Raw genomic sequence first — 114397 nt, forward strand, 5'->3', positions numbered from 1 at the left:
CAGGCGCGCGCGCTCGGGGGTGGTTGAAACCCGGGCCGCAAGCACTTCGGGCAAGGCATTCGAGGTCTCTTCCTGCACGGGTTGGCTTATCGGAGCCACGGAAGCCGGCCCGCTTTGGGCGAGCACCAGCGTCCCGGCAGAAAGCCACAACAAAATACCCAGGACGGCGGATTTGAACAAAGGCGTTTGGCTCCCCATATCGAGTGCAAGCACGTCGCGGAAAGAAACGGCGATTCTGCGGCGGTATGGGTCTTATTCTTCAATTGCCTCCAGTTGCAACACAAGGCAGCCGAGCAAAGCCCGGTAAATCGGGCATTGTGACTTTCTTGTTGCCAATTGATGGCAAGACCCCTAAAGCCTTTGAGTGAGACGTATTGTTTTTCATGTTCCCGATCTTCCTGGCCCATTGGCCAGTGAAAAGGGAACGAAGAGCAGCCGGTTCGAACAGCGGTTTCGGTCGCGGCGATCTGGTACAAAAGCGGCATTTTCTACGTCTCTATGAAATTTCGGCTCCCTCGAGAGTCGGACGGCAACAAGCGAACTTAATGTGTGATCGCTCGGTGCCTAACAGGAAGAGGTCCTATGGCCCTAAGGCGGACAAAACGCGACGCAATCACATCGACCGATTGCGCTTTTGTCATGAACCTTACGTCGGCCATGGCCTCCCAGGTTACCGGCGCATTTTGCGCCACCCCCCTCAAACCATTCGCCTCGCGGGGCGCCACGAGCGCGGGGCCGGCTTGCCGGTCCGACCTTGTTGGCGCGCGAAGGCGCGGAGTACAGTCTTATGGCTACAAAAAGAATGCTGGTGGATGACATCCACCCGGAAGAAACACGGATCGTTGTAACTATCGGCAATCGCCTCGAAGAATTCGATTTTGAATCTGCCCAGCGGCGTCAGCTCCGCGGCAACATCTATCTCGCCAAGGTAACGCGCGTCGAACCGTCGCTGCAGGCCGCGTTCGTCGAATATGGCGGCAACCGCCATGGCTTCCTGGCTTTTTCCGAAATCCACCCCGACTATTACCAGATCCCGGTGGCCGACCGCGAAGCGCTGCTGCGCGACGAGGAAGAGCAGGATCACGCCGAAGCGGCCGAGCCCGAACTCTCGATAAGCCTTCCCGTCGGTGTCGAAGAACCCGATGCCGAAGAAGACACCCAGGACATGGAAGGCGCGCATAGCCACATCGAGCAGGCGCCCTCCTCCGGCGCCGATACGGTCGAAAGCCTTGGCGGCAGCGACACGATGGAAGAGGAAGCGCCCCAGCGCCGCCGCAACCACAAATACAAGATTCAGGAAGTCATCAAGCGTCGCCAGGTCATGCTGGTGCAGGTGGTCAAGGAAGAGCGCGGCAATAAGGGCGCGGCTCTCACCACTTATCTGTCGCTGGCCGGCCGCTATTCCGTGCTGATGCCCAATACCGCCCGTGGCGGCGGCATCTCGCGCAAGATCACCAATGTGGCTGATCGCAAGCGCCTCAAGGAAATCACCAGCGATCTCGAAGTGCCCCAGGGCATGGGCGTGATTCTGCGCACTGCCGGTGCTTCGCGCACCAAGGCTGAAGTGAAGCGCGATTTCGAATACCTGATGCGCCTGTGGGAAAACGTGCGCTCGCTGACCCTCAAGAGCCAGGCGCCCTGCCTGGTTTATGAGGAAGGCTCGCTGATCAAGCGGACCATTCGCGACCTGTACAACAAGGACATCGATGAAGTGTTCGTGGCGGGCGACGACGCCTACCGCGAGGCCAAGGACTTCATGCGCATGATCATGCCGAGCCACGCCAAGAACGTGCAGCTCTACAAGGATGATCAGCCGCTGTTCTCCAAGTACGGCATCGAAACCCAGCTCGATTCGATGTTCTCGCCGACGGTCACCCTGCCCTCGGGCGGCTACATCGTCATCAACCCGACCGAGGCTTTGGTTTCGATCGACGTGAACTCGGGCCGCTCCACCAAGGAGCACAATATCGAGGACACCGCGCTCCAGACCAATCTGGAAGCATCGGACGAAGTAGCGCGCCAGTTGCGCCTGCGGGATCTCGCTGGCCTGATCGTCATCGACTTCATCGACATGACGGAAAACCGCAGCAACCGTGCGGTGGAACGCCGCCTCAAGGACGCGCTCAAGGACGATCGCGCCCGCATCCAGGTTGGCCGCATTTCGCATTTCGGCCTGATGGAAATGAGCCGCCAGCGCATCCGCTTCGGCGTCGTCGAAAGCTCGACCCACAAGTGCCCGATCTGCGACGGCACGGGTCTGGTGCGGTCCGTCGAGTCGCTGGCGCTGATGATCATGCGCCATATCGAGGATCATGTGCTGCGCCGCCAGGGCCAGTCGATCAATGTGCGCATCCCGGTCGAGGTCGCGCTCTATATCCTCAACTTCAAGCGCGAAACGCTGACCGCTCTCGAAATCCGCAACCAGCTGTCCATCACCATCACCGCCGATGGCAAGATGACCGGCAGCCAGTTCGCCATCGAAAAGGGCGAAGCCCGCGTCATCGCGTTCGCCGATGCTGCTCTGACCTCCCACGTCCGCGTCGATAGCGCCGTCATCGATGACAGTGCTGACGACGACTATGTCGAGGAAGACGAGGAAGAGCAGGACGATAAGCCCGTCGCTTCCAACGTGACTTCAACGCCGGAGACCGGCGAGGAAGAAGGTGGCGAGCCGTCGCGTCGTCGCCGTCGTCGTCGCCGTCGTGGTGGCGAGCGCGGTGATGACAATGGTGGCCCGCGTCCGGCCCAGCAGCGTCCGCCGCAGTCGGTGCAGGCTGCGCCTGCCGAGGGCGATGAGTCCGAGGACGATGGCGACGAGGAAGAAAACTCCGCGCGTCCCACCGATGCCGCCGAGACTGCTGCTGAAGGCGAGCGCAAGCGTCGCCGTCGCGGTCGCCGTGGTGGCCGTCGCAATCGTCGCGACGAGCTGGATGGCGTCGAGAAGGCTCCCTCGCCGGCTGGCGAAACCGGTCTTGCGCCTGATCAGGCTGAGGCTGTCGCTGAAGTGCTGCTGGCCCAGGATGCCATCGTGGCCGAACAGCCCGAAGCTGCGGCTGCAGAGCCGGTAGTCGCCGAAAAGCCCAAGCGTTCGCGCCGCAAGAAGGTCGAGGAGACGGCCGAATCCGCCCCGGCGGAAACTGCCCCGGTAGAAGCCGTAGCGACAGAAGCTGCGACCGCCGAGGACGAAAAGCCCAAGCGCAAGCGGGCACCGCGCAAAGCCAAGGCCGAAGCCAGCGAGGCTGCTGCCGCCGAATCGGTGACCGCGCCGGTCGCCAAGGCATCAGCCCCGGTTGAAGCGCCGGCTGCTGTTGTGGTCGAAGCTGCGGCTCCCGTTGTCGAAGCTGAAAAGCCGAAGCGCGCCCGCAAGGAACTGCCGCCCGAAGGGATCGTCGTGTCCTCGACTGTGGCCAAGCCGGAAACGGCGGCTGAAGAAACGGCCGAGCCCGACAAGAAGAAAAAGGGCGGCTGGTGGCAGCGCCGGCTTGGCCTCGGCTAAGCGCGTTCCAAATCATTGAATAGAAAAGGCGGCTTCGGCCGCCTTTTCTATTGGCAGGCCCGGCTGCTATCGTCGCGTATGTCCCGCACCGCCCGCCTGCTCGATCTGCTGCAATTGCTGCGCAACCGCACCCAGCCCGTCACCGGCCCGGACCTCGCGGCCGAGTTGGGCATCTCCATCCGCACGCTCTATCGCGACATCGTCACGCTGCAGGCGCAGGGCGCGGATATCCGGGGTGAGCCCGGCCTGGGGTACATCCTCAATCCCGGTTTCACCCTGCCACCGTTGATGTTTACCACCGAGGAGATCGAGGCCATCGTGCTCGGCTCGCGCTGGGTGGCGGCTGGGCACGGCGATGCCCGATTGAGCCAATCGGCCAGCCAGGCGCTGAGCAAGATCACCGCCGTGCTGCCTCCGGAGTTACGCGGCCGCGCCGAGGCTACCAATCTGCTGGTCGCCCGCAATCGCGACACCAGCGGGCCGGCCGATCCCGCCGAGATTCGCGGCGCCATTCGCAATGAGCAGAAGCTGGCCATCACCTACCGCGCGCTGGACGGTTCGGCCTCCAGGCGCGTGATCTGGCCGTTCCTGATCGGCTTTTTCGATCGCGTCCGCATTGTCGCCGGCTGGTGCGAGTTGCGGCAGGATTTTCGCAATTTCCGCGTCGATCACATTACCAGCATGCAAGTGCTGGACGGCCGCTATCCCCGTCGTCGCGCGGTGATGCTCAAGGAATGGCGTGCCGCCCAGAACATTCCACCGAGCTGACAGGCACTGCCGGAAACTGACAGTTCGAGGGTCTAGTCTCCCTGCATCAACCAAGGAGACCCGTCATGCGTACCCTCAATTATCTGCTGCTCGCCGTCGCCAATCCGGCCAAGAGTGCTGAGTTCTACACCAAGCTTCTGGGTATCGAGCCGGTGGAGAATTCACCCACATTCGTACTGTATGTGCTGCCGAATGGCATCAAGATCGGCCTCTGGATCACGAACGAAATCGAGCCCAAGCCTAAAGTGGCCGGCGGCGTCGAAATCTCGTTTACCGAGGATAGCAAGGACGCCGTCCTCGCCACCTACGCGGCCTGGAAGACCCTCGCCAAGGTGGTGCAGGAACCCACTCAAATGGATTTCGGCTTTACCTTTGTGGTTGAGGACCTTGACGGACACCGCCTGCGTCCGTTTGTGCTGGCGGATCGGCCGCGCTGAACGGCGCTGGCGGGGGCTTACATTGACCTTCAGATCTTGGTCAGCAGCAAACACGATAGGTTTGCGTGTCCCCTTAGCATCCCACCCACCGTTCTTCCCGCGGACTTGATCCGCGGGCCACTATCAACACGGCACAAGCGGTGAGAGGCCCGCGGGTCAAGCCCGCGGGAAGGACAGTGGGTGGGGATGGATTGATGGTGGGTGGATGGTGGGTGGATGGATGGATGGATGGGTAAGATTTGGGGGCCTAGCGGCGACCAACCCTTACTTCAAAAACGCCCGCATCCGCTCCAGCGCGAGTTCAATCGTCTGGCGTGTCCCCGCATACGAAAACCGCACAAAGCTCCGCCCGTCGGCACGATCGAAATCGATCCCCGGCGCCGTGGCGACTCCGGCATCCTCCAACAGCGTCTGGCAGAATGCCATCGAGTCGTTGGAGAACGGCGCAATGCCCGCATAGACGTAGAAGGCCCCTTCCGAGAGATGGCCGACATCAAAACCAATCGCTTGCAGTCCCTCGGAGAGCAGCGTCCGGTTGGCCGCGTAGTGGGCCTTCTGCTCTTCGGAATAGTCCCGCTCGCCCAGTGCCGCCGTCGCCGCGATCTGGCTCAGTGTCGGGGCAGAGATGAAGAGGTTCTGCTGCAGGATTTCGGCCCGGCGCAGCAGGTGTTCGGGCATGACCATCCAGCCGATGCGCCAGCCAGTCATGCAGTAATATTTGGAAAAGCTGTTGATGACGATGGCGTCGCGGGTCAGCTCGAGCGCGCTCACCGAGGCGCCGCGATAATCCAGCCCGTGATAGATTTCGTCGGAAATGAGCTGCACGCCCAGCCGCTTGCAGGTGTCGATGATATCCTGCATCCCGGCCCGGTCGACTGCCGCACCGGTCGGATTGGCCGGGCTGGCGAACAGCAGGCCGGCAAAAGGCTGCAGCCTGTACGCCGCTTCGATGTCCGCCCCGCGCAATTGCCAGCCGCTCGCCGCCGAGAGCGGGATTTCGGCGATCTCGAAGCCCAGTCCTACCAGCGTATTCACATAGGCCGGATAACCGGGCCTCGTGATGGCGATCCGCGCGCCGGGCCGGAACGCGGTGTGGAACGCGATGATGAAGCCCGCGGACGAGCCCATCGTCGCCAGGATCGTATCGGGATCGACGATCACGCCATGCTGTTCAGAATAATACGCAGCCAGCGCCTCTCGCAGTTGGATAAGGCCCTTGGCATTGGTATAACCCTGCGCCTGGGGCAGCGCCTTGGCCACCGCCTCGATGACGCGCGGCGCGGGCGGCGAGCCGGGCTCGCCCACTTCCAGATGGCAGATCACGCGGCCACCGGCTTCGAGCGATTTGGCTCGATTCAGAATTTCTAATGCATGGAACGGCATTAGATCGTAGTTGCGTGTTTCGTCTAACATAGAGATTCCTTTTGCGCATGCATGACATACAGCGAACAGTCTTTGCTCTCAACTACAATTGATACCGCGGCGCAGTCCGTCTTCACCATCACCTGCTATTGTGACATCCAAGGCTGCGGGAAATTGCGGCTATAGCGTTTATCCGGAGCCTTTCATGCCGCGCGTCACACTCGCCCTCGTAGCCCTTGCGGGCATTCTCGCTGGGGCATTGGGCTTTTCCGTCCTGCATCAGAACGCCCCCCAGACCGACACCGCCGCCGTGCGCAGCATCGTCGAAGGCGTACTAGCCGATCACGACACCCGACTGGCCTCCGCTGCGCCAATCTATCGGGCGCCGCAAAATGTCGCTGGCCTCGATCCGAAGGTGCTCAACCCGATGATCGAAAGCTATCTCATGGGCGATCCCACTATCCTGCAGCGACTGTCCAGCGCGCTCGATAGCAAGATGCAGGTCGCGGCGCGCGAAAAATCCACCCAGGTCATCGCCACCATGAAGGATGCGATTTTCAACGACCCCAACCAGGTTGTGCTGGGCAATCCCAATGGCGACGTGACCCTGGTGGAACTGTTCGACTACAATTGCGGGTATTGCCGCAACGCCCTGCCCGATATGGCCTCACTGCTGGCCGACGATCCGAACCTGCGCGTCGTGCTCAAGGAATTCCCGATCCTGTCCAACGAATCGATCGATGCGGCCCGCGTCGCCATCTTGGTCAACGAGTCCGATGCCGATTACTGGGCCTTCCACGAGGCCCTGTTCACCAGCCGCGGTCAGGTCGACAAGAAGGTGGCGCTCGCCGCCGCCGCCGATCTGGGTCTCAGCCCGGTCAATATCGAGCTGAAGATGGAAGAGCCGGAGGTGTCTAAGGCGATCCAGACCTCCTACGACATCGCCAAGGCGCTCAATATCACCGGCACGCCGACCTATATCATCGGCAATGAGGTGATCCCCGGCGCCATCGGGCTCGACGAGCTCAAGGGCCGAATCGCCAATATGCGCGCCTGCGGGGAAACCGAATGCGCGAGCTAACCAAGGTTTTGCCGCCGTTCTTTGCCTTTTCGGTGCATTTCGTATAGTCGAGCTTGCTCTGGCCTTAAGGGCTGGTGCAAAAGGCGAAAATCATGGCAAAGCGCGTTCTCGTCCTCAACGGCCCGAACCTCAACATGCTCGGTACTCGCGAGCCCGAAATCTATGGCGCCCAGACCTTGGGCGACATCGAGAAGCTTTGCCAATCTACTGGTCAAGCCCTTGGCCTCAAAGTGGATTTTCGCCAGTCCAATCACGAGGGTGAGCTGGTGACCTGGATTCAGGACGCCCGCAAGACGGCTGATGCGATCCTGATCAATCCTGCCGCCTATTCGCATACCTCGGTCGCCATTCACGACGCTCTCAAGGCTGCCGGCCTGCCGGTGGCCGAAGTTCATCTCAGCAATATCCATCAGCGCGAGGCGTTTCGGCATCATTCCTATGTGTCGGCCGTCGCCTATGGCGTCATTTGCGGCTTTGGCGCACTTGGATATAGTCTGGCGCTGCAAGCCCTCTCCGAAAAACTCAAATAACGATCGACGCGCAAGCGCGGGAGACCGACAAGAATGACCAAGGCATCTCAAGTGGATCAGGACCTGATCCGGGCCATCGCCGAACTGCTCAACAAAGAAAATCTCGCTGAAATCGAGATCGAGCAGGATGATTTCCGGGTCCGGGTTACCCGCTCCTATGCCAATGAGGCTCCCGCCTATGCGCCGCAATATCTGGCGCCGCAATATGCGCCCGCGCCGCAGTCGCTGACCCCTGCGGGTTCGGTTGCGCCGGCAGCGCCTGTCGCGGCCGAAGACCTTGCATCCAATCCCGGCACCCTGACCTCCCCGATGGTCGGCACCGCCTACCGCTCGCCCGAGCCGGGCAAGCCCGCGTTTGTCGAAGTGGGCGCCAAGGTCACCGAAGGGCAGACCCTGCTCATCATCGAAGCGATGAAGACCATGAACCAGATCCCGGCGCATCGCTCGGGCACGGTCACCCGTATCCTCGTCGAAGACAGCCAGCCCGTCGAATATGGCGAACCGCTCGCCGTCATCGAATAGGGGGCGGGCATGTTCCAGAAGGTCCTCATCGCCAATCGCGGCGAAATCGCGCTGCGTATTTTGCGCGCCTGCAAAGAACTCGGCATTCAGACCGTTGCGGTGCATTCGACGGCCGACGCCAATGCAATGCATGTGCGTCTCGCCGATGAAAGCGTCTGCATCGGGCCGCCAGCCGCCAAGGACAGCTATCTCAATATCCCCTCGATCATGGCTGCCTGCGAGATCACCGGCGCCGATGCCGTGCATCCGGGCTATGGGTTTCTTTCCGAGAACGCCCGCTTCGCCAAGATTTTGACCGAGCACAACGTCACCTTCATCGGCCCGTCTGCCCATCACATCGAAATCATGGGCGACAAGATCACGGCCAAGAAGACCGCCGTGGAGCTGGGCATTCCGGTGGTTCCAGGCTCCGCTGGCGCCGTGGAATCCGACGAAGAGGCGATCAAGACCGCCAGGGAAATCGGTTATCCCGTGCTGATCAAGGCCACGGCCGGTGGCGGCGGACGCGGCATGAAGGTCGCGTTGACCGAAGCCGACGTGCTGATCGCCTGGTCGACCGCCCGCTCCGAGGCCAAGGCCGCGTTCGGCAATGACTCGGTCTATATGGAAAAATACCTCGGCAAGCCGCGCCATATCGAAGTCCAGGTCATGGGCGACGGCCAGGGCAACGCGGTGCATCTGGGCGTGCGCGACTGCTCGCTGCAGCGTCGCCACCAGAAGGTCTGGGAAGAAGCCGGCGGGCCGACCATTGCGCCCGAAGAACGCGACCGGATCGGCGAAATCTGCGCCGCCGCCATGCGCAAGCTCAGCTATTCGGGCGCCGGCACCATCGAGTTCCTCTACGAGAACGGCGAGTTTTATTTCATTGAAATGAACACCCGCCTGCAGGTCGAGCATCCGGTTACCGAGCGCATCACTGGCATCGATATCGTCTACGAACAGATCCGCGTCGCCTCGGGTGAAAAACTTTCAATGACGCAGGAGCAGGTGCAGTTCTACGGCCATGCCATCGAAGTGCGCATCAATGCCGAGGACCCGCAGACTTTTGCGCCCTCGCCCGGCACCATTACTTTCTATCACCCAGCCGGCGGCGTTGGCGTTCGTGTCGATTCGGCGGTTTATCAGGGCTACAAGATCCCGCCCTATTACGACTCGCTGATCGGCAAGCTGATCGTCTATGGCCGCACCCGCGACGAATGCCTGCATCGCCTGCGCCGCGCGGTCGACGAATTCGTCATCGATGGCATCAAGACCACGTTGCCGCTGTTCCAGCGCCTGATCCGCGAGCCCGATATTCTGGCCGGAAATTACGACATCCACTGGCTGGAAAAGTACTTGGCCGAGAACAAGGTCTAGACGACTCTCTCCCTTCTCCCCTCGTGGGAGAAGGTGGCGCGCAGCGCCGGATGAGGGGGCTGCGATTGCTAGGAGAACCCCTCACCCGCCCTTCGGGCACCCTCTCCCACAAGGGGAGAGGGGGAGCAGAGGTAGCCTGTGGCCAGACGCAACGACCCCTTCGATATCGAGATCACGCCCGAGCTGATCGTGCGGGCCTATCGGGCCGGCATTTTCCCAATGTCGGAAAGCGCCGGTTCGACCGACGTGTTCTGGGTCAGTCCGGAACAGCGCGGAGTCATCCCCCTAGATGGGCTGATCGTCTCCACCAGCCTGCGCAAGGCCATCCGCAAAAGCGTCTTCACGGTCCGCGTCGACACGGATTTCGAGGCGGTCATCGAGGCCTGTGCCACAGTGGGCGAGGACCGCGACGAGACGTGGATCAACGCCACGATACGCGGTGTCTATGGCGAACTGTTTCGCCGGGGCGTGGCCCATACCGTCGAAGTCTGGGACGGCGAGGAACTGGTCGGCGGGCTGTATGGCCTGGCTATCGGCGGCGCGTTCTTCGGCGAGTCGATGTTCCACCGCGCCACCAATGCCAGCAAGATCGCGCTGGCGCATCTCGTAGACCGCCTCAATGCCGGCGGCTTCATCTTGCTCGATACCCAGTTCATCACCGACCACTTGGCCTCGTTGGGCGGGATCGAAATTCCGCGCGCGGACTATGAGGAAATGCTGGCTGCGGCGTTGCTGCGTGAGGGTGATTGGGCCGCGTGGGATCGGCGCACAAGCGCTCAATAGGCTGCGCATACCCATAGCGCGCTTGTGGCACGCTGCCTCCCAACCCACCGCCCTTCCCGCGGGCTTGACCCGCGGGCCGCTCACCGCGAACCCTGAATTCCGGGCATGCTGATGGAGGCCCGCGGGTCAAGCCCGCGGGAAGGACTTTGGGTGGGGATGGGTCGTGATCCAAGAGGTGGCGACGGCTGCTGCGGAACAGATGCCTCAATCCGCCAACCGGAACGCCACTTCCGTCACCGGATTGCCGGATGGGCTCTGGTCGGGGTCGTTCAGATAAATCTCCATCCGCGTCGCGCCCACGAACCGATCGCCTTCTGGCCGTCCATCAAGCTGGTGGCCAGCGTCCTTCGCCCAATCCATCAGCGTCATATTGGCCTGATGCAGCTCTTGGTACGGGCCGTCATGCACTAGGCTGGCATAGCGCCCCCCGGGCAAGGTGCCGGTCCTCACTGTGTCGTCGCCGGCCATCACCGTGGCGGTCGGCATGCCGACCCACCGTCTCGCCGCCATGGGCATTGACCCAGGCGATGACGTCGCCGATCAGCGGCGGCGCCTTTTGCGAGATTTCAGGCTGCCGCAGCGTCAGCACGATAGCAGCGAAAGGCTGCGGCTTGCGGGTGGCGATCATGATCTGGGTCATCTGGGGTCTCCTCACGGCATGGTTCAAGCATAGGCAATTGTCGTTTGATTGAATGCGGCCTCAATCCACCTGGGCGCCGCCGGTTGCGTTGGCGACCGTCGCAGTCATGCCCGCGGCGAGATCAGACGACAGCAGCACCGCCGCGTCGGCCACCTGCGCCAGCGCCGTCACCTTGCGCAGCGGCGTATCCTTGCCGAACTCGCGCGCGATATCGTCGAAAGTGACGCCTTGCTCGTTGGCCCGCAATTGCCAGGCGTTGCGCACGCCCGGCGCGTCGGGCGAGCCCGGTGAGCGCACGAAGCACACGCGCACTCCATGCGGGCCGTTCTCGACCGCCAGCTGGCGCAGGAAGTGCTCGATCGCCGCGCAGGCCACGCCGAAGCCACCGACATGGCTATAGGCCTCGCGCGCCGCATTGGCGGTAATACCGACGATCGCGCCGCCGCCATTGGCCCCCATATGCCGCGCCATGGCGGTGCCGGTCACGAACCAGGTCTGCATGGAATTGCGGATCGGCCGCAGGAAGCGTTCGAAATCCATGTCGGTCAATTCGGCGCCCTGGGTGTCGCCCCAGTCGATGGCGTTGAACATCAGCTTGACCGGCCCCGCACCCTTGGCAATATCGGCCAAATGCCGCTCGACGGCTTTCGCATCGAGGGCATCGACCGGGGCGACCTGCGCCCTGCCCCCGGCGGCCTCGATTTCGTCGGCCACGGCCTGCAGGCTGTCCGGCGTCCGCCCGGCCAGAAACACCAGCGCGCCCTCCCGTGCATAGGCTTTGGCGACGGCGCCGCCGACTGCACCGCCGGCGCCATAGACGATCGCCGTCTTCCCCTTGAGCAACATCCCATCCCTCCTGACGTGTTTCATCCTCATGCGGTCGCGACCCGCTCAAGACATAGACGAACGCGCATTGGGGAATGCGACATCAGCCTGGAGAAAAATTATTGTGCCGGTGGTTCCGGCGTGGCCCGCGACCCGGGCGGCGGCACGGTCGAGCTGGTCTTGCACTCGATCAGCCAGACGTCATAGACGGCGTGGTCGAGCGCGTTCAGGGCTGGGCTATCAGCAAACATCCACCCGGTGAAGATGCGCTTGGAATTGCCCTGCAGGCTGCGCTGGTCGACTTCGAGAAACGCCGAAATGCGCTGCGTTTCGGTTGGCGGCCGGCTGTAGCAGGCGCGCGGCGTCACTTCGAGCGCGCCGAACAGCACCGTCTCGTCGATATAGACGTCGAATTTGGTGATGCGGCCGGTGATCTTGTCGAGCCCGGCAAAGGTGGCGATCGGATTGGCGATCGGGCCTGCCACGGCAACTCCAGCCATAAACGCCGAAAGCGCCAGTGCCGCGATCGGCACCAGCGTCTTGCGAAGCATTGGCGTAAGAAACTCTGTCAGGCGCAAGGCGCCACTGTCCTTATTCAGGCGACCAGGCCTTGTAGTCGCCGGTCACGCGCGGGCGCTCGCCCTTGCTCAGCATGCTGCCATCGGGACGATAGGCGGCGGCCGTGCCAGTCAGGTTCTGCTCGTGTGGCTTTTCCCAGGCGCGCGGCACATATTTGACATCGCTCGGCACCACGTCGGTGCGGAAATGGATCCAGCCATGCCATTCGGCGGCGATCTTGGACGCATCGGCAACGCCATTATAGGTGACGTAGCGGCGGTTTTCCTTGCGGTCCTGGTAGTAGCTATTGCCCATCTCGTCGGTGCCGACCAGCTCGCCGCGGCGCCAGATCCACAGCCGGGTGCCCCAGGTCTGCCCGTGCCACCAGCGGAAAATTTCGAGAAGGAAGTCTTTCATGTCGCGGCCTGCTTACGTCCGGGGGGATCGGATGGACAGGCTCTAGCATGAGCCGATGCCGCTTCGCCAGAGTTTGCTAAACACAAGAGCCCGATGGCGCCCATTTTCACAAAAAAGTCCGCTTGACACGAACTTGCCACATTCGGCCCCTGCCCAGCAGCGCCGAAAGAGTCTTGCAGCAAGCGGGTTTAGCCTGATTCCTGGCTCTCACAACTAAACTGCAGTGCCTTTATTAAGTCCTCATTAACCTTTGATGACACTTGTCGCTTATCCCCACTAATCCCATATCAGATACTAGATTTTGGGGTTATGATGGACCCTGACACAACGAGTGGTGTGAAGGCTGTGGGAAAAAAGTGAAAATGTTGGCCTCGACTCTGGCTCCCAAGCTGGCTCACAGTTAGCTCAACGCCAGTACCCGAGTCCTCCCGACCGCACCCGGCCACCACACATTCTGACCCAAGAGATTTGCGAATGCGCATCGAACGCCGCTTTACGAACGCCGAGCAAGACCGCTACAGCGCCCTCGATTTCCGCTCGGCCACGAGCGAAATCCGCAATCCGGATGGCTCTGTCGTGTTCAAGCTGGAAAATATCGCCGTGCCGGCTCAATGGAGCCAGGTGGCGGCCGATATCATCGCGCAGAAGTATTTCCGCAAGGCCGGCGTCGCCAAGGCGCTGACGAAGGTGGAGGAGAATTCCGTCCCTTCCTGGCTGTGGCGCTCCGTCCCTGACGAAGCTGCGCTCGCCAAGCTGCCGGAAAATGAGCGCTACGGCTCGGAAATGGATTCTCGCCAGGTGTTCGATCGCCTGGCCGGCACCTGGACCTATTGGGGCTGGAAGGGCGGCTATTTCGATAGCGAGGACGACGCCAAGGCGTTCTTCGACGAACTCTGTTTCATGCTCGCCAGCCAGCGCGTGGCGCCCAATAGCCCGCAATGGTTCAATACCGGCCTGCATTGGGCCTATGGCATCGATGGCCCCGGCCAGGGCCACTTCTACGTCGACCCGTTCACCCACAAGCTGGTGGCGTCCAAGAGCTCCTACGAGCATCCCCAGCCGCATGCCTGCTTCATCCAGTCGGTCAATGACGATCTGGTCAACGACAACGGCATCATGGACCTTTGGGTCCGCGAAGCCCGCCTGTTCAAGTACGGCTCGGGCACCGGCACCAACTTCTCCAAGCTGCGCGGCGGCGGTGAGAAGCTGAGCGGCGGCGGCCGTTCGTCGGGCCTGATGAGCTTCCTCAAGATCGGCGATCGCGCTGCGGGCGCTATCAAGTCCGGCGGCACCACGCGTCGCGCCGCCAAGATGGTGGTCATCGATATCGATCACCCCGATATCGAGGAATATATCAACTGGAAGGTCAAGGAAGAGCAGAAGGTTGCGGCGCTGGTTACCGGCTCCAAGGTCGTCTCCAAGCACCTCAAGCTGATCATGAAGGCCGCCGTGAACTGCGAAGGTTCGGGCGACGATTGCTTCGACGTGCAGAAGAACCCTGCCCTCAAGCGCGAAGTGCGCGCTGCCAAAAAGGCGCTGGTGCCGGAGAACTACATCTACCGCGTCATCCAGTTCGCCAAGCAGGGCTATACCGACCTCGATTTCCCCATCTACGACACCGATTGGGATAGCGAAGCGTACCTGACCGTCTCGGGCCAGAACTCGAACAATTCCGTCCGCGTCACCGATGACTTCCTCAAGGCCGTCGAGACCGATGGCGACTGGAACCTGACCGCCCGCAAGGACGGCAAGGTCACCAAGACTCTCAAGGCGCGCGACCTGTGGGAACAGATCGGTTACGCCGCCTGGGCCTCGGCCGATCCCGGGATCCAGTACCACACCACTATCAACGAGTGGCACACCAGCCCCGAGGCCGGTCCGATCAATGCATCGAACCCTTGCTCGGAATACATGTTCCTCGACGACACGGCCTGCAACCTGGCTTCGGTCAACCTGCTGCCTTACCGCAATGCGGATTCGACCTTCGACACCGCCGCCTATGAGCACACAGTGCGCTTGTGGACTGTGGTTCTCGAAATCTCGGTGATGATGGCGCAGTTCCCGTCCAAGTCGATTGCCGAACGCTCGTTCGAATATCGCACGCTGGGCATCGGCTACGCCAATATCGGTGGCCTCTTGATGACCTCGGGCATTCCCTATGACTCGGTTGAGGGCCGCGCCATTGCCGGCGCCGTCACCGCCATCATGACCGGCGTCAGCTATGCCACGTCCGCCGAAATGGCCAAGGAACTTGGCCCCTTCAAGGACTACAAGCGCAACGCCAAGCACATGCTGCGCGTCATCCGCAATCATCGCAACGCCGCCCATGGCAACACCGCGGGCTATGAAGGCCTCTCCATCAACCCCGTCCCGCTCGACCACGCCTCGCTGACCGACGCGGCGCTGTCCGAACGCGCCAAGCTGGCCTGGGACAATGCCCTGGCTCTCGGCGAACAGCACGGCTACCGCAATGCCCAGGTATCGGTGATTGCCCCGACCGGCACCATTGGCCTCGTCATGGATTGCGACACCACCGGCATCGAGCCCGATTTCGCGCTGGTCAAGTTCAAGAAGCTCGCCGGTGGCGGCTACTTCAAGATCATCAACCGCGCCGTGCCCCCGGCTTTGCGGACCCTGGGTTACTCCGAGTCCCAGATTGCCGAGATGGAGGCCTATGCGGTCGGCCACGGCAACCTGAACCAGGCGCCCGGCGTCAATCCGGCCACCCTGCGCACCAAGGGTTTCACCGACGACAAGATCGCCGCCCTCAATGCCGCGACCGAAAGCGCCTTCGATCTCAAGTTCATCTTCAACCAGTGGACGCTGGGCGTCGATTTCCTCAAGAGCCTGGGCGTCACCCAGGAGCAGATGAACGACTTTTCGTTCGAGCTGCTGCCGTTCCTCGGCTTCTCCAAGAAGGATATCGAGCTCGCCAATATCCACGTCTGCGGCGCCATGACCCTCGAGGGTGCTCCGCATCTGCGCGCCGAGCACCAGGCGGTGTTCGATTGCGCCACTCCGTGCGGCAAGATCGGCAAGCGCTCGCTGTCGGTGGATAGCCACATCCTGATGATGGCGGCCGCCCAGCCGTTCATCTCCGGCGCCATCTCCAAGACCATCAACATGCCCAATGATGCGACGGTCGAGGACGCCAAGGAAAGCTACATGACCAGCTGGCGCCTGGCGCTGAAGGCCAATGCGCTCTATCGCGACGGCTCCAAGCTCAGCCAGCCGCTGAACTCCTCCGTGCTCGCCGTCGAGGATGAGGACGAGGAAGACGCGATGGAAGAACTGCTGATGCAGTCGCCTGCCGCCCGCGTACCCCAGGTGGCCGAACGCATCGTCGAGCGCATCATCGAGCAGGTGCGTAGCCGCGAAAAGATGCCGGATCGCCGCAAGGGCTATACCCAGAAGGCCGTCGTCGGCGGCCACAAGGTCTATCTGCGCACCGGCGAATATGACGATGGCCGCCTCGGCGAAATCTTCATCGACATGCACAAGGAAGGCGCCGCCTTCCGCGCCATGATGAACAATTTTGCCATCGCCATCTCGCTGGGCCTGCAATATGGCGTGCCGCTGGACGAATATGTGGAGGCCTTCACCTTCACCCGTTTCGAGCCCGCCGGCATGGTCATGGGCAATGACCGGATCAAGAACGCGACCTCGATCATGGACTATGTGTTCCGCGAGCTGGCCGTGTCCTATCTCGACCGCGACGACCTGGCCCATGTGAACCCCGCCTCCCCGACCTCGCTGTCGGGCGGCGTTTCCGAAGAGCACGGCACCCGCTCGGCGCCGCAGTCCGCTCCCGCGCCGGTTCCGGCCGACAAGTTCGTCTCCCGCGGCATGACCCGCGGCCGCACCCAGAACGCGTCGCTGATGCTGGTCCCCACGTCAGAGGCCGCCCGCTACGCGCCCGTGGCCTCCTCGATTTCGACCGTCACGGCGCTGCGCAGCGCCACGGCCCTCAAGATCGAGCCCTCAGCCACGGTTCTCAACGCCGCCGAACTCACCCCCATCCCCTCCCCGCCGCCCTCGACCGACAAGCACCAACTCCGCGCCGAAGCCCAAATGAAGGGCTATACCGGCGACCAGTGCAGCAACTGCAACTCGATGCGGATGAAGGTGTCGGGCCACTGCATGGTTTGCGAGGATTGCGGGACGACGACTGGGTGTAGTTGAGTAAGAGCCACGTACGGCTGTGACGTGGGGAATAAAAGTTCCATGAATCCCCGATAGCCTTCCAGTATGCGGGGCATAAAGTTTCCACTGCCAGGCGAGGTGCCCGGGGTGGTGAAAAACGACGAAGGCGGCGGGGTTTCCTCGCCGCCAAGTAGCCAAGAGAACATTTAGTGAATCTGCGATTTGACAAAGATCTGACTTAGCGACCCGGCGACGGGTCACTCATTCAAAGGGCAATTTTGATGAAGAGACTCGTTTTTTGCTTCGACGGCAGCTGGAACCGCATTGACGCAGCCAATCCAACGAACGTGCTGTTCACGGCCCAGAGCGTTCTCCCGCAGACAAAGGATGGCACGTCGCAGGTCATCTACTACGATGAAGGCGTCGGCACCGGCGACCACGACAAATTCCGAGGCGGCCTGTTTGGCGAAGGCTTGGTCAAGAACCTGTCGGACGCCTATCGCTTCTTGATTTTCAATCACATGCCAGGCGACGAGATCTACGTATTCGGGTTCTCGCGTGGCGCGTTCACCGCTCGGTCCTTTGTCGGCCTGATCGGTACGTGCGGCATTCTCCAGCGACCATCGGCCGGCAGGTCGAACGAGGCGGTCGGGCTCTATAAGAAGCGCGAGGACACTGACGCGTTTCGACAGAAGCTTCTCGAGTTCCGTCGCGATGTCGCGCCGCACATCAGCGTGTCCGACGCAGAGGATCAGTGGCGAGCGGCTAACGTGCCGGATTACCAGCTGGGCAAATCCCCGTTGCTGAAGATCACCTATCTCGGCGTATGGGATACGGTGGGAGCTCTTGGCGTCCCCGACTACATTTGGAACGCGGAAGGCTTCAACAAGGACCACCGCTTCCACGACACCAACCTGAGTCCCATGGTGATGTCGGCCAGGCACGCCGTCGCGATCGACGAGAGCAAAGCGGACTTCAAGCCGACGCTCTGGGAAAACCTGCAAGAACTCAATGGCGGCCGCGGCAAAGATCCGAAGGCCGAGGATACTCCATACCAGCAGAAGTGGTTCCCTGGGGTGCATGGCGGCGTGGGTGGCGGCGGCCCGCGTCGAGGCCTTTCCGACCAGGCGTTGGAATGGATCTGGGATGGCGCCGGCAATGCCGGCCTAGTGTTGGATAGCTCCAAGGGCTCGCCGATCTACAGCCTGTCGCCATCCCACTTGGAATACCTCGAAAATTCCGAGGAGGAAGAGGGCTTCAGCATCATCGGCACCCTGATGAAGGTCATGCCCAAAACAGTCCGCCAGCCAGGCCCGCAAGGCCTGCACGAGGTCAGTGTAAGCGCCCAGCGTCGGTGGCACGAAAAGGGAGACAACCTTCCCGAAAAAACACCCTATCGCCCGAAGCCGTTGCAGCATGTCGAGTCGGAGCTTGATGCTCTTGATGCCGTCACGTTGGGTATGGGCGAAGACGGCATTGAGTTGGCACCGGACAAGTTCACCGCACATATCGTCGAGCCCGGCGACTCCCTATCCAAGTTGGCCAAGCGCTATCTTGGCGATGCCCAGCGTTGGCCGGAAATAGCAGCCGCCAACCGGTACAAGATCACAAATCCGGACCTGATCTATGTTGGGCAATCCCTGCGAATACCCATCAGATGAATCGTTGATGCCGTAAGAAATTGCGACTGCAAGTAATTCACAGTCTTGCAGTTCTAAATGGATGCACCATTTCTTGGTAAACTAAGTGTGAACGGAGATTAAGCGTGCCGGTACCTCAGGCTCGTTTCGACGAATTGCTGAAAGATATTGAGCCTAGCCCAACCACCGTGAGTCGGGCATCTGGTGGTCATATCGGTGTTCGGAATCACTTGGCGACGCAGAAGGATTTTAAATCGAAGTTCCTTTATGCATTCTTGTCAGGAAGCTACGCACGCGACACCGCTATCAGGCCTGGCACGGTCGATGGTGTTCAGGAAAAGCCAGATGTCGACATTATTGTCGTCACGAACTTCACCAGTCAGGACACGCCCGACGCGGTGCTCAACTCAGTTTGCAGGGCACTTGAAGACGGGGGAAATGGCTATGCCGTAGAGCGCATTAATCGCCGGTCGGTGCGTCTGGAAACCTGGCAAGCCGATATGGACATCGTACCAGTATACGAGCTCGCCAGCGGTGGATACATGATCGCGGATCGCGAGAGTGGCACGTGGAAATTCACCAATCCACCGATGCACAGCCAGTGGAGCGTTGAGCGCAACCAGACCTACGGCGACCGTTTCAAGCCCTTGGTCAAGATATTTAAGTGGTGGCGTCGGATCAACCCAAGCGGAAAGCGACCAAAGGGCTTCGTCCTCGAAGTACTGGTAGGGCGCCATGCGCCGCTTGGGGTAACCCACTATGGCGAAGCTTTCGCGCAGACTCTGGAGAACATTTACGCTACGCACGGACAAAACGCTGAGCTCGGGCTCAAACCCCAAATCTGGGATCCGGCCGACGGCTCCAACGATATCCTTTCGAAGGTGACCATCGCCCAATGGCAAGCGTTCGTCGAAAAGGTGCGCGTCTATGCGGGTATCGCGCGGCGCGCCCAGGAAGCAGACGATATGGAAGAGGCGTCACGCCAATGGCGCCGCGTGTTCGGAGACCGATTCAAGTGGACTGCGAACGCCGCCAAGACCACAGCTACGGGCGCATTCGCATCTGCACCGGCGGCCGCCGGTTACACCTTCCCCAACACCATGGCGGCGCCCGTCAGCAGTAAGCCCCGAGGTTTTGCTTGAGGTTCTGGTGGGTCGACGACACCAATCGTCTCGGCGAAGAGATGCGGAGCGTTACTGCTCTCGGGTCAAACGAGGCTTGGTTCACCTTGACTCGCTGGCGTTTCTTCGAGGGCATGCTCTGCGCCGAGGTCGTCGTCACGGCGCACGGACATGATTACCCAGTACGCTTGATCTATCCCGACCAGTTTCCGGAGGTGCCGGCGTGGGTCGAGCCCCAAGAGAAAGTCCATTGGTCTAGCCATCAGTATGGTGAATCGGCACTGTGCCTTGAGCTTCGCCCCGACAACTGGCATCCCGCCGCAACCGGCGTGGATGTGCTGCGGAGCGCCCACGACCTTCTCCACATTGAAAACCCTTTGGGCGGCGGCACTGTGCGGGCGGAAACGGCACACCAGCCCAATCAAGCCCAGGCATACACCTGGTGGGGGAACCCAGTGATGATTTCAGACGGCTGCGCCGCCAGAATTCATGCCGGCACGGCCTCTGGGCTGGTAGCTCTCAGGTTCCCGGTTGATGACAAGCTGTGGCCGATCGTCGTACACGACGAGATCGACCGAGCTGGGCTGCAGCGGCCACCCACCGCGACCATCGAAAAATGGCAGATCGACGTGCCGGTCTTCGTCTCTACGTCGAGCCCACCCTCCGATGCCGATAATCGCGCCGGCTTGGCGGTACTGTTCGATGCAGATCTGATGTTGCAGGTCTTGGCCTCAACAGCGGGAGTCACGCTTTTCGTCAAGGAGGGCGGTATCGACGCGTACAATCTGCTTCCCGATGGCGCCAGCGAGAAGCGTGTAGTCTACGTTCTGCCGGATGAATTCGGCGCCCGTAGCGGACGTTCCGGCGGCGCGGCCAGCGAGAGCGCGACCATAGTGGGATGCGGATCAGTCGGTTCCAAGGTGGCAGAATCGCTGCTTCGCTCGGGGATAACTTCGCTGACGCTGGTGGATGGCGACGTATTCCTCCCAGGTAATCTGGAACGTCATGTACTCGACTGGAACCAAGTTGGGCTCCGCAAAGTCGAAGCACTCAAAAATCGTCTGCTGTCCATTGTGCCTGGGGCAACGATCAAACCGATCGCCGACAACCTGAGTTGGCAGCGCTCTGCCGAGACTCACGCATGGCAGGTACAAGCCATCGCTGCTTCCAGCATCATCATCGACGCGACGGGGGATCCGGCCACTTCCTTGTTCCTCGGAGCCGTAGCAGACGCCAACGAGAAGCCGTTTGTGTCGGTCGAGGTTTTCGAAGGTGGTATCGGCGCCCTGGTCGCCACCAGTCTTCCCGAACGGGACCCGCCATTCGTCGCGGGACGCGCCAGCTTCCTTGCTTGGTGTGAAGAGAGGGGCAAAAAGCCGCCGCAGAGCGGTCCACGCCGTTATGAGATGATTTCGGACGGCGTTCCGGTAGTCGCCGACGATGCAGCGATCGAGATTACCGCGGGCAATTGCGCCAGAGTGGTGCTGGATATCCTCGACGGCCGCCCACAACCTCGATCGGCGGCGTGGCTGCTACTCGGCTACAGCGATCAGTGGCTGTTCGATGGCCATGGCGACAATATCCGCCTCGATGTTGGCGGGCGATCGCACTCTGGGGAGAAGATGCCCCCCGACTTCGAAGCTCTCGATATCGCCGGCCAGCTTTTCAAGGAATGGATAGATGCACTTGATACTGGCAGCTGACCAGAAGCACAGATTGGTGGAAGCCCTGACGCTGGCCGGTACCAAAGAGATCGGCGGTCAGTTGTTCGGCGAACTCCTCGAGCCATCGAAGTTCCTCATCACCGAACTGGTCGTGCAGGCGAGACCCGGATCCTTCGCCCGGTTCGTGGTCGATCTCTTCCAAGCCGCTCGAGAAGCAATGCGGTTCTTCGACCGCACGGCGCACCGATACGTCGCCTTCAACTATATCGGAGAATGGCATAGCCATCCGAGCTTCGCGGTCAGGCCCAGTTCGACCGATGTGCAGACGATGCGAGGTCTCGTTTTGGAGCCCGATTTCCCAGGAAATTTCGCGGTTCTGGTCATCGTTCGGCTCGACGTTGACGAATTGACTGTTGGCAGCTGGGTATTCGATCCACAAGGCCGCGAGAGCGAAGCGACGTTCGAGGTGCGGACGTGAACGATACAAAAGGCCCCACTCTCATCGACGCTCGTGGCATGGGCGGCATCATCGCCATAGATGGCTTCGATTACCAGCTCTGGGACTGCTTGGCCCGTATTCCTTCTTGGGTATCTAACCCAGTCTTCGAACAACTGATCTTCGAGGGCCTAGAGGATCATGAAGCCAAGTTCTTTTCACCGCATAGTCCTCACCGAGCGGTGCTCGATAGGTACCAGGCCAAGGCCAGCACACTGCAGCCTGCTGGGGTGAAAGAGGTCTTCGAAAATTTCCAGACCTATGATGAGGCGCATCCCAGCACCGCCCGGGTGCACACGCTGGTGATGCCGTCGCTTCCAGCGACATTGTCGTGGTTCACGAGTGACAAGAACCGTGTCCGAAAAGCACGGCCGTTTTACGCGCCCTTCAACACCATCACGGCGGCCAACGAAGACGGACTTCGCTCCACGATCGTTTCGACCTATCCTGGACCTTTAGGTGAATTCGTTGCCGACACCGTCGAGGTGCACGAACGCAATATGCCCGATCTTGCGAATGCGATGGCAACCTTCACCACGCAATTCAATATTGTATTTCCGCAGCTCGACGTCTCGTCGCGCAAAGTGGAGGCGGCGTTCGACGCTCTGGCCAAGCTGGTCAGAAATTCTGTGGGCGCGCCCATCGGTCGGGCAATCCTGATCGAGACGTTGGAAACGGCCATTGGAACATCCCTGCCTTTGCCGATGGCATTTCCTCTCAATGTGAGATCGGACAGGAACGAACAGGACGAAGCCAGTCTGGAGATCGATGCATCAGGTTTTTCCGGCGGCGACGCCGGCTACCCAGCTCCACCGGTTTGGACCACCGATCTGTTGACCCCTCTGAGCGCCACATCCCAATGGCTGCGTCGACATGACGTTGTACGCATCGCGCCTAGAGGATCGTATCGCTTGACCACCGCATTTGCACTTGGATGGTCGTTCAGGTCGGCAATCGGCTTTGAGATCGATATTCCTACGAGGGACAGTCTCTGGCCCACCGATGACAGGCCGGTCGAGGGTTCACTGCCCGATTGGTCCATTCGACCGGCCACTCGTTTGCATGGCGGCAGGCTGCAGATCGCCATCGGCGTCATCCGGGATCCAACTGCAACCTTGGTTGCATCGACCGAGATACCCGAAGACGCGATCATGTCTTTACATTTGCCCAGCGCCATGATGTCGGCGAAAGCTTCACAGGCCTCAGTCGGCCATATCAAGCACAAGATCGATCAGGCAGTGTCCAGTCTACGCCCCGTGGGCATCGACATGTACTTCGTTGGACCAGCTGCGTTCGCCGTTGCCCTTGGTCATCGCTGGAATGCGTTCCCGCCAACGCAACTTCATGAGTTCGTCGCGAACAAATATTCACCGACCGCGATCCTCGATTGAGCGAGTGAGCGCTGCGACCGTCTTTACCGTTTTGGCACACGATGCGGCCCCATTGCATTCGTGCCATGGGTCCGTCTAAGTTGTTGGTAGGTCGAGCAGCTCTGGTCGTGGTGTCGGTATTTTCGCCCACTCAGCCCGAGAGTGGCGTAACTATTCACTGCCAGCGAAAGCTTCCCTCACGATCAAGGTGACTGCGTGGACTATGAAGAAGATTGTCCACCCGTAACCGGCAATCTGGCAAAGGTCGTCAAGATCGATCACGGAGCCGGTGTGATGCACGCCCGTCTGCTCGACGGGCGCACGGCGCAATGGACGGGCATGACCGGAGACCTGCCAGAAGTCGGTGATGTTCTCCTCCTGACCGACAATCGTTGGCGGCAAGCCGACCCGGACGCCTGGACGACCTACAACTCCACCGCGATCGTGAAGAACGTGATGGAGGACGGTACGGTGCTGCTCGATGACGGTTTTCGGATCGTGCCGATCGCAAACCCCTTGGACATCGAGGTCGCTCCGGAAAGCACCGTTGAATACAACGACATTGACGGCATAGTGCGGTCGCTCTCGGACCAACCGATCAGAAGTGCCAGGGGTCAGCCGGAGATCGACTATTCGACCTCGGATTTTCTGGTCGACAGCGCTGCCAGCGGATTGACGTTCGCGGACTTCGGTGGGTATCCGCACGTCATCGATCGTGCTCGCGAGCTCATCGAGACGCAGTTGAAGCGGCGAGACCTTCTCGACAGGATCGGCGCAAGGCCCGTGAAGGGGATCCTTTTCACCGGTCTGCCGGGAACGGGGAAAACCTTTCTGGCCAAGATCGTTGCGGCCGAGTCAGGTGCCGCTTTCTTTCTGGTGAGCGGGCCCTCGATAGTGAGCAAATGGGTCGGCGGCTCGGAAGGTACGCTACGCAGGATATTCGAGGACGCGGCAGATCATCCAAGCGAAAAGGCCATAATCTTTTTCGACGAGATCGACAGCATCGCGGAGCGGCGAACTGGGGACTCGCACGAGGCGTCGAAGCGACTCGTCGCGCAATTGCTGACGTTGATGGACGGCTTCGACGACAAAGGGCGCAACGTCGTGGTCATCGCTGCTACCAATCGCGTGGACTCTCTCGACCCCGCATTGACCAGACCGGGACGTTTCGACTGGGAGATCGAATTCGGTCTGCCGACTCTGGAGGATAGGCTTCAGATCCTACTCGTCTCGGCAAGAACCCACAGAATATCCGATGACCTTCATTTCGGCGAAATAGCCCGAGCCACTGAGGGATGGGCTGCTGCTAAACTCACCTCGCTGTGGAGTGAGGCCGCGCTGATTGCGGCCGGAGATGGACGGGATTTCATTGCGGGGGAGGATATGGATCAGGCCTTCGAACGCGTGGCTTCTCGTCCCAGGCGAGGCGAAACCGCGGGAGACACCGCATGAGGTTGCTGGAGCGGTTCAAGCGTTTATTCAACAAGAGGAAACCTACGCCTCCCCGTGTCGTTGTCGTGAATCGCAGTCTTTTGCGAGAGTTTGTCTATCTCGATGAGGTCAGCCTGCGAAGCCTGCTCTCTTCGCAGACTGGCGGGGTCACCGACAGCACTTCCGATGAAATTACGAGAGCGGCCGAAGCGGAGATAACCGGCGGCTTTGGGGCCACCTCGCCTGTGTTGAACGCTGAGGTCGGATCCAGATATCAGACCAGCAACAGCAGCACGCTTCAGACTTCGCGGAAGGCCACCGTGCAATCGTGGTTCCGCGAACTACTCGCCATCAGCGGCCTTCGCCTGATCGAAGTAGCGGAGGCGCCGCCGGATGTCGCAGAGTTGGACGAGGTGATTGCTGGCTCGCCTTCGCTAGGCGCAATAGGCGCCGCCCACCTGCGCCGTGGCGAATTGGTGGAATTTCGAGTGAAGCTCTCCGCGGACCCGGTGTTCCACATGAGCACAATGGTCACTGAATTCGCCGGTATGGCCGAGGACTTCCCAGGCAAACTGGCGCCTGATGCCGGCAAGGCGCTCGCTGAAGTGGAACCATTGAACCGGATCCTGAGCAAACTCCTTGCCGGGCTCATTCCCATCCGCGGCGAGGCTGTTGACTACCGCGTGGCGACAGTGAGGGGACAGGACTGGCTGGTGCACAAGGCTATCGCTGAGAAGTTCGATCTTCCCAGCCGCCCTTTGATAATCGTAGGGGTCACCGAGCACTTGGCGTACTGGAAAGACATTCGGCGCGTATTGTTCTCCCAGGCCGAATTCACGATCCTCTGTCGAGTCTCCCGCAGCTTACTGCAGCCCACATGGACGCCGGTTAAGTTGGCGGACCTGTTCAAAATGATCGCGCCCGATTTCGTCCAACAGATCAATGAAGCGAGCCTACTCTCGGTAAACCCCCAACAACGACCGAACGCTCAAGCTCCGGCGAACGCGGTCATCCGCCCAGCTTTGAAGCACTACTCCACGAAACTGCTGAAGGTCGCGAAGTACAGCATCAGCAAGGAGCAGAAGGCCGTAGTGGGTGAACTGATCGAAAACAGCTGCTCGGAGCAGTTGAACGCGGCGCAGGAGCGTCAGGCTTTCCGAATGATGAGGCAGTTGGTCGAGAGTTGGGTTCCGGTGGCAATCAGTCCGGAGCAAGACCTGGCTCTGAGGCAATCCGCCCGCAAGCAGGCAGAATCCAGACCAGCTTCGGCGGTCCGTTCTCGCAATATGGCGCGCTTGGAGCCCAGCATGGAGCCGCCTCCTGCTCTACTGGATGTAGAGGTGGTCGCCATATATTGGTGATATCGGACCGAGTGAAGCAGGACTCACGCCAACACCAGTATCGCGCGGCCCACCCATACGCGATCGGACTATTGTTTCCGCCTGTCGCCGGGTCGCACGGCTGTCTGAGCGGCAAATCAGAGATCGTTGCCCAGGTAAAACGGGGGACATTGATCATCCCCACACATGAGTCAGGCCCTTGGTACGGAGTAGATATGACCAACGGGAGTACCGCATGTGTTCACAGCGAGTTTCTTGCGCAGCTCCGGTAAGTGTTCTCCACTCAAGTATGCGGACGCAGGGTGCCTACCCTGTTGTCCATCGATGCGTTCGTTGCGCGGATCTCGAACTTTGTGCGTGGCTGGCCGATGAAAATAGCCTAGTTGCAACTCTTAGGCATACAACGGTTATCTCTTCAAACTTGTCAGAAACTCGCCTATATGTATCTGACAGAAAGGATTGCAACATGTCGGTAGTGGAAGAAGTGCGAGGGGCCATTAAAGGCAAGCGCAGCGGATCGGTGATCAGTGCCAGCATGTTTGCAAACATCGGCTCTCGCGAGGCGGTCGATCAAGCGCTCTCTCGTTTACGGAAGTCAGGAGAGTTGATGCGGGTTGCCCGCGGAATATATGTGCGGCCCGTCAATGGGAAGTTTGGCACTTATCCTCCGCACTCCAGCGAAGTCGTGCGGTCGCTTAAGCACCATCAGCGAAAGCGGATCGTCGAGCATGGCCTGTCTGCGGCCAACCAGTTCGGCCTGACGACTCAGCAGCCACTTCGGCAAATCTATCTGACCAATGGTAGCAATCAGGTGCTCAAACTCGGCTCAAATCCGGTGATTCTGAGACATGCGCCAGAGTGGCAAACCATTTTCGCAAACCGGCCTGCTGGTGCCGCTTTGCGGGCGTTGTCGTATGTCGGCAGATCGGGCGCAGTGAATGCCGCACGGCAGATTAAAGCTCAGCTTCCTGAACCGGAATGGGAAGTCTTGACGAAGGCGAAGAAACGATTTCCGGCTTGGGTAGCAAACGCAGTCGTGCAGGCTTCTAATGGCTGACCCGTTTTTTCGCTTGAGCGAGCGGGACCGGATTGATGCCCTCGGTGCCGCAGGTGAACAATTAGGAAGACTCCCATTTATCCTTGAAAAGGACGTGATGGTTGTTTGGTGCCTCAGTGCTGTTTTTTCCTCGGCAGATGGATCCCACCTGTCTTTTAAAGGCGGTACTTCTCTGTCCAAAGTGTTTCGCCTGATCGATAGATTCTCAGAGGACATCGACCTGACCTACGACATCAGGCGATTGATCGGCGATAAATTCGATATTCCTGTGAATGGGCTCCCTGCCACTAAGAGCGAGGGGCGCCGATGGACGGATGAGGTGAGAGTTCGGCTTCCCGAATGGATCGAAGCGGAACTCATCCCAATTCTAAGCCGACAAGCGGAAATGGACGGGCTGAAACTGACGTTTCGCCAGACCACCAAGGAAACTCTGAATGTCGACTATGCGCCTTTGCAAGCTTCCAGAGGGACCTACGTCAAACCCTCTGTTCTTCTGGAATTCGGCGCGCGTTCAACCGGTGAGCCGGTTGAAGATCACTTAGTAGCATGCGATGCAGCCGAGCGTTTGCCTGGGATCTCGTTCCCTGAAGCTCGCGTAAGAGCCATGCAGGTTGGTCGAACATTTTGGGAAAAGGCGACGGCGGCCCACGTATACACATTGCAGGACACCCCAAAGGGTGACCGGTTTTCACGCCACTGGCATGACCTGCACTTTATTGCCAAATCGGGATATTTCGATAGCGCCGTCACCAATCACGCTCTTGCCCAAACCGTGGCTGATCACAAGGCTCTTTTTTTTGCCGAGCGAGAGACGCCTGAAAAGTGGATCGACTACGGTGCTGCCGTAAACGGGGCGCTTAAGATCGTCCCGAGCGGACAGGCGCGTGATGCACTAGAGGCGGACTATGCCGAAATGAAGGAGGCAGGGATTTTATCCCAGGACGCGCCAGACTTTAAGACAATCATGGACACTTGCTTGAACATAGAGCGCCGCGCCAACGAAATAGATTCCCCATCACTGGAGTGATCGTAGGCTTGGGCTGTCCTGACCGGTGGGCCGGCGCACTATCCACAAGCGGCGCTGGGGTTTGTGCGCTCGCGATGCGGGCTGAACGACAGGTTCCGAGCCCATTTCGCCGGTCTGAGCATTCTCGCATGCCCGAAATCCACCGTTGGCTGTCGCAGGACGCCACGGCCACTGCCCCCTAATGGTCCAAGGTCGAGGCTCACGTCACTCTCCACACGCAAAGCTATTCTTCAATGGCTGCTGGGCCCAAGTGTTTTCGGAAGAGCTGCAGCGCTCCAGGTTTTAGTGCACTCAGGTCAACCGAACTCGTTTGGTCCTTTGATGATTAGTGTCCTGCGCTTTGCATGCACTCGCAGTTTCAGGCGAGAGAGCATCTCGAGAACAACATCCACTGCGCGGTACGAAAAGAGGGGTGCGTCCGTTTTTTGATTATCGGACACGAGATCGGTGATCACACTGACGACGGCAATAGGCAATTCCTTGGAGATTGCATTGGCCGCCTGAATAGCACCGGCTGCTCCTACGTCGAGAGCCGCCACGTTTCTGGCAACAGAGCTGATGACACTCGCGTCCACATATCCAAGCGCGGAACTGACTGATGCGAGCGATCCCACATGAAGGCGCCCGAAACGACCATCAATGGCCATGTCATGCCCCAGGCGCTGCAGGAGGAGCGGCGTCACAAGGACTTGCGGCCGAATGTGATTGAGCTCATTTGACATGAACGTTGGTTCGAAGATTAGCACTTCCGACGAAATGACGACGTCGCCGATGCTCTGATTGGGCCTAAGTCCGCCACAGCGGCTTACGATGAAAACCCCGTCCGGGCGATTGTCGATCAGCATTGAGGTCATCGCAATCGCGGCGGCAACGCTGTTGGCTTCGCGAAGGATAGTGCACGTAACTCTAACTCCGTCGCGCGTTACGCCTCGGAAGTAGAGACGGCCGGACCGCGAGAACCGGCTGACGCGCAACAACCTCTCGAAGAACGCGCTCGCCGCTTCATCGCCCTCAAGCAGAATTCCGATACGTGGTTGGCTGGAAACCTCGTCTATTGTCACGGGCTGAAGATCGTGCCGTTCCAACACCCCGTTTGCGTCGACAGCGAGTGCGCTCCTCACTCCACCGTCCCTGACCACGGTGCCGATCACGATGCCGAGGACGTTGCCTTGCTGATCGGACACGACTGCTCCAGAGCCGCCCTCCTCAACCGGTGAATCGAGCGAGACCTCGAACACGTCGCGGTACCTTCGCTTGATCATGCCGGTGGATTGGATGTCCATGGTAATCTCGACAGCGTCGATGCTGCCCTCGATCATCTTGGTAGGCATTTCAACGAACGCCCGCGCACCAGGTTGGCGAAAACCAAGTGCGCGCGGAGAAAATGAGAGTTCCCTTTCGACCCGGAGGATCGCCCAATCCGTGCTTCCCTCATGGATGTCAAGGGTGAGTGGGATGCGCCGCCCATCAACGACCATCTCGATGCTGTCTTGGAGAATGGTTGGAAACGCATGGGCGACGGTGACCGCGAATAGCTGGCCGGTGACGTCGGCTCCGAACAGGCCAACAGTCGCACGTCGCTCGCCATTGACAAGGAGTTCGTGTCCGCTGGTGTAGTTCGCCGAAGTCAACTTGATTTCCTCAACTTCGCGCACGACCACCTCGAACCCTTCGATTTTGTGAGGGAGGTTCGGTTTTGCTCCCTTTTCCACCGTAACGACGATTGCCTGCTTGATTCCCACCCCGATAACACCCTGCTTCGTCATGAGCGCATCCCGTTCTGCATCGAGGACGTCATGGATCGTGGGGGCTGTATCAACCGGCTGTGCCGAACCTAGTGTGGCATCGTCATTTGGCGCGGCTTGGTGGGGCGAAGCCGGTGCCGATTTAACAACGGCTCGGTTCTGGTAGGCGGTCTCGACCACCTCGATCAAGGCGTTTGCGCCTGCCTCCCAAGAGCATTTTGATTCCAAATGGCCACGCAGACGCGGGTAGAAATATGAGTCGCCTGAGCCGTCGATAAGAAGGGGCAGCGTCGCGTCTGCGAACCGTTGCGCTGCCGCGTGCGCATCTCCTGAGGTATCGACGACGCATGACCCAAAATCTTGACCTGCCTCGGCGCCGGTTTCAAGTATGAGTTCGGCTATTCCGCTCTGCCTCGAAACGACTATCGGAGCTCCAAACGACATCGCCTCGCACGCGACTAAGCCATATCCTTCTTCGCGCGAAGGCATTAGAAACGCAGTGGCGCCGCGCAGGTCGGCGTTCAGGTTCTGCTTATCGGTAGTGTAAGGGCGCACCACAATCTCAGGATTGCCGCCTGCCTTCTCCGCGAGACGCACGAGCGCTTCCTGAAGCTTTTCGGGCTCGCTCTCTGCTCCCCGCACGACGAAACGAGGTTTGAGTATTCTGGATCTAGTCTGTGCGCTCGTCGTCCATTCTTTATCGATGATGCCGGCCATAAGAGCGAATATGTCGAGGCCCTTTACGCCGACGCTTTCAGTTCGTCCAAGGCAGACTACCGTGGGCTGCTCGGGCGCTGCGTTGCGGACGGGTTGCTCAGGCGAGAGCCCGCAGTCTATGCGATGGACCTTGTTGTGGTCGAGTTGATGCGCCTTGAAAGTGTCCTTGGTAACGCGCGTGAGACGCGGTCCCACACAAAAAACCAGGTCCGCACTTTTGGCCGCTTCAAGTTCGGCTCTTTGCTTCTCCTCGCGCTCGGAAACGTACCGGTCCTTCTTGCCCTCTTTCATGCCTTCCGTGCGCATCGGGTCCATGTGGATAAATTGGACGGTATTGGCTTGTTTGAAATAGGTGTTGCGAAGCAGAAGCGCCTGCTTGCCGGAGAAAGAGCTGTGGCCGACCACGGCCAAGACCGAACTCGGATCGATCCGTCGAACATCTTCGGATAGCATCACGCTTTCCCATTTGTCGGATTCCGCACCGTGTAGCAACGTGACGTTGTTGTTGTACGCCTGCTCGACCTCGCTCTTGTCGGCGAAGCTGACGACCGCAATGCAGTTGAGGTCGGGCCTTGTCTTGGCCAACGCTAATAGCAACTCGCGATTGACCGTCTGTATGCCGCCCTTGCTGCTGTCCCAGCGATTCATGACGAAGATGATGCTTTGCTTCATGCTTACCGCTGCGCCCCCAAGATGCTCGGCGTTTCCCTGTTAACGCGTCCCCCCCGCTTTGTCCGTCTAAAAGTGCTGGATTGGCCGTATTTGGGTACAATCGAGGTGAGGCAGTTCTGCTACGATTTGCCGAACCGCTCGCAAATACATGCCCAAACCGCTTTGTCGCCTATGTATATAGGGCGCGTCGCAAGGGCCGCATGTTCCTCGACGATATTCGTATCGTTGTCGGCTCATGAGTGGAGGTGATTGAGAGTGCTAGTCAACATTTCTAAGCCCGACACAGCTGCTACATAGAAGGCAAAAATGCATTTGCGTCTCGAGCCGAGCTCTGGAAGAACAAATCCAGTCCGTTCGCAGAGAAAAACATGACCGAGTCGAAGTATTTTGACATTGTGGTTGTCGTGCCGCTTGAAGAGGAACTGCTTGAGGTCATCGAGCAGTTTCCGAGCATTGAAGACCGAAGCTCCACCACGACGTGGTGTCATGTAGTCGATTCCGGGAAGCCTGGCATATCGATGCTCATCGTCCAGCAGCAGACGATGGGCAAAACCGCCGCTATAAATGCTGCGAATTTCGTTCTTTCAAAGTACGAAGCCGGCCTTATGGTCTGCCTAGGCATTGCTGGAAGTTTGAGCGGCGACGCCCGCCTGGCCAGCGTGTGCTATTCTGGCAGCATCATCGACGTCCTGGACAATGCGAAATTCGTCGACACCGACGACGGCGCCGCCGACACCGAACTTTCCCCGACCAATTACGACACGCCGGACGAATTCACGCAGGCGTTCAATTATATCCGCACACAACCGGCCCTGTTCAAGTTTCACCAGGACTGGCAAGAACAGCGCGCTTTGGTCGCAAAAGAACTGGTTCCGCATGAAGTGCCCGCTCCTGGTGGTGGTACGGAACAAATTGGCAAGCCAACGTCCAAGGGCGGCGTGATCGTGTGCGGCTCGGTCAGTAAGAGCCACGTGTATAATGCCAAATTGCGAAAAATCGATCGCGCTTTGCTTGCGGTTGAAACGGAGTCCGGAGGGGTGTTCTCGCAAGCCCATTTCCATGGCAGCGTTCCTGCTATCGCAGTGCGCGGCATTTCCGACTACGCCGACAAAGACAAAGGCCGGCTCGAGGATGCCAGCAAAGGTGGCGTGCGCCGGCTGGCTGCATCCAACGCGGCTTCGTTTCTTAAGCTCCAGATCGTCTGCAACACCTATTTTCATGCTGCGCTCGAAAGGCGCCGCACGGGCAGGCAACAAGCTTTAGTCCTGGATAACCGGCCGGTAGTAGTTCAACCGCTCAGCGAACTGATGCTCGGGTTAGGTATTGCTGTGGATGCCGCACTGCGAAAACTCTCACCCGAATACAAACTTCAGCCACAAGGCTATCATCTTCCTCTGCCGCGCATCCGTCGCCCAAACGCAACCAATGCGATCGGGACCAAGAGCGATAGCTCACCCACCGATGTTCTCGACGCGCTGCAGGTTCAGGAAAAAATCCTCGTGAGCCTACCGCGCACATATCCGGACCACAGCCTCGCCTGGGTCATGGCCGACGACTTGCTCACGCAGGAAATTGACGGACGACAGCCGGTACCGGTCGTGATTAACGGCGACGACATCCGGGGAAAGCGGTTCGGCTTTAACGACGTCGTCGATATCGACCTGAACGCAATCGAGGCCATGGACGGCACTCAACTAGTTCTTATCGTTGATAACATTCCATTTGCTTCAAAGCACAGAATGGAACAGATCGTCGCCGAGATCGAGCGCTACAGCAGTGCAAAATTCATTTTTGTGACGAGGGCGGGAGACGCCGGCCTCCTCGATGAGTCAGACTTTCTAACACAGTCGGGCGCAGAGCACTTCCAGATCTGCGCTGTGTCTTTTTTCGAAATCGCGCATTTTATCCAGAAGAATTTTGGGATGACGGGCGCTGAAGCGGAGGTTGTCGCACTTCGACTTCGCGATACGTTTGAACGGTTTGATCTCGATGCTCATCCCACATACTTTGCTGGCATCCCGAAGGAAACCCTGACCGCGCTACTGCAGGCGAACCGCCGGTCCGAACTCATTCAGCTAGCGGTCGATGGCTTCCTGACCTTCATAGTGGCTGGCGATCGCGCAGACGTCTCGCTCAGTCGGTCCACCAGGGCGCGTTTTCTGCGAAAACTTGTGGTGGAAATCAACGTCGAAAAGCGAGCCTTTGAAGAAGCCGATCTGGTTGCTTTCACGCGTGAGTTTGCAGAACTGCACGATTTCGACATCGACCCACTGGCGTTTATCAATGGGTTCGTTGACCAAGGCATCATGCATTTTGAAGGCGGCAGGGCCCGTGTCTCGTTGCCGTTTGTGGAATCGTATTTGCTTGCTTCGGAGTTGCACGCATCGTCAGACCTCGCACTGCGCTATTTTGATCCTGGCGACGATAACTTCGATACTGTCACTTTCGACCTTTATGCAGAAATCGGTGCGTCGGCCGATCTCGTGCAGAGGATCGAAGCTGGACTCGAGCAGTGCATGATCGCCCTCAAGGAAAAGAACCCGGGCAAGCATATACTTCTCACTGACAGCATTTCCCCGGCAAATCTGCAAAAACCCGAACGAGCAGGAGCTTTGCGCAAGCGACTGCAAAAGGCTGCTGACGCAGTGCGGGACGGAAAGGACGAGAGCCAGGAAAAGCAGCGCATGCTTGATCTGAGCGAAAAGATCCGGGAGGCCTCCGGCCGGCAGCAAAAAAGCCAGGATGGTGAAAGCGATAAAGCTGGCGATATGGACAGAACGTTTGTGCCGCTCAACGATGCCGCGCGTCACTGGGTTATCGCCACTTTGCTCCTCGGTTCCGGCGCGGAGCACTTGAACGCCAGAACAAAACGCGCGCTAAGCACGTCGATTATCAGCAGCGCCGCTTTGATCATTGATGAATGGTGTCGCCAGCAGCAAAAAATCGACTTTGCTGCGATCAAGCGGAAAATGACCACTGACGAAGCCTTGGCTGACCTGCCTGGCGGGGAGGACATTGAAGAAAAGCGCAAGTTCATCGACGGGGGCGTCGATATTCTGGAGTACACCGCGCTTGCCGAGCCGTTGCGACGCGTTTTGGGCTTCCTTTGCGAGCAAGCTAGACACCGCGTTCTCGCACCAAGCGTTGAGGCTGCCACAGTCGACGGCGCCATCGAAAAGATAATCCACGGCACCTGGCTAGCCGATATCGACACGGCCCGCGGCAAGGACAAACTCCGTCAGGCAATCATCGATCTGCCGACAGCACAATTCTTTCGGGTTATCCTCGCCTCCCATTACCTGGCTCGGGTCTATTGGAATCACTGGCGTAAAGAGGATCGATTGCACCTGCTGAACTCCGCTGAGGAGGTGATCAAGCCGCTTGAACTCAAGATCAACAAATCCGAGCTCAAACGGATGATCGAGACCGAAGCGGAAAAGGCGGCCAAAGAAAAAAGGCTGGAGACCGAAATCCGCAAAGGGTGAGTGTAACCCTTCCAGATTCAGAGTTTTGGCCTTCAATCCTTTTGGCTTTGAGCAAACCTTGGTTGAAGGCTCAGTCGTCCCGTCCGCAGGAGACCGAGCCTTCGTGGCTTCCCACAGACTTTAGCTGACAGCTATTTAAGGTCCCTTCGGAACGCTTTTCGAGTTCAGATACTCTTTGATTTCGCTCAGAAGGAATGAGGGATTGCTGATGTACTTTTCTAGAATTTCCTTTTTATCAGCAGCATAATCTCCATCTTTAACGGCTGTCTTCATATCGGTGATCAGCCCATTGAATTGCTCGTTCTGCATCAGTTCATCATTGAGCAAATCGTCCCTGACATCATCGTCCAGGGCCAAAGCCACATTGATATTGTGAACCTCACCGGTTGAGCCGTCTGCAAGCCTGATGCTTACGGACCCGTCGGAATGAATTCCTAGGGTGCCCTGGAACTTGTCGGGGTATTCGGGCTCATCGGCCATGGTGTGCGCTTCTTTCGTGTTTGAGGTGATGTCGAAGCGCGCTGCTCATCGCGCAAGGGGTGCCTGGGAGACCAAATGCCGATACGACACCGCGCCAAGGCTGCTGAGCCTGCAAGGTGCAGACGGCTTCTCCATTCAATGGTCGTGTTGCGATGAATCCTTCGTTGATCGGAACGCTGGGGAAAAGTGGAACTTCCTCACCGGCCAGACATATTTTGCTCATGCTTCCAAGTTGCGCCCTTCGAGGTTGTGTCAGCGCGGCACGATGGGGATGGCCACCCCACTGCGGCCGAACCAGCCTCCTCTTCATCCATTTAGTTGAGCACGCGCCGCGGCGGCTGCGGTGCTGCCAGTCCTGCTCCTCGAACCGTGGCTGCAACGATGGCTTCCATCTCCTCTCTTCGATCCAGCAAGATACCAGATGCTCGAGCAATTGCCGCGTCGAGACGACGACGCACGCTACCAACTATGGCGGCCGGGAGTATTGTCCGCAAGACGGGATCTTCGAGGTCGACCAACCCCGCCTCACCCAATCCAGATCTGGTCTCGATTTGCCGTGCCCATGCAGTAGCCAAGGCAAGATCAGAGTAATTTGAACCCACACCCAACAATGACGCGCCGCCGAACAGAATTTCTTCTGCCGCCCGGCCTGCCATCAGAACGGCGATCGCGTCATTATAGTCCTGCCCGGTTGGAACGTGGCCTGCCTCCAGCGTCCGGGAAAGGGTTCCGCTGAAATCCACGATCTCCTCCGCGGCAACATCCATCATGTCCAAGGCTTGGGCCACGACGACTTGGCCAGCGCGATAAGTGGCAATACGACGCCGGACCTCTGGCGGCAGTTTCTCAAAAACGCCGGGGACTTGCTGGTGCAGAGCCGAAATCGAGAAGGGGCGCCCTGCCCGACGCGCGGTTGCCCTTGCCGCACGGACCAGCTTTTCGATGTCCGCTCCAGTCTTGCCTTGCAACTTTGGTGCCAGTGTCCGCAGCTCTTTCTTGGCGATGCTCGAACCTGCATAGTGGGCCAAGATCGCGGTGATCTCGTCGGAGCTTGGAAGCTTCATGATAATAGTATGGTCGAGCCGGCCAGACCGCGTGAGGGCAGGATCGATCCGCTCGACGTAGTTCGTCGCGCCAACCAGCACGAGACCTGGAGTGGTCGTTGCCTGCGTCACGAGCTCCAACATCAAATTGACGATCTGCGTCCAGTACTCAGCGTAGCGTCCAGAGATACTCTGCCGGCTTGATATGCCATCGAGCTCGTCGACGAGCAAAACGCAGGGCGCCTTCTCCATCGCCTCGTTGAACACCATCCGCATCTTTTTAAGTGTGCCCGAGAGATAGTCTTGCGTGTTCCATTCCGCGACGCTCGAGGCGATCAGGGGAACATGCAGCGTACCCGCCAAGAGGCCGGCGAAGCTGGTCTTCCCCGTGCCAGGCGGGCCTGCCAGCAGCACGGAGCGGTGATCAACTTCCTCCCACGACAGTTGGCCACGCCGCCAGATCTCGAAGTCTTGAGCGAGCTCCAGACCCCAAACTCGTGCCTCCCCATAGCCGTGCTGGTCCTGCAATCTGGCGCGATCGACCTGCTTTACCGGCTCCTTCGGCATCAACGACTTGAGGCTGTCGACGCAGGCCTCTGGCGAGCGCCCGCGTCGGAAATGCAGGGCCAGATCACTTGCGGCCAGCTTACTTGGACTGCCCAGGTCTGAAAAGTTAGCTGGCATCCGGCCAAAAAATTCGACGAAGGCAGCTGCTAGCATGTCGCGTGTCAGTGTGGAGGCGTCGACGATGACATCGGCGACTGTGGTGAACTGGGCAGGCGCACTCGCCTCAGGATCATAGAGCCAAACCACCGGCAGGCCACGTCTTCCGGCGTCGGCCGCCAGTCGTAGGCGCTCGTCAATTCTGGATCCGGAGCCAATGAAAATTGGGTATTTATCTTGGGCGCGCAGTTGATATTGAGGCTCAACGATAGCTCCTGAGGCCGACAGAACGACTTTGAGCACGCTGGCCATCAGCCCCGCATCCTCGGTAGTGCGAACCGTTATTGCGATGAATTGGGTGGTGGTGGCGAGCTCATTCAGGGATTGAAAATGGGGCGCCAGGGCCAAGCCGATTAGGTGCGCGGCAAGAACGTGCTCGGCACCGTAGCCGGGCACGGAAATTGGTTCTGACAGGTCGTCGACTTCTGACGACGGTTCGCTGGCGACGTTGGCGCGAAGCTGCTGAAGAATGAGTTCAGTAAGCGGATTTGATCCAGCGCTGGATTTAGAAGTGACCACGATGTGCTCCTGACTACGGCCCTTTTGGCCGCGAGTTGTGTCAAGGAGTGCGGCTCAGGGTCACTGTCTGCAGGCGCTCCGCCGTTTCGGCATCGGCATACAAGAACGAAACAGGAACAATGTCAACCGAGTTTCTGGTCGAGCGATTTGGCTATGATTTCTTCGACGAGCTCGTAAGCATGGCGGCCCTCCTCGAGTGCTTTCATCTTGATCGACTGAATGAGTCTAGGATCAAGGTACACAACGAATTTCTTGCGACCGTCTGGCCGTTGCACCGCGCCTGTCATTTTGCCTGGTTTCTCCAAAATCAGAGACTCTTAGTTTTTCGCAAACCTGTATACCGCGGCGCGGTTGCCAAAATCTGCGCGCACGCGACAGAAGTGCGCGTTTCTGATCAACAAAGTGTAAACCTAGACGTCTAGACACCTAGGTGCCTAGACGTCTAGGTGTTGACTTTTCAGCATAGCGGCGCAGATTTGGCGAGACCCTGGGAATTCGGTCTCTTTTGGCAAAAACTCAATCAGGAGTACCAGAATGAGCGCTGACGTTCTCTCTTTTCCCGGGCCAGTCCAGTCAACAGACACTGGCCGTGGTTTCAACTGCTTCAAAAGCGACGGGCCCATCCGCTATACTAGGCGCTGCTGTCGCGACGCGCTGATCCAGGCAACCCTCGATCCCGACATTGTTCGCATCTTCGAACCCGACGTGGCCCGCACCACCCCCAAGGACACGTTTTTCAATTTCGGCGTCGAAATCGGCGAGCGGCGCTGTTTGCTCGCACTTTGCGACGAGACCAATGGAGAAACATTCTCCGCGCCCTCAGGCTTTGACCTTGGAATCTGCTTCAACCGCGATGCAATCCTGGCTGAGCCTGCGCTGACGACCTCACGCACAGTTTGGTCCCGTCGTGATGTTCTGGTGCCGCCGGCATTTTCGGTGCGCGTGCTTCGCCGGCTTGCGACGGCGGATGTCGGGTTGGGGCTCGGCGAACTCGAGGACGAGTTGGTCGACGAGCCAAAAAGATGGGTCGACTACATCCTGTCGATGGTTTGTGCCGGCCTCGTGAGTTGCGACTGCCGCCACCCCATCACTGACGATACCAGGGTTGGTTTGGGTCCACCTTCTGGGCGGCGAGCAACTCAGAAGCATTGGCTCTACTGAGCATATTTTTTGAGGTCAGGTCCGACCACCGGCCCGTTCGCTTGCGGAAAGCGAAAAAGATTCGACTCTCACATTTGCTGACAAGCCGTTGGATTCGCGTAAGGATTCAAGAGAGTGAATCAAGCCGCTGATTTGACTTACGTTTTTCGTTTTGAATTTTCACTCACTGCCCAGAAGTTGAAGTTAACGAAACCGATAGGAGCGAGACGAAAACCGGCAGATGAAAAAAGAACGGCCAGATCAGCGCAAGCCGACCCAGCCATCCCAATAACCAAGTTCCAGTTCGCTTATCCCCGCGAAGGCCGGCGGACTGGCACAGCATCACACCGTGTAAGTCCAGAATCTTCGTTCGGCATGAAAATGTCAAGCGGGCCTGGCCACGGCATGGAGAAACCATGCTTGATTCTACATCCTTCACCCCTACCCTGCACAGCCGCGCCTCGCGGCACATCGCCCTTCGAGCAAAGGGGCACTTTTCCGGCGCCTGCGTCATATACAAGGGCGGGACGCGCCAACTCGTCGTCTTTGAATCGCGGTGTGAACTCGTGACCAGCTACCGCTGGTCCACCCGTCCCGACGTCGTCGACCTCATCGATCAGTATCCACTCGATCCCTACGTCGATGACGACGGGTCTGAGCACCGCCACGTGCTGGACTTCCTTGCGATCATGGACGACGGCCGACGGATCGGCCTCTCGGTGAAGCCCGAGGGTTCAGCGCAGCGCCGCGACTTCCGCCGCACCCTGCAGCTGATCTTGGCCCAAAACGCGGACCACCTGGACGAACTGCGCCTTGTGACTGAGAAGTCATTCACTCGGGCAGAAGCCGAAAACGCGGAACTGATCCATTTCGTCGGCTCCGAAATCGACGACGAAGCGGATCGCCTGGTCGCAGATGTGATCGCCAGCCTCGCTGGAACGACCACGATCGAGAGCATCGTCAACGCCACAGGCCTCGAAGGCCGCGCCTTCCGCGCCGTCATTCGCATGGTGGGTCGACGGGTCTGTTTCCAGGTCGATGAAGGTCGGCTGCGCTATCCCACACTCGTACGCAGGAATGCAGCATGAACCCGTTCCGTTTTTCCGCTGCCGACACCGTCAAGATCGCCGGAACCGTGTTTCAGCTCTGCGACGTGCGGCTGGATGGCTATCTCCTTCGCCGCGCCCCCGACAATGCTGCCGAGTTCCACAGCAACGCCCAACTGATGGACATGTGGGTCCACGGCCTCGTTGACCCGCAGTTTGCTAACCCTGGTCCTTACTGGCAGGGGAAGATGCCAGACGCAGACGGTGCTGCGAAATGACCCGGCTCCGTCTCGCCACTGTCGACAGACTTACCATCCACTCCACCTTCTATCGCCCCATTGAAGACAATGAGGAGGGCGTTCTGTTGGAACGCCCCGACGGGCTGAAGGAGTCCTTCACCCATGAACAGCTGGAGGCCCTCTGGGGCAGCAACAGTTTGACGTTCGAGCCGGGCTATTACAGCGAGGCCAGGGCACGCATTCGCCTTCATACTGATGAAGAGCTTCTCAGCAACCTCTCCCCGGCCGAGCGGGAAGCATGCCTGTGGCGTCAGGCATATTGCGACCTGTTCCTGAAGTCGCGGGCCACCGACCCCAAGAAGTACAAGCGCACCAATGACAGCGCATCGGCTGCCGCCTTGGATTTTGCGCCCATCATCGAGAAGTTGGGGCTCAAGGCTCCCGACAGCGTCGGGACACAGGCAAAAAGCCCGAAACGGAAGACGCGTGCCAAACCGAAGCTGACGGTCCAGCCCCCAGAAAAAGTCGGCGTTCCTTCGGGTCGCGCACTGCTGGGCTGGGTGCGGCTGTACGAGCGCAATGGATGCTACGCCATAAGCCTGCGCGACAACCGCAGATTTTCGGGTAACTTCAATCCGCGTTTTGTCGCCGAAGTGCTGCACCTTCTCGCGCTCGTGGTGAAGCGCTTCGCCTCGGCGGAGCGGCCCACGAAAACTGAAGTCCACGCCAATCTCGAACGAGCGATCAAGAAGGCCAACAGGGCCCGCAAGCTCGAGAACCTCGATCCCTTGCCCACACCCGGACGTGACATGACGGATGAGGCGATCGATCGCCTCCCGAAGTACGCCACGATGGTAGCCCGGTACAACAAAGAATACGCCGACAAGCACATGCCCTGGGTTGGTGCTGGCCTGCAGGTCGATATTCCGGGCCTCCGCATCGAAATCGATGAGCACGAAATCGATCTCATGACGCTGTGTTGCGTCGCGGGGATATGGGATCAGTTGACCGAAGAGGAACGCGCCAACATCGAGCGCGCTCGTCGCCTGGTCATCATTGCGATCTGCGTGGCCACCAAGGTCATCCTCGCCCTTCGGATCATCGACCGTGCCACGCCCATGGCGCAGCTGAAGGCGCTGGAGATGATCTCGCAGGACAAAACTCGATATGCACTGGCCGCTTCCGCCAAGTCCACCTGGCATCAGAGATGTGGCCTGAGCGGCGTGGTGACGGATTGGAATTTCCTGTCCCACGAGGTGCGCACGGCCGTGGCGGACTCCGGCGGCACGCTGGAATTTCCAGGCGCCGGCGACGCCCCGGCTCGTGGCACGGTCGAGCACGTTTTCTATACTGCCAGCCTGGGTCCAATTGCCCGTCTGCCGGGCCGGACGTTTTCCAATCCCGTCGTCAAGGCCGATCACGATTCCCAGGGGCGTGCGGGTGTCACCGACGATGAACTGGCCGACGTTCTCGTCAACTGGGCCGTCGACAACTACCACAACACCGCACACGACTCCCTCCATGGGGCGACGCCGGCTAACACTTGGGAGCACGCGGTCCGGCGCTATGGAATCAAGCCGCCGCCAGACCAGCGAACCCTGCGGGCCATCCACGGCATAAAGCTCAAGCGCACGATCAGCAGCCGCGGCATCCGCGTCATGTCGAACTATTACCGGACGGAAAGCGGGCCATTGGGCGAACACTTCCGCGATAGCAACGACCTTGAGGTCGAGATCCGCGTAAACACCGACAATCTGGGGGCCATATCGGTACGCCTGCCCACCGGAAAGCTGATTGAGGTGCCTTGCCGTGAGGCCTCGATGGAGGGGGTCACTGCGCAGTGGTGGATCGCTGCCACCACGCACCTGCGAACTCAAAATCGGCATGAAAGCAATTTGTCGCGCGAGGTGGCTCTTGAGTCCCTCGACTATGTCGACAACCTCGCTCAACGCGCCCACAGCCGGGCCAATGTGAGGGCCTACCTGTATTCCCCCGAGGAGATCGACCAGGCCGAGGTCGCGTATTTCTACCACCTCGAATTCGCCGACCAACGCCGTCCCGCCGCGGACGACGGCTATGGCGAAGTAATTTCGGCGGAAAGCCCGGCGTCGAAACCGGTTGACCAGCCCGAAACCCCGCCTTCTCCCCTCCCCTCGCCTGCAAAGAACTGGAGCCTGGACTGAGCATGGAACACTTTCCCCTTCCGCCTAGCTTCGATCGGCTGACGGCCTTGCGCTCAAAGTACGTCACGACCTCGCGTGACCAGAAGGTCAGCACCATCATCGACACCATCCTGACAAACCGCGAAATCGCCCATCGCATCTCTCAGCCGCTTTCGCGCGTGGGCATGATCGTCACTGCCGGCTCCGGGGCCGGCAAAACAACCACACTGATCCGGGGAATTCAACGCCATCCAGCTCTTCAACCAACAAGCGACGACGACTTGCCGGCCGTTTGCTTCAAGGTCGAAAGCCCTGTCACATTGAAAGCCCTCGCCCTGCAGATGCTCCGCCAGCTCGGCTACCCCGTCAACGGAAAGGGTACCCGCGCGAACTATTGGGAGGACGTCCGCCAGCATCTGATGCTTCGGAATACAAAGCTGATCTGGCTGGACGAAAGCCAGGATGTCTTTGCTGGACGCAATGCCCGCGACGCCGGCGAAGTGCTCAGCACACTGAAGGGGCTCATGAGCGGACCCGATTGGCCCGTAGCCCTCGTTCTGTCGGGTGTTCCGGATCTGCTCGATCAATGCGCTCACGATCGACAACTCCTGCGAAGGACCTTTCCGGTGGCGCTGGAACCGATATCCGCCGCCGCCGATGGCGAGGCGCTTCGGAGCATCATCGCCGAGTATTGTGCCGTTGCCGGTGTCAGCCACACCCTGCCCGATGACTTGGTCGCCCGTCTGATCCACGCTACGGGCGGGATGCTCGGGACCTCTCTCGAACTGATCGTGGATGCGCTGCAAGACTTGCTTCTAGCGAACGGCCATGTCCTGACCATCGATAACTTCGTGCGCGCCTACCAGCAGCACAACGACCGCCCGACGCCGCTCAACATCTTTCTCGTGGCTGGTTGGCAGTCGATCAGCACCAACGCAACCCAAACCAGTGCGGCGGCCACGCCGGCTGCTGCCAGTCTCAAAAGCGATGCAAAGCGGAGAAAATCGATCGATCGGAGCCAAGGACCATGGTGAAACTGGCTCTGACTGTGCCCTCGATAACCCATGAAACGCCCTTGTCGCTGGCGTTTCGACTGGCGTCCCGCAACGCCCGTGCTTCAGCACGAAGATTCTGCTCTGACATGGCGCTGTCTTTCGAAAAGCTGTTTGACGGTGACGTCGAGCTTACGGCCTCGCTCGCAGAGTTGGCGGGGATTGTCGAAGAGGAGCTGGCGTCCTCATCTATTCGCCGCGTCGGCGTGAAGATGTACATGTTGGGCCACGAGCCTCTGCATCCGAGCATCTTGCGCCGAGAAGCGGTTCGGGTGTGTCCCGCCTGCGTCCTTCACGATCGTCTCATGACAAATTTGCCGCCGGGCGCTTCCATGGCCGGCCGCGTGGCTTGGCAGCTGCGTCCCGCCCGCACCTGTATCGAGCACCATTTGCCCCTACTGACCTTTCCAATAAACGGAACGAATGACCATCACGACTTCGGCTTTTGGCTCGACAGAGTGCCGGTGCGCGATTTGCTCCGGGCGGCCCAAACAGAATGCCGCTCGCCGAGTGGGTTGGAGGAATACCTTGATCGGCGCCTCTTTCACGCGGCACGAACGGGATCCTGGCTGGACGATATCCCCATCGGCGCCCTCTCCCGGTGCTGTGAAATCGTGGGAGCCATGATCGATCATGGCCGTGATGTTCGTCTCGACTCGCTCGGCGAGGACGCCCTGCACAAAGCTGGTGGCGTGGGGTTCGCCATCTTGGTAACCGGCCCGCGTCACCTACGCGATTTCCTGGCTACGCTCCAAGAACGGTCGGGTCTTGCCGGCCCCGCTGGCGCACAGCAAATGTTTGGGGCGCTGTATAAGTGGCTGGCGTTTTCGGCATCCGGCTCTGACGCCGATGCCATACGTCAGGTCGTGCGGACCCACATTGTCGAAACCCTGCCTGTCGGCCCCAAAGACAATGTCCTCGGCTTGCCCGTCGAGAAACGGGTGATCCATTCAGTGTCAACGGCGGCCGCCGAGTACGGCCTCCACATCAAGACACTTCGAAACAACCTGGTTTCCGCAGGTATTGTCACCGCCGACGAAACCGTGGTGCACGCGCAAGCAGTGTTCAAAGCCGACGAGAACGAATCCCTGCTCGATCGCCTGCGGCGAGGCATGCCAGCGATCGCCCTGCGCAAGTACATGCACATCGATCGAGTGCCACTGACCATCATTACGACCAACCGGATCCTGTCGCCAATAGTGTCCGGCAACAATGTCGAACAACTGTTCGACTCAAGGGATGCGGATCAAATACTGGCCGATCTGGGCCGTGGTGCAGTGAGCGTGGTCGAGCCTGCCGGAAACCAAGTCAGCGTCTCTATGGCTACCCGGCGCGCGAACTGCTCCCTCCTTGAAACACTTAGGCTGATGCTGGCTGGCGAACTCACCTGGGTAGGCCTTCTCGATCGCGAGGAAGGGTATCGCGCCTTGCTAATCGATCACCAAGAACTTCGTCAAAAGGTGGCCTTGCCGCCGTTAGAAGGCTTGATCCCGAGCGCAATCATCAGGAAACTTGGCATCAGGGGGGATGCCGTTCAGAAAATAATTTCATCGGGGCACTTGAGTACCCTTGCCGGGATCAATCCGACGAAGCGCTGTCCTCAGCGCGTCGTGCCGTTCGAGGCGTTTGACAGGTTTAACGCCACCTATATTTCGTTGCGGGATGTCGCCCGCCAGATGAACCAGGCCTCGGCGCGAAAGGCGCTGGCGCTCCTCGCCAACGACGACATCTTTCCGGTACGCGAGTTTCAGAGTTATGGCGCCTACTTGTTTTTGAGATCCAGCCTGAAATAGCTCACGCTCGGCGGCCATTTTCGAACCCAGCCGAGAGGCTGGGTTTTCTGTCTCTGCGAAAATGTGGAGAAAACCCGAAGGCGCTGCTTTGTCCGCACCGCTGGCAGCCTTATGGTCGAGGACAGGCAGACTAGGCGATATCGGACGGTTTTCAAGCCCCGGATTCCGGGCTTTTTAGCGTGCCTCAGTGGCAGTTCTATCCTCGGCGTCACAACGGCGGCGGCGCGTAGATGTGAACGTGCGGCAAGGTGAGTACCCTCAATGGCAACGCAGCTTGATCTGATCCCGCTGACTATTGTCGAATACCAACCCTTTCCCGGTAAACCGGGAAAGGGTAGAGCCGTTTCTGATACTGGCGTGGCTTACTTCGTCAAGTCAGACAACGACATTCACTGTTGTGCAACCGAATGGGTAAGCAATCACGTCGCTGAGGCGTTGAATTTGCCCGTCACTCAGACAAAAGTTCTGCAGTTTCCTGATGGCAAGCTGGTGGTTGGCAGCGAACTGATGACCAACAGGCTTCCGGATTATCAGGTAGGCGCCCTCCTTTTGCGTGGAGAGCGACCAAATGATCTATATCTGCCCGCACTGAACGAGCTGCTGTCGCAAATTTACGCCCTCGACTTGGCATTGGGCAATCACGATCGGCATGAGGAAAACTATTTGGTGTCTATCGAAACGTCGGACGACGGTCGGCGAACGGGCAATCTTCGTCCCTTTGACTTTGAGTCCGCTGACATATTAAGGCGCACCGAAATACGCCTGCCAATGAACCCGACGTCAAACACAATGCGCAAGTCGAAAGTTATCCTCGATATCCACGGTTTCAGCGCAGGCCCTGCTGACCAATTGCTGACTCGCTTTCGCCAGGGTCGTGAGTTTATTATGGATGGCGCAATCCGCGGCTTGCCCAAGGAATGGCTACCGGTTAGCCAACGAGACGCCTTCATGGCGCGAGTCGCTTCGAAGCAATTCGGAGACGAGATCCTCAAACTTCAGCAGGGACTTAAAGATGGGACGTATCGCTGAATACGCCATTTTGCGTTTCGTCCCAGAGGCACATCGCGGTGAGCTAATAAACGTTGGCTTGGTTGTGTTTCGGGATTCTCGATTGGACGTCCGGCTTTTCTTGCACGCCGCGGTTTTCAAGGCCATTGGGGTAAGTCCGACTTCCTTGGATTGGGTTTCGGCTTATCTAAGAGAGATAGATGATCCTAGCGCTGAGCCTAACCAGCGCTGGGAACGGCTATCGAAAATCCCCAGTATTGTCCTATCCGAACCTGGCTGGCTTATGGCCGACTCTGACGAGCAATACGAGATACGCATCCAGCGGATACGAGAAGATTACATCGATCGACCGAAGTTGCCAATGAAGCGGAAGAAATCATCAAGTCTCGTCCGTGAGCTGCGGACAGTTTTTCGCGAATACCATGTCATGGGTAAAGATACGAGCGATTTACTCGATCATAAGGTGGTGCCAAATGTGCCAGTTGGTCCATCAGGTAAATTGCAAATTGACTTTGTGGTAAAAAATGGAATCTATCACGCGACTGAAACGGCAGATTTTCGATCTGCGCATGACGTAGGCACAGCCGAACTAAAAGAGGCGGCGCTAGCTGCTATCACCTTACAATGCGCACGAGAGCAGTTGGGCCATTATGGTGTCCAGTGTTACTTCGTATATTCGGCATCGGTGATTATAGAGACTGCAATTAATCCTGCGCTTCAAATCGCCGAACGCTCAGTCGATAGGATGTTCAACATCGAAAGTGGGGATCAACGCAGGGATTATTTCGATCTCATGCTCTCTGCGACGGGCTCGCCTTCTTTATTCAATTCCAATTAGATAACGGGTTAAGCGCCAGCAACTAAAAGCCCTCATGGTGAGGTGCGAGCGCTTGCGAGCCTCGAACCACGAGGGCGGGCGCGTTGAACTGTGAGAGCCACCAAAAAATCTTGCCACGACCTCGTGGTTCGAGGGTCGCTGCGCTCCCGCCTCACCATGAGGACTGCTGTGGGGTTCATCCCTCAATCATTCAGACCGGCGGAGCGAACGCTTCTGGGCACCCATGCCCTCGGTCCCGCACTTCCGATCTCCTGGAAAGCGAAAGCACTCCCCAAGCCCTCATGGTGAGGTGCGAGCGCTTGCGAGCCTCGAACCACGAGGGCGAGCACACCGAACTGTGGGAGCCACCAAAAATCTTGCCACGTCCTCGTGGTTCGAGGGTCGCTGCGCTCCCGCCTCACCATGAGGACTACTGCGCAAATGAGGACTACTGGGCCTCCTAGTGAGGCCTACTGAACCTAATCAGGACTGGGCCGAGTTGGATTGCTCAGGGAACGATTGGTTTGCGCTTTGGCCGGCTAGCAAGCTCAGGCAGGGCCTCATAGTCATAGGCGATCAGCGCCTCCTTCTTGCGGCGTGACCATTTCTTGATCTGCTGCTCGCGTTCGATCGCGTCGACGATCCGCTCATAGGTCTCGACGAACACCAGTTTGACCGGGGTGCGCGTCGCGGTGTAGCCGCGCACAAGCCGCTGGTTGTGTTCCCACTCGCGCGCCTCGGGTTCCTTGCGGGTCAGGCCGACATAGTAGGAGCCATCGGCGCAAAGCAGGATGTAGACGCTGACTTCCATGATCTGCTCCGCGATAGTGGCATCCTGATGGGCCAGGGTGGGGTTGGCAAGATGGTGCCACGCCCTCGTGGTTCGAGGCTCGCGAGGGCTCGCGCCTCACCATGGGGGCCGATGTGAGATGGTCGCGCGCTGGTTGCTCGGACGGGCCGATCGCGATGCGCGTCACTCCTCGCCCGCTGCCCGCAATTGCCATGTCAGCGTCGCTCGTCGTACCCATTTCCGACGTTTGATCTTCGAAGGAGCGACGCCATGGACAGTTTCACCGGCGGATGCCTCTGCGGCGACGTCCGCATCGCGGCGACGGGCCGCCCGTACCGGGTTGGCCTGTGTCACTGTCTCGATTGCCGCAAGCATCATGGGGCGCTGTTTCATGCGTCGGCGATTTTCCCGCAGGATGCGGTGACGATCACGGGCGAAACTCGCGACTATGAGGGGCGATTTTTCTGTCCGCGCTGCGGCTCGTCGGTTTTTTCGCGCAGCGCCGACGAAATCGAGGTGAACCTGGGCTCGCTGGATGAACCTAACCAGTTCATGCCCACCTATGAACTCTGGACCGTGCGTCGCGAGGCCTGGTTGCCGCCGTTTCCGCTTGCGCATCACTATGAGCGGAACCGTGACGGCACGGGGCGTTTTGAGGACTAGGTCACCGTTTGGCCCAGCACAACGACTGAGGCGTTACCGCCCTTCCAGCCAGCCACAATCTCTCCCCACCCACCGCCTTCCCGCGGGCTTGACCCGCCGGCCTCTCGCCACACCGCCGCCGTCATGTGGCCGCCCGCAATGACCCGCGGGTCAAGCCCGCGGGAAGTCCGGTGGTGGGGGAACTCGTGGTGATCAACCGCAGTCTTACCCCTTTTATCCCCATCCCAAGTTCCTCCCTCATAATCGCCCTCGATATCTCCACAATGGCTGCGGGCTCGCGACGAACGGCCGTGGAGAGTTTGGTGGGAGGGGAACGCGGTCGCGCGATCCCTGGGCCAGCGCGACGTTCGTTTTCCCAAATTAAGGGAAGGCCACGTTCGGGCGGCCAGAAAACCCATCGCATGCGGCGAGATATGTCTCGCTTATCTAAAAAACCATGAGGCACGTCTCGCCGCATGCCGCAGTCTTCCAACCGTCGGCACCAGCCGGGCGGCGCTTTGGCGTGGCCGCCGTGGACCCCGCCAAAAATGTTACTCCCGCGCTGTCGATTTCCCCGTCTACCGTTCGTCTATAGTGTGCAAACACGTTGAGGAGCGGGCAAAATGGAAAACCGGTACGGCTGGGTTATCGTGGCGGCGGGGGCGCTGATCACCTGCGTGGCGATGGGGGCGATGTTCGCCCTGCCCGTCTATCTGCAACCCATGTCGGACGATACCGGCTGGGGCCATGCGGGCATTTCGCTGGCGATGACCTTCGCGTTCATCGTCATGGGCGTGGCCGGCTTCGGCTGGGGCGCGGTGACCGACCGGATCGGGCCGCGGCCCGTGGTGCTGATCGGCTCGGTCATGCTCGGCGTCGGGCTGTTCGTCGCCAGCCGCGCGCCGAACTTGCTGGTGTTCCAGATTGCCTATGGCGGGTTGTGCGGCGCCTCGGTGGGCGCGTTTTTCGCCCCGATCATGGCCACCACCCTGGCCTGGTTCGACAAGCACCGCAGCCTCGCCGTCTCGCTGGTGTCGATCGGCGGCGGCGTCGCCCCGATGGTGGTCACGCCGCTCGCCAGCGTGCTGATCTCCGCCTATGGCTGGCGCAGCGCCATGCTGATCGTCGCCATCGGCGTCTGGGCCATTCTGATCCCCGCCACCTTCCTGATCCGCCGCGCACCGATCGCAATGGCGGCGCCCGTTCCCGCTCCGGCTGTCGTTTCCGGCGGCCCTGCCCCACGCTCCGTGCTGTCGACGACCTTGCGCTCGCCCCAGTTCATCGTCCTCGCGGCAGTGTTCTGCCTGTGCTGCGCCGCCCATTCGGGGCCGATTTTCCACACCGTCAGCTATGCCATGCTGTGCGGTGCCTCGTCGCTGGCCGCCGCGAGCATCTACAGCGTCGAAGGCGTTGCGGGGCTGTTCGGCCGGCTGCTGTTCGGGCTCGCGGGCGATCGGCTAGGCGTCAAACGCGTCATCATCGCCGGGCTCCTGCTGCAGGCGGCGGGCATTTACACTTACATCTATGTCAGCGAACTGAGCCATTTCTACATGCTGGCCAGCGTACTCGGCATGGCCTATGGCGGCGTCATGCCACTCTATGCGGTGCTGGCACGCGACTATTTCAAGCCCCAGGTCATGGGCACGGTGCTGGGCGGCATCACCATGATGTCGAGTATCGGCATGGCCATCGGCCCAATCGGCGGCGGCTGGATTTTCGATACGTTTGGCGATTACCACTGGCTCTATATCGCCTCCGCAGCCATCGGGCTGGGTGCCGCTGCCGTGGCGCTGACCTTCCCAAAGCCCTCGGCGCCGACCGAGCCGGAGGGCCAACTGGTACCGGCATGATCAAATCCGCTCAGCCATGCGCAAGACTTGCGCATGGCAAGTAGACTCGGCCCCACGGTCATGCTTGATGAGGCAAACCACTGGAGTCCGCCATGAAACGTCTTGCCAGCGCCCTGCTCGCCGCCTCAGCCCTCATCGCCTGTGCTGCGCCCGCATTCGCGCAGGCCGATCCGGTCGAAAGTTATTGCGCCACGCTGGGCGAAGCCGATCATTTTGCTTCGGACGGCTATCCACTGGACAATGCCGCAGCCATCATCCGGCAGGATCGCGCCAATTTTCACCAGTTCGGCGTCCGCGATCCGAGCGACGAAAACGACTCGATCTTTGGCCGCAAGGCCAATCGCGCGCGCCTTGAGCAGATGCTGCGCAACGGCGATATCTCGCGCAGTGCCGAGCGCGCCATCGTCCGCGGCACGCCCGATATCTGCGTCGATGTCTATGACGACTTCATCAACGTGACCCTGCTCTAGATACGACGGCAAGTCGCAGAGACGCCCGGCTGGCGGTGAGCTGCCAGCCTCAAGGAAAGGTTGTCCTAAGCCGCTCGATGGGCTAAGGCACCGCGTCTCACGCACTGCACGAACAGGAACGAACGCATAATGAAGCAGCCCAAGGAAGCCGGTTTCGCCGAACGCCGGAACAATTCCCTCGAGGCCAAGAAGCTGTTGCTGGAAAAATTCAAGGCGGCGCCCAAGCTCGACGACCCCGAAGTGGCCGCAAAGCGCGCCGAGCGCGAAGCGCTGGCTGCTGCTCGTGAGGCCCGTCGCGCCGAGCGTGATCGCGCCAATGCCGAAGCCAAGGCCGCCAAGATCCTGGCCGATGCCGCCGATCGTGAAGCCAAGGCCGCCGAAGCCGAGGCCCAGAAGATCGCCGAAGAGCTGCGCCTGAACATGAGCGAAGAAGAGCGCAAGGCCGAACGCGATCGCCGCTACGCCGCCCGCAAGGCCCGCAAGCGCTAATAAGCAAGCAGGAGGTCGCCTTGGACAATGCCACTGCCGACCGCCTGCGCAACCTGCTCGATGGCGACCCCCGTATCACCGAAAAGAAGATGTTCGGCGGCATCACCTTCCTGATGAATGGCCACATGCTGATCTCGGCCAAGAAGAATGGCCAGATCATGGTCCATGTCGGCGAGGACGATAATGACGAGGCCCTGTCGCGTCCCGGCGCCAGCCAGATGGTGCATGGCGACAAGATCATGCGCGGCTTCATCTGGGTCGATGCCGACGAGACCGAGGACGACGACACCCTGCGCGGCTGGATCGCGCTGGCGGAAAAATACGTGCGCACGCAGAAGCCGAAGTAGAACGCGCTTGACCCGGCCCCTGGGGCTGCCCCGATAAGGCTGACGATCAACCAGCATCGAGGTGAGTCGTGAGCTCTTCTAATCAGTTCCTGAACCCCGCCACCGCCGCGCAGCAGCTTGGCGTTTCCGCCAAGGCCCTGCGGCTTTACGAACAGCGCGGCCTTGTCACCCCCAGCCGCACGGCTGCGGGATATCGGGCCTATGGCCCCGACGAGATGGCCCGCGCCAGCGAAATCGTGGCCCTCCGTGCGCTCGGCCTCAGCCTCGCCCAGGTGGCCCGCGTGCTGGCCGGCGATCCGCAAGGCCTCGAGCCGGCGTTGGCGATGCATCAGGCGGCACTCGAAAGCCGCATCCGCGATCTGGCCGGAACCGCCGAAAGCGTCCGGCAGCTGCGCGCCGATCTCGCCCAAGGCAAGTCCCCTGCCGCTGGAGAGCTGGCGCGCCTATTGGCCCCGGAGAGCGAACTTGCCGTTGCCTTCGATCTGCCTTGGCCGTGGGGCGGCGAACGCTTCGAGCTGCGCGATATCCGGCCGCTGAACTACATTATCGGCCCCTTGGGTAGCGGCAAGACGCGGCTGGCCATGGCGCTGGCTGAGGCCCTGCCCGGTGCCGCTTTCCTGGGTCTCGATCGGCTGGAGCATGGCGGCGCGACGGCACGGGCGCAATTGCACGCTGATCCTGCCCTCAAGACCCGAGTCGATCAAAGCCTGGCCTGGCTGGTGGACGATGGTGCCACGCGCTCGGATGCCTTGATCGCCCTGCTGGCCGGCTTGGAATCCGAAAATGCCACTGTCGTAGTGGTCGATACTGTGGAGCAGGGCTTGGATCACGCCACCCAGGAAGCGCTGATCACCCACTTGCGCAATCGCGCGTCGACCAGTCGGCCGCTGTTCCTGATGACGCGATCCAGTGCGATCCTGGATTTGCCTGCGATAAGCGCCGACGAGGCGGTTATCCTCTGCCCCGCCAATCACAGCCCGCCGACCCGCGTCGCACCCTATCCCGGCGCGCCCGGCTATGAGGCGGTCGCCACGTGCCTCGCTACTCCCGAAGTGCGTGCTCGCACTGAGGGCGTCATTGCATGGCGGCCACCACAGGTCGCTTGATAGTCGCAGTCAACGCCATTCGGACAATTGGCGCCAGATAGACCATTCCCGCCGCGCATCGTCGACCGCGCGGTGAGCTACCGGGAGCGCGTTGGCCCGCTCGCGCGCCGCGGCGATGCGCTCCGTCACAAGCTTCGCCCCGGCATGCTGGCTCGCTGTAGCAACGAACGCCTCCTCGGTATCCTTGAGCCGCAACAGATGGCGCGGCCGGCCTGCGGCGCGCAACAGCATGCTGAGCCAATGGCCGTCCCAGGATGGGGCGCTGGCGTAGACCACATTGCCCGCGAACACCTGGACCAGCCGGGCGCAGACCACATCATGCTCCTCGCCGTCCTGCTCCAATTGCTCGCGCGAAATGCCATGCACGGCCTGGGCCGTATCGTCCCAATCTGTCCAGTTGGGCGCCGGCCGGATCAAATGCCCTTCTTCCGTACCGTCCTCCAAGACCCAGCCGACCTCGATCGGATAGCTCTGCTTGTTCAGCGATGAGGCTTCGAAATCGAGGAAGACGTGCATGGTCACACCTTAGCGCTCACCAAACGCGCCGACTACCCGATCAGCGCTTGACCGGCCGCGACAGCGTGCTCTGTACCGCCTCGTGCCAGCCTGCCAGCTTCTTCTGTCGCGTCTGGTCTGACATTGCGGGCCAATACTGCCGCCCGATTTCCCGCCGGCTGGCAAAGCCCTCGGCGTCGGGCCAAACCCCGGCCTTCCAACCCGCAAGCCAGGCTGCACCACGCGCCGTGATTTCCAGATCGATCGGCCGGTCGACCCCGACCTCGACCACATCGGCGATGAACTGCATGGTCCAGTCCGATGCCACCATGCCGCCGTCGACCCGCAACACGATGTCCTTGGCGCCACTCCAATCCTTGCGCATGGCGTCCACCAAGTCGCGCGTCTGGTAACCAACCGCCTCCAGGGCCGCCCGGACCAGTTCTGGCCTTCGTGTCCCGCGTGTCAGCCCATAGATCGCGCCGCGGGCATCATTGTCCCACCAGGGCGCGCCCAGCCCGCTGAAGGCCGGTACCAGATAGATGGGCTGTTCGGGGTCGGAGGCAATCGCCATGGCATCGCTTTGGCTGGATTGCTCAATAATCCCCAGATCGTCCCGCAGCCATTGCACGGCGCCGCCAACGATAAAGATCACACCCTCCAAAGCATAGGTTGTGCGGCCGTTGAGCCGATAGGCGATAGTGGACAGCATCCGGCTTTTTGAGCGCACCAGATCGGTTCCGGTATTGAGCAAGGCAAAGCAGGAAGTTCCATAGGTAGACTTCATCATGCCCGGCAAGAAGCACGCCTGCCCGATCAGCGAGGCCTGCTGGTCGCCAATCACGCCATGGATCGGAATGGCCGCGCCCAGCACGCCCGGATCGGTGCTGCCATAGTCGTCGGCGCTATCCTTGACGGTCGGCAGGATATTGGCGGGTATCTCGAAGAGATCCAGCAGATCGGCGTCCCACTGATTGGTCTCGATATTGAAGAGCGCAGTCCGACTGGCATTGGTCGCGTCGGTCGCATGCACCCTGCCCCCGGTCAACCGGTAGATCAGAAAACTGTCGACGGTGCCGAAGGCCAACTCACCGTTCTGGGCCCGCTCGCGTGCGCCTTCGACATTGTCGAGTATCCATTGGGCTTTTGGCCCTGAGAAATATGGATCGAGGAGCAGGCCAGTCCTACGCGCAAGCATTTCTTCTTTGCCGGACTCACGCAATTTTTCACAGGCGGCTGCGGTGCGACGATCCTGCCAAACGATGGCGTTGTAGATAGCCTTGCCGGTCGCGCGGTCCCAGATTACCGTGGTTTCGCGCTGGTTGGTGATGCCGATCGCCGCAATATCCTTGGCGGTGATCCCCGCCTTGCGCAGCGCCGTTTTGCATGCCCACAGGCAGGTAGCCCAGATTTCCTCGGGAATATGCTCGACCCAGCCGGGCGCGGGATAGTGTTGGGTGAACTCCATCTTGCCGAGGCCGACGATGGCCTGATCGGTGTCGAAAACGATGGCTCGACTCGAAGTCGTGCCCTGGTCGATGACCAGAATATAGGGTCCCATCGGCGCTGCCCCGTCTTCGATTTGACATTGCACTATTGTTTACTGGCATCACTACCAAAGAATCGTAGTAATGACCGCAAAATGGCATCTGCGGCAATGACTTGGCTCTCGTCGTCGCGCAAATGCAATGCTATCACTCCCCTGCATCCAGAAGACCCAGCGTTAAATGGCCAAATCCGAACGGCGGTTGGTCCCGATCGTCTCAATTGACGTGGTTGGATTCTCCCGTCTTGTGCAGCACAGCGAATTGCAGACCGTGCGCCTGGTGCGGCGGCTCTACGAGCATTTCGCCGTCGGCCGGATCGAGGCCATGGGCGGCAAAGTGTTTAAGACGATGGGCGATGGCCTCCTGGCCGAGTTCAACAGTGTCATCGCCGCGGTCGATTGGGTCGCCGCGGTCCAGAAGGAATTGAACAGCCGCCAGGTGCAGGCGCCGGGCGGGGAAATCCTGCAGGTGCGCGCCGGCATCGTGATGGCCGATGTGCTGGTGCATGGCGACGATCTGTTCGGCAATGGCGTCAACCTGGCGGTCCGGGTCCAGGGCGTGTCCCCGCCCGGCGGCATGGCCGTGACCAAGTGGATGTATGAATACCTGATCGGCCAGTCCGACCTGCAGTTCAGCGATATGGGCCCCACCATCCTCAAGAATATTCCCAAGACGGTGCGCATTTTCGTCTGGCACCCGCAGGGTACGAAGGCGGCCGAAGCCGCGGCCCCGGTGGCGATTCCGTTGCCGGCCTCCAAGCGTCCATCCTTGGTCGTCATGCCGTTCGACAATATGTCCGGCGAGGCCGACCAGGGCTATTTTGCCGATGCAGTGGTTGAGGAAATCACCGCAACTCTTGCACGGATCAAGGACTTCTTCGTCATCGCCCGCAATTCGGCCTTTGCCTATAAGGGCCGTTCAGTGGATGTGCGCCAAGTCGGGCGAGAGCTGGGCGTCCGCTATGTGGTCGAAGGCAGCGTCCGCCGGGTTGGGGAGCGCGTGCGCATCACCGCGCAGTTGGTCGAGACCGAGACCGGCAACCACATCTGGTCCGATAAGGTCGATGGCACGGTGCACGAACTGTTCGATCTGCAGGACACCATGGCCGCGCTGGTGGCCAGCGCCATCTCGCCCTCGATCCGTCAGGCCGAGATTGACCTGGCCCGCTCCAAGCGCCCCGATACCCTGGCGGCCTATGACCTGGTGATGCGCGCCATGCCGCACCTGTGGTCGCACCTGCCGCATGAGAACCGCGAGGCGATCACCTTGCTCGATCAGGCGCTGGCGCTGGAGCCGAGCTATGGTCTCGCGGCAGCGCTGGCCGCCTGGGCCCATGGCCAGCAGGTGGCCTATAACTGGACCAGCGATATCGCCGCCGAACGCCTTGAGGCCAAGCGGCTGATCGAGCTGGCGGCAACCACCGTCGCCGGCGATCCCACCGCGATGACGGCCCTCGCCTCGGCGATGATGCAGACCGGCGGTGACGTCGCCCAGGCCACGGCTCTGGCCGACCGGGCGCTGGCGCTCGACCCCAACCATGCCTGGGCCTGGATGCGCCGTGGCTTCGGCCAGGTTTATCTGGGTAATCCCGAGGACGGGCTGACCGCCTTCGAGCGGTCGGCACGGTTGAGCCCGCTCGATCCGTTCTCGTTCAACATGTATCTGGGGATGGCCCTGGCCCATTTTGGCGCCGGACGGCCGCAGCAAAGCGTCGCCTTCGCGCAAAGGGCCCTGGCTGAGCGCCCTGGACTGATCTGGCCCTATCGGGACCTCGCCACTTATTATGCCAATTGGGGTGAGACTGCCGCAGCGCGCGATGCACTGGAAAAATTCCGCGACGGCCGTACCAATCTGACGCTAGCCTCGGTCAGCGATAGCCTGCGCTTCATGCACCCGGCGCTGCTCAGCCGCTATATCGGCGGGCTGAAACTGGCTGGGCTGGAGTAGACCTTTCTACCGATCCGTGAATGCCAGCTTGGCGCCGAGCAGCACGAAGGCGCCCGCGAAGCTGCGCCGCAGCCACTTCATGATCGAGGGGCGCGAGGTGACGTGATCCCGCACGGCAGCGGCGAACAACCCATAGATGACGAACACCATGAACGTCGCCAGCATGAATACGACGCTCAATTCCAGCATTTGCGGCAGCGCATTGGAGGCGTTGGCCGGTACGAATTGCGGCAGGAAGGCAAAGAAGAAGATCGACAGCTTGGGATTGAGAATATTGATCAGAATGCCCGAGACGATGACCTGAAACGCCGAACGCGGCGCCGCGTCCGTGTTGACGCTCAGTGCGCCTGTTTCGCGCAGTGTGTTCCAGGCCATATAGAGCAGATAGGCGACGCCGAGATATTTGATGATGTCGAAGGCCAGCGCGCTGGTGTGCAACACCGCGGCCAAGCCAGTGATAGCGGCTGCCATATGAGGCAGCGTTCCCAGTGTGCAGCCCAATGCGGCAACGAAACTGGCCTTGGCGCCGCGCGACAGGCCGGCCGCCAACACATAAAGCACACCGGTGCCTGGCGAGGCGACGACGATCAGTGTCGTCAGCAGGAATTCAATGCTCATCTGGCCCTCGGCGCTGCTTGCCGGACGAGCCTATGCGGCCGTCTGGAGCGCCGCAAGTGGAACCGGCTATTCTCGCCAGCAGGTGGGCCAATACAGGTCGTCGGCGAAGTCCGCGGGGATTGGCGATAGCTTGCAGATGGCGCGCGAGGCGAAGGTGATCTGCAGTTCGAGATATTTGACATCTGGCGGCATAGGATGGCCCGTGACGAATTCGCGAACCCGCCATTCGTTGACCTTGCCCTCGCGCATCCGCCGCGCGGCCTCAGCCTCTACATCTTCCGGCCGGACCGGCTCGGTGCCGTCCCGCCCCTGGGTATAAAATAGCCCGCCTTCGATAACCGACAACCGCACCTGACAACCCCGAGCATTCGGCGCGGGCTTCTGTCCGCAGCCTATGACTTAAAACTGTCATAAACTGGTTACGCATTTGCAAAGGCTAAATTCACGGCTTCGGCATCGGAGGCCTATTTGCGGCGCGAGCGGCGCCACAGAGTCCATTTGCGGGTGCCACGCAGGATGGCGGAATTGACCGGCCCCTGCAGGAACGCAAAATCCAGCGCCAGCAGCAGCAGGCCGAGCGGCAGCATCCATATGCCGAGGACCGGCAGGAAGCTAAATATGCCGCCCAGGATCAGCAGCAGCCCAAGGGGAATGCGGATCAACCGCGCCTGCGGCCGGCGCAGCCAGGACAGCGCGCCCGAAGCAGCGTTGGGGATGCGGCGTTCGATACGATCGAACTGGCGGTGCAGGCGGGCGTGGCTCTTGGGCGGCATGAATATTGTCCCCTGGTGACGCGGTAGTCCTCTTTAAGTGGGAAGCGATGCCGGCATATCCAATAGCGCTGCACCAAATCGCCGCAGGAACCATTGCCCCCAAAGCGGAGTTTATCCCGAAACATCAAAGCGGAGCGTCATCATGGCCACGGCAGCAAAACGAGCTATCAAGCGGATCGAAGATAGCGGTGACGACATCGGCGAGAGTCTGGCCGCGCAGATCGCATCGCTGCGCGAGGAGATTGCCTCGATTTCCGACAGCGTCAGAAAATACGGCAACGGCCATTTCAAAGATGCACAGCACAGCTTGAGTGATGTGCAACACAACGCCGTGGCGGTCGTCGACCAGGTTCGCCATCAGGGCGCAGTTGCGGCCCGCCAGATCTCGCGGCAAGCCAATGTCGCCGGCAAGGCGGTGCAGGAAAATCCGATTCCGGTGATCGTTGCATTGGGCACGATAGCGCTGATTTCGGCCCTGATCTTCACGGCAAACGACCGTTAGTTTCTTAAAGGTTTAATTAACCTTCCGGGTCAGACCTTCCTTAAGCCTGTTGGGTCATCTTCGATTAGGCACGCCACGCGCGTGCGTGATCTAGGATGGCCTTTATGCTTGACCTGTCGAAAACTCTTCTGCGCGGTGCTGCGGTCGCCGTGGCGATCACCAGCCTGGGCGGCTGCAGTTTTTTTGGCATGAATTTCGGCATGGCGCAGCTCAGTCCGAAAGAATGCCTGATGCGGGCAATGTACTTCGAATCCAACCGTTCCAGCGCCGAGGGCATGCTGGCGGTCGGCACCGTGGTGATGAACCGCGTCAACGACCAGCGCTACCCACACAGCATTTGCGGCGTAGTGGGCCAGCCCAACCAGTTCGCCTCGGGCGTACTATCCAAGAAAATGACCGATAGCGGCGCGGTACTGGCGTCGCAGGTTGCCGACCAGGTCATGCGCGGCGAGCGCCATCCCGGCGTGCAGAATGCCATGCATTTCCACACCGCCGGCATGCGTTTCCCCTATAACAACATGCACTACGTGCTGATGGCGGGCGGCAACGAGTTCTACGAAAAATACTGATTATTTGACCTGGATGAGCGCGCGGCTGACGAAAAAGCCGTGGCCGTCTTCGCGGGCGCAGGTCAGGCCGCGCCGCTCGGACAGGCACTGGAACGGCCCCAATTCGACAGTTTTGCCATATTGAATGGTCTGCTCAATGGAGCAGCAGCTTGCATCGCCCACATCGTTGATGCGGTACGCGGCGCCGGCGTCACCCAAAATCGTGCGCACATAGCTGGGCTCGACCCGGTCGCACTGGATTTCAGCGCCGCCGTTGGCGGTCTCGTAAACCGGCGTGCCGCCTGCAGGTATGTAGACACAACCGATATTGCCCGAGGGCGCATTGAACTCGACCTGGCCGTACTGGCCGACATCGAGTTGCTGGAACTGGCCGGCCTGCGCCGGAACGCCCAACACAATGGCGATGCTGGCGATCGCAGCGATGATCAGCGCGGTCTTGACGGCACTACGATGTTGGCGGCGGACGATGATCATGGCCAAAGCCCCTCATTGGCGTTGCGTTGAGGGATATTCGGCCAGATCGGCTGAACCGGTGCTGGTGCGCCGGTTCAGCTGGCGTTTATCTTCAGAAGTCGCCGCCCACGTCGAAGTCGTCACCGCCGCCGGAGTCGAAATCGTCGTTCTGCTGGTCGTCGGCAGCGGGTTCGTCGGCTGGCTGGTCTGCCGGCTGATCGGCGTTGTATTCGCCCGCATTGGCTTGCCCGGACAGCATGCCGGCAATGGCTGAGCCGAGCAGCACGCCGGTGGTCACGCCCAAAGCTGTCTGTGCAGCTCCCGCGAGGAAGCCACCACCGCCGCCGCCACGCTGGCGATTGTCATAGCCTTCGTCGCGATCGCCCCAGGGGCCACGGGCAGTCCGCGCCGGCTGCTGGTTTCGTTGCGGTTCGTTGTCGCCGCCGCCGAACAGGCCACCGAGAAAGCCGCCAGCGGGCCTGCGGTCCGCGTCGGCTTCGAGCTCGGCTATCCGCCGCTCGGCCAGTTGCAGGGCATGCTCCTGCACCAGGATGGTTTGGGCCATGTAGTAAGGCGCAGCCGACGCCTGCTGCAGGCGCTGGCGGATTAATGCCTCCGCGTCGGCATCGCGCGGTCCGCTCTTGGCGACGACGGTCTCGATGCGGTCGAACAGGCCTTCAATGGCGTCGCGGTCTTCAGGTTTCAGCACGGTCCCACTCCTTCGGGGTTGAACAGATGTGAAATGGGATGGCAGGCCAGACGTTGCAATGCCCGAGGCTATTTCGTGCCGAGGCGCAGAACAAAGCCGATGACCACGGCGATGGATTCGTAAAGCTCGATCGGGATGGTGTCGTCGATTTCGACGCCGCTCAGCGCTTCGGCCAGCGAGGAATTGGACTCGATGACGACGCCGTTCTCCTCCGCCAGGGCCACAATCCGCTCGGCGACAAGACCCCTGCCCTTGGCCGTCACGCGCGGCGCCTCGCGACTGCCCTTCTGATACTGCAGCGCAACAGCCAGTGCGCGCTCCTTGGGCGTATCGCTCATGTCAGGGAATCCACGAAATGGCCTGTTGCCGTCGGAGCCTGCACCGGCTCGTCGGCGCGGACGGTGATGATGCCAGGCCGCAGCCCGGCGGCTGCCAGCGACAGGTTCAGTTCGGGCACAGCCTGTTCCAGCCGCGCCGCGGTGACACCATTAGTGGCCCAGAGACGCACCGAGGTGACGCCGCCGCGCAAGCCGACCTGGGCGCCGACCTCGCCCAGCTTGGGCAGGTCCATGGCGAAATGGATCTGCCAGCCGCGCTCGGATGTCGCTTGCTCGGGCCCAGCCGCATCGCGGTGAATCTGCAATTGCATCACGGTCTGGTAGGTGCCGATCAGCACCGGAATATCGGTCGACCAATCGGCTTGGGCGCCAGCCGTGATGGTTTCAGGCAGCGACGCATGCTGATGCAGCCGCAGCCGCGCCAGCGAGCCCTCGGCCCGGCCCAACATGACCTTGCCGACCTCGATGGGCGTTTCGGGGATATCGATCGGGCCGGTATTGGCCGACCTTGCCCTTGGCAAGGCACCGCGCACCGGTGGCGGCAGTGGCCCGGGCGGTACAACGGGAGTCGCCGTTTGTCCCAACCAGGTCACCAGCGTACCGCGCAGGGTCAACAGCGCGGTTTTGAGGTCGCCCTTGGCCAGTTGCGGCGCGCCCTGCGCTAGCACGGCCTCCTGGAAAATGCCCGAACTGGCGATCGCCCTCTGCATGGCCGCGCCGTCCAGCGCCGGTCCGAGCGGGAGGCCGGCCGCCAGGACTTGTTGAGCCGCCTGCAATACCGGCGGCGGCAGCGCCACCTTGCCCACCACGGCGGCCAGGACGGTATTGAGGTTGCCGACACTATCCTGTCGCTGCACTGCGCTCTGCACCATCTGCGTCAAGGCCGCTTGAGCCGAGCCGGTCGGCGGCAGAGCGGGCGTCGGGAGCGGTGCTGAGGGTTGAGCCTGCGGAGCTGCCACTTGCGCCACCGGACCGCCCGAAGGCTGCGGGGCGGCTGCGCCGGGCGCTTGCGGTGGGGCGCCCGCATTCACCGGTGGTTGAGGCGATGGAGCCGCCGGATTTGCCGAAGCCTGCGGGACAGTGCTCTGCGCCTGAGGCTGCGGCAAGAGCACCAGTCTTTGCTGCGCCCCGCTGCCCTCGACCAGGAGCGGCAAGGTCGTGCCCGGCGGCAAGGGCGTCGGCAATGCAACCTCGATGGTCTGCCGCCCGATCTGCACCTGCGTCATGCCGTTTGGCGCCGGACCCAGCACGCGGGCTTCGACCTGCTGGCCGGGCTGCAGCGCCAGCGTCTGCAACGCCCCAGGACGCGTAGGAACCGGCACCGGCGGTAATGGCGGAGCGGAATTGGCGTTCGGCGGCAAATTAGGTATGGCCGTTTGCTGCGGGGCCGGAATGCTTGGCTGACTGACGGTGACCACACTTGCCTGTGTCGGTGGCGACATGGTCGGCGTTGGCGACGGTTGTGGCAACAGCACCAGCTTTTGCTGTGCGCCGCTACCCTGCGCTTGCAGGTTCAGCGCCGATCCGGCCGCCAGCAGCACCGGCAGGGTCAGGTTGAGAATCTGCTTGCCGATCTGCACTTGGGTCGTGCCATTCGGCCCGGCGCCAAGCACCGTGCCTTCCAGCACCTGCCCGGCCTGCAAGACAAGCGTCTGCAATGCTGTTGAGCGGATGGGGGTCGGAAGCTGCGTGGGAATCGCCATCGATTGCCTGCCCATGCCGCACCATGCGGCCGGACAAGCTTAGCTTATCGGAGGTTACTGAACAGTCCCGATCAATCGGGCCGGATGTCGGTGTAGTCCTTGGTGGCCGGCTTGCCGCGGAAGGTGACCCAGAAGAAGTTGAGCGTATAGGTGCCCGCGGTCTTGAACACACCCTCTTTTTCCAGCCGGCGGCCCGAGGTCATCATCTTGAACGCGAAGGTCCATTTGACCGCACCCACCTTGGACAGACGAACCGCCACGTCGGTGTCTTCGCCGAAGAACTGGATGGAGCGGTCATAGCCGCCAACAGCGGCCCAGGAGGCGCGCTTGAACACGAAATTGCCGCCCTGCACCACCGAGCCGACGCGCAGGATGAAGCGGTTGAGGATATAGATCAGGTAAGTCAGGCCGTAAAAGGCGTTCACCAGGAACCGGCTCCAGGTGCTCATGTCGTAATAGACATAGGGGCCGCTGAGGCAGACCAGCTTGGGGTCGCGGTCGAACTCGCGGAAGCAGGTATCCAGCCAGCCGGGCGGCACGATGGTGTCGCTGTCGATATTGGCGACCAGCTCGGCGCCTTCGGAGGCGGCAAAGCCGGCGTCACGGGCATTGACCAGGCCTTTTTTTGGCTCGTCGACCACGCGAACGCTAGGGAAGCTGCGCGCGATCTCGCCGGTGCGGTCGGTCGAGGCATTATTGACCACGATGATCTGGGCATCGGCCTTGCTGCGCGCGATTTCGGCTATCACCGATTCCAGGCACTTGCCGATCAGGGCTTCCTCGTTATAGGCGGGAATGACGAATGCCAGTTTCATGCTTGCCTCTATTGGCGCCCCAAACCATGGGCTTGCGCCGTGTGCCAATAGCTTGTGTGACAGTCTTGAGCAACCGGATGGCATGCTTTTCTGTTGCACTCGGGCACAGGTGCGGCCACCCTTGGGCCGCGACCAGGGAGTACGACAATGCCCGACGAGCTGCCCGAAGACTCCAAACTGACCCGCACCAAGCAGCGCTGGGCCGAGCAAGGCCGCTTCATCACCGGCCGTACCAGCCGGCCCGGGGAAGATCGGCTGCCACCAGGTCAGCACCTGGTCAAGAACTGGCCGGTGCTCGATTTGGGCATTGAGCCCGCCATCGCGCTATCGAGTTGGCGGCTGGATATCGGCGGCGAAGTGGACACGCCCATGGCTCTCAACTGGGACGCGTTTATCGCGTTGCCTCAGGTCGAGCACACATCGGATATCCACTGCGTGACCTCGTGGTCCCGCTACGACAATCGCTGGAATGGCGTGTCGACACAGGAACTCGCCGCCCATGCGGGAATCCGCCCAGAGGCGCAATTCGCCATCCTGACCAGCCACGACGGCTACACTACCAATCTCGCTTTGGCCGATTTCCTCGCCGAGGATGCCTTGCTGGCTCACAGTTGGGAAGGCGCGCCGCTGACCGCCGAGCATGGTGGTCCTATGCGCCTCGTGGTGCCGCACCTCTATTTCTGGAAAAGCCCGAAATGGCTGCGGCGGATCGAGTTCGCAACCGCCGATCATCCGGGGTTCTGGGAAGTCCGCGGCTATCATAATCACGGTGATCCGTGGCGCGAGCAGCGCTATTCCTGAGCCGGTTTTGGGGAATTCAATAAGTCATTAATATATGCCATTGTGGCGTCGAGGTATTGCTGTTCATCGCTGGTTCAGCCAAATCGCGCAACTACACAGGCATGATGATGAAAAATCTGCTCTTGGCTGGTATCGCTGTTGCTGTTGGCTCGCTCGTCATGCCGGCCTTTGCCGACAATGAAGGTACGGCGGTGGGCGTCAATCCCGACGCTATCGCGCGGATCAATACCGGCGACCGCGTACTGATCGCCGGAGCCGGCATCTCGGTGGGCGAAACGCTGGTGACCGGCCCGCGCGGGCAGGTCCAGATCATCTTCGCCGACGACACCCACATGGTGGTCGGCCCGAACAGCGCGCTGCGGATCGAAACCTATCTGATGCGCAATAATGGCACGGCCGAAAAATTGGCCGTCAACGCGCTGGCCGGCAGCTTCCGTTTCATCACCGGACGCAGCCCCAAGCCGGCCTATCAGATCAATACGCCCACAGCGGCGATCGCCGTGCGCGGCACAGAGTTCGATATCCTCGTCACCCCCACCGACACGCGCGTCATGCTCTATGAGGGTGCGCTACAATTGTGCGCGTCGGGCGCGGATTGCGAACAAGTCACCGACCGCTGTGAGGTCGGCCTGTCCTCGGCAGGACAAGCCGACCTGTTTACCCGCAACGATCCCAAACGCCCGCCATTGGCGGACGGGTTCTACTACGCTCATTTCCAATCGCCGCTGATGGGCGAGTTCCGCGTCAGCGGGGCCTCGCAGTGCCTGAAGAACCCTTCGCGCCCCGAGCCGGCGGAATCGCTTTCGCCGTCATCGTCGTCAGGCGACCTGCCGACCAATAACGGGCAAACCGGCGGAACCACGACCGGTGGGACCACCACCGGAAACGGCCAACCCTGTACTGGCCGCCGGTGCTAGCCGATATAGTCTGACTTGCCGATCGGAACGCCGTTGTGGCGCAGAATGGCGTAGGCCATCGTCACGTGAAAATGGAAGTTCTCCAGCGCGCGGTGGAGCAGATAGGCCTGACCGAGTTCGACATATTCCCCGGCGCGGTTCTTCAGGGTGATCGGCTTGTCCTCGGAGCCATCGATTTCTGCCGCTGTCGTCGTTGCGCAAATTTCTAGCGCCTTGCGGACGCGCGCACGCAACTCATCGAAAGTGGTTTCATTGTCCTCCCAGGATGGAACAGGCTTGCCGGCCAGACGGGTCAGGCTGCCCTTCACGTGGTCGGTGGCGATCATGATCTGGGCCTTGAACGGCAGCATGTCGGGCGCCAGCCGGTCGTTGACCAGCACGGCCAGGTCGATTTTGCGTTCAGCCGCATAGGCTTCGGCCTTGTCGAGCCAGGTCAGCAGATTGGTGAGCATGCGTGTATAGACGGGCACGGACGCGCCATACATGGAAATAGTCATTGGAAAGATGCCTTGATTGTGGTGAGCCGAACGGCGAGCATGTTGTGCGCCGGAACAGTCAGGCAAGCAAGCCGTTGAGCGCGCGCGCATAGGGAGTTTCCGGGCCGCGATGGTCAATAAAACTGAACAGGGCCAGCCCCAGGCCGGCCGCTTCGCCCGCCTCCGCTCAACCCTGCGCCTGCTCTATCACAGCCAGTCTCCCAAGGCGCAGCGCTTCCAGTTTACCGTACTGATCGTCGATCTGGCGATCATCGCCTTTTTCGTGGTCACGCCATTGCTGCGCGACAATCCCGCCTTCCTGTGGATCGACTATTCGATCGCCGGATTGCTGCTCCTCGATTTGGCAGCTCGCGTGCTGGCCTCGACTGATATCCTGCGCTGGCTGCGGCAGTTGCCTGTCATCGTTGATATTTTCATCCTGCTCACGCTGCTGGCGCCGACCTTGTTCTTCAACCTCGGGTTCCTGCGCATCCTGCGGCTGTGGACGCTGTCACGCAGTTCCAATATCTGGCGCCCGCTCAAGAAGCGCGGCTTGGGCGGCTACCAGGACACCATCCAGGCCGTCATCAATCTGCTGGTCTTCCTGTTCGTCGTCACCGGCTTCGTCTACACCGCCTTTGCCAATCGCGCCGACGGCATCGCCGGCTATATCGACGCGCTCTATTTCACCGTGGCCACCGTCACCACGACCGGGTTCGGCGACATCACCCTGCCCGGCACTTGGGGCAAACTGGCGTCGATCGTCATCATGATCATCGGCATTTCGCTATTCGTCCGGCTGGCGCAGTCGATCTTCCGGCCCAACAAGGTGCAATTCCCCTGCCCGCAATGCGGGCTGCAAAAGCACGATCCCGATGCTGTGCATTGCAAGGCTTGCGGCCATATTCTCAATATTCCCGACCAGGGACACGATTGAGCCTCAGATTGGCAGCTCCGGCTCATCGGCGGCGATGGTGATGCCATCGCCCTCCAGCGCATCGCGGATGTCGCGCGCTAGGTCGACCGCGCCGGGCGTATCGCCGTGCAGGCAAATCGAGCGGGCGGTGGACTTGAATACCGAACCATCCGTCGCAACGATCTCGCCCTCCTTGGCGAGCCGCAGGCAGCGTTCGATCATCATCTCGGTGTCATGCAGCACCGCGCCAGGCTGGCCGCGCGGCACCAGCAGACCCTCGGGCGTATAGGCGCGGTCGGCATAGGCCTCGCGGATCAGTGGCATGCCGACGGCCTTGGCGGCGCGTACCTGCTGGCTATTATCGAGCGCCAGTACCGCGACATGCGGGTCCATCGCCTGGATAGTGGCGAAGATGCCGACGGCGAAGGCCAGTTCTTCCGCCGTCTGATTGGCCAGCGCACCATGCAGTTTCACATAGGCCAGCGGCACGCCCACTTCGTCGGCGATAAAGCGCACGAGGAACAGTTGCGAGCGGATTTGACCGAGCAGTTGATCCAGCGGCATGACCACGCGAAAGCGCCCGAAGCGCTTGGGATCGGCATAGCCGGGATGCGCGCCGGCCCGCACGCCGCGCGCCTTGCATACCCGCAGGATGTGCCGGATAGTCGGAGCATCGCCGGCATGACCGCCGCAGGCGATCGAGGCGCTGGAGACGATCTGCAGCAGATCATCATCCGTGCCCATGCCTTCGCCCAGGTCGGCGTTCAAATCGATCGATGTCATGGCTGGCCCCGCAACAAGTGATGCGCATGGTCCACGCTCACGCTGGCAAATGCAACTGCGCTTCCCGGTCGCATCTGCGCGAACCGGTCCAGGTCGGCGGTGATGATGGTGGCGATGCGCGGATAGCCGCCGGTGGGCTGGTGATCGCGCATCAGCACGATCGGCGTGCCGTCGCCGAGTATCTGGATATCACCGGGCAGGACGGCATCGGACACCAGGGACAGGATCGTGCTGCTCGCGAACACACCGGCTGGGTCCTCGAGGCGGACGCCCATGCGATCCAGCCGCGAAGAAATCTTGAACGGCGTCGAGACGAAGCGGTCCCGCACTGTCGGGAACAGATCGGCATGAAGTCCCCAGACGACGCGGATGGGTCCTTCGACAATGCCAGCCGGTGCCGGAGACAGCTCGGGCGCGAATCCATCGATCAGGCGGAGCCGGTCGCCGGCTGCGAGCACCCTGCCCTCCAGCCCGCCAAGCCGGGCGCGACTATTGGTGGCGATGCTGCCCATGATCGCCGGCACGTCGATCCGGCCATCAAACCGCAGATAGCCATAATTGCCGCTTGGCCCCGGACTGACCGAGATGGTGTCGCCGGATTTCAGTGCCAGTTTCCCGGGCCATTCGAACAGGCTGCCGTTATGCCGCACGGTGAAGGCACCTCCCGCAAAGCCCAGCACGCATGGACCGGTTTCGACGCGGAAATCCAGACCGGCCGTAGTGATCTCGATGGTGCCCGGCGGTGCCATGGCAAGGCGGCCCGCTAGGTCATAGGCGGCCCGATCCATCGGCCCCGAGGCGCTGATGCCATGGGCCAGCATGCCGAAGCGCCCAGCGTCCTGGATCGTCGTCAGCGGCCCGGCGCGGGTGATGAGCAGGCTGCCGCTCATGGTGCCGGCTCAAAACTTATCGCGTCACCAGCCCGCATCCGGGTCGGCGGTGTCGCTTGGGGGTCGAAATTGCGGAATGTCGTGGTGCCGATGACGTGCCAGCCGGTGGGAATCGCCGTGGCGGCGATGGCGGTCTGTCCGGCCGCAAACAACACGCTGCCCGCCGGCACGGATGCCCGCACTTCGGCCCGTCGGGGCAATTGCAATTCAGGCGGATGGAATCCGCAATAGACGAAGCCTGGCGCAAAGCCGGTCGCGAGGACACGCAACGCCGAGGCATTGTGCGCGGTGACGAAAGCCTCCGGCGTCAACCGCAGCGAGCTTGCCACCGCGTCGAGGTCCGGCCCGGCCTCCCCCCCAAACGTGACGGCAATGGCGTGATGCGCGGCAGGCGGCAGGGCCGCATCGTCGCGCGCATAGAGCCGCAACCGCACTTCGCCACTCAATTGCGCCAACTGCACGCTACGCGGGTCGTAGCGCAGCAGAACCGACACCAGATTGGGAACGCTCTCCACGACCCCCGCCAGAGGCACATCGGCCAAACTTCTCGCGAAGGCAATGGCCGCACTATTGGCCGCCTCGGACAGCGTATCGCCGAACCGCACCAGCAAGGCACCATCGCCCAGCGGCATGATCGTGGGCTGCACAAGAGTATTCGCGTCGCTGGCCATGATCATCGGACTGTTCTGCTGGGCATCTCCGGGGCGCTGCAAAAGCACAGCGACACAAGCTGCACGGCGATCACCGTGTCCTCGATTTCCACCCCGGCTGCGGACCTATTGCCACCGCAGCCGTCGGTTCGCGACGCGTCGACCCGGCCTAGTTGGGGTCTTTGCCATCCTGTTCGACGACGGCGTCGAACAACTGCCTGGCCTGCCCTGCGCCGATCGCCTCGATGGCGACTGCGGCAATGGCAGCGAACAGTTCTGCAATTTCCTGGGGATCGGTGATTTCTGCGTCGTCATCGGCGTCGGCGTTAATCAGAGTGAACAAGTTGCGCCTCCTAACTGCCTTGGAGACCGTTTCGAAATTCGCTCTGGCAGATGCCGACAGAGTAGAATTCCCAAGCAGGCTCCTACACCCACAGTGTGCTGCGATTCTTGTTACAGAACAAATAATGGAATGATTGGTTCGCATAAAGTGACCCGATTGCGTCACAGGTCAGTAGGGCTTACTCTTCGCCCGCGTCCTCATCCCCGTACATCTTGTCCAGATAGGCCTCGACATCGTCCAGCGTCGCGGTGAACGGTAGCGGGTTATCGCCGAAAATCACCTTGAAGCTTTCGTCCTCGCGGATGGCGTGGCCGCCCTTGCCCATTTTGGCCGTCAGCTTTTCAGCCGTCAGGATAGTCAGCCCATGCCGTCCCGCGATTCGGCGCATGCGGCGCATTCTGGAAACGTCGAAATCGCGTCTGCTCACGGGCAAGGTCCTGGGGCAAGGGAATGGCAGGCACGGATTAACAACCAAATCGGTTGGCTTCAAGGCCGGAGGAGCGGGCATCCCGCTCCAGCCCCCCGATCGGTCGATTAGTTCATTGCGACGCCGTTGATCAGTAGCGCACTGGCCTCGAGGGTCACGGAAACGCTGGGCACTGCCGTGACGGAATTGGTGGCGGAGACCGAGCCCACATGCGCATCGGTAACTTCGTACACCAGCTCGCTCGGCTTACCGTCCGGATTGGTCACGCTGGTGGTAACTTTGACATTGCGAAGCTCCTTGGTGTCGCCGCCCGTCTGCGCGGCCCACTGCAGCAATTCGGCATCGACGGGCGTAATCGTGGTCAGCGACACTGAAAGGCTAGTGGACGCAGGCACGTCGTCATAGGCCGGGTTTGACGACAGATAAACAGCCACGTCATTGACCTGATACTGCGTCTCGGCGCCATCGGCCGTGGTCAGCACCAGCGTGGAGGGGGCAATCGCTTCGGCCGCGGTATCCTGCGCCACAGCGGCGACAGGCGCTGCCAGTACCAGGCATGCGGCGAAAAAGGCATTGCGCTGCTTGTCGGAAAGAATGCGGCTGATCATGGTCGTTTTGCTCCCTAAGTGCCGGCTGACATGGGTCTTTGGGCCGATAGGAGTCAAGCCACTTCCCTTGTGCGGCCTCTGGACAGGTTTGGGACAACTGGCTAAACGAAGCGCGCTGGGCAGGTGGCAGAGCGGTTGATTGCTCCGGTCTTGAAAACCGGCGAACGTGAAAGCGTTCCGGGGGTTCGAATCCCTCCCTGCCCGCCAGCATTCCATATAGACCGCGCGCAGCCGCCGCTACGGAAGCAGCAGAATCGACCCCGTGGTGCCGCGCGAGGACAGCGCCTCATGGGCCTTGGCCGCATCGACCAGCGGGAATGTCTGGCTAATCGACACCTTGATGTCCTGCCGAGCGATTGCGTCGAACAGCGCCCCTGCCCCTTCGAGCAAGTCCTCGCGACGCGACACATAGTGCGCTGTGGTCGGTCGGGTCAGATAGAGCGAACCCTTTCGCGACAGTACAGTCACGTCGGGAATGGAGACCACCCCGGACGCATTGCCGAAGCTGACCATCAGGCCGCGCGGACGCAGGCAATCCAGCGATTTTTCGAAGGTGGCCTTGCCGACGCCGTCATAGACCACATCGACGCCCTTGCCGCCGGTGAGTTCACGCACCCGGACGGCGAAGTCCTCGGTGTTATAGTTGATCACGGCATCGCAGCCATTCTGCTCGGCGAGTGCCGCTTTCTCGGCACTCCCCACGGTAGCGATGACCCGTGCGCCGAGCGCCTTGGCCCATCGCGTAGCGATCTGGCCGACTCCGCCGGCAGCGGCATGCCAGAGGATAGTTTCGCCGGGCTGCACGGCCCAGGTCTTGAACAGCAGGTAATACGCCGTCATGCCCTTCAGCATCACCGCTGCCGCGGTCTGTTCGCTCACGCCCTCGGGTATGGCGACGACCCGCTCGGCAATCAGCAGGCGCTCCTGCGCGTAAGCACCGACTTGGCCTTGATAGGCCACCCGATCGCCCGGTTTGAATATGCTCACGCCAGCGCCGACGGCGGTGACGATGCCCGCGCCCTCATTGCCCGCCACGAAGGGCATCTGCACTGGATAGAGGCCCGAGCGCTGGTAGGTATCGATGAAATTGACGCCGATCGCGGTCTGACGAACTGCGATCTGGCCGTCGCCGGGAGCGGCCAGCGGCCACTCCTCCCACTGCATGGCTTCTGGACCGCCCGGCTGGCGGACGACCAGGGCTCGGTTCATGGCTTGGGCGTCCGCGGCTTGCGGGGCGCCGATTTGGGTCGCGACTGCGCGCGCGTGGCCGGGGTGGCCTTGGGCTTCGGCTTCACCGCCGCTTCGATCTCACGCGTGGTCACATGGCTGCCTGGCACCGTCGACGCTGCAGCGAGCCGCTGCGGATTGGCACGGGCCTTGCGCTGCTTGGCGATGATGTTGAAGGCTTCGACGATCACCGAGAACGCCATGGCCGAGTAGATATAGCCCTTGGGGATATGGAAGCCGAGGCCATCAGCCACCAGCGACACGCCGATCAGCAACAGGAACGCCAGCGCCAGCATCTTGGTGGTCGGGTGGTCGGCAACGAACTTGGCCACCGGGCCGGAGGCGACGAACATCACGCCGACGGCGACGATCACTGCCGCGATCATCACTTCGACGCGGTCGGCCATGCCGACGGCGGTGACGATCGAGTCAATGGAGAACACCATGTCGATGATGATGATCTGGCCGATGATGGCGGCGAAAACGGCGCCGGCCTTCTGGGCCATTTCGCTTTCATGCGGCTCTTCGATTTCCGCATGCATTTCGTGGGTCGCCTTGTAGACGAGGAAGGCGCCACCGGCGATCAGGATCAAATCCTTCCACGACAGGTCGAGCCCAAATGCGGAAATGGCGGGCTGGGTCAGGCTGATGATCCAGGAAATGACCAGCAGCAGCGCAATGCGGAAAATCAGCGCGAGCGCCAGGCCCAGCCGGCGGGCTCGGTCGGCCTGCTCCTTGGGCAGGCGCGACACCAGCACGGAGATGAAGACAATGTTGTCGATGCCGAGAACGATTTCCATCACAGTCAGCGTTGCAAAGGCGATCCACGTGTTCGGATCGGCCAAAAGTTCAAACATTGTCGGGCTCCATGGGTGAGTCAGGCGATGGCTATATCTAGGGTGTGTCATCCATACAAGAAAGCCGGGGAAGCGCTGTTTTTCGCATAGCGTTCCTTTGTCGCGGGTTCGGGCAGCATAAACCGGTCGCGCGTTTGCTGGTTTGGGCGCTTATCGGATGCTAGACTTTGCCCAATTCGCCCGCATTCTGAGGACCTTATGGAATCGTTTTCGCCGCTTTCCGCCGCCATCGGCGGCTCGCTGATCGGCCTCGCCGCTGCCGTGTTGTGGCTGGGCAATGGTCGTATCGCGGGCATTTCGGGCATTTTCGGCCAATTGCTGCCGCCGGCGCAGACCGTGATCTGGCGGCTGGTATTTCTTGTCGTGCTTGTCGCCGCGACCTTTGTGGCGGCAAAACTGCTGCCCGGTCTCGGCGTGGGCGGAAACGTTCCAGCCAAACTCGTTGATGCGCCTCCGGCCTGGGGCGTTCCGAGCCCGATCTGGTTGGCAATCGCCGGCCTCTTGGTCGGCGTCGGCACCAAGATCGGCAATGGCTGCACCTCCGGCCACGGCGTTTGCGGGCTGGCGCGGCTTTCGCTGCGTTCGTTGGTGGCGGTGTTGGTATTCTTCGGCGTCGCCATCGTCACCGTAACAGTGACGGGAATTGTTTGATGGTCGTGCTGAAGCTGCCCTATCTCGCCACTGCCGCCGTTAGTGGCGCGCTGTTTGGCGCCGGCCTTTACGTGTCGCAGATGGTCGATCCTCTCAAGGTCCTGCGGTTCCTCGATTTCACCGCCATTCCGAGTGGCGGCTGGGACCCGAGCCTGGCCTTCGTCATCGTGCCGGCCATTGTCGTCATGTTCATCGCCGTCCGGATCGGCAAGGGTCGCGCGACGCCGCTGTTCGATACCGCCTTCCATGAGCCGGAATACAAGCGCATCGACGGCCGCCTCGTTGGTGGCGCGGCGCTGTTCGGGATCGGCTGGGGCATGTCGGGCATCTGCCCGGGCCCGGCGATCTCGCTGATCGCCTTCCTGCCTGAAAATCTCTGGATTTTCCTCGTCGCGCTGTTCGTCGGCTCCTATGCCGGTAGCGCCATTGTCCCGAGCGGCCACGCCCGGCGTCTGGCTGATGCGCGATGATGGACGCGGATGCCATTGTCGTCGGCGGGGGCCTGGCCGGTCTGGCAGCGGCGATTGCCGTGGCCAAGACCGGATTGTCGACCATTCATCTCGCTCCATCCGGCCCGCCGGATAGGCGCACTTCCGCGCTGATGATGCCCAGCGTTGAATATTTGCAGTCGGCTGGCCTGATCGGTGCGCCCGATGCATTCGGGCAAAAGCTGAGTCAAATCCGCATCATCGACGCGACTTCTCGCCTGTTACGTGCGCCAGAGACGGTGTTCGACGCCAGGGAGGCTGGGCTCGACGCCTTCGGCTGGAACTTCGCCAATATGCGGCTGACCGAGGCCTTCCAGGCCAGCATCGCCGCCCTCCCCAATCTGCGCACCATCGCTCAACCACTGTCACAGTTCGAGCTTGGCGCCGACGGTCCCAAGATCACCCTCGCCGATGGCAGCCACCTCCGCGCGCCTCTGGTCGTCGGTGCCGATGGCAAAAAGTCGCTGGTGCGCGCTGCGGCTGGCTTTCGCGCTCGCGAGAACGGCTTTACCCAGGCCGCATTGGTCTGCGATCTGGAACTCGGTCGCGGCCTCGACGGCGCCTCGGTCGAATTCCATTATCCCAACGGTCCCTTCACGCTGGTCCCCGCTGGCGGCAAACGCGCCAATCTGGTCTGGCTCGATGAGCGCGACGTGCTCAACCAGGCGCAGGCCCTAAGCAAGGAAGCGCTGACCGCCCTGTTACTGGAAAAGTCCCAGCGACTGTTCGGCGCCATCACCCTAGCGACCCCGACCCACATTTTTCCACTCAGCACCATCACGGTGGATCATGCCGGCGCCAATGGCGTGGTGCTCGTCGGCGAAGCGGCGCATGCGTTCCCACCCATCGGCGCGCAAGGGCTCAATCTGGGCCTGCGCGATGTTGCCGATCTATCGGTGGCTTTGGCCGCTATCGACCGCTCCGAGCCCGATTGGGCCGTGCTGCTGAGCGACGATTACGCCCGCCGCCGTGCCGATGACCTGAGCCGCACCGGCGGCATGGTGGACACACTGTTCCGATCGCTGCTCGCCGACATGCTGCCCGCACAGGCCCTGCGCGCCGGCGGCCTGTGGGCGCTCAAGTTGATGCCAGCTTTGCGCAAGCGGGCCTTTGCTGTGGGCATGGGCACACGCTAGCGCAGGTACTGATCCCATTAAGTGGTCCACCCCCACCGGTCTTCCCGCGGACTTGATCCGCGGGCCTCTACCAGCATGGCACAAGTGGCCAATGGCCCGCGGTTCAAGCCCGCGGGAAGAAGGGCGATGGGGCAGATCTAACCGCTTGAGGCATCCAAAAAGGAAGGGCGCCCAAGGCGCCCTTCCCCAATACACAGATTTCAGTGCCGCTTACGGCGCAGCGGGTGCCGGCGCTGCCGGGTCGGCGGCGGGCGCTGGGGTCGAGCCATCAGCCGGAGCCGTGCCTTCGTCGAGCTGCTTGCGCAACTGCTCGGCGCGATCCTGCAGCACCTGCTCGAGGGCGTTCTCGCCACTGGTTTCCTTCTGGAATTCGTCGAAGGTCAAGGCAGCGGGGCCATCATAAGCCGTGGTGAAGCCGGCCAGGGTGATCTCGATCGTCAGGTCCTGGTTCTGGCGGTTCTTGGCGGTCAGCTTGAGCGTGCCGCCCTTCTTGAGCGAATTGACGTAGGCCTCGTTGATCACCAGCTGGGTGGCGCAGGAGGTCGGGTCGCACAGCATGAACGGCACGCGGATCGGCTTGGCGCCGTCGATCTGCCAGGTCAGGCCAAACGGCAGCAGCACGCCGAGCGGAACGGCAGCAACGGCGAGCAGCCGGCTTTCCTGGCCCGGATCGTCACGCAGCAGGAACGAGCCAAGGAACTGACCATTCGCCAGGATCACCTGGCGCATGATGCAGGCCTGCTTGCCATCGGGCAGCGGGTCGCAAACCTTGAGCCAGTTCTGCGCAGGGGCGCCCGTGGCAGGCGTAGCGGCAGCGTCGGTTGCGGGAGCCGCGGGCGTATCGGTTGCGGCAGGAGCTGCGGGTGCCGGCGCTTCGACAGCGGGTGCCGGCGCGGGCGTAGTGGCTTCCTGGGCGTAAGTCGCGACGGAGGACAGCATGAGCGCGGCCACCGCAAATCCGGCGACGAGAGGTTTCCTGAAGATCATAGAATTTCCTTGGCTTCCTTGGCAGTCCCGGTGGTCGCTTCGCCACCTCGAATAGAACTGTCCTTCAAGTGCTGAATTCGGGCAATAACATGACAGTACGGTCTTGCCAAAGCATTATGGGGCCGATGTCGTTCCGGCAAGCCTCACTAAACAGATCACCAAGGCGATAATCAGGCATTGGCGGTTTCTGCAAGCTTGGCGAGCCGAGACAGAATCGCTGCAGCGCCTTTGAGTCGGTCGTCCGGGGTTGGCCAGTTGCGGGCAAAAACCAGCTTCTGATCGGGCTTGATGCGCACCTGATTGGCCGGATCGGACACCAGCCGCACCAACGCGCCCGGATTGGGGAACTCGTTGTTGCGCAGGCTGATGACGACGCCCTTGGGGCCGGCATCGACCTTCTCGACGTTGGCCTGACGGCACAGCGCCTTGACTAGGATAACCTTGAGCAACGCCTCGACTTCCTCGGGCATCGGCCCGAAGCGGTCGATGAGTTCCGCGCCGGCGGAGTCGATCTCGCGAATGTCCTGCAGGTCGCCCAGGCGGCGATAGAGCTGCATGCGCAACTGCAGATCGGGCACGTAATGCTCGGGAATCATCACCGGCATGCCCAGCGAGATTTGCGGGCTCCACTCGTTCTTGTCTTCGTAATCCTCGTCGCCATTCTTGAGGTTGGCGACGGCCTCTTCCAGCATCGACTGGTAGAGTTCGTAGCCGACTTCGCGGATATGGCCGGATTGTTCGTCGCCCAGCAGGTTGCCGGCCCCACGAATGTCAAGATCGTGGCTGGCGAGCTGGAACCCTGCCCCCAGGCTTTCCAGCGATTGCAGCACGCCCAGGCGCCGTTCGGCGGTATCGGTCAATTTTCTGTCAGGCGGCACGGTGAACAGCGCATAGGCGCGCGCCTTGGCCCGCCCGATGCGGCCCCGGATCTGGTAGAGCTGCGCCAGGCCGAAATTGTCGGCACGATGCACGATCAGTGTATTGGCGTTCGGAATATCGAGGCCCGATTCCACGATCGTGGTGGCGACCAGCACATCGAATTTGTTGTCGTAAAAGGTGTTCATGATGTCGTCGAGCTGGCCCGGCGGCATCTGGCCGTTGGCGACGACGAACGACACTTCGGGCACCTGCACGCGCAGGAATTCAGCAATGTCCGGCTGATCCTTGATGCGCGGCACCACATAGAAGGACTGCCCGCCGCGGTACTTTTCACGCAGCAGCGCCTCGCGGATCGACAACGGGTCGAACGGCGAGATGAAGGTGCGGATGGCGAGTCGATCCACCGGCGGCGTCGCCAGGAGGCTGAGATCGCGTACGCCGGTCAGCGCCATTTGCAGCGTGCGCGGAATTGGCGTCGCCGTCAGCGTCAGCACATGCACATTGGCCTTGAGCTCCTTGAGGCGCTCCTTATGGCCGACGCCGAAGTGCTGTTCCTCATCGATCACCAGCAGCCCGAGATCCCGGAACTTGATGGTCTTGCTCAGCAGCGCATGCGTGCCCACGACGACATCGATCTGCCCATCCGCCAGACCTTCCTTGGTGGCCTTGAGCTCGGCCGCCGAGACCAGCCGCGAGGCGTGGCGCACATTGACCGGCAGGCCGGCAAAGCGGTCGCGGAAAGTCTTGAAGTGCTGACGCGCCAGCAGCGTCGTCGGCACCACGATGGCGACCTGCTTGCCCGACATGGCGACGAGGAACGCAGCGCGCAGCGCCACTTCGGTCTTGCCGAAGCCGACGTCGCCGCACACGAGGCGGTCCATGACCTTGCCGGTGGTCAGGTCCTCGAACACGGCGTCGATTGCCGCAAGCTGGTCCTCGGTTTCCTCATAAGGGAACCGTGCGGCGAATTCGTCATAGGCGCCCGGCACCAGCTCGATCGGATCGGTGCGCGTCAGCAAGCGCGCCGCGGCGATCTTGATGAGCTGTTCCGCCATTTCGCGGATGCGCTTCTTGAGCTTGCCCTTCTTGGCCTGCCAGGCGACGCCGCCCAGCTTGTCCAACGAAGTGGTCGAATCATCCGAGCCATAGCGCGACAGCAGCTCGATGTTTTCGACCGGCAGGTAAAGCTTGGTATCGCCTGCATATTGCAGCTCGACGCATTCATGCGGCGCGCCGCCGGCCTCGATCACCTTGAGCCCGAGGAAGCGGCCGATGCCGTGATCGACATGCACAACCAGATCGCCTGCGTTGAGGCTCGCAGCCTCGGTCAGCGCGTCGCTGGCCTTGCGCTTGCGCTGCGGCCGCAGGATGCGTTCGCCCAGGATGTCCTGTTCGGAGAGGACCAGCAGGTCCTTGGTCTCAAAGCCCGATTCAAGCGCCAGCACCACCACAGAAGTGGTCGCGGCGCTCGTGGTTTCGGCGTCGCGCCAGTTTTCCGCCATGCGCGGATTGGTCAGGCCGTGGTCCTTGAGCACCTGCGCCATGCGGTCGCGCGTGCCCACGCTCCAGCAGGCCACGATTGTCCGCCGCCCAGCCTTGCGCTCGGCCATCAGCCGATCGACCACAGCCTTGAACAGATTGACGTCCGTCGCCTGCCGTTCCGCGGCAAAGCTGGGCGCAATCCGCCCGCCCATATCGTCCGACGCCTTGGCATTGGGCGACTGGTATTGCGACAGTTGCAGCACCGAAGCGCCCGCCAGCGTGTATGGGTGCTGATCGACGGCATAGAGCAGATGCGGCTCGACCGGTTTGTACGGTGCACCGGCCCCCGCGACCTGCGGGCTTAGCCGCGCATGCTCGCGGGCCTCATAGTAATCCTTGATCTGACCCTGCCGGTCGGCAAAAGCCTCAGCCGCTTGGTCATCGAACACAAACGGCGCGTCACCGACGTAGTCGGACAGGCTATCGAGGTGCTCGTAGAAGAACGGCAACCAGTGCTCGGTGCCCGAATAGCGCGAGCCACCGCTGATGGTGGCATAGAGCGTATCGTCAGCCGTGTTCCCGCCAAAGGTCGTGGTGTAATTCTGGCGGAAGCGGCGGATGGTGTCTTCTGTCAGCACCACTTCGCTCATCGGTGTCAGATCGATGCGCTTGAGCGTGCCATTGGTGCGCTGGGTGTCCGGATCGAACGTGCGAATGGACTCAAGCTGGCTGCCGAAGAAATCGAAGCGCAGCGGGAAATCGGCGCTGGCCGGGAACAGGTCCACAAGCCCGCCACGCACGGCGTATTCGCCCGATTCCCGCACCGTCGGCACGCGCAGATAGCCATTGTTCGCCGCCCAGCCGATCAGCTTTTCGCTGTCGACGACGCGGCCGATGGCAGCCGAAAACGACATGCCCTCGACCACATCGCGTGGCGGCAGCTTCTGGATCAGCGCATTGACCGCGGTCAGGACCACGGCGCCCTTGGTGGAGCCGTTGGTCAGCGCCGCCAGCGTATTCATCCGCGCAGCGATGGTGACGTTATTGGGCGAAACACGGTCATAGGGCAGGCAATCCCACGCCGGCAGCGTCAGGATAGTATGCCCCGGCAGCATCTGCGCCAGGATTTCCGCCATCCGCTGCAACCGCCGTCCGTCGCGCGCGACGAACACAATGCTTGCCGCATCGTCCGGCGCGGCCGCCAACCTTTGTTCGACAAGACGCGACAGCGCCAGCGGCTGCATGCCATCGGGCACACTGCCAATCATACGCGGTGGATGGATCGGGGCGGCCTCGTTCATTTGCTCATCCGCGCCTGATGGTCGGCGACAATCCGGCCAAGAAATTCGATATCTACATCGGCTGGCGGCACTTCCTGCCCCATCACCCATTTGAGCAAAGCCGGATCTTCCTGATCCATCACTGATTCCAACCGGTCCAGATCGGGCTCGCTCAGCGCGTCGATATGGGCGTCGGCGAAGGGGCCGAGCACGCGGTCCATCTCCAGCGTTCCGCGATGCCAGGCGCGGTAACGCAACATCTTGCGGCGAATAGCAATGTCTTCACCGGCTGTCATCGACGCCATGATCCCGCGGAGGTTGATTTGCGCGCTCTCTTTATCGTCATTGGCGCTCTTTGTCAGCCGTGCTCAGCCAGATAGGCTGACGGCAAGGAGATCGCTCGAATCGTGTCGCGTCCGTCAACCCTCGATCCATTGTTCCGTTCCCTCCAGTCGATCAAGGGCGTGGGGCCGCAGCTTGCCGCCCTGCTGACGCGCTTTTTCGGTGCGCCGGAAGGTCAGGAAGCCATTGCGCTCGATATCCTGATGCACATGCCTTCCGGCGTGGTCGATCGCAGCCGCCAAGTCGGTATAGCCGAGGCCTATCTCGGACAGGTCGTCACCCTGCTGCTGCATATCGACCGCCACCAGCCGCCGCCCCGCGGCAAGCCGCAGGTGCCGCACCGCGTCTTCGCCCATGACGAAACCGGCGAAATGCAATTGGTGTTCTTCCGCGCCCAGGGCGGTTGGGTGGAAAAAGCCCTCCCGGTCGGCGAGGAGCGCTACGTCTCTGGCAAGATCGATTTCTTCAACGGCGAAAAGCAGATCACCCATCCCGACTACGTGGTGGAGGTCGACAAGTTCGCTACGCTGCCGCTGGTCGAGCCGGTCTATCCGCTGACTCAGGGCCTCAGTTCCAAAGCCCTGACCAAGCTGACGCGCCAAATCATCGAGACGCTCCCCGAACTTCCCGAATGGATTCCGCCCGCGACGCTAAGCCATTTCAATTGGCCCACTTTCGCCAATGCCATGCGCTCGGTCCATACGCCGACCAATCCCGCCGAAGCTGAATTGTGGGCACCCGCCCGCATGCGGCTGGCTTATGACGAATACCTGGCCGGTCAACTCACGCTGCAGATCGTGCGCTCCACCATGGTCGCCGCCCGCGGCATTGCCCGCACCTTCACCGGCGAGATCACCGGCCGCGTCCTCTCCACCCTGCCCTTCGCCCTTACGGCCGGGCAGGAACAGGCAATTGCCGAAATCCGGGACGATCTGGCGTCACCCGACCGCATGTCGCGGCTGCTGCAAGGCGACGTGGGCGCCGGCAAGACCGTTGTCGCGCTGATGGCCATGGCCGCCATGGCCGAAAGCGGCGCGCAATCGGCCATGATGGCGCCAACCGAACTTCTGGCTTCCCAGCACTTCAAAACCCTCAAGCCGCTCTGCGATGCCGCCGGACTCGGCTGCGTGCTGCTCACCGGCAAAATGCCCGTTGCCGAGCGCCGCCCGATCCTCGCCGGCCTCGCCAGCGGCGAAATCACCATCGCCGTCGGCACCCATGCGCTGTTCCAGACCGGCGTCGAGTTCAAGGACCTCGGCCTCACCGTCGTCGATGAACAACATCGCTTCGGCGTCCACCAGCGCCTCGCCCTGTCCGACAAGGGTCGCCACACCGATCTGCTGGTGATGACCGCAACCCCGATCCCCCGCACCCTAGTCCTCACCCATTTCGGCGACATGGAAGTCAGCGTCCTGCGCGAAAAGCCCAAGGGCCGTCAGCCGATCGATACCGCCGTCCTCTCCATCGGCGACTATCCGCGCGTCATCCAGCGTCTCAAAGCCCGCATCGAGGAAGGCGCGCAAGCTTTCTGGGTTTGCCCACTGGTCGAGGAAAGCGAACATCTCGACGTGGTCTCCGCCGAAGATCGCTTCGCCGAACTGCGCAAAGTCTTCGGCGATCAAGTCGCCCTGATCCATGGCCGCATGAGCGCCGCCGCCAAGCAGGAGACGATGCAGCGCTTCTCCGCCAACGAGGTGAAGCTGCTCGTCGCCACCACCGTCATCGAAGTGGGTGTCGACGTACCCAATGCCTCGATCATGATTATTGAGCATGCCGAGCGCTTCGGCCTGGCCCAGCTCCACCAACTTCGCGGCCGCGTCGGTCGCGGCGCCCAGCGCTCGGCCTGCCTGCTGCTCTACAAGGACCCGCTCAGCGAAACCGCCAAGGCCCGCCTCGAAACCATCAAGGGCACCGAAGACGGCTTCGAAATCGCCGAACGCGATCTGGAACTGCGCGGCCAGGGCGATGTGCTCGGCACACGTCAATCCGGCATGCCCGGCTATCGCCTCGCGGTGCCGGACGTCCATCGCCACTTGCTTGACTACGCCCATGATGATGCCAAAGCAGCCTTTGCCGCCAATCCCAGCCTGACCGGCGAGGATGGGCAGGCACTACAAACGCTGCTCTACCTGTTCCGCAAGGACCTCGCGATCCCGCTGCTCCGGGCGGGCTAGTGCCACGCCCTCGTGGTTCGAGGCGCCAAGCGGCGCACCTCACCATGAGGACTACTGGAATGCCTTGCTCTCGGAGACCTCATGGTGAGGTGCGAGCCCTTGCGAGCCTCGAACCACGAGGTCGGGCACTCCGGCTTACTCGACCGTCACCGACTTCGCCAAATTGCGCGGCTGGTCCACATCCGTGCCCATGAACACCGCCGTATGGTACGCCAGCAACTGCACCGGAATAGTCGCCAGGATCGGCGCGACGAAGCTGGAGACGCGCGGGATCAGGATGATATCCGCCACGCCCTCGCCGACCTGCTTGGCGCCCTCGGCATCGGTGATCAGGATGATCTTGCCGCCGCGTGCCGCCACTTCCTGCATGTTGGACATGGTCTTGTCGACCAGCTCGTCCGATGGCGCCACGACGATGACCGGCATGTCCTCGTCCACTAGCGCGATCGGGCCGTGCTTGAGCTCACCGGCGGCATAACCTTCGGCGTGAATGTAGCTGATTTCCTTGAGCTTCAGCGCGCCTTCCATGGCGATCGGGAACATTGGGCCGCGCCCGAGATACAGCACGTCCTTGGCGCGCGAGAGGCGTTTGGCGATCTCCGCGATCTGTGCTTCCCCCGCTAGTGCCGCCGAAACCGCGGCTGGCAGGCTGGTTAGAGCGCGCACATGCTCGGCTTCCTGCTCGGCACTGAGCACCCCACGGGCACGCCCTGCGGCGATGGCGAGGCTGGCCAGCGCGGTCAGTTGCGCCGTCAGCGCCTTGGTCGAGGCGACGCCGATTTCCGGGCCGCAAAGGATGGGAAACACCACGCTGGATTCCCGCGCGATGGTGGATTCCTGCGTATTAACCAGCGAGGCGATGTGCTGGCCCTGGCCGGCGCAATAGCGCAGTGCTGCCAGCGTATCGGCGGTTTCGCCGGACTGCGAGATGAACAGCGATAGCCCACCCTTTTCCAGCGGCGGCTCGCGGTAGCGGAATTCCGACGCCACATCGATATCCACCGGTAGCCGCGCATAGCGCTCGAACCAGTATTTCGCAACCGCGCCGGCGAAGTATGCCGTGCCGCAGGCGCTGATCGTCAGCCGCGTCAGGTCGGCGAAATTGAACGGCATGATCTCGCGGATCGCCACGCGCTCGGCGCCCATGTCCACATAATGGCTCAGCGTGTGCGAGATGGTCTCGGGCTGCTCGTAGATTTCCTTGGCCATGAAATGGCGGTGATTGCCCTTGTCCACCATCAGCGCCGAAGTCTGCGACACCTGCTGTTCGCGCTGCACGATGGCGTCCTTGCCATCGCGGATCGTCACACCGTGTGGGGTGATAACCGCCCAGTCGCCGTCCTCCAGATAGGTCAGGCGCGAGGTGAATGGCGCCAGCGCCATGGCGTCGGAGCCGAGATACATCTCTGTGGTGCCATAGCCGATGGCCAGCGGCGCGCCGCTGCGGGCGGCGATCAGCAGGCTTTCCTCGCCCTTGAACAGGAAGGCCAGAGCGAAGGCACCCTTCAATTGCTTCAGGGTACGCGCAACCGCCAGTTCGGGATCGGCGCCATTGGCCAGCTCGCGGCTGACCCAGAGCGCCACCGATTCCGTATCGGTCTGCGTCTTGGGCAGGTAGCCGTCCTTGGCCAGGTCGGCGAGCAGCTCGCGGAAATTCTCGATGATGCCGTTGTGCACAACAGCCACGCGGTCGGTGGCGTGCGGATGGGCATTGGCCTCGGTCGGCGCGCCATGCGTCGCCCAGCGCGTGTGGCCAATGCCGACATTGCCGTCGAGCGGCTCGAAGCTGAGCTTCTGCGCCAGATTGCCCAGCTTGCCCTCGGCCCGGCGGCGGGTGATTGCGCCGCCCTCGAGCGTCGCCACGCCGGCACTGTCATAGCCGCGATATTCGAGGCGCTTGAGCGCATCCACCAGCCGGGGAGCAACCGGCGCGCTGCCGACGATGCCAACAATACCGCACATGGCTATTTCCCCTTGGACTTCTTGAGTGCTGCTGCACGCTCGAAAATGGTCTTGGCACGGCCCGGCTTATTGGTCTGGCGGCTGCGAGCGAGTGCCAGCGCATCGGCGGGCACGTCCTCGGTGATGATGCTGCCAGCGCTCACCAAGGCGCCCTCGCCCACCGTCACCGGCGCCACCAGCGCGCTATTGGAGCCGATAAAGGCATGATCGCCCACCACCGTACGATGCTTATTGTAGCCATCGTAATTTACCGTGATGACGCCCGCCCCGATATTGACCTCTTCGCCTATGCTGGCGTCGCCGATATAGGTCAAATGGCTTACCTTGGCGCCCTTGCCGATATCGGCCTTCTTGATCTCAACGAAATTGCCCACCTTGGCGCCCTCGCCCAGCTTGGCCTCCGGCCGGAGCCGCGCGAATGGCCCGACCGAGGCGCGCGGCCCGATGCTGGCGCCCTCGATGTGGGAGAAAGCATGGATCACCGCACCCTCGCCGATGGTCACGCCGGGGCCGAAATACACGTTCGGCTCGATAGTGACGTCGCGGGCGATTTCGGTGTCGTAGGAAAACCACACGCTGCCGGGGTCCTTCAGCGTCACGCCGGCCTTCATGAATTCTTCGCGCTGCACGTCCTGGAACAGGCCTTCGGCCCGCGCCAACTGGCTGCGATCGTTGACGCCCATCACGTCGTTTTCCGGCGCCAGGCCCCAGCCAACCTTCTTGCCGGCCGCGTTGGCCAGCTCCACCAGGTCGCCGAGATAATACTCGTTCTGTGCATTGTTGGCCTCGACCTTGTCGATCAGGTCGCGGAACACTTCGGCGCGGAACGCCAGAATACAGGCGTTGCACAGACGAATGCGGCGCTCGTCTTCGGTGGCGTCCTTGTGCTCGCGGATCGCCAGCAGTGTCTCGCCATCGGTGATCAGGCGGCCATAGCCGGTCGGGTCCTTTGGCTCAAAACCCAGAATCGCCACGTCTAGCCCGGCATCGAGCCGATCCAGCACCGCGCGGAAATTGACGCCCCGCAACAGCGGATGGTCGCCATAGACCACCGCGATATAGCCCTCTGCCGTCTCGAAGAGTTCGCGCGCCATCGAGGCCGCGTGTGCCGTGCCCTTGGCGATGGTCTGCTCGAAATGCACCACTTCGGGATGCATCGCTGTCACCGCCCGGCGAATTGCGTCGTGCCCGGGCCCTGTCACCAGTGCGATCTGATCCGAGCCCGCTGCCCGGGCCGCGCGCGCCACATGCCCGACGATCGGCATGCCGCCGACTTCGTGCAGCACCTTGGGCATGGCCGATTTCATGCGGGTGCCTTCGCCGGCGGCGAGAATGATGGACAGCAACTGGGTCATGAGGCCCCTCCGGACGGCGCCCTATTGGCCGCGTAATTCTGCAAATTTATGGCACGCAAGCGTTGGCTCAGCGATAACGCCTCGCGCAGTGTTATCCTAGTGGCATTACTTGATTCGACTGCGCTTCCGGGGGCGGACATTGGCTAAAGCATCAGAAGAATTCCGGCAATCCGATGTCACCACCTGGGCCATCGTCGCCCTGGTCTGTGGGGCCTTGGCAGTGTTTGGGGCCAACGTGTCGGCCCTGGTGCCCCAGGGCATGCTGTCGGGCCTGCACAAGTCGCGGCTTGCCGGCGCCAGCATCGACCAGTTGCGCCATGACGTGGTTGAGCTCAATGCCGAAACCGCCAGATTGCGGCGTGATAACAATACCTTGGTGAACCGTTTCTCACTGCAGGAGGAAGCCGGCAGTGATGTGACCCAGCGTGTCGGCGCGCTCGAGGTCAGCCTACCAAAGCTGCTGGAAGCCATTCCCGATACCGCCCAGATCGACCTCAGCGCCGAGACCGCCTCGATCGACACCGACAATGTGGTGACCTATGACGCCGATGGCGGCTCGGTTGCCATCCGCCAGCAGCCAATGCAATTGCCCGCCGCGCCATTAGAGCAACCCATGCCGGAAGCCGTCGCGAGCACCCCTAAATTGTTCGTCCCCGATGGTTCTGCCTTCGGCATCGCCGTAGGCTCCAACGTCACCGCCGACAATGCTACTGCGGCCTGGGATGATCTGTCGAACAAGCTCGGCCCGTTGCTGATCGGCATGTCGCCCCTGCTGGTCGATCAGCAGGACAGCGAGCAGAAGCGCATCGTAGTCGGGCCGATTACCCGCATGACGGAAGCGACCGCGCTCTGCAAGCGATTGGAGCGGGTATCGATCTCCTGCATGCCGATGCCATATGGCGGCACGCCACTGAGTTTCTAAACAGTCTCCAACGCGTAGCAATTGCGGTTGACAGCCAAGCTTCTGCCGCTATGTTCCGCCGCGACGCCACGGCGTCCGCATTTGGTGCGTGCCGGTAGCTCAGTGGTAGAGCATTCGACTTTTAATCGAATGGTCGAGGGTTCGACCCCCTCCCGGCATACCAATATTTTTCAATGACATAGCGACAGTGCTGTCTGCGTTCCGACCTTTCGGGATCAGGACGCGGTCCGGACCGAGGTTCGGCTGGTATCGGCGAGCCATTTCACAAAGGTACGCGCCGATTTGGCGCGGGCCGAGCCCGAGTCATAGATTGCGACATAACTCGGACCGGGCACCCTTATGTGCGGCCATGGCTCGATCAGCTCCCCCTTGGCCAGCAAGTCACCCAATGTCTCGAGCGGACAGACCAGGGGCCCCGCCCCCGCCAGTGCGGCCTCCAATGCCAGATAGAAATGCGGGAAGGCGCTGCTGCGCGTTGCGCTCGGATTGACTTCCGCCGCCGCAAGCCAGGTATCCAGTTCCCCCTGCCGGGTCAGGGCGCGCAACATTTGCACCTTCGTCAAATCTGCGGGTGTGCGAAGCTTGGCCATGGAGGGCGCATTCGGCGATACCGCTAGAATGAGCTGGTCCTGGAGAAATTGCGTTCCCGTCAGGTGCGACGGCACCTGTTGATCGGATCGGATAGCGACGTCGAAAGCGATATCGAGCCAGGTTTCGAGGCTATCGGTCTGGCGGACTTGGATGGCGATGTCCTCAAAGCGCTCCGAAAAACTCCATGCCCGAGGAATGAGCCAGCGCATGGCGAAGGTCGATGGCGCCAGAACCCGCAGCACCGTGGCGCCTTTGTCGCCGCGCAGATCGCGAACCGCCGCGTCGATCAGGTCCCAGGACTGACTAGCCGCTTTCGCCAGCACAAGAGCTTCGGGCGTTGACTGCATGGATTTGCGGTTGTGTTGAAACAGCGGCTGGCCAATCCAACTCTCCAGTGCTGCAATTTGTTTACTAATTGCACCGTGAGTTACGAATAGTTCTTCAGCGGCCTTTGTGACGCTTCCAAGACGAACAACACTCTCGAAAGCGATCAATGATTTCATTGGTGGCAGTTTTATGGACATGCTTTCCGTTAGCTCACATATCCTGCCGTAAAATTCCATTTACGTACTTCATTTCATCACCATAATAGCCGTCATGTACTTAGCAATACTGCAGCAGGCAACCGCAAAGGAGTCACTATGGCCTTTGCGGGTGACGTTCATATGACCGGAGTTTTGTCTTGACGGGCGATCGTGAAATTTCCCCAGCGCTGAGCATCAACGGACGCGACTATCGCTGGCCCGTGGCGCCGGTAGTCGTCATATGCTTTGACGGGTGCGATCCGGCCTATCTGGTCGCGGCCGAACAGGCACATGCCATTCCCAACCTGTCGCGGATGATGCGTGACGGCTTCCATCGCACCGCGCTGGCGGCGATGCCCACCTTCACCAATCCCAACAATGTCGCCATTGCCTGCGGTGCCCCGCCGGCGGTGACCGGGGTGTCGGGCAATTACTATCTCGATCGAGCGACCGGCCGCGAAGTCATGGTGCTCGACGGCCACCAGATGAAGGCCGAAACCATCTTTGCGCGGTTTTCGGCAACCGGCGCCGATGTTGCCGTGGTCACGGCCAAGGACAAGCTGCTGCGATCGCTGGCGCGCAATCATACAGGCATCGCCCTCTCGGCAGAATCCCCGGAAGCCGCCATCGCGGCGATCGGCCCCATCGGCGCATGGGAGCGGCCGGACAAGTATTCCGCCGATCTGTCGCTCTTCGTGCTCGATGCGGGCGTGGCGCTGCTCGAACGCCAGCACTGCGACATCGTCTACCTGTCGCTGTCCGATTATGTGCAGCACAAGCACGCCCCCGAAGAGCCCGAAGCGATCGCCTTCATGGGTGAGGTCGATGCACGGATCGGGCGCCTACTGAAACTGGGTGCTGTCGTCGGCATCGTCGCCGATCACGGCATGAACGACATGGCCGGGCCGGACGGTTCCGCGCGGGTGCTCTATGTGCAGGACGAGCTGGAGCGGGCGTTCGGGCCGGGTGCGGCGCGCGTGATCTGCCCGATCACCGATCCGTTCGTGCGCCACCACGCCTCGCTGGGCGGCTTCGTGCGGGTCTATCGGCGCAATGACGCCCTCGACATGACCGCGATGCAGCACCATCTGGCCGGACTGGACGGCGTCGAGCAGGCGCTACTCGGGCCGGAGGCCTGTGCGCTTTACGAGCTGCCGGAGGAAGGCGAAGGCGACATCGTCGTTATCGCCGCACCCGGCTTTGCGCTCGGTGCGGCCGCGGCCGAGCATGATCTATCGGCGCTTGCCGGACACCGGCTGCGGTCGCATGGCGGCACGGCCGAGCAGAAGGTGCCCTTCATCCTTTCGCATCCCCTCGACCCCGCCTTTGCCGCTCGCGCCGAAGCAGGGCTGCGCAATTTCGATATTTTTGACTACGCCATCAATGGAGTGACGCCGTGACCACCTCTCTTTCGCCGGCCCCCGAGGCCAACAAGCGCGTCGTCCTGATGATCTGCGACGGCCATCGCAACGATTTCGTTCGCGACGATACCTGCCCGCGAATCGCCGATTTCGCCGCGCGCTCGCGCCGCTTCGCCAATCATACTGCCATTTTCCCCTCGGCTACGCGCGCCAGCGCCGCCTCCATCGCGACGGGCTGCTGGCCCGCCAACCATGGCCTGCACGGCAATTCCATGGGCCTGCCCGATGGTGACGGTTTTCGCGTGCACGATGTCGGCGACCCGGCCTTTGTGGGCAAGCTGCGCAATGCCTTCGGCCGCACGCTGAAAGTGCCGACCATGGCCGAACGGCTGGCGCCTTATGGTGGTGCGATCATCGCCTCCAACGTGTCGCCGGGCGCCGCCTATTTCCACGATCCCGATTATTTCGGGCATGTGGTGCATCGTGCCGGCTCGTTCGGCCCCGGCGGCCGCGTGCTGGGCCTGGATGAGGCTCCCGTCGTCAGCCATGACTATGCGGGCGACGAAGCGCTGGCCGACTGGTTCTGCGACGATGTGCTGAGCGTGCGCAAGCCACGCCTGTCGGTGCTGTGGCTGGCCAACCCCGACTCGGCAATGCATGCCGATCAGCTCGGTTCGCAGACGCATCTTGATGGCATTGCCTGCGCCGACCGGGCCTTTGGCCATGTCGAGGACACGGTCGAACGGCTGCGTGCCGAGGGCGAGGACATCCTGTTCCTGCTCGGTTCCGACCATGGCCAGGAAACCGTCTTCGCCCGCGTTGCGGTCGCGGCGCGGCTGATCGACGCCGGCCTCAAGGACAGCGACGACAGCACCGACGTGGTGGTGGCGCCGCAGGGCGGCAGCGGGCTGATCTATGTGGCCGATGCTGCCAAGGATCGCATCCCGGCGATCCTGAATTTCCTGCGGGCCCAGCCCTGGGCCGCCGAGATCTTCTACGGTGACGAGATGCTGCAGCTGGGCCAGCGCCCCGGCAACGGCTTGACCATTGCGCTGGCCATGGCGCGCAACAATGAGCCCAACGCCCTGGGCGTTCCCGGCCAGATCACGCTGTGTGTCAGCGACGACAAGCCGGGCAAGCCCGAAGGCTATGGCAGCCACGGCGGGCTTGGTGCCTACGAACGCCATCCATTCCTAGTCGCCAATGGCGGCGGTTTCGCCCCTGGCACAGTCGAACACGGCGTCACACGCTTGATCGATATTGCACCTACGGTCATGCGTTTCCTGGGCCTTCCCCGGGACGGCATGGACGGTCTGGCCCTCCCTCAGAACTGATCCTCCAGGAGTTCTCAATGAAAAAGTTACTGCTCGCGCTCGCAGCGACGCTGCTGATCGGACAGGCGGCTCTGCCGGCTCTTCCGGTCGCCGCCCAGGAATATGGCGGCACGTTGCACCTGAATTGGGGCACGCTGGATACGACGGATTTCCACCGTCACACCGGCACCATTTCCCTGCCGCATCCCTTTGCCGAAACCCTGACCTCGATCGCCAAGGACGGCAGCCCCAAGCCACTGCTCGCCGAAAGCTGGACCGTTTCGGATGACGGGCTGACCTACACCTTCAAAATCCGCCAGGGCGTGAAGTTCCACAACGGTCGCATCATGACCGCCAAGGACATCCAGGCCAATTTCGAGCGCATTCGCGACAAGGTCGAAGCCGGCTGGCTGACCACGGCGATGACGCATGTCGCAAGCTTCGAGACGCCGGACGACGCGACCTTCATCGTCAAGATGTCCTCGCCGTTCTCGCCTTTCCTCAACCTGATCGCCGAAGCCTGGATCCTGGCCCCGGAATCTCCGGGTTGGGATGATGTCATCACCCAGCCGATCGGTACCGGTCCCTTCACCTTCGATAGCTGGACCCCGCAACTGGTGCTCAAAGGCTCCAAGTTCCCCGACTACTGGATGAAGGGTAAGCCCTATCTCGACGCCGTCGAATTCGACGTGCGCGAGACGGCCGATCCCACGCTCGGCCTGCGTGCTGGCGACTACGATGTCGCCGACGTTCCGCTCGACAAGATCGAACTGCTCAAGGGAGCCGGTTTCGATATCCAGTTCCTGGGCGGCACGAGCTGGAACTTCGTCTCCTTCAACAATCGCAATCCGCGTCCCCCGTTCGATAACGTCCGCATCCGCGAAGCGCTCGAATGGGCTATCGACCGCAATCAGTTCTCCACGATCCTCTCCGGCAAATACGGTGAGCCCGGCAACCAGCCGGTCGGCAAGGACAACTTCTTCTTCGACGCCGATCTCGCCGCCAACGATCTGCACAATGCCCCCGATCTCGAAAAGGCCAAGCAGATCATCGCGGAAGAGGGCATCAAGCCGGCCGACTACAACCTCTATGTGGTCACCACTGCCGGTAGCAAGTTCGGCCCGCTCGTTTCGCAGGTCCTGCGCCAGCTCGGTTTTGGCGTCAATATGAAGACGTTCGACGACCTCGGCTACCAGCGCGCCCTGTCGGAATTCGATTGGGACATCTATCCCGGTGGTTCGGGCGCCCGTAACGACATCTTCCTGCGCTACGTCCGCATGATGAGCGATGGTCCCAATCCGGGCCTCTGGGGCGGCATCCAGGATCCCGCGCTCGACGCCCTGATCAACCAGGCTGCCTCCAACCCTGACCCAGATGCCAGCCGCAAGCTCTATCTCGATGCCTGGAAGCTCGTGATGGACAAGCACTACACCTTCGGCATCAACCAGGCCCCCTCGGCCTTCGGCATCAGCCCCAAGGTGCATGACTTCACGGTTGGCTTCAACAACTCCGCCCACCGGGTCGATGGCGGTCTTGCCTTCACCTGGATCGAGCACTGATCCCAGTCCAAGCTAAACGAAGGGCCCGAAAATGTCGGTCGAAGCCGCTCCCAGAACCTTCCGTCCATCATTGTCGGGCCACAGCCCGCTGACTGTGCTCGCCTACATCATCGTGACGGTCGCCCTCGTGGTGGCCGTCGCCGGCCCCTGGCTCATCACCCAGGACCCGCTGATGTTCAGCGCCGACGTTAATATGCCCCCTGGTAACGGCCACATCCTGGGGACCGACGACGCAGGGCAGGATGTCTATTCCCGCCTGGTCGTCGGCACCGGTCTCAGCCTTTTCTACGGCGCCAGCGCCGCGCTCGTGGCCCTCGTCATCGGCTCCGTCATCGCCCTGCTCGCCATGGCGCTGGGGCGGCCGACTGAAATTGCCCTCTTTGCCTTCATTGACCTGATCCGCGCCCTGCCCGGCATTCTGTTCGCCCTAGCCTGCATCGTCGCCTTTGAGCCCGGCGTCGGCTCCGTGGTGCTGGCGCTCGGCGTGTCCTTCGCTCCCAATTTTGCCCTGATCACCCGCGCCACCTACCTGCAGCAGATGGCCCAGCCCTATACATCCGCAGCCAAGGTGCTCGGTGCCGGGCGCCTGCGCATCGCGCTGGTGCATGTGCTGCCCAACATCGCCGGCGCTCTCATCACCCAGTTCGCCATGATCCTGCCGCGCTGCATCGTTTCGGAATCGGTGCTGAGCTTCCTGGGCCTGGGCGTTTCGCCCGAAACCCCGACCTGGGGCCGCATGATCGCCAGCGCCACCTCCTACATCGAAGAGGCCCCGCACGCCGCGCTCGCGCCCATCATCGCGCTGTCGCTGGTCACTTTCGCGCTGGCCATCGTGGGCAATTCCATCCGCAAACGCTTCAACGTCTCCCGCAAGAGTGTCACGCTATGAACCCGCATCTGCTGCGTCTGCTGGGCTCCATCGGCCTCGATATCCTGCGCTCGCTCGCCATCGCGCTGGGCATTATCATCTTCACCTTTTTCGTCATCCGCATGATCCCCGGCGATGTCGTCGACGTGCGCGGCGTCGAGGGCTCGCTGACCTATTCGCAGCAGACCTCGATGCGCGAAGATCTCGGCCTCAACCAGCCCTGGCTCACCCAGTTCGGCGAATGGAGCGGCATGATCCTCTCCGGCGATCTTGGCGAGTCGTCGCGCTATAACCGGCCCATCGTCGACCTGCTCGCCATCGTCCTGCCCTCGACACTGATGCTCGGCGCCACCGCCCTGGCGATTGGCCTCATCTTCGGCATCAGCCTTCCCACGCTGGCCTGTCTGTTTCCACGATCGATCTTTGTTGGGATCGTCGAGTTCATCACCATCTGGTCCATCACCATGCCGACATTCTCGATCGGGATCATGTCGGTGATCGTCTTTGCTGTATGGCTGGATTGGATACCGGCTATCGGCAATTTCCTCGTCCCGGCCATCATCCTTGGCGTCGATACGACGGGGAGCCTCGCCAAGATGCTCTACGAGGACATGAAGGACGTCGAGTCGAGCGAATATGTCCGCGCCGCTCGGGCCAAGGGTCTCAGCCGTTCCCGCATCATCCTGCGCCACGTCCTGCCCAACGCGCTCTCGGTCACCATCGCGCTGATCGGCATGATGCTAGCCGGCATCTTTACTGGCGCCCTCACCATGGAAGTCGTGTTCGGCCTGCCCGGCCTTGGCACCATGACGCTGCAGGCGATCCAGGGCCGCGACTATCCGGTCGTGCAGGCCATCATCATTTGGCTGGGGCTGGCGGTGATCTTCGCCAACCTCATGACCGAAATCATCCGCAAACTCGTCGACCCCCGCCTGAGGACATCATGACCCAAGCTCCCCTGCTCGCAGTCTCGGACCTGCGCGTCACTATCACGGCGAATGCCGGCACGGCCCGGGTCGTGGATGGCGTGTCGTTCAGCATCGCCGAAGGCCGCACCCTGGCTCTCGTGGGAGAGTCCGGATCGGGCAAATCGATGACGGCGATGTCGCTGCTCGCCCTCACCCCGGCCGGCGTCCAGATCGAAACCATGGGCACCGCGATGTTCGGCGGCCGCGACCTGCTGACGCTGTCGGAGGCTGAATTGCGCCAGGTCCGCGGCCGGCAGATCGCCGTGGTGTTCCAGGACCCCGCCGCGGCGCTCGATCCGCTGATGACCGTCTTCAAGCAGATCCGCGAGTCGCTGCCGCCCGGACAGCGGGGCGATGGCGCGCGGCGCAGAGTGCGCGAACTGCTCGTCGAAGTGGGGCTCGATAGCATACCCCATATCGAGCGCCGCTATCCGCACGAGCTCTCCGGCGGCCAGCAGCAGCGCGTGGCGATCGCCTCGGCCCTGGCCGGCAACCCAAGCCTGCTCATCGCCGACGAGCCCACCACGGCGCTCGACATGACCGTGCAGGCGCAAATCCTGGAGCTGCTCAGTTCGCTCAGGAAGGCACGGCGCATGGCCATGCTGCTGATCACCCATGATCTTGGCGTGGTCGCCGCCCACGCCGATGACGTGGTCGTGCTACGCAAGGGCGTCACGGTGGAAGCCGGGCCAACCGCCAGCGTCATTGCCAAGCCCCGCGACGCCTACACCCAGATGCTGCTCGATAGCCGGCCGCGACTCGATGCCGTCGCCAATTCCGGTGGCAAGCCGGACCAGGCAGCGCCCCTGCTCTCAATCGAGGACCTCACCGTCTCCTATCCCGGCCACAATGCCTTTGCGCGGCGCGTCACCGCCGTCGATGGGGTCAGCCTGTCGCTGCCCCGCGGCAGTGCCCTGGGTATTGTGGGCGAAAGCGGCAGCGGCAAGAGCACCATTGCCAAGGCCATAGTCGGCCTCACGCCGATCGAAGGCGGCTCGATCTCCTTCGATGGCAAACGCCTGGTCAATCCCGGATCGATGCCCGCCGCGATGCGCGCGCGCCTGCAATACATTTTCCAGGACTCCTACGGCGCGCTCAATCCACGCATGACCGTGGAGAAGGCGATAGGCGAGCCCTTCGCCATCACCGGCATGCCGCATCGGCAGCGGCGCGACGCCATCGTCGCCCTGCTGAACGAGGTGGGCCTTTCGGACACCCTGCTGGGGCGTCTGCCGCGCGAATTGTCGGGCGGCCAGCGACAGCGCGTCAACATCGCCCGCGCCCTCGCGCTGTCGCCCGAAGTGCTCATCTGCGACGAGATCGTCTCCGCGCTGGACGTGTCCATCCAGGCCCAGGTGATAAAGCTGCTCAAGGAGTTGCAGCGCAGCCGCTCGCTGAGCTTGTTGTTCATCAGCCACGACCTTGGCGTCATCGCCGAAATTTGCGACCGCGTCATGGTGATGCGCGCCGGCAAGGTTCTTGAGGAAGGCCCGGTACGGACCGTTTTCGATACGCCGACCCAACCCTACACCCGCGGACTTCTGGCCGCGGCCGAAGCATTGGAGGGAGTTGGTTCGCATCCGCGCCCGTCCGCCGGCGTGCTGGCCATCCAGCCGGCCGAGGCGCTGCTGACGCACTAGGAGGCGGGAGGGGAACTCGGCGTGAGCTTGACGCTGCCGAGCAGCGTGGGCTAACAACTGGCCAAAGCAATTGATTTTTCATCGCTTTGAGTTGCGGGGTTCGACCCTTTCCCGGCGTGCCATTCTCCTTCCATCTGGCGGTTAGCCCATGTCCCAGGACACTATCGATCTGGTCAAGGTGATGGTGGTGAGCCTGCTCATCTTCGCCGTCAGCACTATGGCCGTCGTCTATCTGCTGGTCCTGTTCCGTACCTATGGCGGGGCCGTGCCGGTGATCGGCAAGCTGCCGAGCCTCGATCTTGGCGCGATCATCCCCGCGCTGGCGGAGACGCGACTGTTCGTCATTTTGGGCGCCATGTTCGTGATGGGCAGCGGCATCAGCCTGATCCTGACCAGCGTCACCATCGATATGGCGATGCTCATTATTGCCAAGGCGATGAGCCTGCTGATCACCGCGATGTTCGGCGTGCTGGCCGGCCTCTGGGGCTATGTACGGCTGTCGCAGGGCACCGAGTTGGCGCTGCCGGGCATCAACCGTCTGGCAATCGCGCTGATCGTGTTCTTCGTGCTGTCGTCGCTCTTGCGCAACGCAACCTTCCGCGGCTGGGGCGCCATGCGGCTCGTCGCGGCGCTTGCCATGATCATCCTGGCGCCGGTGCTGCTGGTCTCGCTCTAGGCGGCCAGTGTTACCACGACCGCACCGCGCGGCGTTGCCACCACCGTATGCTCATACTGCACGCAAGGCGCTGACGGCCGAGCCACCAGCGTCCATTCGTCATCCGCCGATTTCTGATCGGCCATCCTGCCGCCCAGCGACAAAAACGGCTCGATGGTGAACACTAGGCCATTGGTCATACGGCGGCGTTCGGACTTGTCGGGCCAGGTCGAGATTTCGCCCGGCTCGTCATGCAGGCTGTCGCCGACGCCATGGCTGGCGAGATTGCGGATCAGCGTATAGCCGCCCTTGCTGGCGAATTTGCCGATGGCGTCGCCGATGTCGGCCAGCGGCGCCCCTGCCCGCACGGCACGAATACCGGCCCACATGGCCTTCTTGCCATCGCGGCACAGCGCGTCGAGCTTACTGCTGCTGGGCGCGACGACAAAAGACGCGCCGGTATCGGCGAAGACGCCGTCTTTTTCCGCCGACACGTCGATATTGACCAGATCGCCAGGCTGGATCACCCGATCGCCGGGAATGCCGTGGGCGATTTCCTCGTTGATCGAGATGCAGGTGGCGCCCGGAAAATCATAGGTGATCTGCGGCGCCGATAGCGCCCCGTGCCGGGCCAGTAGAATCCGGCCCAGATCATCAAGCTCCGCCGTAGTCATGCCCGGACGCATGGCGGCTGCCATGGCGTCGCGGGTCAGGGCGCAGATGCGGCCGATGGCCTTGAGTTTTTCGAGTTGCTCGTCGGTTTCGATCGTCAAATGCTTAGCCCTTGTGGCTCAAATAGTAGCCCAACAGGCCCTTTGTAGAGCTGTCGTGACCGTCGCTGCTGGCCTCGCCTTTTACCTTTGGCAACAAGGCCTTGGCGAGCTGCTTGCCGAGTTCGACGCCCCACTGGTCATAGGAATTGATGTTCCAGATGACGCCCTGGACGAACACCTTGTGCTCATACATGGCGACCAGCGTACCCAGCATTTCTGGCGTCAATTGCGGATAAAACAGCGTGTTGGACGGGCGATTGCCGGGGAACACCTTATGCGGCGCTAGCTCCTTGATCTTGCCCTTATCAAGGCCTTGCGCCTTGAGTTCGAGGATAACCTCTTCCTCGGTCTTGCCCAGCATCAGCGCTTCAGACTGCGCCAGCACGTTGGCAACCAGCTTGTCGTGATGCGGCGGCAGGCTCTCATGCGGCTTGGCGGCGATCAGGAAATCGGTCGGGATAACGTCGGTGCCCTGATGAATCAGCTGGAAGAAGGCGTGCTGGCCATTAGTGCCCGGCTCGCCCCAGACGATGGCGCCGGTCGACCAGCCAACGGCCTTGCCGCCCAGCGTCACGGACTTGCCGTTGCTCTCCATATCGAGCTGCTGCAGATAGGCCGGCAGGCGCGACAGGCGCTGGTCGTAGGGGATCACGGCCTGGGTCGAAAAACCCCAGACATTGCGATACCAGACGCCGAGCAAGCCAAGAATAACGGGTAGATTCTGCTCCAACGGCGTGGTCAGGAAATGCTGATCCATCGCATCGGCGCCCTTGAGAATCTTGGCGAAATTCTCGTAGCCGACGGCCAGCGCCACCGGCAGCCCGATGGCCGACCAGATCGAATAACGCCCGCCGACCCAGTCCCAGAAACCGAAAATGCGGTCTTCGCGGATGCCGAAGCCCTTGCAGGCCTCGATATTGGTCGAAACGGCGGCGAAATGATCGGCGACCGCATGATCGCCTAGAGCGTCGGCGATCCACTTCCGGGCGGAGGCGGCATTGGTCATGGTTTCGTCGGTGGTGAAGGTCTTGGACGCGATGATGAACATCGTCGTCTGCGGCTTCAGCCGCTTGAGCACGTCATGGATATGCGCGCCGTCGACATTGGAGACGTAATGCGCGTGCAGGTCGGCGCGGGTATAGGGCTCCAGCGCCAGCGTGACCATGGCCGGGCCGAGGTCCGAGCCACCGATGCCGATGTTCACCACATCGGTGATCTGCTCGTTGGTGTGGCTGCGAATGACGCCATTGCGCACGTCATTGGTGTAGCTCTCGATATGCGACAGCACGGCGCGGATATCGGGCATCACATCCTTGCCGTCGACCGGAACCGGCTTATCGCCCTGATAGCGCAGCGCCATATGCATCACGGCGCGGTCTTCGGTGATGTTGATATGCTCGCCCTCGCACATCTGGGTCCGGCGTTCCTCGACGCCGGCGGCCCGCGTCAGGTCGAACAAGGCGGCCATCACGTCTTCGTCGATGCGGTTCTTGGAATAGTCGAGCAGCAGGTCGCCGGCCGTGGCGGAATAGCGCTTGAAGCGGTTCGGATCGATGGCGAACTGAACGCGCATCGGCGTTTCCGCGAGGCGCTTCTTATGCTTGTCGAGCGACGCGAAACTGGCCTTGCGCCCTGATTTTGCCATGTCGATAAACCTTTTCTGAACGCTGGATAGACGGTTTTAGAGCGGCGGCAGGTCGCCGGCGTCCCACGATGAACGGGTCGCGGCGGCGAAGTCGGAAAAACTATTGATCTCTATCGCCGCGCGGGCCCCTTGGACCAGCTCTTGATAATAGGCCAGGTTGATCTGGGAAAGGATCATTGCGCCTAAAATCTCTTCGGTCCTGACCAGATGATGAAGATAGGCGCGCGAAAAACGGCGGCAATTGGAATTGGGCGACGCTTCGTCGATGGGACGATGATCATCCTTATGCCGGGCGTTTTTCAGGTTGATGACGCCGAACCGGCTATAGACATGACCGTGGCGGCCAGCCCGGGTCGGATGGACGCAATCGAACATGTCGATGCCGCGCCCGATGGCGCCCAGAATATCATCGGGCTTGCCGACGCCCATCAGGTAGCGCGGACGATCGGTCGGCAGCTCCGGCGTGATCTCTTCGATGACGCGGAACATGACTTCCTGTGGTTCGCCCACGGCGAGGCCGCCGACCGAGTAACCATCAAAGCCGATTGAGGTCAGTCCTGCCGCTGAACGGGCACGCAGTTCAGCAGAGTCCCCGCCCTGCACGATGCCGAACAGCGCGCGGTTCTGCTGGTTGTTGAACGCGGTCTTGGAGCGGTCAGCCCAGCGGAGCGACAGCTCCATGGCGCGCTCCATTTCCTTGTACTCGGCCGGTAGCGCGATGCACTCGTCGAGCTGCATAATGATGTCGCTGTCGAGCAGCGTCTGGATCTCGATGGAACGCTCGGGCGTCAGCTCATACGCGGTGCCGTCGATATGCGAGCGGAAGGTCACGCCCTTCTCTGTCAACTTGCGCAGCTTGCTGAGCGACATGACCTGGAAGCCACCGCTATCGGTTAGGATCGGCCGCTGCCAGTCCATGAAGGTGTGCAGACCACCAAGCCCGGCAACGCGCTCGGCACCGGGCCGCAGCATCAGGTGATAGGTGTTGCCCAAGAGGATATCGGCGCCGGTTTCGCGTACCTGTTCGGGATACATGGCTTTGACGGTGCCGAGCGTGCCCACGGGCATGAAGGCGGGGGTCTGGATATCGCCGCGCGGTGTATCGATGCGGCCGCGCCGCGCCATGCCGTCGGTGGCGGAAAGGGTAAAAGTCACTTGTTTCATGGCGGGGTTTCTAGCTGGTCGCGCCAATGGTAACAACCACTGCGTGCAGCCGATTATGGCACCGCGCCAACACCGAGGTTGCCCATGCTTCGCCTACTGTCCGCCGCCATGATGTTCGCGGCCCTGAGCACTGTCGCCTACGCGCAGGAAGGCAGCTATGCGGGCAGTGGCGAGGGCGAGTTGACAGCGGTCATCCAGGCGCCGGGAGCGGACGGCTTTACCGAAATCGAGCTGTCGACGGCGACGCCGATCGAAGACGGCATGGGCGGTTGCTCCGGCGAGGTCAACGGCAGCGCGGAACTCAACAAGGCTGGAGGCACCTTTTACGCCTCTAACGAAGACTACGACCCAGCAGACGAATTCAGCGACGAATATTGCGAAGTCGCCATGACCTTCAAAAACGGCAAGCTCGTTATCGAGGAAGGCCCGGGCTGCATGCAGTACCACGGCGCCGCCTGCGGCTTTACCGGCGAGCTGACGCTGGACAAGGGCGCGAACTAAAGCCCGTTCTCGTCTTCCGGCATCTCGGCGCGCATCAGCAGCGACGAGTCGCCATACGAATAGAACCGATAGCCCTTTGCGATGGCGTGCTGGTAGGCGTCGCGCATGACATCCATGCCCGCAAAAGCGCTGACCAGCATGAACAACGTCGACTTGGGCAAGTGGAAATTGGTCATCAGCACATCGACCGTCTTGAAGCGGAAGCCCGGCGTGATGAAAATCGAGGTATCGCCGCTGAACGGTTTCAGCGCGCCGGTGCGCACTGAGGCGGATTCGAGCAGGCGCAAGCTGGTGGTGCCAACCGCGACGATGCGACCGCCAGCGGCCTTGGCGGCCAAGATGCGCTCGACAGTCGCCTGGTCGATCTCGCCCCATTCGGCATGCATGACGTGATCGTCGGTGTCCTCGGCCTTCATCGGCAGGAAAGTCCCTGCTCCCACATGGAGCGTCACCCGCTCGATTGTGACGCCGTGATCGGCCAGCTTTTGCAGCAGCTCTTCGGTGAAGTGCAGCCCGGCGGTGGGCGCGGCGACGGCGCCGTCATGGGCGGCATAGACCGTCTGGTAGTCGGTCTTGTCGCGATCCTCGATAGCGCGCTTGGCGCCGATATAAGGCGGCAGCGGCATGGCGCCGTGCGACTTGATCGCCTCGTCGAGCGCCGCGCCACCGAGATCGAATTCCAGTGTGACCTCGCCGGTCTCTCCCTTGCCGGCGACCCGAGCAGTCAGCGCCGTGCCATCGCCATTGCCGAGTTCAAGCCGGTCGAGCAGCGCCAGCCGCTTGGCCGGACGGGCGAAGGCGCGCCAGGTATGGGCATCGTCGCGCTTGTGCAGGTTGAACGACACCGAGGCGCGGTTGTCGCCGCGAATACGGGTGCCGCGTAGTTCGGCTGGCAGCACGCGCGTATCATTGATCACCAACACGTCGCCCGGCTTCAACAGCCAGAGCAGATCGGGAATATGGCGATCGGACAGGCCATGGACCGGGTCCACCACCAGCAGGCGCGCAGAATCGCGCGGCTCGGCCGGATGGAGCGCAATGAGGGATTCGGGGAGGTCGAAGTCGAAATCGGAAACACGCATGCGGCGTGGTTAGCACGGCTTATGCGGACATCGAAGTGCTTTATCGGACTACCATACCTCCGCCGCCGAGCGGCCGCCGCGCACGGTGCAACTGACGGGCCAGACGCCGCCGCCATCGACAGCAAGCGCGCCGGTAACGAGGGTGACCTGGCCTTCGGAGGCAATCACCAAGCGTAGCGACAGCGCCTTGTGCTCGCGGTCGGTCTCGTCCTTCCAGTTGACGTCGACGCCCTGGAAATCCGTGCCGGAAAACTGCTTGCCGATATATTCACCATCGAAATCAGGATGGGCCGGATCGGTCGAGACGCCGATGTCGTCGACGATCTGCATCTGCACGCGCTGGAACGGCGCTTCGCCGTGCTGATGGTCGAATTCAAGCGTGACCTCGCCCCTGTCATCGGCGCAGTCAAAGGTTTCGAAGGCCAGAGCCGGCGTCGCGGACATGCAGGCGACGGCGATGAGTGCCGAGGAGTGAAGGCGCATGGTCAAAATTCCCGATCTGGCGCAGTTCTGGCGCAGGAAAGCTGAACGCAAGCTGAGGGACGGGAAGCAGCCCCCACCTATCCTCCCCTGCAGGGGGAGGATTCTCGCCACTCTTGGGGTTCGATCGAGTCTCGGCCACAAGACGGCTCCTCCCCCTTCAGGGGGAGGATGGGTGGGGGTATTCTCACTTACTCGGTCAGATCAGCCGCGACGCGGACGGTGACCATCTTGTCGGGGTTCTGCACGGGCTCGCCGCGCTTGATCTGGTCGACGTTTTCCATGCCTTCGATGACATTGCCCCAAACAGTATACTGCTTGTTGAGGAAGGGCGCGTCGGCGAAGCAGATGAAGAACTGCGAATTGGCGCTGTCGGGATTGGACGAGCGGGCCATCGACGCCGTGCCGCGAACGTGCGGCTCAGCCGAGAATTCCTGCTTCAGGTCGGGGTACTTCGAGCCGCCGGTGCCGGTGCCGCGCGGGTCGCCGGTCTGGGCCATGAAGCCGTCGATGACGCGGTGGAACACGATATTGTCGTAGAAGTTTTCGCGCGCAAGCTTCTTGATGTGGGCGACATGGTTGGGCGCCAGGTCGGGGCGCAGGGCGATGACGACTTTGCCCTTGGTGGTTTCGATGACGAGGGTGTTTTCGGGATCAGCGTAATCGGCCATGGGGCTCACTTTCTGAGTTTTTATGGAATGCGTGGTGCGCATGTAAGGGGAATGGGCTTGCGGTGCAAGGCATACCCCCACCTGGCCTCCCCCTGGAAGGGGGAGGAACAGACCGAGTCTGTGGCACATCTCGCCAAGCCACAAAACGATTCCTCCCCCTTCCAGGGGGAGGTTAGGTAGGGGTGAAGCTCGAGCTTACTTATATTCGATCTTCGCCGAGATGATGCTGTCCGGACCATCGACGACACCACTCTGGTCGGTGCCCTTCTTCAGCGCATCCACGGCTTCCATGCCGGAAACGACCTTGCCGAACACGGTGTACTGGCCATCGAGGAAGCTGGCATCCGCGTAGGTGATGAAGAACTGCGAATTGGCGCTATCGGGATCGGAGGCGCGGGCCATGCCGAGCACGCCGCGCTGGAAGGAAACCGAAGTCGTGAATTCGGCCTTCAGGTCCGGCAGGTCCGAACCGCCGGTGCCGTCGCCCTTGGGATCGCCGGTTTGGGCCATGAAGCCATCGATGACGCGGTGGAACTTGAGGCCGTTATAGAAGCCCTGATTGGTCAGGGTGACGATGCGCTCGACATGGGCAGGCGCCAGGTCGGGCAGCAGCTCGATATCGACATCGCCCTTGGGCAGCGTCAGGATCAGGTGGGGCGTGCCGGCGGGCGTCTGGGCCCAGGCGGGAGCGGCGAAAACGGTGGCGGCGGCAATGGCGAGCGCACCAAACAGACGGCGGGAAATGGCGATCATTTGGATTTCAGGGCCTTGAGAACAAGCTGCGGGACGAAGGCGGAAATGTCGCCGCCCATTTCGGCTATCTGGCGCACCAATGTGGCCGAGATGTGCCGCACGGGCGGGCTGGACGGCAGGAAAACGGTCTGCAGGTCGGGCGCCATCTGGGCGTTCATGCCGACCATCTGCATCTCGTAATTATAGTCGGTAGTATCGCGCAACCCGCGGATGATCAGCTTGGCCCCATGCTCGCGTGCGGCGGTGACCATCAGCCCGCCGAAGTCGACGATTTTGAACTCGGTATCGGTGCGTTTGCCCACCGGCGCCAGCACCTGTTCGAGCAGAGCCAGTCGGTCCTCGTGGGCAAAAAGGGGCGTTTTCTTGCCCGAGTTGATGCCAACGGCGACGACCAGCGTATCAACCAGCTTGCAGGCCCGCTCGATGACGTCGAGATGGCCATTGGTCACCGGATCGAACGAGCCGGGATAAAAGCCCACCAATTTGCTCATCGTGCCCTCCCCAAGTTGTTGTCGGGTTTTGTCACGGTGGGTGAGTCAAGGCAAGCGCGGGGTGCCCGGATCGACGCATTTGCGGGTATCGGCTTAAGGCTCTTTTCAACGCCTTTGCCTATGCTGGGCGGGCATTTGCAGCGAGGGCCGCATGTCCGGGCGGGATGTTGTGCGTGGATTGCGCGAAAGCGGCAAGCTCGGCAAGCCGGCCATAGGCGGCGGGCGTGTGGACCTGTGGCTGGGCGTGGTTGCGGTCGTGGCCATCGCATGTTGCATCTATGTGGGCCTTGGCTGGCTAAACAATGCACGACCGCCCGCCAGTCCGCTGGCAGTCGCCCACGTGGTTCAAGCGGACGAACAGGACGCTATCTGGAGCGACGCGGATACCGCCAAATGCCAGGCCGATGCCCGGATCGCGGCAAATGAAGATGTTCCGGGCGATCTGGCGATGGCCAATCAGGCAGTAACCAGCGGCGGCTTTTCCAGCATGGCCACGATGGTGGCCTGTCGCGCCACCACCAAGGTCGCGCGACTATGCGATGCGGCGCAGAAGGCCGAGTTCGTCGCCATGGTCAACGACTACGTCGCCCGGTTGGATCTGGTCGTGACCGGGCTCAATGTGCAGGGCGGCTCGATAGCCCTGATCGGCGGGATGCTGGGTGTCGAAGATCCCGCATCTGCCTATGACCTGAGCAAGGACGACACGATCGCCTATCTCAAGATCTATCATCAGCGTGTGGTCGCTGGAATTCAGTCGCTCGCCAAGGCAGGGCTGATCGCCGAGTCGGACTTTGGCGTGTTCCTCGGCATGGGCGCGTCATCGACCACAAGCCACATGTTCGAGGGCGTGACGCCCGACCACGCGGGATGCGCCTAGCGAACGCCCCTGCCCGGTAGAGTAGCGACCGCAGTAACGAGGCCCAACAACAGCACCAGCATGCCGCCGCTGAGGAATGCGGCGCCAGTGCCGTATGCCGTGGCGATCAAGCTACCGATGAAGGGGGCGGACAGCATCACGGCGGTGATCAGCGCCTCGCCGGTGGCGAAGACGCGCGCTATGCGGTCGGGCGGTGTTTCGGCCTGTATGATGGTTCGATAAGGCACCAGCATGAAGGCGGTTGAGCCGCCCATCAGCCCCAGGGCGATGAAATAGAGCCAGGCCGGCATCACGATATGAGCCATGGCGGCCAAGGCGATGGCGATGGTGACGCAACCGGAAAACACCGCCGACCAGGTCATGCAGGCAATGGGATGACTGGCAAGGCGTCCCGCGACCAGCGCGCCGATCAACCCGCCTGCCCCCGATGCCGCAATGCCGACGCCGAACGCCGTGGCACCAAGGCCGAAATCGGCAGCCAGTAGCGCAATCAGCGCGTCGTAAAGAAAGAACGCGAAATAGGCGACCGCAGAGAACACCAGCGCCAGCAACAGGCGTCGGTTGCGGCGGAATTCGGCGGCGCCGGCGGAGATTTCAGTTCGGAGATCGGACGGCTCGCGGGCCTCGCGCGCTGGCAGGTTGAGCCGGATCAGGCTGAGCGCCGCTACCAGTGACAGGACGGCATTGAGCCCGAACACCGACTGCGCCGGGATAAAAGCCAGCAGCAGGCCACCCAGCGCCGGGCCGGCGATCTTGGAGGTCTGGTTGATAGCCTGATGCAGGCCATTGGCGCTGGCCAGCAATTCGGGCGGCGTCGAAGCCTGGATGGCGGCCTGCCGCGCCGGCGTGAAGGCGGAGTCCACCGAGGAGCGCACAAAGACCAGGAGCAGCACCAGCGGCGTGCTGCTGGCGAAAACCAGCGCCAGGGTGGTCAGCCCCCGGCCGAGATTGGACAGCACCAACACACGCCCGAGCGGCGTGCGGTCGATATAGACCGCCAGCAACGGGCCGATGGCAATATAGGGCAGCGTCAGCGCAAAGCCGAACAGCGCCAGCACGAACGGCCCCTCGCCCCAGGCGAACACCAGCAGCGCGACGACGGCAGCATAGTCGAGCCAATCGGCGAAATCGGCCGGAATGCTGGCCAAGGCCAGCCGCCGCGGCACCCGCAGGGCAAGCAGCGCGCGGTAGCCGGTTTTGCCGCGCGTCATGCCGGATGGCGTCCGGGCGCATAGCGGACGAAAATATCGACGCCATGCTGACCGACCTGCTCCTCCAGCAAGGTCCAGCCAAGGCCGAGATAGAACGACCGCATCGGCGCATTGGCGTAGAGATAGACTTGGGCGTGGCGCTGATCGAACAAAGCCTGGACCGCCCGCTCCACCAGCGCCCGCGCCAGCCCGCCGCCTCGGTCGTCCGGCTCAACCCAGAGCGCAGCGACCCATGGAGTCAGGTCGGGACGTTCCTCGAGATCGGAGGCTATGGCCGTTACAGTGCCAGCGAAGCGGCCATCGGCATTGGCCACCAGGGTAAACGGGAAATCGGTGGCGGCGACGACGTCGGACAGTCTTTCTTCAAGCTCCGCCAGCGCTGTTCCGCCCGACTTCCACCAGGCGCGCCAGATGCGATCGGCGACGGCGGGGAAAAACTCCCCGGCGTCGCGGAGATTGACGATATCGAGGGTCATGCGCGCCTTTGCAGGGCTAGCCAGACGCCGCCGCACATCAGGATGGTGCCGGAGACGCGGTTGACCATGCGGACGCGGGCTGCGGTCAGCAGGTGGCGCATCTGCCCGGCCGCGACGGCGTAGACGCTGTCGCTGAGCGTCGCGACCGCCATGGTGATTAGCCCCAGGATCATGATTTGGCCGAAGGCGGGTCGGCTGAGGTCGACGAACTGCGGCAGGAAGGCGCTGAGGAACAGCAGGGTCTTGGGATTGGACCAATTGACCAGCGCGCCCTGCCAGATATAGCGGCCGATCGGCAGGCGATCGCCTGCATTGAAGGTGAGCTCGCCCGTGGAGCGCAGCATTTTCCAGCCGATCCAGATCAGGTAAGCGGCGCCGGCCAGCTTGATGATTTCGAAAGCGCCTGAGACGAAGGTCATTACGGCTTCGAGCCCGATGGCGACGACGAAGACCATGCTGAGCATGCTCAATTCCGTCCCGAGAATGGTGAACAGCCCTGCCCGCGTGCCGCCGGACAGCGAATTGGCAATGACCACGGAAACCGATGGGCCGGGGATCACGGCAAACAGAATGCAGGCGAGGACGTAGGGAAGAAGAATGGCGGGATCGATCATCGGGGTGACTCCTTGGAGACAAGGAAAGACAGCGGATCGAGGGGTTGGCAAGGGGTGATTGAGAGGGCGGTGCACGCAATCCACACCGAGTCTCCTTTGCCTCGGCGCTATCCCGCCCACGAGGTCATCCCCGCGAAGGCGGGGACCTCTGTTTGCGTGATGCAGGAAGAAAACGGAGGTTCCCGCCTTCGCGGGAATGACCCGTGGGTGGGTGTCAGGGCGCAGGTGCGTACCAAGTTGCTTCTGCGCGGCACAATAACAAGGGGCGCCGAAGCGCCCCTCAAATTCCTTATTCAGCCGCCGGTTCGTCCGGGTTGCCGGGACCATCCGGAGTTTCCGGGCCGTCGGGTGCATCGGGCGTATCCACCGCCTCGGGGGCATCGCCCTCTTCGTCGTCCTCGGGCTCGCTGATGCGCTCAACCGAAACCACCTTCTCGTCCTCGGCGGTATCGAACACGATGACGCCCTGGCTGCCGCGCGAGACGATGCGGATTGGCTTCTTGCCCTCGACCGGCATGCGGGTCATTTGGCCCTTGTCGGTGACCAGCATGATCTGGTCCTCGTCGGCCACCGGGAAGGAGGCGATCAGCTTGCCGTTGCGCTTGTTGACGGCCATGGCGGTGATGCCTTTGCCGCCGCGGCCGGTGATGCGGTATTCGTGGCTCGACGTGCGTTTGCCATAGCCGTTTTCCGAGATGGTCAGGATGAACTGCTCGGCTTCGCTCATGGCGACGTAGCGGTCCTGGCCCAATTCACCCGCGACCACTGCCTCTTCGGCATCGTCGGTGGCGTTCTCTTCGCTGTCGCCTTCGCCACGCACCGCGCGGCTCATCTTGAGATAGGCGACACGCTCTTCGGACACCGCATCGAAGTGCCGGATGATCGCCATGGAGATGACAATGTCATCCTGGGCGAGCTGGATGCCGCGCACGCCGGTGGAGTCGCGGCCCTTGAACACGCGCACTTCGTCGACCTGGAAGCGGATCGCCTGGCCCTGGGCCGTGGTCAGCAGCACGTCGTCGGCCGCCGAGCAGGTGTCGACGCCGATAATGCCGTCGCCCTCGTCCAGCTTCATGGCGATCTTACCGTTCTGGCGCACTTCGACGAAGTCGGCCAGCGAGTTGCGGCGCACGGTGCCGCGATCGGTGGCGAACATGATGTCGAGATCGGCCCAGGTGCCTTCATCCTCGGGCATGGGCATGATCGAGGTGATGCGTTCGCCCTGCTCCAGCGGCAGGATATTGATCAGAGCCTTGCCGCGCGCATTGGCATTGGCCAATGGCAGGCGCCAGACCTTGAGCTTGTAGACGATGCCGCGGCTGGTGAAGAACAGGATTGGCGTATGCGTATTGGCGACGAACAGGCGGCTGACGAAATCCTCGTCGCGCGTCGCCATGCCCGAACGGCCCTTGCCGCCGCGGTTCTGCGCCCGATAGGTCGAAAGCGGCACGCGCTTGATGTAACCGCCATGGGTCACGGTGACGACCATGTCCTCGCGGGCAATCAGGTCCTCGTCCTCGAAATCGGCGGCGCTGTCGGTGATCTCGGTTTTGCGCGGGGTGGCGTATTGATCGCGGATCGAAGTCAGTTCGTCGCGAATGATGGAAATCACCCGCTCGCGCGACCGCAGGATATCGAGGTAGTCGGCGATTTCGGTGCCGAGGCCATTGAGCTCGTCGCCGATTTCGTCACGACCCAGCGCGGTTAGGCGAGCCAGGCGCAGTTCGAGAATGGCGCGGGCCTGTTCTTCCGACAGGTTGAACGTGCCGTCTTCGTTGATACGGTGGCGCGGATCGTCGATCAGCGCGATCAGCGGGGCCACGTCGCTGGCGGGCCAGCGGCGGGTCATCAACTGCTCGCGCGCCGTCGCCGGATCGGGCGCGGTGCGGATCAGGGCGATGACTTCATCGATATTGGCGACGGCAACCGCCAGGCCGACCAGGATATGGGCGCGATCGCGGGCCTTGTTGAGCAGGAACCGGGCGCGGCGGGTTACGACTTCCTCGCGGAAGGCGAGGAACGCCGTCAGGATTTCCATCAGGTTCATCAGCTGCGGCTTGCCGCCGTTCAGCGCCACGAAATTGCAGCCGAACGAGGATTGCAGCGCGGTGAAGCGATAGAGCTGGTTCAACACCACATCGGGCAGCGCATCGCGCTTGATCTCGATGACTACGCGCATGCCCTCGCGCGAGGATTCGTCGCGCATGTCGGCAATGCCTTCGATGCGCTTTTCGCGCACCAGATCGGCGATCTTTTCGACCATCAGCGCCTTGTTCACCTGATACGGCAATTCGGTGATGATGAGCGCTTCGCGTTCCTTGCGGATTTCTTCGATGGCGACGCGGCCACGGATCATGACGCCGCCGCGGCCGGTTTCATAGGCCGAGCGGATGCCGTGACGGCCCAGGATAATGCCGCCGGTGGGGAAGTCGGGGCCGGGCATGACGGCCATCAGGTCTTCGGTGGTCACATGCGGCTGGTCGAGCACCAGCAGCGTCGCGTTGATCACTTCGCCCAGATTGTGGGTCGGGATATTAGTGGCCATGCCCACGGCGATACCGCCGCCGCCATTGACCAGCATGTTGGGAAACCGCGCCGGCAGCACGACCGGCTCGTGCTCGGAGCCGTCATAGTTGTCGCGGAAATCGACGGTGTCTTTATCCAGATCGTCGAGCAGGTTGCCGGTGATGCGCTGCATGCGCACTTCGGTGTATCGCATGGCCGCCGGCATATCGCCATCGACCGAGCCGAAATTGCCCTGACCTTCGATCAGCAACTGGCCCATGGAGAAATCCTGGGCCATGCGAACCAGCGCCATATAGACCGACTGATCGCCATGCGGATGATACTTACCGATCACGTCGCCGACCACGCGGGCCGACTTGCGATAGGGCTTATTCCACTCGTACCCGTTCTCGTTCATCGAGAACAGGATACGGCGATGCACCGGCTTCAGGCCGTCGCGTACGTCGGGCAGCGCCCGGCTCACAATCACGCTCATGGCGTAACTGAGATAGGATTGGCGCATCTCGTCGGTGATCGAAATCAGCGAAATATCGGACGGCGGCAGCGCGCCGGAACCGTCATTGAGCGTATCTGTCACTGGGGTGATTCTATGTTGTTCGAACTGGCTATTTATATAGGCGATTATGGGCAGGAATGCCAATTTTCGAGGCGGTCAGCCTGTGGATAGGCATGCCTGCAAATCCATCTCCGGTCTACGTCGCTAGAGCCGTGGCCGGCTTGTTGAATCGCAGGCCGAGCACCAGCGGCACGCTGATCGCGTAAACCACGACGACCGACAGCCAGATCGCGCCCGGCCACTGCTGGCGGAACACGAAATACAGGCTCGAGAACGCCAGCGGTGCGATGATCGAGGACAGGCTCACCGCCGACTGCAGCACGCCCTGGAACTGGCCCTGCTGGCTCTCGTCGACCTGCCGCGTCGCCAGCGACTGCAGCGCCGGCACGCCGATACCACCCAGCACCATGATCGGCATGACCGCGAAAACCACCCAGCCCTCATGCGCGAAGGACAGCACGATCAATGCAACCGAGGCGCCGGCGATTCCGGTCAGGATGGCGCCGCGCTCGCCGAGCAGTTTGACCGCCGGTCCCGGCAGGAAGGCCTGCGCCAGCGTCTGGCAGACGCCGTAGGCGCCGAGCGACAGCCCGATCCACAGCCCATTCCAGCCGAACGCGTCATTGCCCCACAGTGCCCAGCAGGTGCCGTAAACCTCGCCGGTCCCGCTGAAGATGAAGAAGATCAGGACGATCGGCAGCAGGCTCTTAAGCGAAAACACCCAGCGCAGTGGGCGCAGCGGGTTGAGTGCCGCGAAATCGATTTTCTCGCGGGTCGGGGTCCGCGACTCCGGCAGCATGAAGAATGCGAGCAGCAGGTTGGCCCCGTTCAGCACGGCCGCTGCGATGAACGGCAGCCGCACCCAGTAGTCGCCCAGCACGCCGCCCAGAACCGGCCCGATGATGAAGCCGATGCCGAACATGGCGTTGAGCAGCCCGAAGCGGCGCGCCCGCTTGTCCTCGGGGGAGATGTCGGTGATGTAGGCGGCGGCCACCGAGGTATTGGCGCTGGTCAGGCCGGCAATGGCGCGTCCGAGCAGCAGCAACCAGAGACTGGGTGCAAAGGCCAGGAACAGGTAATTGATGGCCGCCCCAGCCAGCGAGATCAGCAGCACCGGGCGCCGGCCGAGCCGGTCGCTGAGCGAGCCGAGCACTGGCGCGAAAATGAACTGCATGGCCGCATAGAGGGCGGTCATGATCCCGATATAGGTCGCCACGTTGTCGGCGTGGGTGACCTCGGCGAGCAGTGATGGCAGGATTGGGAAAATGAGGCCAATGCCGACGGCATCGAGGACAATGGCAGTGAAGATGACGACAAGTGGTTTGTTCATGGCGTGTTTCCGGTCGGCACGGACATGCAGCGCCGCTCGGCGCCAATGGCGTGCGATGAGGCCTGATCGATGTCAGGCATGGGGATTTTGGAAACGCTGGCCGACCATGCCAAAAGGCGCATGGAGGGCGTGTGCTTGACCGCCTGGACGACTATTCGTCCACCTGTTTACTCCGCCACTGAGCGGATCAAGGGAAGTGGTCGCTTTTCGCGATAACCGCCCATTTACGCCTCGCGGCTACGCGCCGCAAGCCCCATTTTTGCCGATGGGTGCTCGGCCGGCATGGCCATGCTGGAAGGTCAACTCAGGCGATAGGAGTTATCTGGACTGGCCGCAGTTCCGCCAGGGCCTGCCGCATGACCACGGCGGCGCCTTGCAGGGCAAGCGCACCCATGACGCCTGCGACGATTACGTCGGGCCATCCTGTGCCCGTGCCAAAAACGCCAAGCGCTGCCAGCATGACCGCGATATTGCCCATCACGTCATTACGGGTGCAGATCCATGCCGAACGCATATTGCTGTCGCCATCCCGGAACCGCCACAGCAAGCCGAACGATGCGGCGTTGGCAATCAGTGCGCTGAGGCCAACAACGCCCATCGTATAGGCCTGTGGCGTGACGCCAGTGTAGCTGTTCCAGCCCGCCACCCCGATAACCCAAACCCCGAATACGCCCATGGTCAGCGCCTTGATCAGCGACGCGCGGGCCCGAACCTGCAAGGCCATGCCGACCACGAACAGGCTGATGGCGTAGTTCGCGGCGTCGCCAAGGAAATCGAGCGAGTCGGCCTGCAGCGATGCCGAGCGTGATGCAAGGCCCGCGCCGATTTCAACGGCGAACATGATGGCGTTGATTGCCAGCACGGCCCAGAGGACACGGCGGTAGGTCTTGTCACGCAGTTTCCGGGCCGCGTCGTCGGCGTGGCAATGGTTGCAGCAGGAAGCGCTCATCTTCGGGCCTTTCAGTCGATCTCAAGCGCATGCTACAATCTCTAGCGACTAGAGGAGCAAGACCAAAAATGGCGGAATTTGCAATCGGTGAAGCGGCGCGACACAGCGGCGTCAAAATTCCGACGATCCGCTATTACGAGCAGATCGGCCTGTTGCCCGCGCCCGACCGCACCGAAGGCAATCGGCGCCTTTATGATGCCCCCACCTTGCAGCGGCTTGCCTTCATTCGTCATGCCCGCGAATTGGGATTCGAGATCGAGGCCATTCGCGCCTTGCTCACTCTGCAGGACAATCCGCAGCAGTCATGCAGTTTGGCTGACAGCATTGCGACGGAGCACCTGACCCAGGTGGATCAACGGATCGCTAGCCTAACGGCGTTGAAGAACGAGCTCGTATCGATGATTGCGCAATGCAAGCACGGCCACGTATCCCATTGCCGCGTCATCGAAACGTTGTCGGGCCCGCCGATAGCCTTGTCCTGAACCTGGGCCCAGGGTCAGGTGTCGCCAAGCGCAGCCAGGCGGTTAAGCTGCCCCGTCATACTCCGCTCGCGCCACGTCGATGTCCTGGTGGTTCTCATTGGCCCAATAGATCAAGTGGCCGAACGGCACGATGATCGACTGGCCCATCGGGGTCAGGGAGTATTCCACCGAAGGCGGCTTGGTATCGAAGACGTGGCGCGAGACCATGCCGTCGCGCTGGAGCTCGCGCAGCGTCTGGGTCAGCATTTTCTGGGAGATGTCGGGCACTTCACGTTTGAGCTGGTTGAAGCGCTTGGGGCCGCCGGCCAGAGTCATGATGAGCAGCATGCTCCACTTGTCGGAGATCGTATCGAGCACGCCGCGCACCGGACAACTTGTGTCGAACGGCTTGTCGGCCGAAGCCTCGATCCATTGATTGATGATGGTGTGTTCGTCGAGCCGGTCGAGCATAGGTTACCTCAGGGTGCGCTTATGCGCTCAAAGTGCCTCCTTTCGCCGCGTGTCGGCGTGTCCTAGATAGCACTCTCCAATCGATACTTACTCTCTGGCGGTGCCTTCCGCAAGGCTGAGGGGTCGATGCAACACGGAGAGAGACAATGAGCGATTTCAAGAACCAGACCCTGCTGGTAACCGGCGCATCGGGCAATTTCGGGCGGCTGGCGGTCGATGAGCTGCTGGCGCGCGGCGCCACCAATGTGGTTGCGGGCACGCGCGATCCGGCCAAGCTGGCCGACCTCGTCGCCAAGGGCGTAAGGGTTGTCGCGCTGGATTTCGACGACGAGGCATCGCTCGCCAATGCCTTTGCCGGCGTCGATCGCGTGCTGCTGATCAGCACCGACTCCGTTGGTCGACGCATCGAGCAGCAGCGGGCCGCGATTGCGGCGGCGGAAGCGGCGGGCGTCAAGCATATCGTCTACACGTCCGCGCCGACGCCGCGCCCTAACCCCGATGGCGGCGTATCACCGGAGCATTTCTGGACCGAGCAAGCTTTGGCCGCCAGCACGCTCGATTGGACCGCGCTGCGCAATCACCTCTATGCAGAAGTTAGCCTTCTGAGCGCGGCTTCGGCCTTGCAGTCGGGCCAGTGGTTCGATGCGACGGCGGGCCGTGGCCGCGCCTATGTATCGCGGGCCGACGCGGCACGAGCTGCGGCTGGCGCCCTGCTTCAGGCCGAGGGCAAGTCGGCGCATGACGTGACCGGCCCAGCGGCCGTGACCCAGGACGAACTGGCCGCCTTGGTCGCCAAGCTGGCGGGCAAGCCCATTGCGCGCATCGGGCTGACGGTGGAACAGCTCAAGGGCGGCATGCTCGCCGCGGGGCTCGACCCCCACATGGTCGATATTCTGGTGGCATTCGACGCCGACGCGGCCGAGGGCTACCACGACATCGTCAGCGGCACGGTCGAACACTTCTCCGGACGCAGGCCGCAGGCACTTGCGGACTTCCTGCAAGCAAACGCAGCCGCTCTGAAGGCTTGAGTGCGGACGGCCAATACTAGGCTCGGCAAGACGTCGATGGGCAGTAGTACATGCATTATTGTGACAAACTGCTGTCCATCGCTGCCGCCCGCTAGACGAAACGCTGGTGACCCCGTAGGAATCGCGCCACTTTGTCGCGGTTACTGCGGAGTCGGGTCGGTTGGCTACTGGGTTTGGCTTCAAGCGCCTATGGGCGCACTTCACCTATGATCGCTCCATCGGCTTTGGCCTCGAATATATCGGGCTAACGACGCTGCGCTATCCGCGGGCTGTGGCGATCGCGGTTTTGGTGTTCTCGATCCTGTGTTTTTCCCAGCTGCCCAAGGCCAGTGTCGATGGCGACCTGCTGCGCGTTTATGCGGATTCGGGTGAGCACTACGATGCCTATAAGCGTCTCGCCGATACGTTCGGCACGTTCGAAAACGACATCTATGTGTTGGTCAATTCACCAAATCTGACCGATCCGGTGGTGCTCGAACAGGTCCGCAACCTGGCGTTCGACCTGGAGCTGAACGATTACGCCGTCGGCACCATGTCGCCGTTCACGCTGCGCAAGCCGAACGGCAGTGGCGGCACCGTGCCATCGGTGCCAGAGGGGATGACCGATTTTTCGCAGGTGGCGCTCGCGCTGACCGACCTGCAGCAGAACGACCCGATGATGCGCAATCTCATCACCCCGGACCTGACCGGCGTGGTGCTGATCATGTTCCCCAATCCGTGCCAGTTGAGCCTGCATCCGCAGACGACGTGCGACGCAGACAGCCTGCTGCCGCCCGAACAGCGCAGCACCAAGGCGATGATCCAGTCGCTGCGCGACACCATCGCGCCCTATCAGTCGGCGGACCTGACAGTCGAGCTCACCGGCCCGCCGGTGTGGACCTCGGAAATGCTCAATGCCGCGGTCGACGACCAGATCAAGTTCACCGTCTGGGGCTTTGGCCTCGGCGCGCTGATTGCACTCTTGGCATTGCGCTCGCTGGTCGGCGCGCTGATCGTCGCGGCCACGCCATTCCTCGCCGTCATGTGGACGATGGGGATGGTGCTGCTGTTCTTTGGCTCGTTCTCGTTCCTCACCATCATCGTCACCACGCTGGTGCTGGTGATTTCGTTCGCGGAGTCGATGTTTTTCGTCTTCAACTGGCTGGCCTATTGGCGCGATGACGGCATGGAGCCCAACCAGGCCGTGGACGCCACGGTCAAGTTGGTGGGCCCGGCCACGTCGCTGACCATGCTGACCACGCTGGTGTCGTTCGCGTCGCTGTCCTTCACCTCGGGCAAAGGCATCCTGGAATTCTCCATCGCCGGCTCGCTGGGCTGCTTCCTGCTGTTCCTGTGCCTCATGACCTTCATGCCGCTGCTGCTGAAGTTCGCCATCCGCCGCGGCTTCAAGGCCCCCAAGCGGAGCAGCCTGGTGCTGACGGCACCGCTGCCGCTGGCC

General features: G+C 61.6%; 106 protein-coding genes, 2 tRNA genes and 1 pseudogene (1 of these 109 cut by a window edge). 58 read left to right on the top strand and 51 right to left on the bottom strand.

The window, feature by feature from the left end; all coding sequences use genetic code 11:
- Positions 1-180 (bottom strand): hypothetical protein (locus tag JWR51_RS11395; protein ID WP_299747466.1); only part of this gene is annotated, 180 nt, incomplete at its 3' end.
- Between the two features lie 607 nt (positions 181-787).
- On the opposite strand from JWR51_RS11395, the gene JWR51_RS11400 reads away from it, so the two are divergent.
- The 3 genes from JWR51_RS11400 (at position 788) to JWR51_RS11410 (ending at position 4701) form a co-directional block, all read left to right on the top strand.
- Positions 788-3496 (top strand): ribonuclease E/G, encoded by a 2709-nt coding sequence (locus JWR51_RS11400; RefSeq protein WP_299747468.1) that lies wholly within the window; start codon positions 788-790, stop codon positions 3494-3496.
- A 78-nt stretch (positions 3497-3574) separates the two neighbouring features.
- Entirely contained in the window at positions 3575-4264 is a 690-nt protein-coding gene (locus JWR51_RS11405; RefSeq protein ID WP_299747469.1) for a YafY family protein, read from the top strand.
- A gap of 65 nt (positions 4265-4329) precedes the next feature.
- Positions 4330-4701, top strand: coding sequence for a VOC family protein (locus JWR51_RS11410; RefSeq protein ID WP_299747471.1), 372 nt, complete (start codon positions 4330-4332; stop codon positions 4699-4701).
- 264 nt (positions 4702-4965) lie between these two features.
- On the opposite strand, the gene JWR51_RS11415 is transcribed toward JWR51_RS11410, so the two are convergent.
- Entirely contained in the window at positions 4966-6114 is a 1149-nt protein-coding gene (locus JWR51_RS11415) for an aminotransferase class I/II-fold pyridoxal phosphate-dependent enzyme (protein ID WP_299747473.1), read from the bottom strand.
- 154 nt (positions 6115-6268) lie between these two features.
- Here JWR51_RS11415 and JWR51_RS11420 point away from each other — a divergent pair, with 154 nt between their 5' ends.
- From JWR51_RS11420 to aat, 5 genes are all read left to right on the top strand, one after another.
- Positions 6269-7144 carry a DsbA family protein gene (locus JWR51_RS11420; RefSeq protein WP_299747475.1) on the top strand — a complete coding sequence of 292 codons (876 nt, stop codon included), beginning with the start codon at positions 6269-6271 and terminating at the stop codon, positions 7142-7144.
- Positions 7145-7236: 92 nt separating this feature from the next.
- Positions 7237-7674 (top strand): type II 3-dehydroquinate dehydratase, encoded by a 438-nt coding sequence (gene aroQ, locus JWR51_RS11425; RefSeq protein ID WP_299747477.1) that lies wholly within the window; start codon positions 7237-7239, stop codon positions 7672-7674.
- A gap of 33 nt (positions 7675-7707) precedes the next feature.
- Positions 7708-8196 carry an acetyl-CoA carboxylase biotin carboxyl carrier protein gene (accB, locus tag JWR51_RS11430; protein WP_299747478.1) on the top strand — a complete coding sequence of 163 codons (489 nt, stop codon included), beginning with the start codon at positions 7708-7710 and terminating at the stop codon, positions 8194-8196.
- Positions 8197-8205: 9 nt separating this feature from the next.
- A complete protein-coding gene (gene accC / locus JWR51_RS11435; protein ID WP_299747480.1) occupies positions 8206-9552 on the top strand; it encodes an acetyl-CoA carboxylase biotin carboxylase subunit in 1347 nt (448 codons plus the stop codon).
- Positions 9553-9690: 138 nt separating this feature from the next.
- Complete coding sequence (gene aat, locus JWR51_RS11440) at positions 9691-10335, top strand: leucyl/phenylalanyl-tRNA--protein transferase (protein WP_299747482.1); 645 nt, start codon at positions 9691-9693, stop codon at positions 10333-10335.
- A 204-nt stretch (positions 10336-10539) separates the two neighbouring features.
- Here the strand turns inward: aat and JWR51_RS11445 are convergent, their stop codons facing one another.
- The 5 genes from JWR51_RS11445 to JWR51_RS11465 all read right to left on the bottom strand — a co-directional run bounded on the left by JWR51_RS11445 (position 10540) and on the right by JWR51_RS11465 (position 12775).
- Positions 10540-10821, bottom strand: a complete 282-nt coding sequence (locus tag JWR51_RS11445; RefSeq protein ID WP_299747484.1) for a GyrI-like domain-containing protein — start codon at positions 10819-10821, stop codon at positions 10540-10542.
- Entirely contained in the window at positions 10736-10975 is a 240-nt protein-coding gene (locus JWR51_RS11450; RefSeq protein ID WP_299747485.1) for a hypothetical protein, read from the bottom strand. The genes JWR51_RS11445 and JWR51_RS11450 overlap by 86 nt, the downstream gene beginning before the upstream one ends.
- 60 nt (positions 10976-11035) lie before the next feature.
- On the bottom strand, positions 11036-11821 hold the full coding sequence (locus tag JWR51_RS11455; protein ID WP_299747487.1) for an SDR family oxidoreductase: 786 nt from the start codon (positions 11819-11821) through the stop codon (positions 11036-11038).
- A gap of 98 nt (positions 11822-11919) precedes the next feature.
- A complete protein-coding gene (locus JWR51_RS11460) occupies positions 11920-12351 on the bottom strand; it encodes a DUF2155 domain-containing protein (RefSeq protein ID WP_299747489.1) in 432 nt (143 codons plus the stop codon).
- 40 nt (positions 12352-12391) lie between these two features.
- A complete protein-coding gene (locus tag JWR51_RS11465) occupies positions 12392-12775 on the bottom strand; it encodes an NADH:ubiquinone oxidoreductase subunit NDUFA12 (RefSeq protein ID WP_299747491.1) in 384 nt (127 codons plus the stop codon).
- Positions 12776-13249: 474 nt separating this feature from the next.
- Between JWR51_RS11465 and JWR51_RS11470 the strand changes: the two genes are divergently transcribed.
- The 10 genes from JWR51_RS11470 (at position 13250) to JWR51_RS11515 (ending at position 28064) form a co-directional block, all read left to right on the top strand.
- Positions 13250-16957: a vitamin B12-dependent ribonucleotide reductase gene (locus JWR51_RS11470; RefSeq protein ID WP_299747493.1), complete on the top strand. Its 3708-nt coding sequence runs from the start codon at positions 13250-13252 to the stop codon at positions 16955-16957.
- 242 nt (positions 16958-17199) lie between these two features.
- A complete protein-coding gene (locus tag JWR51_RS11475; RefSeq protein WP_299747495.1) occupies positions 17200-18579 on the top strand; it encodes a DUF2235 domain-containing protein in 1380 nt (459 codons plus the stop codon).
- 104 nt (positions 18580-18683) lie between these two features.
- Complete coding sequence (locus JWR51_RS11480) at positions 18684-19700, top strand: nucleotidyltransferase (protein ID WP_299747496.1); 1017 nt, start codon at positions 18684-18686, stop codon at positions 19698-19700.
- Complete coding sequence (locus JWR51_RS11485; RefSeq protein ID WP_299747498.1) at positions 19697-21382, top strand: ThiF family adenylyltransferase; 1686 nt, start codon at positions 19697-19699, stop codon at positions 21380-21382. The genes JWR51_RS11480 and JWR51_RS11485 overlap by 4 nt, the downstream gene beginning before the upstream one ends.
- The gene (locus JWR51_RS11490; RefSeq protein WP_299747500.1) at positions 21360-21821 is read left to right on the top strand and encodes a Mov34/MPN/PAD-1 family protein; all 462 of its coding nucleotides are present in this window, start codon (positions 21360-21362) and stop codon (positions 21819-21821) included. The genes JWR51_RS11485 and JWR51_RS11490 overlap by 23 nt, the downstream gene beginning before the upstream one ends.
- Complete coding sequence (locus JWR51_RS11495) at positions 21818-23230, top strand: SAVED domain-containing protein (protein ID WP_299747501.1); 1413 nt, start codon at positions 21818-21820, stop codon at positions 23228-23230. Before JWR51_RS11490 ends, JWR51_RS11495 begins: the two co-directional genes overlap by 4 nt.
- 195 nt (positions 23231-23425) lie before the next feature.
- The gene (locus tag JWR51_RS11500) at positions 23426-24661 is read left to right on the top strand and encodes an ATP-binding protein (RefSeq protein WP_299747502.1); all 1236 of its coding nucleotides are present in this window, start codon (positions 23426-23428) and stop codon (positions 24659-24661) included.
- The gene (locus JWR51_RS11505) at positions 24658-26001 is read left to right on the top strand and encodes a hypothetical protein (RefSeq protein ID WP_299747503.1); all 1344 of its coding nucleotides are present in this window, start codon (positions 24658-24660) and stop codon (positions 25999-26001) included. The genes JWR51_RS11500 and JWR51_RS11505 overlap by 4 nt, the downstream gene beginning before the upstream one ends.
- A 445-nt stretch (positions 26002-26446) precedes the next feature.
- On the top strand, positions 26447-27037 hold the full coding sequence (locus tag JWR51_RS11510) for a DUF6088 family protein (protein WP_299747504.1): 591 nt from the start codon (positions 26447-26449) through the stop codon (positions 27035-27037).
- Entirely contained in the window at positions 27030-28064 is a 1035-nt protein-coding gene (locus JWR51_RS11515) for a nucleotidyl transferase AbiEii/AbiGii toxin family protein (RefSeq protein WP_299747505.1), read from the top strand. The genes JWR51_RS11510 and JWR51_RS11515 overlap by 8 nt, the downstream gene beginning before the upstream one ends.
- Before the next feature lie 296 nt (positions 28065-28360).
- On the opposite strand, the gene JWR51_RS11520 is transcribed toward JWR51_RS11515, so the two are convergent.
- The gene (locus tag JWR51_RS11520; RefSeq protein WP_299747506.1) at positions 28361-31198 is read right to left on the bottom strand and encodes a glycosyltransferase; all 2838 of its coding nucleotides are present in this window, start codon (positions 31196-31198) and stop codon (positions 28361-28363) included.
- A gap of 368 nt (positions 31199-31566) precedes the next feature.
- Between JWR51_RS11520 and JWR51_RS11525 the strand changes: the two genes are divergently transcribed.
- Positions 31567-34683 carry a hypothetical protein gene (locus JWR51_RS11525; protein ID WP_299747507.1) on the top strand — a complete coding sequence of 1039 codons (3117 nt, stop codon included), beginning with the start codon at positions 31567-31569 and terminating at the stop codon, positions 34681-34683.
- A gap of 135 nt (positions 34684-34818) precedes the next feature.
- On the opposite strand, the gene JWR51_RS11530 is transcribed toward JWR51_RS11525, so the two are convergent.
- Positions 34819-35163 (bottom strand): hypothetical protein, encoded by a 345-nt coding sequence (locus JWR51_RS11530; protein WP_299747509.1) that lies wholly within the window; start codon positions 35161-35163, stop codon positions 34819-34821.
- 314 nt (positions 35164-35477) lie between these two features.
- Positions 35478-37448 (bottom strand): AAA family ATPase, encoded by a 1971-nt coding sequence (locus JWR51_RS11535; RefSeq protein ID WP_299747511.1) that lies wholly within the window; start codon positions 37446-37448, stop codon positions 35478-35480.
- A gap of 534 nt (positions 37449-37982) precedes the next feature.
- On the opposite strand from JWR51_RS11535, the gene JWR51_RS11540 reads away from it, so the two are divergent.
- From JWR51_RS11540 to JWR51_RS11575, 8 genes are all read left to right on the top strand, one after another.
- Positions 37983-38609 (top strand): hypothetical protein, encoded by a 627-nt coding sequence (locus tag JWR51_RS11540; RefSeq protein ID WP_299747513.1) that lies wholly within the window; start codon positions 37983-37985, stop codon positions 38607-38609.
- A gap of 395 nt (positions 38610-39004) precedes the next feature.
- Positions 39005-39676 carry a hypothetical protein gene (locus JWR51_RS11545; RefSeq protein ID WP_299747515.1) on the top strand — a complete coding sequence of 224 codons (672 nt, stop codon included), beginning with the start codon at positions 39005-39007 and terminating at the stop codon, positions 39674-39676.
- On the top strand, positions 39673-39912 hold the full coding sequence (locus JWR51_RS11550) for a hypothetical protein (protein ID WP_299747517.1): 240 nt from the start codon (positions 39673-39675) through the stop codon (positions 39910-39912). The genes JWR51_RS11545 and JWR51_RS11550 overlap by 4 nt, the downstream gene beginning before the upstream one ends.
- Positions 39909-42056 carry a hypothetical protein gene (locus JWR51_RS11555; protein ID WP_299747519.1) on the top strand — a complete coding sequence of 716 codons (2148 nt, stop codon included), beginning with the start codon at positions 39909-39911 and terminating at the stop codon, positions 42054-42056. The genes JWR51_RS11550 and JWR51_RS11555 overlap by 4 nt, the downstream gene beginning before the upstream one ends.
- A gap of 2 nt (positions 42057-42058) precedes the next feature.
- Complete coding sequence (locus JWR51_RS11560) at positions 42059-43069, top strand: ATP-binding protein (protein ID WP_299747520.1); 1011 nt, start codon at positions 42059-42061, stop codon at positions 43067-43069.
- Entirely contained in the window at positions 43063-44880 is a 1818-nt protein-coding gene (locus JWR51_RS11565; protein ID WP_299747522.1) for a TniQ family protein, read from the top strand. The genes JWR51_RS11560 and JWR51_RS11565 overlap by 7 nt, the downstream gene beginning before the upstream one ends.
- Before the next feature lie 261 nt (positions 44881-45141).
- The gene (locus JWR51_RS11570) at positions 45142-45909 is read left to right on the top strand and encodes a hypothetical protein (protein WP_299747524.1); all 768 of its coding nucleotides are present in this window, start codon (positions 45142-45144) and stop codon (positions 45907-45909) included.
- The gene (locus JWR51_RS11575) at positions 45893-46726 is read left to right on the top strand and encodes a DUF3037 domain-containing protein (RefSeq protein WP_299747526.1); all 834 of its coding nucleotides are present in this window, start codon (positions 45893-45895) and stop codon (positions 46724-46726) included. The genes JWR51_RS11570 and JWR51_RS11575 overlap by 17 nt, the downstream gene beginning before the upstream one ends.
- A gap of 487 nt (positions 46727-47213) precedes the next feature.
- On the opposite strand, the gene JWR51_RS11580 is transcribed toward JWR51_RS11575, so the two are convergent.
- Positions 47214-47516, bottom strand: coding sequence for a GIY-YIG nuclease family protein (locus JWR51_RS11580; RefSeq protein WP_299747528.1), 303 nt, complete (start codon positions 47514-47516; stop codon positions 47214-47216).
- A 249-nt stretch (positions 47517-47765) separates the two neighbouring features.
- On the opposite strand from JWR51_RS11580, the gene JWR51_RS11585 reads away from it, so the two are divergent.
- The 6 genes from JWR51_RS11585 (at position 47766) to JWR51_RS11610 (ending at position 52399) form a co-directional block, all read left to right on the top strand.
- The gene (locus JWR51_RS11585; protein ID WP_299747529.1) at positions 47766-48158 is read left to right on the top strand and encodes a GFA family protein; all 393 of its coding nucleotides are present in this window, start codon (positions 47766-47768) and stop codon (positions 48156-48158) included.
- A 602-nt stretch (positions 48159-48760) separates the two neighbouring features.
- Positions 48761-49987 (top strand): MFS transporter, encoded by a 1227-nt coding sequence (locus JWR51_RS11590; protein WP_299747531.1) that lies wholly within the window; start codon positions 48761-48763, stop codon positions 49985-49987.
- Positions 49988-50079: 92 nt separating this feature from the next.
- On the top strand, positions 50080-50457 hold the full coding sequence (locus JWR51_RS11595) for a hypothetical protein (protein WP_299747533.1): 378 nt from the start codon (positions 50080-50082) through the stop codon (positions 50455-50457).
- A gap of 129 nt (positions 50458-50586) precedes the next feature.
- Complete coding sequence (locus JWR51_RS11600; protein WP_299722555.1) at positions 50587-50946, top strand: DUF6481 family protein; 360 nt, start codon at positions 50587-50589, stop codon at positions 50944-50946.
- 20 nt (positions 50947-50966) lie between these two features.
- A complete protein-coding gene (locus tag JWR51_RS11605; RefSeq protein ID WP_299747535.1) occupies positions 50967-51293 on the top strand; it encodes a TfoX/Sxy family protein in 327 nt (108 codons plus the stop codon).
- 68 nt (positions 51294-51361) lie between these two features.
- Positions 51362-52399, top strand: coding sequence for a MerR family transcriptional regulator (locus JWR51_RS11610; RefSeq protein ID WP_299747537.1), 1038 nt, complete (start codon positions 51362-51364; stop codon positions 52397-52399).
- Between the two features lie 9 nt (positions 52400-52408).
- Here the strand turns inward: JWR51_RS11610 and JWR51_RS11615 are convergent, their stop codons facing one another.
- A complete protein-coding gene (locus JWR51_RS11615) occupies positions 52409-52915 on the bottom strand; it encodes an exonuclease domain-containing protein (protein ID WP_299747539.1) in 507 nt (168 codons plus the stop codon).
- Between the two features lie 40 nt (positions 52916-52955).
- Positions 52956-54455, bottom strand: coding sequence for a glycerol kinase GlpK (gene glpK, locus JWR51_RS11620; RefSeq protein ID WP_299747541.1), 1500 nt, complete (start codon positions 54453-54455; stop codon positions 52956-52958).
- A gap of 166 nt (positions 54456-54621) precedes the next feature.
- Here glpK and JWR51_RS11625 point away from each other — a divergent pair, with 166 nt between their 5' ends.
- Positions 54622-56388 carry an adenylate/guanylate cyclase domain-containing protein gene (locus JWR51_RS11625; RefSeq protein ID WP_299747543.1) on the top strand — a complete coding sequence of 589 codons (1767 nt, stop codon included), beginning with the start codon at positions 54622-54624 and terminating at the stop codon, positions 56386-56388.
- 6 nt (positions 56389-56394) lie between these two features.
- On the opposite strand, the gene JWR51_RS11630 is transcribed toward JWR51_RS11625, so the two are convergent.
- The 3 genes from JWR51_RS11630 to JWR51_RS11640 form a co-directional block, all read right to left on the bottom strand.
- The gene (locus tag JWR51_RS11630; protein ID WP_299747545.1) at positions 56395-57006 is read right to left on the bottom strand and encodes a LysE family translocator; all 612 of its coding nucleotides are present in this window, start codon (positions 57004-57006) and stop codon (positions 56395-56397) included.
- Positions 57007-57072: 66 nt separating this feature from the next.
- A complete protein-coding gene (locus JWR51_RS11635) occupies positions 57073-57357 on the bottom strand; it encodes a hypothetical protein (RefSeq protein ID WP_299747547.1) in 285 nt (94 codons plus the stop codon).
- Positions 57358-57470: 113 nt separating this feature from the next.
- Positions 57471-57779, bottom strand: coding sequence for a hypothetical protein (locus JWR51_RS11640; RefSeq protein WP_299747549.1), 309 nt, complete (start codon positions 57777-57779; stop codon positions 57471-57473).
- A 142-nt stretch (positions 57780-57921) separates the two neighbouring features.
- Between JWR51_RS11640 and JWR51_RS11645 the strand changes: the two genes are divergently transcribed.
- Complete coding sequence (locus tag JWR51_RS11645) at positions 57922-58281, top strand: hypothetical protein (protein ID WP_299747550.1); 360 nt, start codon at positions 57922-57924, stop codon at positions 58279-58281.
- Positions 58282-58493: 212 nt separating this feature from the next.
- Positions 58494-58844 (top strand): annotated as a pseudogene (locus tag JWR51_RS11650) (cell wall hydrolase); the annotation flags it as partial.
- Between the two features lie 6 nt (positions 58845-58850).
- On the opposite strand, the gene JWR51_RS11655 reads toward JWR51_RS11650, so the two are convergent.
- The 5 genes from JWR51_RS11655 to JWR51_RS11675 form a co-directional block, all read right to left on the bottom strand.
- Positions 58851-59324: a hypothetical protein gene (locus JWR51_RS11655; protein ID WP_299747554.1), complete on the bottom strand. Its 474-nt coding sequence runs from the start codon at positions 59322-59324 to the stop codon at positions 58851-58853.
- A gap of 91 nt (positions 59325-59415) precedes the next feature.
- Positions 59416-60012: a DUF2076 family protein gene (locus tag JWR51_RS11660; RefSeq protein ID WP_299747556.1), complete on the bottom strand. Its 597-nt coding sequence runs from the start codon at positions 60010-60012 to the stop codon at positions 59416-59418.
- A gap of 68 nt (positions 60013-60080) precedes the next feature.
- Positions 60081-60350 carry an EscU/YscU/HrcU family type III secretion system export apparatus switch protein gene (locus JWR51_RS11665; RefSeq protein ID WP_299747557.1) on the bottom strand — a complete coding sequence of 90 codons (270 nt, stop codon included), beginning with the start codon at positions 60348-60350 and terminating at the stop codon, positions 60081-60083.
- Positions 60347-62053, bottom strand: a complete 1707-nt coding sequence (locus tag JWR51_RS11670) for a flagellar hook-length control protein FliK (RefSeq protein ID WP_299747559.1) — start codon at positions 62051-62053, stop codon at positions 60347-60349. The genes JWR51_RS11665 and JWR51_RS11670 overlap by 4 nt, the downstream gene beginning before the upstream one ends.
- A gap of 71 nt (positions 62054-62124) precedes the next feature.
- Positions 62125-62868 carry a glycosyltransferase family 2 protein gene (locus JWR51_RS11675; protein ID WP_299747561.1) on the bottom strand — a complete coding sequence of 248 codons (744 nt, stop codon included), beginning with the start codon at positions 62866-62868 and terminating at the stop codon, positions 62125-62127.
- A gap of 147 nt (positions 62869-63015) precedes the next feature.
- On the opposite strand from JWR51_RS11675, the gene JWR51_RS11680 reads away from it, so the two are divergent.
- Both JWR51_RS11680 and JWR51_RS11685 read left to right on the top strand, forming a co-directional pair.
- Positions 63016-63669 carry a sulfite oxidase-like oxidoreductase gene (locus JWR51_RS11680; protein ID WP_299747562.1) on the top strand — a complete coding sequence of 218 codons (654 nt, stop codon included), beginning with the start codon at positions 63016-63018 and terminating at the stop codon, positions 63667-63669.
- 107 nt (positions 63670-63776) lie between these two features.
- Positions 63777-64586, top strand: a complete 810-nt coding sequence (locus tag JWR51_RS11685; RefSeq protein WP_299747564.1) for a FecR family protein — start codon at positions 63777-63779, stop codon at positions 64584-64586.
- On the opposite strand, the gene JWR51_RS11690 is transcribed toward JWR51_RS11685, so the two are convergent.
- The gene (locus JWR51_RS11690) at positions 64583-65083 is read right to left on the bottom strand and encodes a DUF1993 family protein (RefSeq protein WP_299747566.1); all 501 of its coding nucleotides are present in this window, start codon (positions 65081-65083) and stop codon (positions 64583-64585) included. The genes JWR51_RS11685 and JWR51_RS11690 overlap by 4 nt on opposite strands.
- A gap of 109 nt (positions 65084-65192) precedes the next feature.
- On the opposite strand from JWR51_RS11690, the gene JWR51_RS11695 reads away from it, so the two are divergent.
- Positions 65193-65999: a potassium channel family protein gene (locus JWR51_RS11695; protein ID WP_299747568.1), complete on the top strand. Its 807-nt coding sequence runs from the start codon at positions 65193-65195 to the stop codon at positions 65997-65999.
- A 3-nt stretch (positions 66000-66002) separates the two neighbouring features.
- On the opposite strand, the gene JWR51_RS11700 is transcribed toward JWR51_RS11695, so the two are convergent.
- The 6 genes from JWR51_RS11700 to JWR51_RS11725 form a co-directional block, all read right to left on the bottom strand.
- Positions 66003-66761, bottom strand: coding sequence for a 5-oxoprolinase subunit PxpA (locus JWR51_RS11700; RefSeq protein ID WP_299747570.1), 759 nt, complete (start codon positions 66759-66761; stop codon positions 66003-66005).
- Positions 66758-67651, bottom strand: coding sequence for a biotin-dependent carboxyltransferase family protein (locus tag JWR51_RS11705; RefSeq protein ID WP_299747572.1), 894 nt, complete (start codon positions 67649-67651; stop codon positions 66758-66760). Before JWR51_RS11705 ends, JWR51_RS11700 begins: the two co-directional genes overlap by 4 nt.
- Entirely contained in the window at positions 67648-68322 is a 675-nt protein-coding gene (locus tag JWR51_RS11710) for a carboxyltransferase domain-containing protein (protein WP_299747574.1), read from the bottom strand. The genes JWR51_RS11705 and JWR51_RS11710 overlap by 4 nt, the downstream gene beginning before the upstream one ends.
- A 148-nt stretch (positions 68323-68470) precedes the next feature.
- Positions 68471-68644, bottom strand: a complete 174-nt coding sequence (locus JWR51_RS11715) for a hypothetical protein (RefSeq protein WP_299730375.1) — start codon at positions 68642-68644, stop codon at positions 68471-68473.
- Between the two features lie 178 nt (positions 68645-68822).
- Positions 68823-69071 (bottom strand): hypothetical protein, encoded by a 249-nt coding sequence (locus JWR51_RS11720; RefSeq protein ID WP_299747576.1) that lies wholly within the window; start codon positions 69069-69071, stop codon positions 68823-68825.
- A 107-nt stretch (positions 69072-69178) separates the two neighbouring features.
- Positions 69179-69679 carry a hypothetical protein gene (locus JWR51_RS11725; RefSeq protein ID WP_299747577.1) on the bottom strand — a complete coding sequence of 167 codons (501 nt, stop codon included), beginning with the start codon at positions 69677-69679 and terminating at the stop codon, positions 69179-69181.
- A 117-nt stretch (positions 69680-69796) separates the two neighbouring features.
- Here JWR51_RS11725 and JWR51_RS11730 point away from each other — a divergent pair.
- Positions 69797-69886, top strand: a tRNA-Ser gene (locus JWR51_RS11730).
- A gap of 30 nt (positions 69887-69916) precedes the next feature.
- On the opposite strand, the gene JWR51_RS11735 is transcribed toward JWR51_RS11730, so the two are convergent.
- Both JWR51_RS11735 and JWR51_RS11740 read right to left on the bottom strand, forming a co-directional pair.
- Positions 69917-70888: a quinone oxidoreductase gene (locus tag JWR51_RS11735; RefSeq protein ID WP_299747579.1), complete on the bottom strand. Its 972-nt coding sequence runs from the start codon at positions 70886-70888 to the stop codon at positions 69917-69919.
- Positions 70885-71763 carry a TerC family protein gene (locus tag JWR51_RS11740; protein WP_366525578.1) on the bottom strand — a complete coding sequence of 293 codons (879 nt, stop codon included), beginning with the start codon at positions 71761-71763 and terminating at the stop codon, positions 70885-70887. Before JWR51_RS11740 ends, JWR51_RS11735 begins: the two co-directional genes overlap by 4 nt.
- 198 nt (positions 71764-71961) lie before the next feature.
- Between JWR51_RS11740 and JWR51_RS11745 the strand changes: the two genes are divergently transcribed.
- The 3 genes from JWR51_RS11745 to JWR51_RS11755 are packed head-to-tail and all read left to right on the top strand — an operon-like array spanning position 71962 to position 74038.
- Positions 71962-72414, top strand: coding sequence for a YeeE/YedE thiosulfate transporter family protein (locus JWR51_RS11745; RefSeq protein ID WP_299747581.1), 453 nt, complete (start codon positions 71962-71964; stop codon positions 72412-72414).
- Entirely contained in the window at positions 72414-72884 is a 471-nt protein-coding gene (locus JWR51_RS11750) for a DUF6691 family protein (protein ID WP_299747583.1), read from the top strand. Before JWR51_RS11745 ends, JWR51_RS11750 begins: the two co-directional genes overlap by 1 nt.
- Positions 72881-74038 (top strand): FAD-dependent monooxygenase, encoded by a 1158-nt coding sequence (locus JWR51_RS11755; RefSeq protein WP_299747584.1) that lies wholly within the window; start codon positions 72881-72883, stop codon positions 74036-74038. Before JWR51_RS11750 ends, JWR51_RS11755 begins: the two co-directional genes overlap by 4 nt.
- 210 nt (positions 74039-74248) lie before the next feature.
- Here JWR51_RS11755 and JWR51_RS11760 read toward each other — a convergent pair whose 3' ends face one another.
- The 3 genes from JWR51_RS11760 to JWR51_RS11770 all read right to left on the bottom strand — a co-directional run bounded on the left by JWR51_RS11760 (position 74249) and on the right by JWR51_RS11770 (position 78962).
- On the bottom strand, positions 74249-75025 hold the full coding sequence (locus JWR51_RS11760; protein ID WP_299747586.1) for an invasion associated locus B family protein: 777 nt from the start codon (positions 75023-75025) through the stop codon (positions 74249-74251).
- Between the two features lie 170 nt (positions 75026-75195).
- A complete protein-coding gene (gene mfd, locus JWR51_RS11765; protein ID WP_299747588.1) occupies positions 75196-78687 on the bottom strand; it encodes a transcription-repair coupling factor in 3492 nt (1163 codons plus the stop codon).
- Positions 78684-78962: a succinate dehydrogenase assembly factor 2 gene (locus JWR51_RS11770; RefSeq protein ID WP_299747590.1), complete on the bottom strand. Its 279-nt coding sequence runs from the start codon at positions 78960-78962 to the stop codon at positions 78684-78686. Before JWR51_RS11770 ends, mfd begins: the two co-directional genes overlap by 4 nt.
- Before the next feature lie 111 nt (positions 78963-79073).
- Here JWR51_RS11770 and recG point away from each other — a divergent pair, with 111 nt between their 5' ends.
- Positions 79074-81182 (top strand): ATP-dependent DNA helicase RecG, encoded by a 2109-nt coding sequence (gene recG, locus JWR51_RS11775; protein ID WP_299747592.1) that lies wholly within the window; start codon positions 79074-79076, stop codon positions 81180-81182.
- A 135-nt stretch (positions 81183-81317) separates the two neighbouring features.
- On the opposite strand, the gene glmS is transcribed toward recG, so the two are convergent.
- Together glmS and glmU are read right to left on the bottom strand one after the other, a co-directional pair.
- Positions 81318-83144: a glutamine--fructose-6-phosphate transaminase (isomerizing) gene (gene glmS, locus JWR51_RS11780; RefSeq protein ID WP_299747594.1), complete on the bottom strand. Its 1827-nt coding sequence runs from the start codon at positions 83142-83144 to the stop codon at positions 81318-81320.
- 2 nt (positions 83145-83146) lie between these two features.
- Positions 83147-84499: a bifunctional UDP-N-acetylglucosamine diphosphorylase/glucosamine-1-phosphate N-acetyltransferase GlmU gene (gene glmU / locus JWR51_RS11785; protein WP_299747596.1), complete on the bottom strand. Its 1353-nt coding sequence runs from the start codon at positions 84497-84499 to the stop codon at positions 83147-83149.
- A gap of 139 nt (positions 84500-84638) precedes the next feature.
- On the opposite strand from glmU, the gene JWR51_RS11790 reads away from it, so the two are divergent.
- Both JWR51_RS11790 and JWR51_RS11795 read left to right on the top strand, forming a co-directional pair.
- A complete protein-coding gene (locus JWR51_RS11790; protein WP_299747598.1) occupies positions 84639-85421 on the top strand; it encodes a hypothetical protein in 783 nt (260 codons plus the stop codon).
- An 88-nt stretch (positions 85422-85509) separates the two neighbouring features.
- A tRNA-Lys gene (locus JWR51_RS11795) sits at positions 85510-85584 on the top strand.
- A 52-nt stretch (positions 85585-85636) separates the two neighbouring features.
- Here JWR51_RS11795 and JWR51_RS11800 read toward each other — a convergent pair.
- Positions 85637-86575, bottom strand: coding sequence for a LysR substrate-binding domain-containing protein (locus JWR51_RS11800; RefSeq protein ID WP_299747600.1), 939 nt, complete (start codon positions 86573-86575; stop codon positions 85637-85639).
- Positions 86576-86694: 119 nt separating this feature from the next.
- On the opposite strand from JWR51_RS11800, the gene phnA reads away from it, so the two are divergent.
- The 7 genes from phnA (at position 86695) to JWR51_RS11835 (ending at position 94921) form a co-directional block, all read left to right on the top strand.
- Positions 86695-87936, top strand: a complete 1242-nt coding sequence (phnA, locus tag JWR51_RS11805) for a phosphonoacetate hydrolase (RefSeq protein ID WP_299747602.1) — start codon at positions 86695-86697, stop codon at positions 87934-87936.
- Positions 87933-89231, top strand: a complete 1299-nt coding sequence (locus JWR51_RS11810) for an alkaline phosphatase family protein (RefSeq protein ID WP_299747604.1) — start codon at positions 87933-87935, stop codon at positions 89229-89231. The genes phnA and JWR51_RS11810 overlap by 4 nt, the downstream gene beginning before the upstream one ends.
- A 17-nt stretch (positions 89232-89248) precedes the next feature.
- Positions 89249-90769 carry an ABC transporter substrate-binding protein gene (locus tag JWR51_RS11815; protein WP_299747606.1) on the top strand — a complete coding sequence of 507 codons (1521 nt, stop codon included), beginning with the start codon at positions 89249-89251 and terminating at the stop codon, positions 90767-90769.
- Positions 90770-90800: 31 nt separating this feature from the next.
- On the top strand, positions 90801-91658 hold the full coding sequence (locus tag JWR51_RS11820) for an ABC transporter permease (protein WP_299747608.1): 858 nt from the start codon (positions 90801-90803) through the stop codon (positions 91656-91658).
- Positions 91655-92584, top strand: a complete 930-nt coding sequence (locus JWR51_RS11825) for an ABC transporter permease (RefSeq protein WP_299747609.1) — start codon at positions 91655-91657, stop codon at positions 92582-92584. The genes JWR51_RS11820 and JWR51_RS11825 overlap by 4 nt, the downstream gene beginning before the upstream one ends.
- Positions 92581-94245 (top strand): ABC transporter ATP-binding protein, encoded by a 1665-nt coding sequence (locus tag JWR51_RS11830; protein ID WP_299747611.1) that lies wholly within the window; start codon positions 92581-92583, stop codon positions 94243-94245. Before JWR51_RS11825 ends, JWR51_RS11830 begins: the two co-directional genes overlap by 4 nt.
- A gap of 148 nt (positions 94246-94393) precedes the next feature.
- On the top strand, positions 94394-94921 hold the full coding sequence (locus JWR51_RS11835; RefSeq protein WP_299747613.1) for a hypothetical protein: 528 nt from the start codon (positions 94394-94396) through the stop codon (positions 94919-94921).
- Here the strand turns inward: JWR51_RS11835 and map are convergent.
- Genes map through tgt form a run of 3 tightly spaced genes read right to left on the bottom strand, consistent with a single transcriptional unit; the run spans position 94918 to position 98482 of the window.
- Complete coding sequence (gene map / locus JWR51_RS11840; RefSeq protein ID WP_299747615.1) at positions 94918-95673, bottom strand: type I methionyl aminopeptidase; 756 nt, start codon at positions 95671-95673, stop codon at positions 94918-94920. The genes JWR51_RS11835 and map overlap by 4 nt on opposite strands.
- A gap of 4 nt (positions 95674-95677) precedes the next feature.
- Entirely contained in the window at positions 95678-97318 is a 1641-nt protein-coding gene (gene pgi / locus JWR51_RS11845) for a glucose-6-phosphate isomerase (protein ID WP_299747617.1), read from the bottom strand.
- Positions 97319-97354: 36 nt separating this feature from the next.
- Positions 97355-98482 carry a tRNA guanosine(34) transglycosylase Tgt gene (tgt, locus tag JWR51_RS11850; protein ID WP_299747619.1) on the bottom strand — a complete coding sequence of 376 codons (1128 nt, stop codon included), beginning with the start codon at positions 98480-98482 and terminating at the stop codon, positions 97355-97357.
- 84 nt (positions 98483-98566) lie between these two features.
- Between tgt and JWR51_RS11855 the strand changes: the two genes are divergently transcribed.
- Positions 98567-98983 (top strand): hypothetical protein, encoded by a 417-nt coding sequence (locus JWR51_RS11855; RefSeq protein WP_299747621.1) that lies wholly within the window; start codon positions 98567-98569, stop codon positions 98981-98983.
- Here the strand turns inward: JWR51_RS11855 and queA are convergent.
- From queA to coaD, 5 genes are all read right to left on the bottom strand, one after another.
- The gene (gene queA, locus JWR51_RS11860; RefSeq protein ID WP_299747623.1) at positions 98980-100065 is read right to left on the bottom strand and encodes a tRNA preQ1(34) S-adenosylmethionine ribosyltransferase-isomerase QueA; all 1086 of its coding nucleotides are present in this window, start codon (positions 100063-100065) and stop codon (positions 98980-98982) included. The two genes, JWR51_RS11855 and queA, sit on opposite strands and share 4 nt — an antisense overlap.
- 48 nt (positions 100066-100113) lie before the next feature.
- Positions 100114-100548 (bottom strand): hypothetical protein, encoded by a 435-nt coding sequence (locus JWR51_RS11865; RefSeq protein ID WP_299747625.1) that lies wholly within the window; start codon positions 100546-100548, stop codon positions 100114-100116.
- A gap of 188 nt (positions 100549-100736) precedes the next feature.
- Complete coding sequence (locus tag JWR51_RS11870) at positions 100737-101216, bottom strand: peptidylprolyl isomerase (protein ID WP_299747626.1); 480 nt, start codon at positions 101214-101216, stop codon at positions 100737-100739.
- Between the two features lie 195 nt (positions 101217-101411).
- Complete coding sequence (locus JWR51_RS11875; protein WP_299747628.1) at positions 101412-101969, bottom strand: peptidylprolyl isomerase; 558 nt, start codon at positions 101967-101969, stop codon at positions 101412-101414.
- A complete protein-coding gene (gene coaD / locus JWR51_RS11880; protein ID WP_299721779.1) occupies positions 101966-102460 on the bottom strand; it encodes a pantetheine-phosphate adenylyltransferase in 495 nt (164 codons plus the stop codon). Before coaD ends, JWR51_RS11875 begins: the two co-directional genes overlap by 4 nt.
- 151 nt (positions 102461-102611) lie before the next feature.
- On the opposite strand from coaD, the gene JWR51_RS11885 reads away from it, so the two are divergent.
- Entirely contained in the window at positions 102612-103337 is a 726-nt protein-coding gene (locus tag JWR51_RS11885) for a hypothetical protein (RefSeq protein WP_299747630.1), read from the top strand.
- On the opposite strand, the gene JWR51_RS11890 is transcribed toward JWR51_RS11885, so the two are convergent.
- From JWR51_RS11890 to JWR51_RS11915, 6 genes are all read right to left on the bottom strand, one after another.
- Positions 103334-104548, bottom strand: a complete 1215-nt coding sequence (locus tag JWR51_RS11890; protein WP_299747631.1) for an MFS transporter — start codon at positions 104546-104548, stop codon at positions 103334-103336. The genes JWR51_RS11885 and JWR51_RS11890 overlap by 4 nt on opposite strands.
- Positions 104545-105024, bottom strand: coding sequence for a GNAT family N-acetyltransferase (locus JWR51_RS11895; protein WP_299747633.1), 480 nt, complete (start codon positions 105022-105024; stop codon positions 104545-104547). The genes JWR51_RS11890 and JWR51_RS11895 overlap by 4 nt, the downstream gene beginning before the upstream one ends.
- Positions 105021-105638, bottom strand: coding sequence for a LysE family translocator (locus tag JWR51_RS11900; protein ID WP_299747635.1), 618 nt, complete (start codon positions 105636-105638; stop codon positions 105021-105023). The genes JWR51_RS11895 and JWR51_RS11900 overlap by 4 nt, the downstream gene beginning before the upstream one ends.
- A 289-nt stretch (positions 105639-105927) precedes the next feature.
- Entirely contained in the window at positions 105928-108741 is a 2814-nt protein-coding gene (gene gyrA / locus JWR51_RS11905; RefSeq protein ID WP_299747637.1) for a DNA gyrase subunit A, read from the bottom strand.
- 115 nt (positions 108742-108856) lie between these two features.
- Positions 108857-110050: a TCR/Tet family MFS transporter gene (locus tag JWR51_RS11910; RefSeq protein WP_299747639.1), complete on the bottom strand. Its 1194-nt coding sequence runs from the start codon at positions 110048-110050 to the stop codon at positions 108857-108859.
- Between the two features lie 304 nt (positions 110051-110354).
- On the bottom strand, positions 110355-110999 hold the full coding sequence (locus JWR51_RS11915; RefSeq protein WP_299747641.1) for a cation transporter: 645 nt from the start codon (positions 110997-110999) through the stop codon (positions 110355-110357).
- A 68-nt stretch (positions 111000-111067) separates the two neighbouring features.
- Here JWR51_RS11915 and JWR51_RS11920 point away from each other — a divergent pair, with 68 nt between their 5' ends.
- On the top strand, positions 111068-111481 hold the full coding sequence (locus JWR51_RS11920) for a helix-turn-helix domain-containing protein (protein WP_299747643.1): 414 nt from the start codon (positions 111068-111070) through the stop codon (positions 111479-111481).
- A gap of 42 nt (positions 111482-111523) precedes the next feature.
- Here the strand turns inward: JWR51_RS11920 and JWR51_RS11925 are convergent, their stop codons facing one another.
- Positions 111524-111931, bottom strand: a complete 408-nt coding sequence (locus JWR51_RS11925) for a helix-turn-helix domain-containing protein (RefSeq protein ID WP_299747644.1) — start codon at positions 111929-111931, stop codon at positions 111524-111526.
- A gap of 146 nt (positions 111932-112077) precedes the next feature.
- Between JWR51_RS11925 and JWR51_RS11930 the strand changes: the two genes are divergently transcribed.
- Both JWR51_RS11930 and JWR51_RS11935 read left to right on the top strand, forming a co-directional pair.
- On the top strand, positions 112078-112959 hold the full coding sequence (locus JWR51_RS11930; RefSeq protein WP_299747646.1) for an NAD(P)H-binding protein: 882 nt from the start codon (positions 112078-112080) through the stop codon (positions 112957-112959).
- Between the two features lie 160 nt (positions 112960-113119).
- Positions 113120-114397 carry the 5' portion of an efflux RND transporter permease subunit gene (locus JWR51_RS11935; RefSeq protein ID WP_299747648.1) on the top strand. It continues 1149 nt past the right edge of the window, so 1278 of the gene's 2427 nt are visible here — the first part of the coding sequence; it begins with the start codon at positions 113120-113122; the stop codon falls past the right edge of the window.

The organism is Devosia sp. (assembly GCF_028290625.1).
Lineage (GTDB): Bacteria > Pseudomonadota > Alphaproteobacteria > Rhizobiales > Devosiaceae > Devosia.

Coding starts and splice junctions, on each gene's coding strand:
- JWR51_RS11770 (WP_299747590.1), bottom strand. CDS start 78,962: ATGACAGCCGGTGAAGACATTGCTATTCGCCGCAAGATGTTGCGTTAC.
- JWR51_RS11915 (WP_299747641.1), bottom strand. CDS start 110,999: ATGAGCGCTTCCTGCTGCAACCATTGCCACGCCGACGACGCGGCCCGG.
- JWR51_RS11525 (WP_299747507.1), top strand. CDS start 31,567: ATGACCGAGTCGAAGTATTTTGACATTGTGGTTGTCGTGCCGCTTGAA.
- glmU (WP_299747596.1), bottom strand. CDS start 84,499: ATGACCCAGTTGCTGTCCATCATTCTCGCCGCCGGCGAAGGCACCCGC.
- JWR51_RS11410 (WP_299747471.1), top strand. CDS start 4,330: ATGCGTACCCTCAATTATCTGCTGCTCGCCGTCGCCAATCCGGCCAAG.
- JWR51_RS11685 (WP_299747564.1), top strand. CDS start 63,777: ATGAAAAATCTGCTCTTGGCTGGTATCGCTGTTGCTGTTGGCTCGCTC.
- JWR51_RS11900 (WP_299747635.1), bottom strand. CDS start 105,638: ATGATCGATCCCGCCATTCTTCTTCCCTACGTCCTCGCCTGCATTCTG.
- JWR51_RS11725 (WP_299747577.1), bottom strand. CDS start 69,679: ATGATCAGCCGCATTCTTTCCGACAAGCAGCGCAATGCCTTTTTCGCC.
- coaD (WP_299721779.1), bottom strand. CDS start 102,460: ATGAGCAAATTGGTGGGCTTTTATCCCGGCTCGTTCGATCCGGTGACC.
- JWR51_RS11545 (WP_299747515.1), top strand. CDS start 39,005: ATGCTTGATTCTACATCCTTCACCCCTACCCTGCACAGCCGCGCCTCG.
- JWR51_RS11750 (WP_299747583.1), top strand. CDS start 72,414: ATGGTCGTGCTGAAGCTGCCCTATCTCGCCACTGCCGCCGTTAGTGGC.
- JWR51_RS11665 (WP_299747557.1), bottom strand. CDS start 60,350: ATGAGCGATACGCCCAAGGAGCGCGCACTGGCTGTTGCGCTGCAGTAT.
- JWR51_RS11530 (WP_299747509.1), bottom strand. CDS start 35,163: ATGGCCGATGAGCCCGAATACCCCGACAAGTTCCAGGGCACCCTAGGA.
- JWR51_RS11560 (WP_299747520.1), top strand. CDS start 42,059: ATGGAACACTTTCCCCTTCCGCCTAGCTTCGATCGGCTGACGGCCTTG.
- JWR51_RS11555 (WP_299747519.1), top strand. CDS start 39,909: ATGACCCGGCTCCGTCTCGCCACTGTCGACAGACTTACCATCCACTCC.
- JWR51_RS11760 (WP_299747586.1), bottom strand. CDS start 75,025: ATGATCTTCAGGAAACCTCTCGTCGCCGGATTTGCGGTGGCCGCGCTC.
- JWR51_RS11510 (WP_299747504.1), top strand. CDS start 26,447: ATGTCGGTAGTGGAAGAAGTGCGAGGGGCCATTAAAGGCAAGCGCAGC.
- JWR51_RS11700 (WP_299747570.1), bottom strand. CDS start 66,761: ATGACATCGATCGATTTGAACGCCGACCTGGGCGAAGGCATGGGCACG.
- JWR51_RS11755 (WP_299747584.1), top strand. CDS start 72,881: ATGATGGACGCGGATGCCATTGTCGTCGGCGGGGGCCTGGCCGGTCTG.
- JWR51_RS11815 (WP_299747606.1), top strand. CDS start 89,249: ATGAAAAAGTTACTGCTCGCGCTCGCAGCGACGCTGCTGATCGGACAG.
- JWR51_RS11455 (WP_299747487.1), bottom strand. CDS start 11,821: ATGTTGCTCAAGGGGAAGACGGCGATCGTCTATGGCGCCGGCGGTGCA.
- mfd (WP_299747588.1), bottom strand. CDS start 78,687: ATGAACGAGGCCGCCCCGATCCATCCACCGCGTATGATTGGCAGTGTG.
- JWR51_RS11690 (WP_299747566.1), bottom strand. CDS start 65,083: ATGACTATTTCCATGTATGGCGCGTCCGTGCCCGTCTATACACGCATG.
- JWR51_RS11590 (WP_299747531.1), top strand. CDS start 48,761: ATGGAAAACCGGTACGGCTGGGTTATCGTGGCGGCGGGGGCGCTGATC.
- JWR51_RS11930 (WP_299747646.1), top strand. CDS start 112,078: ATGAGCGATTTCAAGAACCAGACCCTGCTGGTAACCGGCGCATCGGGC.
- JWR51_RS11415 (WP_299747473.1), bottom strand. CDS start 6,114: ATGTTAGACGAAACACGCAACTACGATCTAATGCCGTTCCATGCATTA.
- pgi (WP_299747617.1), bottom strand. CDS start 97,318: ATGGCAAAATCAGGGCGCAAGGCCAGTTTCGCGTCGCTCGACAAGCAT.
- JWR51_RS11625 (WP_299747543.1), top strand. CDS start 54,622: ATGGCCAAATCCGAACGGCGGTTGGTCCCGATCGTCTCAATTGACGTG.
- JWR51_RS11585 (WP_299747529.1), top strand. CDS start 47,766: ATGGACAGTTTCACCGGCGGATGCCTCTGCGGCGACGTCCGCATCGCG.
- JWR51_RS11600 (WP_299722555.1), top strand. CDS start 50,587: ATGAAGCAGCCCAAGGAAGCCGGTTTCGCCGAACGCCGGAACAATTCC.
- JWR51_RS11675 (WP_299747561.1), bottom strand. CDS start 62,868: ATGAAACTGGCATTCGTCATTCCCGCCTATAACGAGGAAGCCCTGATC.
- JWR51_RS11825 (WP_299747609.1), top strand. CDS start 91,655: ATGAACCCGCATCTGCTGCGTCTGCTGGGCTCCATCGGCCTCGATATC.
- JWR51_RS11695 (WP_299747568.1), top strand. CDS start 65,193: ATGGTCAATAAAACTGAACAGGGCCAGCCCCAGGCCGGCCGCTTCGCC.
- accC (WP_299747480.1), top strand. CDS start 8,206: ATGTTCCAGAAGGTCCTCATCGCCAATCGCGGCGAAATCGCGCTGCGT.
- JWR51_RS11505 (WP_299747503.1), top strand. CDS start 24,658: ATGAGGTTGCTGGAGCGGTTCAAGCGTTTATTCAACAAGAGGAAACCT.
- JWR51_RS11710 (WP_299747574.1), bottom strand. CDS start 68,322: ATGGCCAGCGACGCGAATACTCTTGTGCAGCCCACGATCATGCCGCTG.
- JWR51_RS11925 (WP_299747644.1), bottom strand. CDS start 111,931: ATGCTCGACCGGCTCGACGAACACACCATCATCAATCAATGGATCGAG.
- glpK (WP_299747541.1), bottom strand. CDS start 54,455: ATGGGACCCTATATTCTGGTCATCGACCAGGGCACGACTTCGAGTCGA.
- JWR51_RS11445 (WP_299747484.1), bottom strand. CDS start 10,821: ATGCCGACCGCCACGGTGATGGCCGGCGACGACACAGTGAGGACCGGC.
- accB (WP_299747478.1), top strand. CDS start 7,708: ATGACCAAGGCATCTCAAGTGGATCAGGACCTGATCCGGGCCATCGCC.
- JWR51_RS11580 (WP_299747528.1), bottom strand. CDS start 47,516: ATGGAAGTCAGCGTCTACATCCTGCTTTGCGCCGATGGCTCCTACTAT.
- JWR51_RS11400 (WP_299747468.1), top strand. CDS start 788: ATGGCTACAAAAAGAATGCTGGTGGATGACATCCACCCGGAAGAAACA.
- JWR51_RS11885 (WP_299747630.1), top strand. CDS start 102,612: ATGTCCGGGCGGGATGTTGTGCGTGGATTGCGCGAAAGCGGCAAGCTC.
- JWR51_RS11550 (WP_299747517.1), top strand. CDS start 39,673: ATGAACCCGTTCCGTTTTTCCGCTGCCGACACCGTCAAGATCGCCGGA.
- JWR51_RS11890 (WP_299747631.1), bottom strand. CDS start 104,548: ATGACGCGCGGCAAAACCGGCTACCGCGCGCTGCTTGCCCTGCGGGTG.
- JWR51_RS11870 (WP_299747626.1), bottom strand. CDS start 101,216: ATGGCCGATTACGCTGATCCCGAAAACACCCTCGTCATCGAAACCACC.
- JWR51_RS11565 (WP_299747522.1), top strand. CDS start 43,063: ATGGTGAAACTGGCTCTGACTGTGCCCTCGATAACCCATGAAACGCCC.
- JWR51_RS11470 (WP_299747493.1), top strand. CDS start 13,250: ATGCGCATCGAACGCCGCTTTACGAACGCCGAGCAAGACCGCTACAGC.
- JWR51_RS11570 (WP_299747524.1), top strand. CDS start 45,142: ATGGCAACGCAGCTTGATCTGATCCCGCTGACTATTGTCGAATACCAA.
- JWR51_RS11575 (WP_299747526.1), top strand. CDS start 45,893: ATGGGACGTATCGCTGAATACGCCATTTTGCGTTTCGTCCCAGAGGCA.
- JWR51_RS11745 (WP_299747581.1), top strand. CDS start 71,962: ATGGAATCGTTTTCGCCGCTTTCCGCCGCCATCGGCGGCTCGCTGATC.
- JWR51_RS11910 (WP_299747639.1), bottom strand. CDS start 110,050: ATGAACAAACCACTTGTCGTCATCTTCACTGCCATTGTCCTCGATGCC.
- JWR51_RS11460 (WP_299747489.1), bottom strand. CDS start 12,351: ATGCTTCGCAAGACGCTGGTGCCGATCGCGGCACTGGCGCTTTCGGCG.
- JWR51_RS11490 (WP_299747500.1), top strand. CDS start 21,360: ATGCACTTGATACTGGCAGCTGACCAGAAGCACAGATTGGTGGAAGCC.
- JWR51_RS11855 (WP_299747621.1), top strand. CDS start 98,567: ATGCTTCGCCTACTGTCCGCCGCCATGATGTTCGCGGCCCTGAGCACT.
- JWR51_RS11705 (WP_299747572.1), bottom strand. CDS start 67,651: ATGAGCGGCAGCCTGCTCATCACCCGCGCCGGGCCGCTGACGACGATC.
- JWR51_RS11920 (WP_299747643.1), top strand. CDS start 111,068: ATGGCGGAATTTGCAATCGGTGAAGCGGCGCGACACAGCGGCGTCAAA.
- JWR51_RS11540 (WP_299747513.1), top strand. CDS start 37,983: ATGAGCGCTGACGTTCTCTCTTTTCCCGGGCCAGTCCAGTCAACAGAC.
- JWR51_RS11830 (WP_299747611.1), top strand. CDS start 92,581: ATGACCCAAGCTCCCCTGCTCGCAGTCTCGGACCTGCGCGTCACTATC.
- JWR51_RS11630 (WP_299747545.1), bottom strand. CDS start 57,006: ATGAGCATTGAATTCCTGCTGACGACACTGATCGTCGTCGCCTCGCCA.
- JWR51_RS11740 (WP_366525578.1), bottom strand. CDS start 71,763: ATGTTTGAACTTTTGGCCGATCCGAACACGTGGATCGCCTTTGCAACG.
- JWR51_RS11820 (WP_299747608.1), top strand. CDS start 90,801: ATGTCGGTCGAAGCCGCTCCCAGAACCTTCCGTCCATCATTGTCGGGC.
- JWR51_RS11475 (WP_299747495.1), top strand. CDS start 17,200: ATGAAGAGACTCGTTTTTTGCTTCGACGGCAGCTGGAACCGCATTGAC.
- JWR51_RS11655 (WP_299747554.1), bottom strand. CDS start 59,324: ATGATCATCGTCCGCCGCCAACATCGTAGTGCCGTCAAGACCGCGCTG.
- tgt (WP_299747619.1), bottom strand. CDS start 98,482: ATGAAACAAGTGACTTTTACCCTTTCCGCCACCGACGGCATGGCGCGG.
- JWR51_RS11615 (WP_299747539.1), bottom strand. CDS start 52,915: ATGCACGTCTTCCTCGATTTCGAAGCCTCATCGCTGAACAAGCAGAGC.
- JWR51_RS11640 (WP_299747549.1), bottom strand. CDS start 57,779: ATGCCGCCCAAGAGCCACGCCCGCCTGCACCGCCAGTTCGATCGTATC.
- JWR51_RS11465 (WP_299747491.1), bottom strand. CDS start 12,775: ATGAAAGACTTCCTTCTCGAAATTTTCCGCTGGTGGCACGGGCAGACC.
- queA (WP_299747623.1), bottom strand. CDS start 100,065: ATGCGTGTTTCCGATTTCGACTTCGACCTCCCCGAATCCCTCATTGCG.
- JWR51_RS11595 (WP_299747533.1), top strand. CDS start 50,080: ATGAAACGTCTTGCCAGCGCCCTGCTCGCCGCCTCAGCCCTCATCGCC.
- JWR51_RS11865 (WP_299747625.1), bottom strand. CDS start 100,548: ATGCGCCTTCACTCCTCGGCACTCATCGCCGTCGCCTGCATGTCCGCG.
- JWR51_RS11680 (WP_299747562.1), top strand. CDS start 63,016: ATGCCCGACGAGCTGCCCGAAGACTCCAAACTGACCCGCACCAAGCAG.
- JWR51_RS11875 (WP_299747628.1), bottom strand. CDS start 101,969: ATGATCGCCATTTCCCGCCGTCTGTTTGGTGCGCTCGCCATTGCCGCC.
- JWR51_RS11405 (WP_299747469.1), top strand. CDS start 3,575: ATGTCCCGCACCGCCCGCCTGCTCGATCTGCTGCAATTGCTGCGCAAC.
- JWR51_RS11670 (WP_299747559.1), bottom strand. CDS start 62,053: ATGGCGATTCCCACGCAGCTTCCGACCCCCATCCGCTCAACAGCATTG.
- JWR51_RS11895 (WP_299747633.1), bottom strand. CDS start 105,024: ATGACCCTCGATATCGTCAATCTCCGCGACGCCGGGGAGTTTTTCCCC.
- JWR51_RS11450 (WP_299747485.1), bottom strand. CDS start 10,975: ATGACCCAGATCATGATCGCCACCCGCAAGCCGCAGCCTTTCGCTGCT.
- aroQ (WP_299747477.1), top strand. CDS start 7,237: ATGGCAAAGCGCGTTCTCGTCCTCAACGGCCCGAACCTCAACATGCTC.
- JWR51_RS11420 (WP_299747475.1), top strand. CDS start 6,269: ATGCCGCGCGTCACACTCGCCCTCGTAGCCCTTGCGGGCATTCTCGCT.
- glmS (WP_299747594.1), bottom strand. CDS start 83,144: ATGTGCGGTATTGTTGGCATCGTCGGCAGCGCGCCGGTTGCTCCCCGG.
- JWR51_RS11735 (WP_299747579.1), bottom strand. CDS start 70,888: ATGAACCGAGCCCTGGTCGTCCGCCAGCCGGGCGGTCCAGAAGCCATG.
- JWR51_RS11835 (WP_299747613.1), top strand. CDS start 94,394: ATGTCCCAGGACACTATCGATCTGGTCAAGGTGATGGTGGTGAGCCTG.
- JWR51_RS11520 (WP_299747506.1), bottom strand. CDS start 31,198: ATGAAGCAAAGCATCATCTTCGTCATGAATCGCTGGGACAGCAGCAAG.
- JWR51_RS11515 (WP_299747505.1), top strand. CDS start 27,030: ATGGCTGACCCGTTTTTTCGCTTGAGCGAGCGGGACCGGATTGATGCC.
- JWR51_RS11800 (WP_299747600.1), bottom strand. CDS start 86,575: ATGGAATTTTACGGCAGGATATGTGAGCTAACGGAAAGCATGTCCATA.
- JWR51_RS11645 (WP_299747550.1), top strand. CDS start 57,922: ATGGCCACGGCAGCAAAACGAGCTATCAAGCGGATCGAAGATAGCGGT.